This is a genomic window from Pelosinus propionicus DSM 13327 (assembly GCF_900114615.1).
GTDB classification, from domain to species: Bacteria; Bacillota; Negativicutes; order DSM-13327; family DSM-13327; genus Pelosinus; species Pelosinus propionicus.
In genome coordinates this window covers 57,672-164,244 of the sequence record NZ_FOTS01000004.1, presented here as the reverse complement: position 1 = coordinate 164,244, position 106,573 = coordinate 57,672, and the positions used below count along the sequence as shown (strand labels likewise).

The following is a 106,573-nucleotide window of genomic DNA, read 5'->3' as shown; positions in this document are numbered from 1 at the left end:
CCCACGGGTCACCAAATTCGGGCGATTAGCTCAGCTGGGAGAGCGCCTGCCTTACAAGCAGGATGTCGGCAGTTCGATCCTGTCATCGCCCACCAATCGAAAATGAACCTCACGTTTTAACAACGTGAGGTTTTCTTGTTTTTTGTTAGGATTTAATCTGACAAATTAGATCAAAATAATGGACAATTCATGTAATAATTGGAGGATTATGTAATTTTGTATAGAATATAACTTAATATAGGTAAATTTAGAAAAAAGAGAATAGAGAGAGTTTTCGAACTTTTATCTAAATGGAGGTATGAAAATAAATGGAAAAGAAAAGGCTACCGATTGTATTGCAACTTACCTGTATGTTCATTCTCGTTATATTTTTATTAGTATCTGTATTGGGGTTCACCGTCTATAAGCTTAAATCAAGCGGTCAGACCACCGAAGAATTGGTGAAGCATAATGTAACAAGCGCTAATCTCGTAAAGGCAGGTCATTTAGAATTTACGGGAGCATTGCTTGATATGCGAGGTTTTCTCTTTTATCCTGATGGTGCGGTTTATGAGCAGGGATATCGTGAAAAGATTAAGAAGAGTAGTGAATTAGCCAAAGAATTTAGCGATACTTCCAAGGTGGCAGATACAAGAGAAGATGGAATTCTGCTCGCCAAGTTAGTAAATGATTATGTAGTATTAGGTGATAAAGTTATTGCAGCTAAGAAGGCAAATGCTCCTAATCTAACACAGCTCACAACACAAGGGCGAAATTTAGTAAAAGATATTGATGATCAATTTCGTAAGTTGGATACCCAGCAGCAAAAATACATAAGCGAAAGAGCCAATGCTGTGCTGCAGGATGCAACAGCTACTGGAGCAAATGCTCTTATCTATAGCATCGTTATAGCCTGTATTGTGGTCTGTATGGCTATTTGGTATAGCAGAAACCTGGCCAGAAGACTTAAAAATATTAATAATGAATTAGCTGAGGTGGGTAATCTGAACCTTACAGGTAAAGATGTTTATCCTACGCGTAATGATGAAATTGGTGATATGGGATACATTGTTATTGAGATGAAGAAATCTCTTAAAGGTTTTGTTTCCCAGGTTACAAACAGCAGCCAAATCTTAAGTTCAACGAGTATTGAATTAAGTGATTCTGTGAGTGAACAATTAAAAGCAGTAGAAACTGTAGCTGAAAGTGTAACCAACATTGCTGCTGGTTCTTCTCAGAATGCAGATAATATTAGTAATATTTCAGCTACGATGGAAGAAATCTCAGCAAGCTCAGAAGAAATCAATGCTAGTACAGCAGAGGCCAATAATAATGCTCAGAATGCTGTAGTAGAGGCGGCGAGAGCAATGGAACTGCTATCACAAACCGTTACCCAAAATGAATCGATTACTGCTTCTATGGATCAGATTACGACAGTTACCACTAACTTAGATCAAGGATCGATAAAGATAAAGGGTATTGTGGATTTAATTAACAGCATTGCAGCCCAGACCAATCTTTTAGCGTTAAATGCTGCTATTGAAGCAGCGCGCGCAGGAGAAGCAGGTCGTGGTTTTGCCGTAGTGGCTGAAGAAGTACGAAAGCTCGCGGAACAAAGTGCTGGCGCGACTGATGAAATTGCTAAAATTATTGATAATATGGGCAATGATATCATTTTTGCCGTTTCTACTGTAAAGAAAGCAAACCAGGAAGTTGACAAGGGAAAAAGTTCTGCAATTGCAACGCAGAAAGGGTTTGATGTAATTATAGAAAAAATGGATATGGTAAAGAATGAGATTGAACATGTAGCAGCTTCTATGCATGAGACGTCCCTGGGAATTCAGACAGTCGTAGCCAGTGTAGAAAATATTACAACGGTAGCCCATGCTACTTCAGCAAGTTCTGAAGTTGTCGCAGCTTCGGCTGAAGAACAAACTGCTGGTATGCATGAGATAGATACTAATGCAGCCAAATTAGCTCAGTTAGCAACCGAAATGATGGAGATTGTCAAAAAGTTTAAGGTATAGTGCAATTCATGTACTGAAAAAAAACTCTGCCTCTGGAGGCAGAGTTTTTTTTACAATCCCTCAAATAGTGACGTGAGCGCAAGCGAAAAAAGCAGCTATAGAAAAGTACGGTAGGATAGTATACTATTATAAATAACAGGAATATCCCGCATTAAAAAAAGACAGGAACTATAGATATCTGGAAGGCTGATTTTTGGCTAAAGATAAAAGGATGGATTAAAATGAGATTTATGTAGCGTTGGGAGCGGGTTGCTGATTCAAAAACATGGTATCAATGGGGAGGGACATATCTTTGGAAAATACAAAAAAAGTTCTTACTGAAGAGTTCAAACGTGAAGCAGCTATTTTACACCATAACTATGAAAAAATTATGCGTGAATTAGGTATCAGAAAAAGTGTACTATTCCCCTATTTCTATCAAACGATGATCTCTCAAGATGCTTCAATATCTCAAAATCCATTAAATGAAAAATTATTTGAGAAAGAGATACAAAAACGGTATAAGATGAGCAATATAGAATTAGTAAAATATATAGATAGCCTCGAGAATAAGCTGCTGTACCTTGAGAAGAAGCATAAAGCAATTATAGATAACGTAAAAGGCGTAATATTTCAGACGGATAAAGCGGGGTGCTGGACTTTCTTAAGCCCCACATGGACAAAAATCACGGGATTTAGCATAGAGGAAAGTATCGGGAAGTTCTTTTTGAATTATGTGTATACAGATGATCAAGAATTCCATTATAAACAGTTTCAAGCCATTATTGAGGAGAAAAAGTCATATAGTCGATATGAGATTCGTTATTCAACTAAAAATGGTGAATTTCGCTGGATCGAGGTGTATGCAAGACTTACAAGGAATGAATATGGTGATATCTCAGGTACACTGGGTACGTTGCATGATATTACAGTTCAGAGGAAAACTGAGAAAATGCTTCATTTAGCCTATGAACTTAGACGCAGGAGTGACTTCTTAAATGATATTGTAATGGGAACTACCATTGTAGATGAAAGAATAAAAGGTTATATGCATACGCTAGGATTGGACTTTTCTCGCCCGCTCATTTGTTGTTTATTAGTTAGTAAAGACTTTATTAGCAGGGAAAAAGAACAACATAATATTATTGAAGTACTGGGAGGAGAAAAAGCCTGCATTGTATGGAATTGCAGAAATGATATAGGTGTGTTACATCAAGGTCGAATCGGTGAGAGCATAACGGCAGAAAGTAGTATGCTTTTTGCTCAGTCTTTGCTGCAGAAGGTTTATGAATATGATCCTCAACTAAAACTTGTTATCGGGATTAGCAATATACAAACTGGAATATCGAGTGTTAAAAAGACGTATTGGCAAGGATGGAGTGCCACCGTAGCGGCACAATGTCAAGGTAAGGAACAGGGCGTTTTTCATTATAAAGACTTAGGAATTTTGCAGTTATTAGTTAAAAATATTGGTAATGAAGGTGCTGAGGAATATGTTAGAGAGCAAATTGGGACTCTTATTCGTTATGATGAAGAAAAAGGAACCAACCTAGTAACCACATTGGAAAAGATTTTGCAGCATTCTAATTTGAAAAAGACTGCGGAAAAAATGTTTCTGCATCCCAAAACAGTTGTTTTTCGTAAACAGCGTATTGAAAAAATATTAGGAGTCTCTCTTGATTCATTTGAGACAAGACTCGCTCTCGGAGTCGCGCTAAAATTGCATATCGTAAATCAAGTTATTAAAGTAAATTAGTATGGTTCATAAAAATATCTTATAGGGATAATGTTAGGATATTTTTATATTAGAAATTTAGCTTATAGAGATAATAGAATATCCCCTGCGACTAGACTATACTTATAAGGTAGCCAATAATAGTGTAATTCTAATCTTTTTAGTAAATACCTTCAGTCAGTAAAACTCGCATATACATCTTAAATCGGCATGAATCGCTATAAATTGGAATTATAAGCAAACCTGCTGAAAAGCAGGGACGCAAAGCCTTGGGTCTAACGATACAATTGTTCTATGACTGCCAGGTTGCATCATGTTTATTTGATGTACCCTGGCAGTTTTTTATATTGAGGGGGATTTTTTATGAAAGAAGAGGAGACTTTAGGAAGCGGTGGTATTGGAAAGGAATTAGACGAACTCATTTGTGATATTTTTGAGATCCTTCAAGATATTAAGGAAATTAATAAAGAGCAGCTTGTTATTAATGACACTTCAGATGCAGAAAAAATTTGATGTCTTGCGTGTTGTAGCTTCCTTGCCATCGTAAACATAGATTTTCCCTGGGCTTGGGCAGTAGTTAGAAAATATAAAATTCTAGACTATAGGAGATTTAGGGGTGTAAGAGATGCTTTCTACCTTACTAAGTGAGGATATTCTTGAAAAGATATTTTTCATTTCACAACGCCTAACGAACTACGATGGAGTAGATGATATATGGGAATATATTGCGAAAACAGCTCTTACGATTACAAGAGCTGATGCAGTTGTAATAAGAGATTTTAATCTTGTAAGCGGACACCTTACTATTGTAAAAAGTTATGGGCTTTCGAAAAGCTATATCAATGAGCCCCCAATTCGTCTTGAAGAGGGGGTAATTGGTTATGTTGTTTCGGAAAGTAAACCTTATATACATAGTGACATATTACAATCGATAGAATGGAGTACTAGCGGGCTTGCTAGTAAAGAAGGAATACGATCTGTAGTGTGCGTACCTTTAAAGGGTAAAGAAAGCAGTACCGGTGCGATCACGGTTATGAGAAAAAAGGTAGAACCTTTTTCGGAACAGGAAATATTTTTATTAAAAATATTCGGATTACAAGCAAGTGAGGCCATAAAGATTGTTAAATTAGTTAATTCACTACAGCAGCAAGCGATGTATGATGATTTAACACAAGTTTATAATAAGAACGCTTTAAATTCAGTCTTAGAAAAAACATTATCATTATCGAAGCGCTATTCGAAAGAAATGAGTATCATTTTTATTGATATTGATAATTTTAAAATGTTTAATGATACTCATGGGCATCTTTTAGGTGATAAGCTTTTGTGTGATTTTGCGCAAATTCTAAAGAAAAATTGTAGAAAATCAGATTCAGTAGGCAGGTTTGGCGGAGAAGAATTTGTAATACTCGTTCCGCATACCAATAAAAAAAAGGCCGCAGCATTTGCAAACAAAATAAGAAGAAGCATTGAGAAAAGTACCTTTATTGGAAGAGGGAACAGTGAAAATTCTATTACCTTTAGTGCTGGCATATCTTGTTTTCCAGAGGATGGTGATGCAATTTTTGAATTGTTGCAGCAGGCAGATCGTGCCATGTACCAAAGTAAAATAACTGGTAAAAATAAAGTTACCTCGTGGATTGATGAACTAGATATTTTTCAAGTCGATGGGAGAGGAATCATAGCATGAAATTAAACAAAAAATTGATGTTATTAAGTGTTATACCTACAATATTATTTATTCTCATAAGTTGTTTTTATATTATTCCTAAAACAAAGGAAAACATTTATTTGCAAAAGGATATACAAATAAAAAATAATGTAGAAATAGCACACTCCACCGTAGAATATTATTACACCCTTTCTAAGTCGGGTGTAATGACAGATCAAGAGGCACAAGAAAGAGCAAAAACAGCAGTCAGTAAAATGCGTTATGGAAGCGATGGCTATTTCTGGATTGATAATGATCAATATATAAATCTTATGCATGCCACTAAGCCTGAGACGGTAGGACAAAATAGAAGCAATACTCAGGATGCAAAGGGTAATTACATGGTTAAGAATTATATACAAGGAGCATTACAGAATAAAGAATCAGGCTATTACAGCAGCTTTTGGTTTCCAAAGCCAAATGAGACCGAGGCTTCTATGAAACGGGGCTATGTGAAATTATTTCAGCCTTGGGGATGGATTATTTGCTCTGGGGTCTATATAGACGATGTAGAAAAAGCTATTGCTGGTGAGATAAATGGCATTCTTATGATTAATGTACTTCTTATGATCATATCGTTAGTATTTGCATATTTATTCTCACGCAAAACAATTGTAGCTCCTATGCAGAATATCATAATGAAAATAAGGGAGATTGCCAATAGTGGTGGTGATTTAACCCAGAAGATTGAAGTCAGCAGTAAAGATGAACTAGGGGAACTAGCGAGTGCGGTAAATGACATGACACAGAATCTAGCTCAGCTTATTCGTCAAGTTGCATTAACCACAGAACAAGTGTCAGCATCCTCAGAAGAATTAACCGCAAGTGCCAGTCAGTCTTCTGAAGTAGCTAATCAAATCGCAGCAGTCATTACAGAAGTGGCAGCTGCAGCGGATCAACAGCGCAGTACAACCAATCAAGTAGAAGAAATCGTTGGCCATATGTCTCAGAGCGTTCAGCAGGCTGTTCATAATACGAAGTTGGCTGCAGAACGATCTGAGCAGACTGCAAAGGCAGCAGAGGATGGAGTGATATCCATCAAAGCTACGATTGGCCAGATGAATGATATTGAAAGAACTGTTATTAATTCAGCAGGCCTTGTTGATAAATTGGGCGATCGGTCTAAGGAAATAGGGCAAATTGTAAGCACAATCGCCAATATAGCTAATCAAACCAACTTGCTTGCTCTAAATGCAGCAATTGAAGCTGCACGAGCTGGTGAGCATGGTAAAGGCTTCGCTGTAGTAGCAGAAGAGGTAAGAAAATTAGCAGAGCAATCTGAAACTGCTACAGAGCAAATTAGACAACTGATTAGCGAAATTCAGCAAGATACGGAAAAAGCGGTTCATGCAATGGATGAAGGTACATTGGCGGTAAAACAAGGAACCGAAAATATTAATGCAACAGGAGAAACCTTTGTTGAAATTGCTACATTAGTAAATCATGTGACTGATGAAATTCAAAGAACCGTTGCTGCAATTCATGATATTGCTTCAGGAGCAAAGCAGGTGGCATCATCCATGGAAGTACTAGGCGGAGTTAGTGATGAAACTGCGAGCAAGACCCAAACAGTATCTGCCTCAACAGAGGAACAAACAGCATCTATTGAAGAAATTGCAATTGCCAGTGATGCATTATCACAATTAGCTGAGAAACTTCAAATGGAAATTGTGAAGTTTAAGGTTTAATGCAATGTAAATAATAGACGTAACTCTTTGGATGTAAGTAAGAAATTATTGCTGCTCATTGCTATTATTATGCGTACATGGTATAATAATTAGCGTTGGGATACGTAAAGTATTAACAGAGCAAAAGAAAGCTTCAGCAGTGCCTCAACATTTTTTATATCGTGTGCGGGTGTAGCTCAGTGGTAGAGTACCGGCTTCCCAAGCCGTGGGTCGAGAGTTCGAATCTCTTCACCCGCTCCAGTAAATTCAAGCCTTCTAGCGATTTGCTAGAAGGCTTTTTTATGTCTGGAAGGCATATTGGAAGGCAATTGAAAAAAATTATTCATCTATATCTTTAGGAAATAACTTATGAAGAGCTTTACCAATTTTAATTGCACGTTTGTATTCTTCTGAATCTTTGTCAGTTGCATGATAAATTGTAGGGCCTATTAATCCTATTTTTTGAAGATAGTATTTGCCTCGTTTTAAAAGTTCATTATATAGGGTTGGTTCGAACTCTTTCATTGCTTCTTTATATCTAGCTCGCCTTTCATAATAATCATCTAAGGCATCATAAAGCGTTAAAAGAATTTCCATACGTTCTTTAATAGAATGGTTTTCAACACGATAATCCAAATTTTTATATCTTTTTGGAACAAAATATGTCGCTTCTGTACTTAAAATGATATCTTCTGCTATTTGAAGGTATTTTTCATATTGGGGATCATCAGAACGGCCAGTAAGATAGTCTAGAGAAACACCAAAATAATTGGATAATATTATAAGACCATGAAATGCTGGATAAGATTGTCCGGATTCATAAAGCTGATATTGCCGAATTGAGATATGCAATAAGTTTGCCATATGTGATTGCGTTTTTTTTGAAGTGCCCCGCAAATATTTAAGTCTTTGAGCAAATAAGTCTGACATAAAAAACTCCTAAAAAGTTATTGACACGAAATTTAATTTCGTGTATATTGAAGTTATTATAATTACGAAATTTAATTTCGTAATTATAATAATGGGAGTAATAAGATTATATGGAATAATTTGATTAAGAGATAACCTAAATCAAGTTTAACAGATAATCAAATAAAAGTAAAAATAAAAGGAGAGAAAATAATGATGAATAGTCGAAATTTTCTGGATTTAGAGGAAGTGAGAATGGAAGTGTTTTCTGGAAAAATTTCCCGTGCATATTGTTATGTTCTCGTAAAACAAGGAAAAATAAAAGCCATTCGTGTTGGTAGAAAAATTTTAATACCTGTGAATGAAGCAGCGAGGTTATTGGCAGAGGGGGTTAATTAAAGTGAATGAATCCACTCCTATTTCCTACACGAAACGCCGAAAAACAACCTATATCATTGGTAGTGATGGAAAACGCAAAAGAAAACGCAATAGAATAAGGAATCTGGAAGTGTGCGGAAAAAGATGAAATTAATTAAAGCCTGCCAGACAACACGATGAAGAATTCATTTGATGTTGTTGGCAGGTTTTTGATTTGGGAGGAATATATGGCAAAACGACGGATGATTAGCTTGGAGATAGTCGACACTGACTTGTTTCTTTCTATGCCGATTACTTCCAGGTGTCTCTACTATGATTTGCTTATTCGGGCAGATGATGATGGTTTTGTTGGTTCACCTAGGAAAATTCAGAGGATGATTGGTTGTTCGGAAGATGATTTTGCAATTTTGATTAATAAAAAATTTATAATTCCCTTTCGGTCTGGGATATGTGTTATAACCGATTGGCGATTGCAGAATCGAATTCGTAGCGATCGATATACGCCTACTGTGTATCAAACTGAGCTTCAGCAACTCCAATTATCGAACGGAAGATATCTTTCATTAACTGGAAGTAATTAGAAAAAAATGACATACCAAATGGCAACCAGTGGTTATCATTTGGTTGCCACAGTATAGGTTAGTATAGGTGAGTATATATTACTCAGTGATTTTTTTATCAAAAAATCACTACACCTGACGCATCTTCGTCAATGCCAGTAAAGCTAGGTAACGACTAGCTTTTAAGAAGCCGTCCTATAGCCGTACGAGTAAGCATGCAATTGGCATAAACCTATATAAAGATTAGGATTATAGAAGCCGTATACAAAGGAGATAAATCTATGCCTACTAGAAAACTCAAAGAAGAAGAAATTCGTGTTTACCTCACTGTTGAGCAGAAAAATCAAATTAAAAGAATGGCAAATATCAATAATCAATCGCTATCTAAATACCTGCTAAATGCTGTTATGGCAACAAGCCTAGACACTGCAAAAATGGATTTTTACCAATCTATCAATGCAGATCAACTTCATATAAAAAAGAGCCTATTAGTTTTAACTCAGCTAATGTTACTCATTGGATCAGAACAACTTAAAAGCCAAGACCAGATTATGGAGTTCTATCGTGAGCGTGTTGAAGATGCAGAACAAAGATTTGGGAGGGGTTAATATATGCAGGGCTATCACACACATGAAACATTTTTGGGTGATTTGAGAATGTATTTAAATATGTTTAGGAAGGCATTTTTAGTTGGCTTGTTTATTCAATTTTTGATGATGGGTTACACCATCTATTATATTTTCGAAAAGTTGGATACCACTTACATTGAAGGTACAAATATAAAACTTCCATTCTCAGTATCTCTTAAATATTATTCAGGATTTCCGGGACTCTTCTCAAAAGATATTAAGGTCGAAACTGAACTTCTGCCTTATGCAAAGGGATGGACTGAACTTCCAGTTGAATACTATCGTATCGTTGCCGATTATGTAACTAATGACACATACGCTTACTATGGCCATTATGCGGAGCAACGGTTCAAATGGTCCTTTGGTTGTTACATATTCTCTGTTGTATATTTAATAATTTTTATAGGAACGGCAAAAAGCCAGAAAGATGAAAAATTTATTAGAGGTGGCAGCATAACTCCGAGCTCTGTGTTTAACAAACAATTACTTCGTCAGGCTAAGAAAAATCCTTTGAGTAGCCTCAGGATCGGCAAAACAATCTTACCATTTGAGATGGAATCTAAACACATATTGATTCTTGGCACTGCTGGCAGCGGCAAGGGCGTTCTAATAAACCAGCTAGTAAAACAAATCAACAACAGGAAGCGAAGCAGTCGAACCAATGACAAGTGCATTTTTTACGATCCAAAAGGTGAATTTGTTGCAAAACAATTGCAGTCAGACAGTTATATTTTTTCACCGTTTGATAAGCGATCATTGGCTTGGAATATATTTAATGAGTTAGAAATTCCCCCTGATTACGATGTAATGTCTCGCAGTTTGTTTGCATCACCAGATACCAAGGATAGTTACTGGTACAATTGTGCCTCGGATGTCTTCCGGACGGGACTTGTCTATCTTAAAGCCAAGAACACAACATCAAATTCGGATTTATGGAACTTTTTTTCCCAGCCATTATTGGCCATACAGGAGGCGTTTAAGACTCTGCCGATTAGCGAACAAGGCGCTCTGAAGCATATTGATAAATCAGACAGTCCAGCTTCTGCCTCGATCATCAGTATCCTGCAAGAGCGGATTCAGTTCTTTAGGTATTTGGTTGATTTAGACGGTGATTTTTCATTCAGAAAATTTATTCGCGATCAGCATGAAAACGAAGGACAGCAGCCAAACTTATTCATACTAAATATTGAGCAATATTCAATTATTTTTAAACCCCTGATGACGTTGGCAATTGACACTATGTGCCGAGAAGCATTATCCATGCCTGACAAATTAGATAGAAGAATCTTTTTTATAATTGATGAACTAGGAACACTGAACCGAATGGATTCTATTCTTAAGTTAGAAACAGTCGGTCGTTCCAAGGGAGCTTGCCTGATCTGTGCGAACCAAGATCTAGGTCGTATAGAAGAGCAATATGGTCGCGCTAATCTAAAGTCTTTTTATAATAACTTCAACACCACGGTTACCCTTAGAATTAGAGAGCCTGAAACTGCAGATTTTTTATCTCGAGCAATTGGTGAGCAACAGTTAATTAAAACATCACATTCTCGCCAAATGAGTCCAAGCGAAGTCGGGGATCGTAAAAGTATAAGCGAACAGGACAAAACCGAACGACTAATCTTGCCCACAGAATTCCAAGCGCTGCCGGATCTACATGCCATTGTCAATATTGCTGGATTTGGAATCTCCAAAATTACTATCCCAGCCCTGTTCTATCCTGAGCAACACCCTAACTTTATTATGCGTGACTTCCTGTTACCTCCAGACCCTCCTGAACCTACCACTGCAGTAGCAGTACAAGAGGACTTTGAGCCAATTAGCTTTACAAAGCTAAAAATTTAGGAGGTGCTGAATGTTAAGCATTAGCAATGTCGGTGCAAGGCAGGCTGCATCATACTACGACAAGGATGGATATTACGCACGAATGGAGGACAATGGTGATCACTGGCAAGGAAGACTTAAAGAAGACCTCAATCTTTCGGATGATTTAACCAAAGAAGATTTTAATGCTTTAGTAAATGAACGAGAAGAAAGAGCAGGGTATGATCTCTGCTTTTCCGCTCCAAAATCGGTGTCTATAGCCATGTGCCTAGGCGGTGAAAATCGTCAGGATATGATTTCAGCCCATAATATTGCAGTCAAAACGGCATTAGAGCTAATCGAGCAGCGGGAGATTGGTGCAAGAATCACTAAGGACAAAGTAACGAAACACGTCAAAACCGGGAATATGATTGCAGGTTGCTTTAATCACTACGTGTCACGGAACCAAGATCCTCAACTTCACACGCATGCTGTAATTTTAAATAAGACCAAGCATAATGACAAATTTTATGCCGTTGATAACCCAGACCTTTACCGTAACAAGATACTCTATGGACAGATATATCGAAATGTATTGGCTAAACAACTCATGGACAAAGGTTATGACATTATTGTTACAGATCCGATAAAGGGATTTTTTGAGATGAAGAGGATTGAGCAAGGAGCAATTGAACAATTTAGTAGCCGCCGCCAAGAGATCCTAGAAAAACTTAAAGAATGGGGTGCTAGTACGCCGGAAGCGGCTGGTGCAGCAGCTATGATGACCCGAAAAGCAAAAGAGCATAAGGACATGAACGTACTGATGAAATCATGGCAGGAAACCATGAAAGATGTGGGTGGAGTCGACATTGCCAAATCAGAAATTCCTGTAATTTCAACTCCAGAACAACAAAAAGTTGAATTTGATCAAGCCGTTAAGCGTCTTAGTAGCAGAGCTTTTGCTTTTACAGAGCGCGAGCTTAAAAAGGCAGTATTGGCTTCGGGTGTTGGATCAGGCATGTCAGAAACTCAATACAATGAATTATTAAAGTCAAATGCTGGGAAAATTCTCGTTGCCTTGGGTGGTCGTCAAGACATTCAAGATGATGAGACCTACTATACGACACTTAAGAATCTCGAAAACGAAAAAAGAATTTTTACGGAAGTTGCAAAATCAAAGGGGAGTATGCCAGGACTAAGAGCAAGAGAAGTTGAGGGTTTTCTTGATAGAGCGTTAAAAAAAGAAAAAACAGCACTATCAGGTCAACAGCGTGATGCAGTTCTACATATAGTAAACACGAAAGATCAATACAGCGCAGTCCAAGGCTTGGCTGGCACTGGAAAAACTCACATGCTGAACTATGCACGGCAGGTCTTAGAAAACGATGGCTACACGGTCAGGGGAGCTTGCTATACTGGCAAGGCAGCCCAAGGATTAGAGGCAGATGCCCAGATACCTAGTAATACCATTCACAGTTTTTTAAATCAACTGGAGAGAGAGGCAGGAAATGCCAAACCCGGTGAAGACATGCAGCTAAAAACTGACTGGAATTTGGGCGGCTTAAAACCTGGTTACACCAAAGAGGCTTGGATCATTGATGAAGCGAGTATGGTTGACAACAATACCATGCTATATATCACTGAAGCAGCAAAAATTAAAAATGCAAAGGTAGTTTTAGTTGGTGATCGTCAACAGCTTTTGCCAGTTGGAGTCGGAAATGCCTATTCTGCACTGACGGAAACTGGAAAAATCGCTACTGTTAGGCTTGATGAAATCAGACGACAAAAAGACAAAGATCTGCTTCAAGCTGTCCGAGAAGCGGTTTCAGGGGATCTTGCCAAATCGTTGGAACTCATTGAAAAGGATATGCAAGTCATTCCAAAACATAGCGAACGGATAAAGGCAATTGTAAACGACTATACCGCCTTAACATTGGAAGAGCAAAAAAAGACAGTCATTTTGACGGCAGCTAACAAAGACCGACATTCCCTGAATCAATCCATTCGAGCCGAGCTAATAAAGCAGGGGCATTTAGCAGCGGGTCGTGAATGTACGGTTGGCGATGTAACAGGTAAAACCTTTATGCGGGAATTTTCATTACGTGACAAAGTAATCTTTCTTCAAAATAATTACAAGATGGGAGTCAGGAATGGTCAGACTGGAGTAATAAAAAATATAAGCAATAATATCCTGACTATTGAATCTGGTGGTAAAGAGATTGTCCTTAATCTGGAGAAGTACAATAAGATTGATCATGGCTATGCAATGACGGGGCATAAAGCACAAGGCATTACTACAGACAGGGTACTGGTGAATTTGGACTCTACACAGAAGCAGTTGAACAATAGGAATGCTTTTTATGTAGATATTTCAAGAGCGCGTTATGAAGTTAAGATCTATACGGATGACACGGTAAAAATCCAAGGTCAAATTGAAAATTTCGCTAAAAAATTAACATCAGATGATTTTTTAATTCCAGAGAAGGAACATGCCAGTGGAAAAAAACGGGGGTTTGACATGATAATACAAAGTTTTAAGGGATTAAAGAAAGAGCCTAAAATTGAAATAGAAGAGCAAAGAATAGGTATGCGATTTTAAAAGCGTTTTTCGGCCGCAGATTGTACCACAGGTACTCACTCCATCAAGGGCTTTCGCGGCATAACAGCAACCCCCTACGGGCTGCCCCCTATTATTCCACGGTCCCTTGACTGCGCTCCGTTCCTGCCGTAGTTTATCGTCAGCGAAAAACGCAGCAGGGGGCACCGCGTAGATTGAGAGATCTGCAATCTGAATTGGTAGCTTATCCTAAACTGAAAAATCGCAAATAAGTTAAGGGGGAATGCAGTGTGGTATATAAATGCCAGAAATGTGGATGTCTTTTTTCAGTTGAAAATTTTCATCCCAAAGAACAGATTGAATATGCTGTTTGTGCGCAATGTGGGAATGGGAGGCTTGCTGAAGAAGTTGAAAATCAAGAGATTTGTAAGATTTCTGATAATTCAAGTGAATATGGAAACATGATTATTGTTCCCGTAGAGATTAAAAGCAAAAAAATCAAATGGATATGGGATGAAAAGGAGAGGATTCTTGTGATTAGCCAATCACTGTTTGAAAGAATTCAAAAAAAGATACATAAGACAGTACTGCTCATGATAGGCATCATACTCTGGTCTAATATATCCTATGCTGGCCTTTTTGGTGGTGGATTCTCAGGGCCGATGCCGGTGTATAACATTGATAAAACAGTAGACGCGGCTGCTATCGCTACACAAGTAAACACACTTAAACAACTTGAATCTGCATTGGCTGTAATGGACTCATCCACGGCTGCTGCTAATATGCAGCAAATTCAAGCCAGCTTGCGCCAACTTGTACAAATGCAAAATCAAATGTCTGGTTTATTTATGGACTATGAGAACTTTCAAACTGCCTGGAATTCCCAGTATCGAGATTTTGCCGATTATAACAATATGACGGCTGCAGATTATGCTGCAAACGCTCAGATGCTCCGAGACAGCATGAACCAAAGCATATATAATGCCATGCTTAGCCAGGGATTTGTAGCACAGAATGCAGACACTGGTGCTGCAATTCAACAGTTATTGCAAGCATCTCAAACTGCCGAAGGAGCTTTGGCGGCTGCCCAGGTTGGCAACCAGATTGCTGCCTTGCAAGCCCATCAAATGCTTCAGTTTCAGCAAATGGCCGCACGGAGTAACCGGGCGCAAAATGAATGGATGGAGTATCAAGTTCGCAAAGAACAAATGGAACAGGCAGCTGCCGAACAGTTCTTCCAGGAACCACCGAAACCTAAAAAAGGTCAGGGAGCTGGGTTTCCAGATTTCGAAAAATAAAAGAAGATGGAGTGAAATAGTATGGCTGAAATTTTCTTATCTTGGAAATTCTTATTTTGGGTTGTTGTTCCTATTGTCTTCAAATGTGGAGGAGACTTTTTAGAACGCTATCGGCCGCAGCTCTTTGCTAAACATAGACGTAATCTTATCATTGCTATGATCGTATATTTCTTTTTGGCTATCGCGATACCCGGTATGATATTCTTATACGCTCCTAAAAAGGAGCAAACTACGTTGCCGGTTGCGACACACGGTTTAGAGGCTACTATACAAGAAGAACAGGCGGCCAAAGATTTCTTTAAAGAGCCGCCAGCACCCAAGAAGGGTCAGGGAGCAGGATTTCCTGACTTCGCAAAATAAGAGGGGGCAGCAGTATGGAAGAAGGAGCTCTCACGCTAATACTCATTAATTTTTCAACTATTTTTCAAAATGCGGTTAAGAATATAACGCCATATGCTTTAAGCCTTTTTACCAGTATTGTAGCAATTGATTTTGCCTGGAATTTAGGAGTGATTTTAATTGAAGACCGTCCTTTATGGTCTACAGTTGTTCGTAAAGTCGTCTATTATGGAATATTCTTATGGATTGTTCAAAACTATGCCGAGATTGTGAGCAAAGTGTTCAATACGTTCCTTACGATCGGAATTGCTGCGGGAGGAAATGTACTGCCCAAATCGGTTTTAACTGACCCCAGCTATATCATTGATATGGGATTAAAAACATTTTTCCCTATTATTGGCTCTATAGGACTAACCAATGTACTTTTTTCACCTAGACCATTAATTGCTATCTTGTCCTATCTTTTTACGACTTTTGGTTATTTCATTATTGCAATGCAAATGTTTATTGTCTACCTTGAATTTTACATCATTAGCGGTCTAGCCGTGTTTTTTCTCCCCTTTGCGTGCCTAGAGAAAACTGCATTTCTGTCAGAAAAGGCGATTGGTGCCATTGTTGCTGTGTCTGTCCGAATCATGGTTATTGCATTTGTATTATCGGCATCCCTGCCATTCTTAGAGGAGTTAGAAAGCACGTCAAATCTACTGACAGGAGCAGACAGCACTGTATTTATGAAGTATATGTTTGCGGTGTTGGCAGTAGCATTTCTATCCTGGCAGGCACCTGCATTGGCTATGGGGCTATTTTCTGGCTCTCCTTCCCTAAGTGGTGGACAAGCAATTAGCGCAGGGGTAATGGCAGCTGCCATCGTCTCACGTACTATCATATCGGGTTTTCAGATGCTCCAAGGAGTTATGGAAGCTGGTCAGAACGGTGCCGAGGCAGGTGGCAAGATGGCTGATGGAGGTCTTGCCAATACAATGAAAGCAGCAAATGCTGCAGCCGGTAGTGAAAATGGGAGCGATATGCCTGGCAGTTATAGTTCGAATAACCCCGATAGTCCGTCACTTGCAAGTCAAATGAATGCAGATACCATAGCTGCAAATACCACTGGCAGCTCAAGTATTGGCAATCAAGCGTCTGCCCCTGCCGATAAACAATCCGGATGAGCCCTCGCTTGCAAGCCAAATGAACGCAGATACAATTGCTAATAACACAAGCGATTCTAGAGGCAATGGTGATGCTACAAGTAATAGATAATCCAGTATATAGCTGATGCTAATGAAGTTACTGGCAGCTTGCAGGCCAAATGGGTGCAGATACAATAGCCGAAAATACTACAGGATGTCAATTTGTAATTGAACATCAATTAGATACTAATTCTCATGTAGAAGTGGAAAAGCAAGAGAAAAATAAAGACTAAGCTAGTCAATGCCTTGGCGAAAAAAATTTGGCGTAGCGAACCTAACGGGCAAAATTTTTTCGCCAACCCGGAGGGCTTGGGCGTTGATTGGCGGCTATGATGAAACCGTAAAATGTTACAAGGGTTATTTCAGCCGGTTTCTTGCTGAAATAACCCTTGATTAGTTACTACGTACTACTATGGACACCCTCATTTTTCATAAGTATAACTAATTTCCTCACCAAGTATAACCTTTTTCCTCCCTTACTTTGATTAACGCTTGTTCATAGGAAATATTTTTATTCTTACTAAATGCTGTGTACTTAACAACTGCTGCTCTTTCAAATTCATCTAGTGTAATTTCTCCATTCTTTACCCGTTTCAGTATAGCAAGTGCTTCCTGGCTTAGTCCTAAGCCTTCCATTTGGTTTGAGCGAATTGCCGTGTCAATAGCCTCCGAAATCGATACTTTTTTTTGGTGCAATATGTATCACCTTTCTGAAGTAGTCTTATATATAGTGACTTCGAGAAATATAGTTGAAGACCTGCTTAACTAATAGAGTTGTTTGTTTTTTTATTTATTTATTATTAGGGGTTTATCGTAATCAAATTAGCTTAAAGTAATATATTGTTTGAGGTGTAATTGATGGCAAAAAAGAGAGCATTTGGTGAAGGAACGATTTATGAAAATAAGAAACGAGATCGATGGGAAGGGCAATTCTCCTATTTGGATTCGGCAACAGGTAAGACGAAGAGAAAGCTAATTACAGGTAGGACTCAAAAGCAAGTTTCTGTAAAAGGTAAAAAGTTCTTGCAGGATATAGAGAATGGATTGTTACCGGATGCTGATAAAATAACAATCTGGCAGTGGCTTGATTGCTGGCTTATCGATTATATAAAACCAAATGTGAGAACTAAGAGCTTTGAGAAGTATGAATCTTGCTTAAATAATTATATACGACCAACCATAGGTCATATTGGCATAACAAAGATAAAAGCACCGGATATACAGCGAGTCTTTAATGACATGTTAGCTAGTGGTGGCAAAGCGAAAACTGGTTTATCTACTTCTACCGTTCGCGCTACAAGGCGTTATCTAAGTATGGCTTTTAGTAAAGCCGTACAGGTAGGAATTCTAGCTAAAAACGTTGTTCAAGTAACTGATGCTCCTCGCCTTGTTAAAGAAGAAATACGACCCCTTACTGAAGAGCAGGCAACTATATTATTACAGACTGCTAAGGAGGGAGAATACTTTTATTGGGGTGTAAAACAACGAAGGAAATCTTCAGAGGGCAATGAGTATCATAAAGCCATGGCATATATGGTTGTCTCATTGGCTTTATCTACTGGCATGCGATTAGGTGAGGTATTTGGACTAAAGTGGAAAGATATAGACTTTCCCAATAATACATTGAATGTACAAAGAGCTTTGGTCTCATCCAACACTAAAGGCATGATATTTGAGGACCCTAAGACGAAAGGTTCAAAGCGTAGAATTCTGGTAACAGTGAGCACCAAAGAAGCTTTAGAGAGGTATCAGAAGGAGCAAAAATGGTTTGCAGATTTTTTAGGAGATAAATTTGACAATGAGGAGAAGTTACTATTTACGAATCTCTGGGGTAAGCCGGTTGATACTTCAAATTTCACTACCCGATATTTCAAAAAAATGTTAATGCAGGCTGAATTAGATAAGGAATTTAGTTTTCATGACTTGCGTCATACTCATGCTACACTGTTACTACGCCAAGGGATTAATATAAAGGTTATCTCTGAACGTTTGGGTCATAGCACCGTAGCAATGACACTAGATACCTATAGTCACTTGATGCCTGATATGCAAGAAACAGCTGTAAAAGCATTAGAAGGAATGTTCGATATAGAGTAAATATTAAATCGTAAAAATGTTTGAGGTGGTATAATAAATCTAGAATAGTAGAGTAATTTTTTGGATCACTTCATAATTAATAGTAATCAATTTCGAAATAATGGAGGTAATGAAATCATGCCTAATAAGAATTTTGAGTATTATATGTCTTTGCCTTATAAAATGATTATTTATCCTGCATCCGAAGGAGGATATGTTGCAGAAATTCCAGACCTTCCTGGCTGTTTAACACAAGGGGATAACTGGCAAGATACTTTTGATATGATTCAAGATGCAAAAGCTGCATGGATTGATATAGCTATGCAGAATGGTAGAAATATACCAGTCCCAAACAATCGTAAAAATGTTTGAGGTCTAAGATAATAGCAATTGGTTTTCACTAGATTTTAGAATAATGGAGGGCGTAATTTATGAATGTTGGTGAATTGAAGAAGATCTTGAGAGGCTTGAAAGACGATACCCCCATAAGAGTAGTTACTAAAGGAATACGTCCATATAAATATGGTGGTGGCAAATGTGTTGGTATAGAATTCGCGAATCCTTGCTATAATCAAGATAAACCAAGTGAAGTTTGGCTAGATATATATACTGACGTACCTACTAAAATAGTAGGAGGGGAGAAGGATTTTGAATACTATATGTCTTTGCCCTACACCGTAATTATTCAGCCATCTCCAGAAGGTGGTTTTGTAGCAAAAATAAGAGAGCTACCAGGCTGCTTAAGTCAAGGAGATACGGAAGAAGAAGCATTAGAGATGATTCAAGATGCAAAAATGGCCTGGATTGATATTGCGATACAAGATGGTACAGATATAACAGAGCCAAATAAATCGTAAAAATGTTTGAGATCTAAGATAAGAGTAATTGATTTCACTAAAAATATAAGAGAAAGAGTGCTAGCCTAAAATGTGCTATCACTCCTTTTCAACGTAATTGGTCATTTCTAACTTAGAGAAAAAAACGATTTCTAAACGTAGAGAAATAGATAGGTCTATTAATCTTCCTCCGTTCTAGTTAAATTTAAAAGGTATCTCGTTAGACCCTGTGGACCCGAAGGGCGATAGTATGTGTAGTTGTGGTCAGGTTAATATACGGATTTAAGCTGTCCACAAATGCACATATCAATCAGGGCTCATTATCACGATTAGAGTCTTTTAATAGCCCTGCTTCAAGCAAATATAAACCAACAAGTTAAAGCAAGTGGGGTAATTGATATAACCCATGATAATAAACGAATTTCGATGGACCACCAGATGAATTTGCTCCATTCATACCGTGTGAAACTTTCGCCTCGATCTCGCAGCGTGCATAAGTAATCAAACGTCGAATGATTTTCTACATTTTCAAGTAAAATCATATACCTTCCATAATGCTCTTGATAATGTATAATGAGAGTTTCGTTAGAGTGCTGTTGACATTGAGTTGCTTCTATATCATAAAGTAATTTGCATAATGCAATATAGTTGCTTTTTAGTTGAAGAGATCGCTCTTTATAATTTTTAGAATTGACATAGAAGGAGGTTCCTGTAATTGAGAAAGAGCATATCAGAAGTATTGTTGAAGCATCAGCAGAGGAAACCATTCTCCCGATTTTTTCCAGATAAAATATCCAAATAGATAATGCCAGGAAGAATATTGCATAGATAAGCTGAACAACTTGATAGTGTTGGTCCCTATTTGCCAGTCGTTCGGATGCTCTTATTCGTGATTCCCTAGTTTTAATGACACGCTTATAAAAAGCATTGTATTTTTCGTCTATATCCATCAAGACTGAACCTCCCGAAGGTAAATAACAAGGAGACAAAAGCCAACTTATTAATCTATTAGTCGAAGAGTATGCGGATAAGACAGAGGTACGGTTTTACCATACCTCTATCTGAACTTAACGATGATTCTTAATCAGATTAACCAGCGTCGTGGCCCAAGCGCCCTTATGCGGAATTCGGAATACGTTATAGCCGCCTTTAACGAGATCTTTACGTGATAGGCGACTGAGAACTTTCCAATCTTCAAACATAACGTAGATTGCATTTCCGTACTCCAAGTTTTCAAAAACGACAAGGTTGTCCGAAAATTTTGCACCAAAATAACGACTGAATCCGCTGGTACCACTGATAAAGACGGGATCAAGATTGTTTAATAAGTCATAACGCTGCTGCAGTTTAGACCTATGGGCTTCAGTCGGACTGGAAACTCTGGATAGGATTCCTGCTATGAAGTCCTCTCTTGTTCCTTGCGGTAGTAGTTCCCAGTTAACGTGTATCGTTTTCAAGTAATCAGCAACAGGTGTCATGGCAGGAAATATGCCACTAACTCCCGTATTTTCTTGTAGTAGGTTGACGTGAAAGAGCAGATCATCATTGAATTCGGTATCTCCTCTCGTTAATCCACCCTCGACTGAAAATTTAACAACACTATTTTCATCTGTAATTTTGCCGCCAGCTAGGATTTCCATTTCAATATGTAGTTCTTTTGCAGGATAAGCTTTCCGCTGATACACTTCTCTAGCCATTGTAATGTTATGGTATCCTGAGTTACCGTAGTTCGGGGCATCCCATGAATACGTTCTAGTTATTTTGGGGAGGTTCTTAAAAACAATTTCTCGGCCTTCAAGGTTATACTTTGAATAGCGCCCATTTGTTGCCTCTGGTTGCACAAATGTTGGAACAGATAAAGTATCTTCGTCAAAGAAAATACCGAGGTGTGCATACTTTCCAGAGATAATATCTGACGTTCTTAAGTTTTTTACCGCCGAGACTACAATATCCTTGATATCAATTGTCTGAAGTTTTCCCACTAAGTCTTCAGACAGTTTTTTGAAATTTTTTCTCCAACCAAATTTTTTAAAGCGTTGCATGTAAGTCCTCCTAAAATTTTTTTACTTTCAAAGGAGGAAAAGACTCGAGTTCGTAGAATATAAAATTAAAGAAGTGTAAATACTAGATGTAAATCTATTCCTCCATGGGGTGAAACGCCTAACGGGAGAAGATGGAGTAACTCCGTTGCGGGACGGTTTTACTCAAGTGTTTCAATATACTACATAATTAGGGGATTGCAAATCCATAAAAGCCTAAGACACCTCCAGATCGGCGCAAGTATTGTATTTCCGAAATATTTTTCGGTGATTTTGCGGATGGATATGAGTGGTGATTTTGGCGTTTCAATTCCCACATTTAATTATAACATGTCTTACAATATGTGACAATTATATTTTGGGGTATTTATTTCGATTTTTCTGACTATAATGTTATTTACTAGCAAAATATAATTAAGGAGCAAGTGTATGCTCGCTTTTTGTTTTTGAGCGGTAAATTTGGCATTCGGTGAAGAATAAAGGACACTTTTTACGCTGCCCTAAGGATTGGCTTAAGAATATTACATGGGAAGGCAATTAGGAAGGCAATAATATATAAAACCACGTAGATTGAGTAGTAATATAGATACTAGAATAAGCTAAATCCTTGATTCTATAGGGTTTGTAGGGCTATCTAGAAACAGTAAAAACAACAGATTTGGATTCCCAAGCCGTGGGTCGAGGGTTCGAATCCCTTCACCCGCTCCAGTAAATTCAAGCCTTCCGGCGTTTTGTCGGAAGGCTTTTTGTAACTTTGTATGCTAAAGATATAATGATATATAAAGAGTGATACTTTTGCTTCAGACGAATGGCCAGGGAAATTGAGACACTTTGGAGTTTGTTGTGGATGGGAAATTATCGATATTATCTCCACTGATGAACCCAAGATTAAAATGCTGGACGAGTCACAAGAAGAACTTTTAACCATGACGTTAATACTAAGTTTGACTTAATTCATGAAAAGAATCTGTTTCCTCTTTTTTGCACTATTTCTCTCAAAATCCTGAGATGGATATTCCATCTCGGGATTTTTTGTGCTGGGAAGAGGGAGGTTTATGGTATAATAAATGTATGGTATTAGCTGAGAAACTGCGAGCAGTAGAGTCGAACATAAGACGGGAGGAAAAATATGAAAAGTTACGAAACATCAAGATTAGTGACAGGTCAAGATATGAATCATCACGATACTTTATTTGCAGCCAGAATGGCTGAGTGGTTTACTGAAGCAACTTTTCTAGGGGCCTCCAACTTATATGGCAAATATGGTGAGACGGATCATTTAGTTGCAGTTGAAATTCATTCGATGAAATTCTTGGGACCTTCTTTTAATGGAGATATGATTAGATTTGTATCAACAGGAGTGAAAGCTGGAAAGACAAGTCTTACAGTTTATACGAAGGCTCTTAGAAACAATACGGAGATTAAAATTGCAGAGGGTTTTTCGACCTTTGTCTGCATCGATGGCAACAAGAAAAAAATACCTCACAACATCGTGCTTGATGAGCCAATAACAGAGGAAGAAAGAGAAATGTTAGAAAAATTTAACAAACTACAAGCTAAATAGAAACACGGGGATAGGGATGTTGTTTTCAATAATGAAGCATAGTCCCTGTCCTCGTGTTTTTTATAGTATTTGATAATAATAAGTTAGAATTTTATAAAAACGGATTTGAATGAAGTATTAGGTCTGCGAGTTCGAATCTCGTCATCTGCTCCATTAAAATCAATGCTTCGCAGGTTATTGCGAAGCATTTTTGTGTTTCTGTATGCTATTTTAGAAAGAGACTATAGTCATCGCGACTAGCGCTTTCGTTATTCTGCGTATCATCTATAATAGAGAAATTTTGTTTCCATTTTAATTTGTAATATACCCATTATTACTTATGCATAGTGCATCCCCATTTGTAATTACAGCGCAAGTAGGAGCGAGCAGAACTATTCACAGCCCGTTTTAATACTCTGTGGAAATTCAAACACATTATGAGGATCATACTCTTTCTTAATGCTCCACAACTTTTGTATATGCTCCCCATAATAAGCGTACTCATAACATGGCAAATTATTATAGGGGAAATTTACATATGAACCCATAGACAACGTATAGATATACTTGAATCCTGATTCTACCCATTCAATAACAACTGGTGCTGCTGCTTTACACTCCCAGCTTGATGAAATTCCCATTATATAGTTAGCCTGCCTGTAAAAGAAAGCGGTACTATCTGTTTTCATGGCACTAACGGCTCCGCCCAATGAGTACAGCCCAATAAATGAATTATCCTCAGTAGGTGCGGCATTTACTATGTCTATAATTTTTTCCAATTCACAATGACAAAGCTGTCTTTCAATAAATCTTCCTGTCGCTTTAAAAGCCTCCCGTTTCGGATAGATTTCCCCTATTATCTTTACAGCATCAATAAAATCGACGTACTCAATATTCTCGAAACTTATTCCCGGTATGCTTAAAAAGGGCTCTAAAATCTGTCTAGCCTCCTCAGGGTATCCATAAAAGAATCCAAAAAGCCAAGGACCTGGCTTATATATTCTCCCGAAAGCACTAATCCTCGTATCTAAATTCCTTAACCACTCTTGCCATACTTGTAAAAATTTAAGCCTAGCAGACTGATTACTCCACTTTAACTCAAAGAGAGTTATTTTGTTTATCTTCCTCAGATGGAATTTGTATGAGGTCACGACCCCAAAGTTCCCGCCCCCTGCTCCTCGCAACGCCCAAAATAAATTTTCATTCTGACAGTGATTTGCTGTTAACAGGTTTCCATTCGCATCTACCATTTGTGCTTCAATAAGACTATCCGTCGTAAGTCCCAAATATCGTGTAGATAAGCCTATGCCCCCTCCTAATACCAATCCAGAAATAGCTACCGTCGGGCAAGTTCCACCGGGGAAGGTATAGCCTGAATTATAGAGAGTTTTATATAAATGCATAAGTCGCGATCCAGCTTGTACTTCAACAGTATCGTCTTCAGAATTAATCCTGATACCATTCATGAAAGAAGTATCTATAACCAATTTATTTGTACCGACAGAGTACCCCTCGTAATGATGTCCTCCAGAGCGAATCCTCACTTGTACTCCCTGTCTTTCTGACCATAATAAAGCATTGATTACATCCTGTATATCACAGCAATAACAAATAGCTAAGGGGTACTTGTTTATCGCTTCATTGTATTCTTGCCTCGCCCTATTATACTCAGCATCACAAGGTAATATCACCTTTCCTGTTAGCCCTTGACAATCCAAAATACTCACCCTTTCTTATTTCTTCAAATTATTTTATGTTAATTGCCAAAATTCTGTTACATAGAAAATACAAGGACAGGGATGTTGTTTTCAAGAATGAAACATAGTCTCTGTCCTAGTGTATTTTACTGAGGGGACGAATCCCTTCGCTCCAGTAAATTTAAGCCTTCCAGCGTTTAGCTGAAAGGCTTAAATATGTTTGTATGATATTTATATGTTAGGAGGGTTGTTTACAGCGACTAGGAAGAAGAATATTACTAACATTCTTTAGTAATATAAATACCTCATGTTGGAGAAATAAAATTTAAAAATTCAACTATTATAACTTTATTTTCTACAAGTTATAACATCGTATTTGGCAATAGTGCTACTTTTAGTATATTAAGTAGATTTCTTATTATATTTTAATCTCATTAGTTCTTTGAATTCTTCAATGCGTTCTAGAGCTTCGGGAGGTAAATCTGACATTGGATCATCATTGGGATGAACGGTAATGGTCTCTTTCTTTACTTCTTTAGGTTTATTAGTGCGACCTAAGAGATAATCTGTTGTAACGACAAAGAAGTCTGCTAATTTAGATAAAGTAATAGCATCTGGTATTGCTTTCCCCGTTTCCCAACTACCGATAGCTTGTTGTGTTACATTGAAATGATCACCTAACTCTCTTTGGGAGAGTCCTTTTTTAATTCTTTCGACTTTTATTCGCTCGTGTAACATACAATCAACTCCCCTGAAGACATTATACAATTTATATTTGTATTATAAAAACAAAGTAAATTTGTTAAAAGCATTGAAAAACAATTTTAAATTGTATATTATAAAAAGTAAGATAACAAATTTAATTTGTTGAGGGGGGTTACAAGATGGTTGTAAGAGAGAAATTTATTGAATTAAAAGGAGGTTGATCTCAAAAGAAATAGCAAATATTAATGGATTCATTCAGCGAGTGCTCCTATGGGACAAAATGTTTTAAAGAGGCACTATGATGCACGTAACCGCATAATAAGGCATTGCTGTACAGTGCAAGTGGATTATTCGTTTTAAATTTTAAAATCGTTTATTAGCATTGTAATAAAGTCTGATAATAAATGAGAGGGGAATTTATATGAATACATATATTACTATGATACGAACCGATGGAAATAATACCTGGGTTCATGTTTACGGGGCGAATTCAGTTGATGATTTATGCAGTAAAATGATAGATGCTTTTAACAAAGAAGACTGCCAGATTTATTATCATCAAGATCTAACAATACTTAGTAAGATTTTAGTAGGATAGAGTACTAACTAAATAAGAAGTGGCAGGCTGGCAGCAGCATTTGATAGGGAATAAATGGGAAATGACATTGTATTCTGAGCCGTATATGCGAAATAAGAGATTACAAAGGGATGCACCACCTTACCTTCATTGGTAGGGTGATGCTTTTTTTATTTATACCTATCTAACATTACGTTAATCTGTACGGATAAAGAATAAGAGAGAAGAATTCAGTTGATAGTCTAAGGAATGTGTTTTAATGAAAGCCTATGATCAGGAAATGCACCGTTTTCATAAAGTTCATTTGCGATGTTGAACTTAAAAAAATAAACATCTGCTACTTGATTTACTGGCGTTTAAATTTTATAATTATAACGAACATACGTTCTTGGAAGGTGGAGTAGGCATATACGTTTTCATACAGAAGAATAGATAGTAATTATAGAATGGGAGGCATTTTAAAATGCTAAATTATGAAGAATTAAAACAATTAACAAAAAAATACTTTGCTGAGGCTAGTGAAGAGCAAATAGAGATACTACTAAGAGATCTTACTAGAGAACTAGAAATTATGACCCATGCTAAAATTAGAGAGTTAGTTGATCTTGAAAGACGTAAAAAAATAACAGGATAATAAAGATTTATTCCTATAGGAGGAATTAAAATGATTAATAATAAAATTAGAGTAATCGCTTATGAAAGGTCTAGAAACAATTACTACTATTTTGAGTTTTCTCCTGGATCAACTATCGAAGAAGCCCGCGATAAAGTTGTTCAATGGCAATCAAAATATGGACTCGCATATATTGAAACATATGAAAATGAAGAATGGAAAAAATACGAATAAATTTTATAACAGAGATTATTATACTGCCTTACTTTTGAAGTGAGGCGGTTTTTTATTGCCCTAATTGAATCTGGTGAAATTTGTACAGATAAAAGTAAGGGGTTGAATTTATTGCAATTTTAGAATGTAAGAAAATAGATCGATTAATATGTCTTGGAGGTGGGGTAGTTGGATATAGAAAATTTATTAAAAGCAATTGTAAAAGCAGGACAAAGTTTGGCCGATGCCTGGATGTTTAAAATGATAGTGGCTTTAGTAGTAAGTACGGTTACCAGTGTACATGGGAGTGCATTAATTACATTTGTTACACTGGTATTTATTGATTTGCTTACTCGATGGATTGCTTTATGTTACATGCACTTAAAGGATTGCGGGATGGAAAATGATTTATTGAGTTGCATCATGGACATTCCAACGGCGTTTAAAGCAGGATATATCAATAGCAATGCTATGAAACATCGATTTGTTGGTAAAATTATTGTCTACATAATATTAACCTTTATGGCAGTAAAAACAGATGAATTGCTGCAGCTCTCAGGTGAAACAGCTTTGATATTAAAAGTAACTTGGGTTTATCTTGCAGCAACAGAAGCCATTAGTGTGTTAGAAAATTTAAGAGACGCAGGAGTGGAGCAGGCTAGCGGCTTGCTTGATTTTTTACGTAGTAGATTAGCTGTATTTGTTGAGAGATTTAAACAAAAGTAAATTGGAGGAGTTTATATGAGAATTTGTATTGATCCAGGCCATGCAGGAAGATTGACAGATCCAGGGGCTGTATCGCCCTTTACAGGGGTAAGAGAATCCGATGTAGTCTTATCAATGGCATTGATGGTTCAGCGATACCTGCAAGCGGTAGGGTATGAAGTTATGTTGACTAGGACTCAGGATGAGCAGTCAGAAACCGATGATTTAAGTTACCGTACGAATTTATCAAACTCTTGGAGAGCCGACTTGTTTGTTAGCCTGCATTGCAATAGCGCAGGAAGCTCCTCAGCACAGGGTTACGAAATTTGGACTTCGCCAGGGCAAACTCAGGGGGATATTTTAGCAACAAAAATATTTAACCAGGTTGCAGATGAATTTCCTGACCGAGTAGGACGAACCGATTACACTGATGGCGATCCAGATAAGGAAAGCCGTTTCTACGTGCTTATGTATACCGATGCACCAGCATGCCTAGTTGAGACGGCTTTTATTTCAAATGAGGAAGAAGGACAGTTATTAGCAAATCCTGCTTGGCAAGATCGATATGCCAGGGCAATTGCTAGGGGAATCACTGATTATGTGGGAGGTTTATCGATATGATCAATCTAAATGAAAGCAAGTTGTTTATCTCAAGCAATTGGGAATATATGCTGGGGTTGGTTGTTATACTTGCTCTTTTATTTTGGTGCAGGCAAGAATACCAGCAGTGGAAGCAGCACACTATTGATCAAGTGCAGAACGGCAATACGCAAACCGTTGTCACGCTGCCACCTCAAATTATAAATACCAAGACGGAAACGATCAGAGAGGTAGCCGTGCAAACATCAAGCCAAGAGGGAGCTATCCTTCAATTTATAGAGCGTCAAGGCAAGGTTATTGCTATAGTGAATGGGCAAGAAGTTGAAGTGCCTAACGTATCCGGTCAGCCTGACGTTAAGATAGGCGAGAATGGAGAGCTGAGATTTTCTACGTCTTCTACTACAAAGATAGATGTTACTGACATGGCAAATGCGCAAGCAAGACTGATTGCTAATCAAGAACTTGAAAAACAGGCTGTAATACATAAAAAAGAATTGGACAAAGAAAAATCTGCGCGCAAAAAGGAACGAATGGGATGGATTATTGGGACGGCTGTTGGCGGGTATTTGCTCACAAAGTGATATCTAGGCTTCCTGATGAGTTCGTTCTGGTATGGTAGTTGTTAATTTTATTAAAGAGGTGCCAATAGTCCTTTCAGGTTTTTTTCAGATGATGATTGTAGACTATTTTTTAGACAGATAAATTTACAAAAATTTAAAAACAATGACTATATAGTCATGATATGTTTTATTTAAGCAAAATATCTTAAGGGAGGATTACTACGATGTCCTTTATTGATTTATTTAAAATTGATCGTACTGATGACCGAATTCCAATACCGATTCTTCTGGTAATGGTGCTTTTATTTGTATTATTCACATATAAAATGTTTGATGGTTAAATTCTATATCTATCCCCGGACTTCGGTCTGGGGATTTTTTTGTGATTGGGAAACTATACTGCATCATTAAATTATGGATTTTATATAATTGCAGAGACAGAGCTATATTTTATTTTTAGCAAGGGTTCTAATTTGAATATAATAAGCGTATGATAAATCATTGAGCGCCCTTGCGTTAACAAGGGCGCTCGGCTAGAATAATGGGAGCAATTAGGTGAACAATTCGGCAATAATGCGTAGCAAGACTAGTAGCAGCCAGTCTGAGACGTTTAGGTTGAAGCGTTTCGTCTCAAGACGCATTATAGTCACCTCCCATATTCGGTTTAAGGGCAGAGGCCGAAACTCTGCCCTTATAAAATATATGCATTGTTAGGAAAGTTTAGAACGAAAATGTAAAAAAAATCCAAAAATAAATATAAAAAATAAACCACGTTTGGTTGGAACGTGGTTATAAGGGAATGTATTGATTAATATAATTATTACCAACTGCCACAAGACCAAAAAAGGAAGAAGAAGATAATTATTATCAAAATAAACCAAAGACCCCAGCCATTAGCGAATCCCATGCGTATCCCTCCCATTTAGGATCGATTTCTTTGATTATTTTAGTTTATTCAAATCCGGCATAAGAGGTGTCAAGAATGGCATGTATCCGAGATTATGCATATAATGTCCGTAACAACAGTAAGCGATAGAAAAAAACATATTGACCTGTGAAATTTTGCCTATAGGGTAAGACGTTGATTGTCAGGTAGGGAAATGCATAGACGATCCATAAAAACTATTAGTATAATTATTAATTATACTAATAGTTTTATGAATGCAGAGGACATACTAGAAGAATTAGAACATCAAAAGAATGATTATAATGAAAAAATAAGCATGCAGAAATCATGGAGATCTCACATGCTTATTTTTTTATTTTTAGAATTATGAACAGTTTTTGTTAGGACTATGATATCATAATTACTGGTGTGCCAATTTCGACTTTTTCAAATAGCTCTTCAATATCCTGATTGTACATGCGAACACACCCGCCAGATACATAACCTTCTACCGGACCGTTCCATGAGCCGTGCAAGCATGTTTTAGCTGAAGATAAAACTAACCTGCGTGAACCAAGATCGATAGCTGCTAATTGTTCAAATACCAGCTTTTCAATAACCTGATAAGTTCCTGGCGGAGTAGGGGTGTCGGTTTTACCAATACCTACAGAATATTCTGTGATTAAAGCATCATCTTCGTAGTAAGAAACACGAAGGCTGGTAAGATTCACAACGATATATTTTTCCATTCCGGTCAACTCCTTCAAACTTATTCTATGCTAGATAGCCATCTTTTGTTCAAAAGGATAAAGTGACAACGGAAGATTGATAATGCCAGCTTTTCAATTCAGGAGTTTTTAGGTTAAGAGGAGAGGGGATTGTGTTATGTGTGAGTATACAGTGCATCAAATCTGTTTCCAAGGGATGACAAGTAGAATGAAGCTTATCTTAGAATGCTGTTCGTTTATGGTGACTAACGTTTACCATGCACTTCTTGAATGAATAGAGTAGTAGTCGAGATATCTATGGATATATATCTTATTTTTGTTAAAAGGAGAGGATGTCTAATGCCAACCCCAACAAAAAAACTGGTTACATGGCGAGTGTTTCCATCAACTTGGGTATCTTTACTATTGGCAGTGATGCTGTTTCCAGCTGGACTTTTTCTGCCAGGGTGGTGGGGCTGGGAAAATGGTCCGATAGAAAATACGCAAGTGGTTATTTTAATTGCCGGGGCAATATTATCCTGGCTGGTCGCACGTCAAAATTATGATGATCGACAATTTCGGAATCTGTGGCTGTGGTCGATACTTGTCTGGTTACTCATGGCTGGCCGCGAACTGAGCTGGGGGCGGGTATTTTTTGATCCAGTAAGTACTGGACCAGAAGGGCCTATGTTTCCGTCTATTCGTGCAGTCTGGTATGGGCAATATGTCTATCCAATTCTCACGGTAGTTTTTATTGTCACGTTAATTGGTCTGTGGCGCAATTTTAACTGGGCTAATATGAAACAAAGGCTGAGTATACCGGCTATTGATGGAATTCTTTTAATCGTAGCTGCTATAGCTTCGCAGCTTATTTTTGAAAGAAATTTGATTTTGGTACTGCATCCTTATTCACAGGTGTTAGAAGAATGGTCTGAACTCATGGTTTATTGGTGTATGATTAGCATGGCATTCGTTATTGGTTTTAAAAAAGAAGATCTCAGTTAAATTTTAAATCCTTCTGGCGATTTGCTAGAAGGATCTTTTATAATAATTGCTGCAGAAAGGATCCTAATCTAAGGCTATATCACTTATTTCTTTGAATAATAACCATAATGGCGTCTCGCCCTGGGGATACTGGTTGATGTAGCTGCTATCGTTAAATATAGAAAGCGCTGAGAGCATTTAAATCAAGTTATCCACAAAAATCCACACTTTATTCACAGAGTTATCCACAAATATGATCTTTTGCTGAAGGAAACCTAAGAATTTAATTGAATAAAGAAGAGTAGACTAAATGAGTCTTTAAAATAAAATGTAGAATAATGCAGGTGTTTTATGGAGATTTGGAAGAAAAATTTATATGTTTGTTGGTTTGCAGTATTTATTGTGTCTTTGGGGATGAGCCAGATGGCTCCAGCACTTCCTCTTTATATCGAACATCTTGGAATCCATGGTGCAGCTGCGATTGCGAAATGGTCGGGGATTGTTTTTGGAAGTAACTTTATAAGTCTTGCAATTTTTGCTCCTATTTGGGGGAAATATGCCGACAAATATGGACGAAAATCTATGATTTTAAGAGCGAGTCTTTGGTTATCGATAATCGTGACTTGTATGGGATTTGTGGATAATGTGTATCAGCTAACGGGTTTGAGAATTTTTCAAGGAGCCCTCTCTGGTTTTCAATCAGCAGCCATTACATTAATTGCGACGCAAACACCTAACGAGCAGGTTGGATGGGCAATGGGGATCCTTTTTAGTGGACAAGTTGGAGGGACTTTACTTGGGCCATTGTTTGGTGGGTATTTAGCAGAAATTATAGGATTTCGGGCAACCTTCATATCAATTGGCTGTATGTGTTTTATTGCTTTTATTGCATCCTTTTTATTCATTCAAGAAAGTGAAATTATCGCTAAAAAGCAATGCAACCTTAACTTTCATGAAGTTTGGGAGCTTCTTCCCAGCCATAAGGTAACGGTGTGTTTATTCATTACTACCTTAGTCATGCAGCTGGCACTTATGTCTATACAGCCGATTATTACGGTATATATTGCTCAATTATCTTCAGGTACGAATCATATCGCTCTTATTTCAGGTGCGGTATTTGCTGCTTCAGGTCTAGCAAGTATAATCTCGGCTCCTAGGCTAGGGAAGATTTCTGATCGAATTGGACCGCAAAAAGTGTTATTGGCAGCATTACTTGTGGCGGGGGCACTATTCATTCCTCAGGCTTTTGTAGAGCATCCTTGGGAGTTAGGTGCACTTCGTTTCCTGTTAGGGCTGGCTACGGCGGGATTGCTGCCTTCTGTTAACAGTCTTATTGCACAAAGTACGCCACAGATCATCACGGGTCGAGCTTTGGGCTACAATCAATCAGCGCAATTCTTTGGGGTTTTTATAGGTTCAGTGTTAGGTGGACAAATGGCAGGCGCATTTGGTATTCGTTATGTGTTTTTCTTTACGGGGGGATTGTTATTGGTCAATGGGCTTTGGGTTTATCATACGATATATAAAGAAAAATTTAACACTTGTTAATACACTAGCATTAATGATTCAAGCAAGAATCATTACCTGAACAAAAGTTGTTTTATCTTGCATCTAACGCATTGAAGGTAATGATGAATCGAGTTCCCTTGCCTTCTTCCGATTCTACCTCTATAGTTCCGTTATGGCGTCGTACAATTCCTGCACAAACAGAAAGTCCCAAGCCAGTACCGCTTTCCTTTGTAGTGAAGAATGGATCAAATATTTTTTCCTGATTCTCTTTGCAGATCCCGCAACCGCAATCAGCAACAGATAAGGATACCATATCACCCTCAATGATACTCTCAATGCATAGCGTTCCGTGATGGTCCATAGCTTCGATGCCATTCCTTGCAAGATTTAAAAGCAATTGCTTAATTTCTTTTTCATTTAGTAAAAGATGAGGTAAACCTTCGGCCAGATTAACTTTCAGCTCGATGTCTTGCTCCATTGCGTTAGTTGCTATAAGTGGAAGAATTCCTTTTATGATAGAATTTAATTCTTGTTTCTTATTTTCTACAAGCTTATTTCGCGCCAAAGATAAAAAATCAGTAATAATCTGTTCGATTCGTTCTAATTCACATAAAATAAGATAAAACTGTTCGACCATACTGTCAGAAACATTTTTACTAAGAAATTGCAGATAACCTTTTATCACTGTCATAGGGTTTCTGATTTCATGGGCTACTCCAGCTGCCATTTCTCCTACTAAATTTAAGCGGTCAAGTTTTGTCATGTCTTCTTTGAGTTTTTCATATTCAGTAATATCATGGATGATTGTCATGGCACCAATAATTGTATTCTCGTAATTACGAAGCGGAATTGCATTCAGTAAATAACAATTACCATATGCGTTCTTCAGATAATAATCCAAAGTTTCTACTCCATGTATTGCTTGATTACAAGGTGAGTTTTCCCAATCAAATCCAAGTGCTTCTAAAAGATATCGCCCTGGCTTACCCAGAAATTCTTCTTTTCGGAAATTTGATATACGTTCACGATGAGCTTTATTTAATGCAATAACATTGCCTTTATTATCGTATAAAACAATTCCTAAAGGGCATAACTCAATTAATTGATTTAGTTTTTTATTCTCTGTTAAATACTGGTTTAAAAGCTGTTGCTGTTTTTCTTGGCTCTTTCCATCAGAAGTTGCCTGCTCACATAGTTGATATTTTTTTCCATTAACCTCAGATTGGTTAGAGGAAAAATCTTTTACACATTCTTTAGTTACAGTAAGTATTTTCCCTTCTTTATCAACTATAAAAATTGCCATAGGGCATAACTTAACTAAATCGCTAATCGTTGTAATTTGATTAGAAGTAGGTACCTCTGATAATTTGCTCTCTGCAATATAGCATATCACTGCTTCAATGTCTCCGTTAGGTGTAAAAATAGGAGCTAGCAAATATTCGAAGGAAGGGTGTTGTCCATTTATTTTAGAAATACTTATATAAGTATCAAAAACAATGGCTCCAGTATTAAAAACCTCTTTTATTTTCTCATCCAATCGCTCAAAATCTTCAGATGGTAAGTCAGACTCAAGATCTCTCCAACTTCTACCTATCATATCAATTGGTTTTAAGTTTAGATATTTTGCTGCCATCTCACTTACATAAAGATACTTTAGGTCTTTATTTATAATGGTGAGAATTCTAAACTGAGGATGAATTTTAAATTGTTCAGTCATTATAAATTTTTTTATAAGTTGTTGTAACATAAGAAACCTCCAAATATTATACTAATGCAAAATTATATAAGTACAAAAATCTCACACAACAATGTGATCCATTGTTAGAAGCAGTAATTGAAGCAAATATAAATTATGCACTTCTTTTGATAAGCAGGGTTATGACTTTAAAATGCCTCTAAAACAAAGCATGTAGCTTTCTAAGCGGTGTCTGTATGTTACAAAGTTTCGTGATCATACTGCTTTTGAAATATACTTGAAAAAACTCATTCTAACATTATTGGAGAATTATTCATTTATGCAAATAGATAGAAGGTCATTCACTTTCTATCAAGCCTATATTTTTCTGCGAATAGTACGGTATTATTGTCTTATATAGGATGTAAGACATGTTGGTGTTGTTTTTGTTTGAAACTCCTTGATGTAGATGTCTCTGGGGGAGGCTGAATTCATAGAAGAACTTAAGCTAGCAGCAGCTTCCTTACATTCATAGCAATCCAAATCGTGAGTGTGCTGTTTTTTACGTTTAATTTTAATTAGACCTTTATAAATTAAGTCAACAATGTAATTTTTATCAGCAAATTCTTCTAGTAAAGGTTCTTTTTCAGCAATTTGTTCCAGAATATTAAATAAATTTTTATCAATTAAATATTCGCTATAAAATTGATTCTTTGAATATAAATAGAATGTTTTATCATTAGCAGTACTAAACGAGTAGTCAATTTTTATATGCAGGTCATTAGATAGATATAGAGCTAAGTCTTCCCACTCTACGGAGTGCAACATATTAATTTGTTCAAAATATTCGGTGAGCTTCTCATTAATTCCCTGAGTAGGATTATAAATAGATTTTGAATAAAAACTGCTCCCCCCTTTTTTGATTAAAATGTAACCAAAGTTTACTGACGATATATTTGAGTAATTAAAATTCTGTATCCACATATCCAACTCTTTGTTGTATTGCTCAATTGTCTGCTTAAAAGGATAATGGCAATGAGGTATCGAAAATAAAACATCATTTCTATCAGCGGTAGTTAGTATTAACTTATCTGCCTTTGTTTCTCCCCACCATTGGTTCAATTTCTCCTCATATTGGTGAACATTCACTAAATCAGTAACAATAAAAAGCTTTCCTGCATTGCTCAGGTGTACATCAGCGTTTTTTACAATTACTTCTAATAATTTTTCACCATTATTGCCTCCATCTCTAAAATCTAAGTTATTATCGGGACTTGGAACAAAAGGAGGATTGGCTAGTATCGTATCAAACTTTTCCTTACCAATAGGTGTGTAAAGATTACCTTCAGCAAATGTTATATTTGATATTCCATTAAGTTGTGCATTAAATCTGGCAAAACGTATAGCCCGTGGATTGATGTCTATTCCCACAACTTTCTTTGAATAGCAGCTGGCTGTAATTGCCTGGATGCCAGATCCAGTACATAAATCAAGTGTATTTTTTGATGGATATTTCGGTACCGTATGTACCAAACCTAAACTATCCATCCCAATATACATAACTGGATTTTCTTGAATCATGTCTTCCTCATAAATCATGTATCGATGGTCGGTAGCAATAAAAAAATCATTCACACAATAGATGTCAACTCTTGAGGCAAAGGAATGTCCCCTTGAAATAATGATCCCTAAGTTACAAAGATTCTGGAAACAATGCTCTCCGAGCATTTCTATAATTCTTTCTTTGCTTAAAGAATCGCGCAGCAAAAATAATCTGAGCAAGTCTTCTAGTGTTCCTTGACCAAGTTGATGCTTATTATAGTAATGGATATAAGTTGGCTCGATACTTTGTAGGGTCTCAATATCAAGTAATTTACAAATATTACTTTCTGAATAGCCATACATTGTAAGACTAGCATTAAATTGTTTAAGCATATTGTATAAATGAAAAGATTCATCGGCAAACTGTCCCAGAGTCATCTTTGTAGGTTTACAATTGGTACTGTCACTTTCACTTCTTAGCATCTTATAAGGCAAGTTATACCTATTGAACTGCTTGTAGGCCCACTCTAATCTTGCTCTAAAGGCCTTTTCAGATAAGCTTAACTCTAGCCTCAATTCTTCAAGTTCGGCTTCTGTGCCTTTATAACAAAGCATTATTAGGCGTATTTCTTCATATGTATAGTATTTTGAAGGAATTCGGTCAGTTAAATCTTTTATTTCTGACATTCCCAGTGGATCCAATAAGAGCAGTAGATCTTTACTTAATTGTGCTGAAAAATGGCGGCCAAGTGGATTCTTAGCAAAGAGAACCGATGTTTCCTTATATATCGCTCCCAGGGAAGAAATCTTTTTTAATTCATTTATTGACCAATAAGAGTCCTCTGTGTTGCCATAAAAAATTGCTTTATCTAGCATATTCATTAAGCTAGTAACATTGATTCTTGCTTCTGCTAAACCATGAGGATATTCAGGTTCCTGCAATTGAACCAAATGCTCTTCATAACTTAATACAGGTGAATGCTTTTTCTTGATCCAATAATTTTCAAGACTAAGAAAATCGATATCAGTCGCAAGAAAAGTACTGATTGCTTCTTCTGGTGTTTCAATAATCGGTTGACCAGCTATATTGAAGCTTGTATTTAAAATAACAGGACAACCCTCTCTTTCTTTAACCATGCTGTAACACAAATCATAAAAAAAAATGTTATGTTCCGATGTAACGGTTTGAACCCTACCTGTACCATCATGGTGAGTAACAGAAGGAATTTGATCATGGTATTGTTTTTTGATAGTAGCAACTAATAGCATGAATGGGCATGCTACAGTTTGCTCAAATACTGTAGATATTTCTTCCAAAGGTATTACGGGTGCAAATGGTCTAAAAGCTTCTCTGAATTTCACTCTATAATTCACGATGTCTTTCATTTTTTTAAAAGTTGGATCAGCAATGATGGATCGATGCCCTAGCGCTCTTGGGCCAAACTCTGATCCGCCTTCAAACCTTGCAATGATATTACCTTTGGACATCTGCACTGCACACGTTGCAACCATGCTATGATAAGAAAGTTTTTCTACAATGATTTCATTTTCGAATTTATGAAGAGCTGATTCGATTTCATTTTCCGTATACTCTCTTCCAAGAGCTGCTTTCTCCAGTTTGGGGCGAAGGTTACCTTTTTCGATAGTATGATATGCCCAAAGTGCATTCCCTGCAGCGATACCTGCATCTCCAGCTGCAGGGAAAATAAAGATATCTTCTAAATTAAGTTTTGTTAGAAGTTTATAATTGACAACTGAATTTAAAGCCACTCCTCCTGCACAGCAAAGCTTTTTACAGTTTGTTTGCTTAATTGCAAGTTCAACAATATGTAACAATGCCTTTTCTAATTCGGATTGAATCTTATATGCCAAATCTACAATATATGGTCTAAGGTAAGCCTTTCCTTTACCATCATCATATAATTTCTTTAATGCCTCTACCTCTAGAAACAAGTCATAGGCAGAAATATTGATACTGTAACTTTCTGGTTTAGTATGCAGCCACTTATGCCATTGATCGCAATAAGTTCCATAGGGAGCTAGTCCCATAAGTTTTCCTGCCTCTGGTATTGCAAGATTTTCTCCAATAGTAGTTGAAAAACCAGCCAATTTTGTAATCAACTCATATATAGAACCAAGGGTGGAAAGTGAAGCCAAATATGCTTTTACCTTTTCACTATGCAACAATTTTATCTCGGTACCATTTGCAATATACAAGCTATATGATTCTGTAAAACCCTCTTTGTCAGCACTGCCTGAAGCGTCGGCAACGAGAATAATTGCATCTTCAAAACCAGATGGCCAGTAGGCAGAGTAAGCATGAGATAAATGATGACTTGGAATCATACAGATTTTATCAGAGAATTCTTTTGGGAAGATTCTTTCCAAGATGTCTTTTGAATAATCTATTCCAGGCATATTGGCTGTAATACTAGAAAGATCATTTATTTTAATATTGTGTTTTCGTAGGCAATATTGAATTGCTTCATGGGGAATTTGAATGTTTCTACAATCTCCTAATGATTGATGTAAAAAGCCGATACTGTTTTTTGTCCTATCTAGTCGTTCTTGCTGTATTGCAATTTCAATTTTACCTTTACTTACGATTGCTGCTGAACGGTCATGCCCTAAGTTGATTCCTAAATGATACATTGGGTCATTCGAAGTTGCCATAAATCATTCCTCCCAGTAAATGGTACTAATTCGTGATCAATTACGAAATTCTACCTGACATTAAGGTGTGCTTTTTCATAATGTTGGACATACAAGCTCATAGGTAGGATAAGAAAGATTATCATTGTCATAAGCTGTAGGCAATTGAGATTCTGATAATTTTTTGTAAAATTATCAAAGAAATATTTAAGTATAAAAATGTAATTAAAGGATTTTATTGTAAAAATTCGTCGGAGTTTTTTATATTCCTTCAAAAAACTAGTAAAAGTGAATTTGTTTTTTATAATATTTACCAAATCGCATAGAGGTCAAGTAGTTAAGTAAATTTAGCGCATTGAGATTATATTAAGTCGTTTATCTTTAATAAAATAGACTGATATATTTTCGTCACAATTTTGTCACATATTTATTTTAATATGTAAAATGGCAGATCGGTATAGAAGCGACAGAGAGAAATCGACTACCGCTAGTATCCATGTCTATATCGTTCTGTTTTGTCTTTAAAAAATTAACAAGATGCTAACAACATTATTTAATAATTTTGTAGTATAATAAATCCAATAGCAGATGCTATTTTAGTAATCTCCAAGGAGGTGTTGTACTTGTTGGTTCATACTCAATGCGGATGCAGCGTTATTCTTAGTCCTCAAGGCAGAGGCAAATGCCCCAATTGCGGCAAAAAAGTAAAAGTACAAATATCTAATAAGTAAAAGAACCGTCTATCTTACCGGTAGGTGGTTTTTTTATTTTTATCGTATCGGAAATGCAGTATGAAAATAGTTTGTAATAGAAAAACCCTTTATTGACAATGCCAATTCGTTTTAATATGCTAATACATAAGTCTAATAGTAACTTTAAGAGTGATGATAAACATTTATCTCATCTAGATAGATTTTCGAGAAGTAAATTCGCGCTTTGGAGGAAGAAAAAAATCAATGCAAATATTCTTAGAAAAAGTTAAAACCAACATGAAACTTCTTGCGGCTGATAAAATTCTTGCCAATCTGGCAATGCTTGTTACAGTCACTTTGTGGGGCATGTCATTTATCAGTATCAAAACCGCGGTAAGTGAAGTGCCTCCGATTACATTAGCCTTGTTACGTTTCATGATTGCCAGTACAATTTTATTTTTACTTACAAAGAAGAAAGAACCAGCTGCTAAGCTACAACGCTGTGATTTGGGAAAAATGACGATTGCAGGGTTCTTCGGTATAACTCTATATTTTTATCTTGAAAATACGGGAATTAGTCTCACCACAGCGTCAAGTGCTGCTTTGATTACGGCGATCATTCCAATTCTTGCGATTGCATTGGATGTGCTTGTCTTTAAGACAAAATTGCCGCTGATCCAATCCATCGGAATTATAGGCGCAATGTCTGGAGCGTATTTGGCAATTACAGCTAATGGGAAACTAGACTTTTCTTCTCAGACTTTTCTTGGGAATCTCTGCATTGTTGGGGCTATGCTTTCCTGGTCCTTGTATACACTGCTTAATAAATCACTGAATGGTAAATACTCGGGTTTATTTTTGACGACCTACCAAACTTTGTTTGGTACCTTGTTTTTAATTCCTCTTTCCTTGTTTGAATATCATCAATGGCATTTATTTTCATGGAATGCTCTGGGGAATATTTTATATCTTGGGATTTGCTGCTCTGCTCTCGGTTATTTTTTATATATCTATGCTTTAAGTAAACTTGATGTTACAATCACAACACTTTATCTAAACCTGATGTCAATTATTGGCGTGCTTAGCGGTCATTTTTTATTAGCAGAAAGCATTTTCCCAGCTCAAATTATAGGTGGAATCATGATTTTGATTAGTATTATTATAATTAATTGCACAGCTTCACCGATCAAAAATGTCGCTTGTGAGAATTCTTAGTATGATTTTTTAAAAGGAGATGTTGGAATTGAAATTAGCAGTGATTGGCATAGGGGGAATCGGCGGATATATCGGAGGGCTATTGGCAAGAGCGGGAGAAAATATATCGTATTTAGCACGCGGTGCAACACTGGAAAAGATACGTACGAAAGGATTGCAGGTGCATAGTGATCTACATGGCTCTTTTGTTGTACAACCTCGAATGATTACCCAGGATGGATCTGAGATTGGTAATGTTGACGCAGTATTCGTTTGTGTAAAAGGTTATTCCATTGAAACGGCTTATCAGTCTATTATGCCTATGGTCGGAGACAACACGCTAGTTATACCACTACTCAACGGTGTGAGCAGCAGTCGCAAACTCAAAAGTTTACTTGGTAAAGGTATTGTTTTAGATGGTTGTATTTACGTGACGTCAGAAGCGATTGCGCCAGGAGTCATTGAGCAAAAGGACAAGTATAATAAAATCATTGTTGGAAGCGAAAATTTAGACTCAAAAGCAGAAACAAATTTACGGCAATTGGCAAATATTTTACAGAAAAGTGGTATAGAATGTGTAGTGAGTCCTGATGCGGAGGCTGATATTTGGGCAAAGTATAATTTTAATTGTGCTTTTTCTGTTGTGACGGCCCTTTATGGAATCAATGCTGGGGAGTTGCGTGCTGACTCTGAGAAAGTTCAAATGGTACGAACCCTAGCGGAGGAAACGGCCAAGGTTGCTAAAGCACTTGGAATTTCTCAACCCGAAGACATCGTTGAGCGAAGTATGAAAATTATGTGGGTCATGAAAGATGAAGGCACTAGTTCTCTTAAAAGAGACATCCAAGCGGGGGTTACCAGTGAAGTTGAAATGTTTGGTGGTGAAATATGCCGTCTTGCAGCAGCATGCGGGGTAAAAGTTCCCGTGAGCTGCAAAGCATATGAAGCACTCAAACGTAAAATACAGGGATAGGTGTCTCCACTACTCCTGATTAGTTTACTTCAAAGAAGCAGGAAGTGGTGGCTAGTATCCCTCCTTCCTTGCTTCTTTTGGTATAACCGTTCAAACCCTTTAGCATGCTGTCAGGCGTAACTTCTAGATATTGTTTGAAGCAGTTTGTAAAATGACTTTGGTTAAAACCAGTGGCATGACAATTCTAAACGAATCCTTATGCTCGTTTTAGCGAATAATTGTATTGTAATAATTGCAGGGATTATACTGTATCCAATCAGTGCGAAAACAATAGAAAATGCTAGTATTCATTGCAGATCTATTTGACAAATAAATCTGCGGAATATATAATTGAAAAATAGTTAACTAGTTAACTATTGAATGTAAAGAAGGGTGAGAAATATGGAAAACTCTGAAGTATTATTACATCAACTCTTTCAAACGGTTCGTATTATTTCCAAAGGTTTAAATAAAAGGTTAGAGCCTCTTGGGATCTATAGTTCTGAATGGTCGATTATTACAACGCTAAAAGAGAAGGGATCAATGACTCAAGGAGAGTTAGCAAGCTATTTAAATATTGAACCGCCTGCAGTATCTAAAAGTTTAGTCAAATTAGAGAAAAAGGGTCTAATCATGCGGATGGCAGGTACTGATAAAAGAGAAAAAAAAGTTACACTAAGTCAAGAGGCAGTGGATCAATGCCTTATATGGAGAGAAATCGTAGGACATCATAGGAGTGCTATTTTGAATGATTTATCCGAGGAAAAGCAGAAAGAATTAACAATGCTGTTAAAGAACATTTTTCAAAATGCGCAGGAATATGACAAAAACATCACGATATAAGCCACAAAAATAAAGTTTAGTTAAATATGTGGTTGACATGGAGGCATACAATGGAAATAAAACATATCGAAAGTCGTAGTAGTGCAACCCTTTGGTCTAGAAGTTTTTTATTACTCCTATTTGGAAATTTTTTTATATATCAAGGCATTTTAATGCTGATTCCGACCTTTCCATTATACATTAAACAAATTGGCGGAACTGATTTACAAGCAAGTCTTCCCTTTGCAGTTGTCTCAATTTCTGCTCTAATAGTTCGTTCCATTAGCGGTAGTGCAGCAGATACATTTGGAAGAAGACCATTGCTGATAGCAGGCATGAGCATCCTGATTGTCTTCAACTGTTCTTATTTTGTGGCTTCAGGAATTGGCATTATACTGGTATTGCGCTTTTGCCAAGGAATCGGATGGGGGATGACATCAACCGTACTGGCAACGATCATGTCGGATATTGTATCTCCTAAGCAGCGGGGAGAAGGTACCGGATATTTTGCATTGTCAATTATTTTAGGAACTTCTTTTGCAACCGTGCTTGGAATTGAGGCGATGAAGCGCTATAGTTTTGATGTTATTTTACTGATCTCTACCATTTTGGTTGGAGGTGGAATGTTATTAACGCAAGGTATTTCAATGGATTCTGCAAAAAAAGAGATTAAGCCTAAGCGTGTTACAAAAGGCGTCCATTGGAATGATTTATTTGAGAAAAGCGCATTGCTTCCTGCTTTTTTATGTTTTTTGCATTCAATCACCTTTGGCGGAATTATGAGCTTCATTATGCTGTTTGGTCAAGAAACCGGGATTCAAAATGTTGGAATTTATTTTGTTGGACATGTTTCAATGATTTTAATCAGTCGCCCATTTGCCGGGAAATTATTTGATCGAAAGGGACATGCTTTCGTAATAGTTCCAGGAATCGTGCTTATGATCGCTGGTCTCTTGATGCTGTCTTATTCAACTACGACGTATATGTTAATTGTATCTTCACTATTCTATGGATTAGGATATGGGGCGGCTCATCCTTCGCTGCAAGCATGGGCAATTGCCCGGTCACCTGCGGAACGAAGAGGAGCTGCTAATGGCACATTTTTATCATCTTTGGATTTGGGATATTCAGTAGGTGCCGTACTATTAGGTCTGATTGCTACCCATACCAATTATGCTGTTATGTATCGAATCTCTATTGTATTCTTAGCAGCGTTTGCTGTAATATATGGATATCATCTCATTAGAAATAAACAGGAAAATTTGAAAAAAGATGAATATAGTGAAAAGCTTGCATGACATTTTACTTGTGCTTTATATGTGAGCAGGAATTTAATCTTCTTCGTTATCATCTCTAAGAGGCTTGCTGGCAGCAGACTGTACATTAGGTGATAGATTTACATTCAGCCTTTTGAACGGGCTGGCTTCGCCTTCCTGCCAAAGCTGATAGCAATATAAAAGGGTGGCGTGTCCAATTGACATCAGAAACATTTGGAGGGTAGTTATATTATACAATTCTAAAATACCCCGCCTGACAAACCAATTATCTAATGGGATGATGAGAATGAGATCAATACATGCATTTGTGGCAAGAAACAGCCAAAAGCGTTTATAACTAAATGTAAAGATCCAAAGAATACCAACAAGGAAAGAGCCATAAATAAATATCGGCATATTTACAAATGGAAAGACAGTTTCCTTAGTTGACCACCAATGTAAAGTAATGCCTGTCTCTATGACAATGGTTGACAGTAGTGCGCCCAATAATGCAACAGGCATATAGCGTTTAAGGTTTTCTTTCTTTATGAAAATGACAGATAGCCAAGAGATTACGAAACTTGTCCACAGTAATGTCTGATTGCTCATATGAATCCCCCTAAGAGTTGTTTATTTTTAAGTTTTGGCCTGATTCATGATAAATATACGTCAATATGGAGCTGGTATATCTTACGTTGCTAACAAGCATAATGCAAAACTTTTAATAGATCTTACATAAGACCAGTCGTCTATCTAATTAAAGATCGACGGCTGGTCTTATATGGACTAACCAAGAATGAAGTTGGCAATCCGCCTCATGTTTTCTTCATGGCGTTCATTTTCTTTTTTTTGACGTTCTTTCCAGTCGCGTCTGCCTTCATCTGGATGTCGTTTGATTTCAATTTCATGTCTTTCATTCTCTATTCGTTCCCGACCTTGTCGAGCTTGTTCCAGATCATACCGTTGTTGCTCTCTATCACTATTTCTATCCAGGCAAGGACGGTTTTGACGCCGATTTGAGTCATTGGATTGTTGTGAAACAGATGCTGAATTATTCTGTAGGGGTGAAGCCTCTATTATTGATACCCCAAAACCTACTTGCAGCATACCTACCATTGAAAATACGGCTATATTTTATATCTTCTATCGTTCCTGCGTCTTTTTTAAAAATATTGACATGGAAAAATATTTGAACTATAATACATTTGATTATGATTTACCAATATATAGGCAGTATGGTGAAAGGACGTGTTAGTTATGATTATTAGAATATCTTTTGAGGTAAATGGTTTATAACTAAATATAGGATCAGAGGCAACGAGAGTGGGGATTCTTGACCCTTTATTAGTTGTGTCTGACTAGCTGTGAAGTAACCGTCACCTGAAATAAGTAAATGAATTTAGCTATAACAGGTATGCACGATGTGTTATCGTGTATTTTTTATTGCTAATTTTAGTCTTAAGGGTAGGAAATTTGCCCTTACATTTGAACCGTGGTTACTAATCCACGGTATTTTTATGCTCATTTAAGGGTTTAAGAAATCAAAGGAGAAAAAATAAATTTTGAATAAAATAACAATTATTTCATCAGAAAAGAATTGGCTGGAAAGTGCAGCCGTAGATCAGCTTACCCAAATTGCTGCTTTACCTGGGATTGAGAAAATCGTTGGGCTGCCTGATCTGCATCCGGGGAAAACTCCTGTAGGTGCTGCGTTTATCACAGAAAGTATTATTTATCCGCACCTAATTGGTAATGATATCGGCTGTGGGGTAAGCCTGTTTATGACAGCTATTGAAAAAAAGAAAATGAAATTAGACAGATGGGAGAGGAAGCTAGAGGAGCTAGAAGAACTTTCTCAAATTGACATGTCTGAGGGAAATGATCATGATTTTAGTGATTTTCAGTTTCATGCAAGCTTAGGAACCATCGGTGGGGGAAATCACTTTGCCGAGATTCAGGAAGTTGCAACGATACTTGATACTGCAGAATTCGAGAAGCTGGGACTGAGCAAGAATCATATCATGCTTCTAGTGCACAGTGGCTCAAGAGGGTATGGTCAAGCCATATTGGATGAATTTATTCATGACCACCAGGCGCAAAGCGGACTAGCAAAAAATACGGAGGTTGCTAAGCAATATTTAATAAAGCACGATGCAGCTGTTAATTGGGCTATGCTGAATAGAGAATTGATTGGTTACCGCTTACTCAAAGCATTACAGATGCAAACTGACACCACAAAAATCATCGATAGTGTCCACAACAGCATAACGGCGAAAGTAGTAGGAGAAAAAAACTTATATGTTCATCGTAAAGGTGCGGCGCCTGGAGATTCCGGGGCTATTGCAATTCCTGGTTCTAGGGGGACCTTAACCTATCTCGTTATTCCAGGAGAGGATACTGCAATAGCTGGATATTCTCTTGCCCATGGAGCAGGGAGAAAGTGGGAACGCAGTATGTGTAAAGGACAGCTTGAAAACAAGTATACAAAGGAAACCATTAAACAGACTAAATTTAAAGGCAAGGTTATTTGTAGTAATAATAAGCTTCTCTTTGAAGAAGCACCAGAAGCGTATAAGAATATTGATATCATTATTCAAGACCTTGTAGATGCCGGACTGGTAAAAGTGATCGCAACATTAAAACCTGTTTTAACATATAAAGGGTAGGAGGAATAAACATGTGGGTTCAAATTAGTTCAGGAAAAGGACCAGACGAATGTTCGCTAGCGGTAGGTCTTTTTCTTAAAACAATAAAAGAAGAGTGGAGCAGCAAAGGTATCAGTGCTGAAGTAGTGAGTGCCATTCCTGGAAACTATTCAGAAAGCTTTAAGTCAGTATTGTTATCATTAAAGGGTGATAAGATAGTGGAAGCTGTACAGAACATGCAGGGAACGATATGTTGGATTTGCAAAAGTCCATATCGACCAAAGCATAAACGGAAAAATTGGTTTATTGATGTGGAGGTATTTCATGAACAGGATAAAGTGAATTTTTCAGAAAATGATGTGGTCATTGCGTTTATGAGAAGCTCCGGTCCTGGTGGGCAGAATGTCAATAAAGTAGAAACGGCAGTACGCGCGACGCATGTACCAACAGGTCTGACGGTAATTGCAAGTGAGGAGAGATCCCAATCCATGAACAAGAAACTAGCTCTTGCCCGTTTGTTTCAATATCTTAATACAAGGAATGCCGAACAATCTCTTGATAATAAAAGGTTGATGTGGAGTCAGCATAATACTCTTACGCGAGGAAATCCTACCAGGATTTATGAAGGAGAAAGCTTTAAATTGAAGTATAGTAATCGATTAGAGGGCTAAACGTATGTATGAAGAAGCAGGAAGTAAGGGCTGTCATCCCCTCTTTTCCTGTTTCTTTGAAGAGCTCAGTGAAACGCTGAGAATGCTGGAAGATCCTCAGAACACAGCCATTAAGGTCACTGTAGAGCTAGATCGTATAAAAAAATAAACAAAGTCTATGACTTTGCAGGAATTTTATAATCGGATGGTAAATAAGTGAGTGGATAGTAAAAAAAGAAAATCAAAGTGAGCAACGCAATTAGGCAATGGAGCCTATTATAATCATTGGTAAGAACGAATGATTATAATAGGCTTTTTTTATATTATTTTGGCTATTGCAATTTAAGCCGGAGGTCTTTTTATGGCAGAAACAGAGCATTCCATCCGGGATTTGTGCTTAGCACATACGGATCTAATGATACCTGATATTATGATTCTAGAGAATATGGTAAATCAGCTGCCTGTGATTGCCACATTAACGGGTACGGATATTTTTATTGATGCTTTGACGGTGAATCAAGAAGATGCAATTGTTTTGGCATGGGCAAGCTCCCCCAATTCGCCATCGTTATATCGTAACAGCGTAGTAGGTGAATTGGCCTATGCTGCGTGTGAGCCAGCTGTATATCAGGCCTTTTCAACGGGGCAAAGTTTTTATAATATCCGCGGTGTGAGCCAAGAGGGAGTACCAATTGCTCAAACCGTAGTTCCTTTAACGAATGATAATGGCCAAGTGATTGGTGTTTTAATCATGGAAAAGGATATTTCCAAAGAAATTCGCCAGGAACAGCAGGTTCAATTACTGAGCCAAACAGCAGAGCACTTAAGCCATACGTTAATGTCTTTACGAGTTACAGGATATGGCTGGGAGGAGTGGCTTGGTAATGGTGTTTTCATCTTGAATGATAAGGGAAAGATTGTATACGCCAATAAGCAGGCTATGTGCATTTCCAAGAGTTTATATGAAGGGGATACACTAGATGGCAATCTTATGCTATTGTTATCTTTTGTGTCTCTTCCAGAAATGATGGAGGGGTTAAAGAATCCCAGGAATTATGAGTTTGACAATGCAAGCTATCTTTTTCAAGCTCATCCGCTGTTAACAGGGGGAGAGTTTAACGGCTGTGTACTATCCTTTCAAGACGTTACAGAGTTGCGACAAAAAGAACGTCAGCTAGGTATGCAAAATATTATTATTCAAGAAATTAACCATCGGGTCAAAAATACACTGCAAAATGTAATTTCCTTATTGCGCCTGCAAATGCGCCGTTCAAAATGGAAAGCTGTGCGGCGGGAGTTTACCGCGACGATTAATCGGATATTATCCATTGCCAAGGTATATGAGATTTTTACCTATCAATATCGTGATCTTGTCAATTTGCATGATTTGGCAGAGTACATCCTAGAGCAGGTTGTCCAAAGTTATATTTTACCGGAGCAGAAGGTAAAAACAATGGTGCAGGGGCAGGCTGTCCTGATTCATGCCAGCCAAGCGGTGCCAGTAGCATTAGTGCTGAATGAGCTAGTTGCAAATAGTTTGGAGCATGGTATTAAGGCGGATGCTCATGGTGAAATCAGTATAATTGTGAGAGAGTCTGATGCCAATATCAATGTTGAGGTGAGAGACAGCGGCTGCAGGTTATGGGATTATGCTGCGATAAGCAAGGGGGGGACGCTTGGTTTATACATCGTGAAGCTGCTTATTTGTGAACAATTGGGAGGCACCTTTCAATTCGAGAATTGTGGTCAATCCGTAGTTGCTAACATTTCATTCCCAGTGCATAAAAAGGAGGAAACAGGATGAAACCCTTATCAATTTTATTGGTAGAGGATGAAGTATTAATACGGGCGGATATGAGAGAAATGCTGGAGAAGGCTGGTCACAGGGTGCGCGCAGAATGCGGTAATGGGGAGCAGGCAGTACGGTTAGTCAAAGAGAATGTACCGGATTTGGTCATTATGGATATTATGATGCCAGGAATAAGCGGTTTGGAAGTGGCACAATGCATGTATAGTTTAAATATACCAGTTGTCATGGTAACGGCTCATAGTCAGCCCCGGATGCTGCAACGGGCAGAAAGCGTACATGTATATGGTTATGTGGTTAAACCGGTCTCAGAGAAGAATCTCATTGCTGCGGTGCAGATTGCATATGCTCGTTGGAAAGACATGTATAGTACGCATCAAGAACTGGACAAAACGAAAGAAAACTTAAAAAATCAAAAATTAATCAGTCAAGCGCGGTCCATCATCCAAGATCGTTTGGGTATTTCTGCTGGAGAGGCTCATAAACGCTTATTGCAGGAATCCATGCAGCGGCAGACGACTCCTGCTCAAATCGCCCAAAGGATTATTGAAAAAATAAAAAAATAAAAAAATAAAAACTTTTTGTTTTTGCAGGACTATTTCTGATTAGGGCGAATAATATAAAACCAAAGATTAAAGAATTTTTTCAAAAAGGAATATTGTAGCAATAGCGCTTAATAAAAATGTTAAACTCATTTAACATTTTTATTAAGCGCTTATTTTTTTGTTACAGTGAGGAGGGGGTAGCCTTCGTGGATTAACGGCTCTCACTAATCGTAGTCGTCTTATTAACTTAATATCAGGCAACGTCGCCTAATATGATTCTTCTTAGAAAAGAAGGTTGTATTAGGCTTTTATTTTGACCTGACACATTACGGAGGAGGAAATAGGTATGGAAAGCAGTAGGGTAGAAACAGTCAATCCGGTTATTCAGCATAAGAAAGATGGTGATCGCGCAAATCTTTCTCGCGTGTTAAAGCCAATCCATTTATGGGCATTGGCGGTTGGGCTTGTTATATCAGGTAATTATTTTGGTTGGAGTTATGGTTTTGCTGTAGGCGGGGTCATGGGTCTTGCTTTGGCGTTAATACCGGTGACAATTTTTTATGTCACATTTATCTTATCCTATTCGGAGCTGGCGACAGCAATTCCTCATGCCGGCGGACCTTCTGCTTATGCCCGGCGTGCATTAGGAAAATTTTGGGGATATATGAATGGTGTGAGCTGCTTGATTGAATTTGTATTTGCTCCACCTGCCATTGCTTTGGCAGTAGGCGGCTACATTCACAACATGTTTCCAGGCATTGAGATTATGACGGCAACGGTAGTCGCCTTCTTATTATTCATTTTTATCAATTATTGGGGGATGAAGGTATCTGCTACCTTTGAACTAATTGTTACGATTGTTGCTTTGATTGGTCTGGTGATCTATTGGGGCTTGGCATTGCCTCATTTTGAATTGTCCCGGGTTATGGCGGAACCTCTTTTGCCCAATGGTTTTAGCGGTGTCATGGCTGCTGTACCATTTGCTATTTGGTTCTACTTAGCCATTGAAGGCGGTGCGATGAGTGCAGAAGAAATGGTCAATCCCCAAAAAGACATTTCCATTGGCTTTCTAAGTGGTATGGCAACGTTGATGATCATGGCATTTCTCACGTTATTCCTTACTGCGGGGATTACGGATGTAAAGTTAATTGACTCTGTTGATTTTCCGCTTCCTTTAGCGTTAAGTTCTGTTTATGGCGAGGGATCCTTCAGTGCCATGTTGATGAACTTCATTGGATTATTTGGCCTGATTGCTTCTCTGCATGGCATCATTGTGGGCTATTCCCGCCAGACCTATGCCATGGCTCGTACTGGGTATCTGCCAAAATTTTTAGCATATGTTGATCCTAAGCATCATACACCGGTATGGGCGCTTATCGTTCCTGGCATTATAGGATTGGGAGCCGCATTGACAGGGCTTACAAATGTGGTCATTACCATTGCGGTGTTTGGTTCCGTTGCGATGTATTTAATCAGTTTAGTAAGTTTATTTGTTTTAAGGGTGAAAGAGCCAGCTCTTAAAAGACCTTTTAGGGTTTCCTATCCAGTAGTCCCCCTGATTAGTTTTCTGATTGCGATTTTTTGTCTCGTTAGTTTGTTCTATGCTTCTAGTGAAGTAGTACCATGGGTGTTAGCTGTTTATGGGGTAGCCATTGTATATTATTATATTTGGGGAAATAAGAATATTCGTCCCTTTGAGGAAGAGTTTGGTGTTCTTGATGAGTTAGATAAATAGGCGAGGCTGGGGCATGGGTTTCATGACATGTCCCAGAATTTCAATTAGAGGTATCCCTAATAGAAGGTGTGGGTAGATTTGGAATGGAAAGAGAATTTTTGAGTGTAGGCATTGATATTGGCACAACAACGACACAGGTTATCTTCAGCCGAATAAAGGTAGAAAATACAGCGACTTCTTTTCTGATTCCTGAAATGAAAATTACCGATAAGAAGATACTTTATAAAAGTGAGATTCATTTCACCCCATTATTGGCAAGAGACAAGATTCATCTACCGGAATTAAAAGCAATCATTGAATCTGAATATGATAAGGCCGGTATTCAAAAAGATGAAATCGTGACAGGAGCCATTATTATTACGGGTGAAACTGCTCGTAAAAACAATGCCGAGGAAGTACTCCGTGTTTTATCTGACTTTGCTGGCGATTTTGTTGTTGCAACGGCAGGACCGGATTTAGAGTCCATTTTGGCGGGTTATGGGGCGGGAGCTGCGGAAGCATCAAATCATTTTACTGCCAGAGTCATTAACTTTGATATTGGCGGGGGTACCACCAACGGTGCAATCTTTTGGGAAGGGGAAGTGATTGACTCTTTTGCCTTGGATATCGGTGGAAGGCTGATACAGATTGATCAGCAAGGTGTGATTTGCTATATTTCCGAAAAGATAACCCAGCTTATTAACTATTTGCAGCTCGAATTGGTTCTTGGGGCAAAGGCTAAGTTGGAAGACATAAAAGCTCTTACAGATGCTTTTGCCAAAATATTTGTACAAATAAGCAGCAGCGAAGGCTTAGAAGAAGAGGCTGTGAAGCTGTTTATTGGTCACAGTCATAAGGGGCTGAAAGCAGAAAAGATCATGTTTTCCGGTGGCGTTGCTGAATTTATCTACAGCGATTATGAAATCGGCAGTATGAAAGACGTTACGCTATTTGGAGATATTGGCCCATTATTAGGATGCTCCATTCGAAAAGCCTTTGAAAATGATCAATATCATCTTGTAGAAGCTAGAGAGAAGATACGGGCTACTGTCATAGGGGCAGGCAGTCATTCTATAAAAATCAGCGGCAGCACGATTTTGTTTGATGAGGACCTGCTTCCTCTTAAAAATATTCCTATTATTAAGCTTGCAGAGAATGAGGATATCAATCTTATGTTCAACGGAATTGGTGAGAAAATCAAACGATATGGCGATATTCCCGTAGCCCTTGCGTTCAAAGGTCCGAAGTCACCATCCTATGGGCAAATAAAAGAGATGGCAAAAGCCATTGCCGCCAATGCGATGGGTTCCCATCCGGTGATTGTAATTGTTGAAAATGATTTTGCTAAAGCATTGGGGCAAACGGTAATGAATATGCTGAATACAGGAACAAGGGTAATTTGTATTGATCAAATTAAGGTTGATAATGGTGATTATATTGATATCGGCAAATCCATTGCCAATGTAGTACCTACTGTTGTAAAAACGCTAATTTTTAAGCAGTGAAGAAATGAAAAGAACAGGTGAAGAAAATGATACTAAAGACAAGGCTTTTTGGGAAAAGTTATGAGTTTAAAGATATAAAGGAAGTACTTGCTAAAGCCAATGAGGAAAAATCAGGTGATATTCTGGCAGGCATTGCAGCCCGGGATACAGCAGAGAGAGTAGCAGCGAAGGTTGTTTTATCAGAAATGACCCTTGAGGATCTGCGAAATAATCCCGTAGTTCCTTATGAAGATGACGAAGTTACAAGAGCCATTCAAGATGGAGTTGATCCAAGCGCTTTTGGCATGATCAAATCAATGACGGTGGGAGACTTTAGAGAATTTTTACTAAAATCAAGTGAGGATGAGATCAAAAATATCCATGATGGCTTAACTTCGGAAATGATTGCTGGCGTTACGAAATTAATGAGTAATATGGACTTAGTATATGCTGCTAAGAAAATACATAACCTTGCTACTTGCAATACGACAATTGGTGAAGGGGGTACGCTGTCTTCACGGTTGCAGCCCAATCATCCTACGGATGGTTTAGCCGGCATTATGGCTTCTACTATGGAAGGGATTAGTTACGGTATTGGTGATGCCGTTATCGGTTTAAATCCTGTAGTGGATACAATAAGCAGCATATCAGCTGTTTTACATAGTTTTAAAGATTTTATGGTGAAATGGGATATTCCTACCCAAAATTGTGTATTAGCCCATGTTACGAGCCAAATGGCTGCTTTGCAGAAAGGCGTTCCCATGGATCTGATGTTTCAAAGCCTGGCGGGCTCCCAAAAATCCAATGAAGCCTTTGGTATAACGGTAAAACTCATGGATGAAGCCTATGAAGTCATGAGGGAAAAGAAGAGTTCCCGAGGTCCAAATTTTATGTATTTTGAAACCGGGCAAGGCTCAGAGCTGTCTTCAGAAGGACATCATGGCGCCGACCAGTTGACGATGGAAGCAAGATGTTATGGTCTGGCGAAACGGTATCATCCTTTTTTAGTGAATACAGTAGTTGGTTTTATCGGTCCGGAATATTTGTATGACGGCCGGCAAATGATTCGAGCAGGGCTGGAAGATCATTTTATGGGGAAATTAACGGGTTTGCCTATGGGAGTGGATGTGTGCTATAACAATCACATGAAAGCCGACCAGAACGATGTAGAAAATTTAGCCTTGCTGCTTGCAGCATGTGATTGCACCTATTTCATGGGTATTCCTGGAGGCGATGATGTAATGTTAATGTACCAAACGACCAGCTATCACGATATTGCCAGCCTGCGAGACATTACGGGTAAAAAACCGATTAAGGAATTTAATCAAAGAATGGAAGAGCTTGGCATATTGGAAAATGGGAAATTAACTAAAAAGGCTGGAGATCCTTCCATCTTTACAGCTTAGGAGTGGAGTACATTATGAGTGAAATGATAAAAGATATATCCCTGGTCGATTACTATGAACGGGTGACCATTGATAATCCTCGGGATACGGAAAGTTGCAGCAGGCTAAAAAAAACAACCAATGCAAGAATTTGTTTAGGCAGAGCAGGGGATCGGTGCAAAACCGAAACCTTATTGAAATTTAGAGCGGATCATGCAGTAGCAATGGATGCAGTTTGGTCGGAGGTCGATGAATCGATTGTTGATCAGCTGGGGTTTTTTAAAGTACAGACTCTGGCAGAAGATAAAGAGCAGTATATCAAAAGACCGGATTTAGGAAGAGTATTCTCTCAGGAAACTCTCGATGGAATTAAGGGTAATTGTATTGAGAGTCCTGATGTGCAAATCATAGCAACTGATGGTTTAAGTGCCTGTGCCATTAATGCCAATTTAGCCGATATTTATCCGATTCTAATGGATGGGCTAACCGCCAAGGGGTATACAATCGGTACGCCTATCTTTGTGAAATACGGCAGGGTTGCGACTATGGATCAAATTAGTGAAGCCATACAGGCGAAGGTAACGATCTTGCTGGTTGGTGAAAGGCCAGGTTTGGCAACGGATGAAAGCATGAGTTCCTATATGGCTTATGAGTCCAGCACCTTAAAGCCGGAATCACAAAGAACCGTGATTTCCAACATTCACCGCAAAGGTGTACCGCCGGTAGAAGCTGGTGCACAGCTTGTAAATCTGGTAGAAGTATTAATTCGCGAGAAAAAAAGCGGCGTGGAGCTGAAAATCTGAGTAGAAAGGCTGTATTCAACAGCTAACATATAGGATTAGGCCTTAGTCAATTGCTGACTAAGGCCTAATCTATAGCAGGATGATTTTTTGTGAACGCAGTATTACTTGATTGGCAAGCACCTTTTTATGATGTTTCATTCGTAGCTTGAGGTGTTAAAGCATTTGTTTTGCAGAAGTTACTGTGATTTCTAATACTGCACGAATCCATGAAAATTTTTCTTTCATGAACTCGAAATCCTCACCGGATTTTATAAAACGGGTGGTTCCTTTCACAATGAAGCCAGTTCCTTTTCCTCTGTAACCTTCGATTTCCCTGCTGGCGATGGAAAGAGTCGCATCATTATGAGTGCTGAGGTTTCTCTCTGTTTTAACAAAGCCGGAAGCGGGAATCAATAGTTTGTCATCCGGTGTAACCGTGATATAGCTATTCCAGGTATTCACTACATGAGGACCATCGTCGCCGCTGGTAACAATTGAGATTGCTCCATCTGCGGGATGAGAAAGCACGTCCAATAATTTTTCGTTAAGCATGAAAATACATCCTTTCTGTTTAAAGTAAGAAGTTTGTCAGCGGTAAGGTTATCCGCTGCCGGACATCGTTATTGTGCCCTCGCAATCATGTCACAATGCATAACCATACGTTGCGAATGCCATATTCATAGTATAAAATAAAACTACCCCTAATTACAGGGGTAATTTTCAAATATAACATGGGGTCAGTTTTTTGAGAAATGATCTCCAGTGCCTTGACACTCTAGATTACCCTGGATATAATGGCGATAGTTAAGAGCCTTGAAAATAATGGGATTAGGGTGAAGAGTCATGTTTATATTGGACAATAAGGACCGCCAGCCGTTGCACAAAAAGATCTACAGCCACATCAAGAAGCAAATTTTATCAGGAGAATTGCTCCCCGCTGCAAAGCTTCTATCAGTTAAGAATTTGTCTATTGAATTATCTGTAAGCCGCAATACGGTAGAGTATGCCTATCAGCAGTTATGTGCTGAGGGGTATATACACAGCAAGCCAAGAAGTGGATACTATGTCTCTTTTATAGAACCAGACGTCTTTCCAGCCTATCCTAGCAATAGCATTACATCAGCGAGAACCGTTTCTAAAGATACAAAAACAATTTCCTTTGATTTTCATCCTGCGTGTCTTTCGCCAGAAAGTTTCCCTGTCAACCTATGGCGCAAATTGTATGTGGAGTGTTTAAAGGAAGAGTCGAGACAGCTTGCTTTTTATGGCAATCAGCAGGGCGATTTTGCATTGCGCTATGAGATACAGCGATATCTGTCTCGCTCACGGGGGATTTCTTGTGATCCAGAGCAAATCATCGTTTGTTCTGGGCTTCAAGACAGTTTATCGATTCTGGCACCTATATTGAGGAAAAATCATTCTAGCTTTGCCATGGAAGATCCCGGACACTTTATTCCAAAAGCTGTTTTTCGGAATCATTCCTTTTCTCTTACCCCGATACCAGTCAATTCCGAGGGTATTGATTTAGGGTGTCTGCAAAAGACTGACAGTACCATTGTGTATGTCACACCTTCCCATCAGTTTCCTTTAGGACATGTTATGCCTGTGGCAAATAGACTACGATTAATTGACTGGGCAGAAAATGTCGGAGGCGTCATTATTGAAGACGACTATGACAGTGAACTGCGATACCTGGGCAAACCGATTCCTGCCCTGCAGGGATTACATCCCCAAGGAAATATCGTTTATGTAGGTACGTTTTCTAAGGTATTATCGCCTGCTCTCCGGGTCAGTTATATGGTATTACCTTATCGATTACTCGATGTTTATCGTGAAATGTTTAGGGAGTATGCTGCGAATGTTTCTTTATTAGACCAGAGAACACTCCATAAGTTTATGGAACAAGGGTATTGGGAACAACACTTGCGCAAAATGCGAAATGTATATAAAAAGAAGCATGATGCAATCGTCGAATCGATCCAGCAGCATTTTGCCTCTCAAGCTCATATCATTGGACAGGGAGCGGGGCTTCATATTATTTTAGAGCTGATTGGCAATTCCCTTAATGAAGAGGAACTGATTTATCGCGCTCAGGAAAGAGAGGTGAGACTGTTCCCTCTCTCCAGTACGTATCTGCATCATAATGCTGCCAACTCTCAAGTCATGCTTGGATTTGGTAGTATGAGCAGCAATGAAATTGATCAGGGTGTTAAGCTATTACATCAGGTTTGGTGCCTGCAAGAGGGTGTATCGAAAATAAAATAGAAAATTACTGCGAATGGACTAAGAGTCAATCATACATCGGAGGTCTTTCGCTTCTAAGATTAATATTTCGAATAATTGGAATATTGAAATAAAAACTATAGAAGTTCATTAATTCAGATAGTTATAGATATTTCTGGGATTGTTCAGCAGAAATGGTTTATATATAATTTGGGTAGAGAGCACTTGAATGGAGGAAAATTAATGAAAAAGCTTATGTCTTTGATGCTCATTTTACTTTTTCCCTCTTTACTTCTTGTCGGCTGTGGTGGTGGAAATACGAAAGCCACGACAGAAAAATCTGGAACCGAAAAAACAGACAAATTGGTTATTTATTGTCCCCATCCGTTGACGTTTATCAATCCATTAGTAAGTGAATTTGAAAAACAAAGTGGTATAAAAGTAGAAGTTGTTGCGGCTGGCAGTGGTGAATTGCTAAAACGGGTGGAATCAGAAAAAGCAAATCCGCTGGGTGATATTTTCTGGGGCGGATCACTTGGTACGATGAAGCCGAAGGCCAATTTATTTGAAAATTACACTTCAGTTAATGAAGATAAGATTCAGCAGGCATTTAAGAATACAGAAGGTTCTTTGACTCGATTTACCGATATTCCAAGTGTAATTATGGTCAATACCAATTTAATTGGGGATATCAAAATGGAAGGGTATGAAGACTTATTAAATCCAAAATTAAAAGGCAAAATTGCCTTTTCGGATCCATCAAAATCTTCTTCTTCTTATGAACATTTAATCAATATGCTCTACGCCATGGGCAAAGGTGATCCGGAAAAAGGCTGGGATTATGTAAAAGCACTCTGTGCGAATCTAGATGGTAAGCTGCTTAGTGGTTCTTCAGCTGTTTACAAAGGCGTGGCTGATGGTGAATACGCTGTAGGCTGTACTTTCGAAGAAGGCGGTGCAAAATACGTTGCTGACGGCGCTCCCGTAAAATTGGTTTATATGAAAGAAGGGGTTATTTCTAAGCCAGATGGTGTCTACGTCATAAAAAATGCAAAAAATATGATAAATGCAAAGAAATTTATTGATTTTATCACCAGTAAAGATGCCCAGACTATTATCGTACAGCAATTACACAGACGTTCTGTCCGTGATGACGTCGAACCGCCAAAAGGTTTGATTGAAAAGTCAAAAATCAACATTATCAATGATGATGAAAAAGTGGTTGTAGCCAATCAAAGGCAATGGCTAGATAAATTTAAAGACATATTTACCAGCGTTAATTGATCCGGTCATGGTTGCTATACAGCCCACACAAGCTATTTGTTGTGGGCTGTCAATCTATCAAAATGTCCGAAGTTTTAAACGGAGGTTTAATCTATGAGTGTTGCAATTCATATTGACCATGTAACTAAAAGATACGATCAAGTAACGATTATCCCCGATTTATCAGCCCATATCAAAAATGGAGAGTTTTTTACGTTATTAGGACCTTCAGGCTGTGGCAAAACGACATTACTAAGAATGATTGCAGGATTCAATAGTATTGAGGGAGGAAAAATCAAATTTGATGATTTGGTGATCAATGAGATTCCGGCTCATAAACGTAATATTGGTATGGTATTTCAAAGTTATGCCATATTTCCTCATTTAACAGTACGGGAAAATATAGAATATGGTCTAAAACTGCGAAGATTCAGCAAGGCAGAGATTAAAACCAAAGTGGATGCTATTTTAAAAGCAGTAAAAATTGAAGAATATCAAGATCGCTTACCGGAACGACTTTCTGGCGGTCAGCAGCAGCGGGTTGCTTTAGCAAGAGCCATTGTGATTCATCCCAATGTACTCCTTATGGATGAACCTCTTTCTAATTTAGACGCAAAACTTCGCGTAGAAATGCGCAGTGCCATTCGTGAAGTGCAGAATCAAGTAGGAATTACCACTGTTTATGTAACTCATGATCAGGAGGAAGCCTTGGCTATTTCCGATAGAATTGCAGTTATGCAAACCGGCGTAATTGAGCAGATTGGAAAACCCCAGTCCATTTATACAAGGCCTTATAATGTATTTGTTTCAACTTTCATCGGCCATTCGAATCTATTTGCTGGCAAAATAAAAGTCGAAGATCATAAGACTTTTGTTTTGTTTCAGGACGGTTATCAGCTGGAAATGGATAATCTTAGTGCAGTAACAGATGGGCAGGAGGTTATTATTTCTGTTAGACCGGAAGAATTTTCAGTACAAGAAGATGGCATACCATGCACAATTCATAACCGGGTATTTCTCGGTAAATATGTAAATTATACACTTGCTTTTGCTCCTGGTATGGTGATGAAAAATCAATCTGCAACTGAATTTTCACAAGACTTAGGCCATGCAGAAAAAGTGTTCGAAATTGGTGAGACAATGATTCTTCGGCCGAACAAAGCAAAAATCAATATTTTTACTGCGGACCAAAGGATGAATTTAATCAGGGATGTGAAGCAGTATGAATAAGAAGCTGCTTACCTGGGATTTCTGGACATTCGTTACCATCTCATCTGTTGCTGTATTTGGACTGTTTTTGATGTATCCCTTATTTTCATTGTTTATCAGCAGTTTCCTGGACCCGGCTACTGGTTTTTTTACCTTAGAAAATTTTGGTAAGTTTTTCAGTAGAAAGTACTACTATCAATCGTTGATCAATAGCATGTGGGTTACTACTTGTGTAACCATTCTATCCATCCTGATTGGTACGGCATTAGCCTATTTTATGACGGCATTTAAGGTAAAAGGCAAGGGGGCAGTCGAGGTACTTGTGATTATCTCCATGCTATCGCCCCCCTTTATTGGTGCTTACTCTTGGGTATTGTTAGGCGGGCGAAGCGGTATAATAACGCAGTTTCTTTCTGACTTATTCCAGATGGAATGGCCATCTATTTATGGTTTTAGCGGCATACTCTTAGTGCTTACATTAAAGCTGTATCCCTTTATTTATTTGTATGTATCCGGGGCATTGAAAAAGATTGATGCATCCCTGATTGAGGCGGCAGAAAGCCTCGGCTGCAACGGCATAAAAAAGGTAGTAACGGTGATAATGCCGCTGGTGATGCCCACGCTGCTTGCGGGCGCCCTGATGGTCTTTATGAATGCATTAGCTGATTTTGGCACACCCATGCTCATTGGGGAAGGTTTTAACGTTATGCCGGTCATGATTTATTCTGAATTTATTAATGAAGTGGGTGGGCAAGCCAATTTTGCCGCAGCCATGGCAACCTTAATGGTTATTCTTACGACAACGATTTTCTTATTGCAAAAATACGTGGTAAATCGAAAATCCTTTACCATGAGTTCCCTTAGGCCCATGCAGGCGAAAGGATTGTCAGGAATAAAGAATGCAGTAATGCATATCGCTATTTATGGACTGGTGTTGGTATCCATCATCCCGCAAGTTACCGTGATATACACTTCTTTTCTAAAAACAAAGGGGCAAATATTCGTATCGGGATTTTCTTTGGATAGTTATCGTATCGTTTTTGACAATCTGGCTTTAGCAATTACCAATACCTATGTGTATTCCTTTGCGGCCATTTTGCTGATTGTTTTCTTCGGTATGCTTGTTGCTTACATCACGACACGGCGGAAAAGCTGGCTTACTGATATGATTGATACTCTTACCATGTTTCCTTATATTATTCCTGGATCGGTATTGGGCATCACGTTGCTTTTGGCATTTAATAAGGATCCCCTCATCTTATCGGGAACAGCAACGATTATTATTGTTTCTCTGGTCATTAGACGCTTGCCTTATACCTTGCGTTCAAGCTCAGCCATTTTGTATCAAATCAGTCCCAGTGTGGAGGAAGCATCCATTAGTCTTGGTGCATCACCATTAAGGACTTTCTTTAAAATTACTGCGGTAATGATGATACCAGGAGTGTTATCCGGGGCGATTTTAAGTTGGATTACCTGTATTAATGAATTAAGTTCATCCGTCATCTTGTATACCGGCGGAACGAAGACAATGTCCGTGGCTATTTATACAGAAGTGATTCGTGCAAGTTATGGTACGGCAGCAGCACTGTCTACCATTCTAACGCTGACTACAGTCATTGGCCTGCTTTTATTCTTTAAAGTTTCCGGCAGCAGAGATATTAGTTTATAATAAAAAATGTAAACACTTGTATGGTCGTAGTTGATATAGAGAATCGGGGTGAAACATGAGTAGAAAAGTGAACCACTTGAAGGATGAATTACGGCGAACTTTTACCATTTATGCGCTAATCCCGATTTTTATTATTTCAATTATCGTATTTATACTTGCTTTTGCGTATTGGAATACCAATGTGCTGGAACGCAATCACAATCGATTGAATGCTAGTTGTGATATGATGAGTACAATGATTTCTAATTATTTAGATAACGCCAATGACATTGCCGGCCTTTGTAATATGAATGTGCTGCGTGATAACAACACTGCAAAGGCAAAAATATATGAAAAATTATATCAATATACCAATATGATAGGTGTACACACGGATTTTTATATTTTTGATACTCAGATGAATCGGTTAATTTCAAATCAAATACAAGATCCGGAATTTGCCGAGTTGGCAAGGACTGCAGATTGGGGCATTATAGGGCAGATCAAGAGAAAGTCAATGGAACCAATCTTTACTTTTGCGAATTCAATTCACGGTTTTGACTCCCAGATGGATCTTATCATTGGTAAAGCCATACTGGAAGAAGGTAAGATCACTGGCTATGTTCTCTTTGTTGTGCCCGCCGCACAAATTCTAAGTGCAATGACGAATCCTGACGTGCATATTGTTGTAAAGGATCGTTATGACTATATGCCAATTTGTACAGATGATTTTTTTGGTGCTGCTATGAACAAAATGAAACCTGAATTTCAGCATGGGAATGGCTATTTTTCTTTTGCAGATACAAAGTATTATAGCAGCAAAAAAGCAATTCTAGACGGAGAATTAACGGTGTATGCGTTTACTTCTATCGGCGGTATCGTCAGTCAGCTGGTGAATGCAGTGATGATTCTCATTGGGGTATTAATTATAGTATCCCTGTCCATTGTTATCAGTGTAAAAAAGCAAGTCGAAGAAAAAACAAAAATGATAGATCAGCTTGTAGAAGCATTTTCGGCTGTGAAACAGGGGAATCTGGATATGCGTCTTTCTATCAATACGAATAATGAATTTGAAATAATCGGTGAGGCTTATAATCGAATGCTTTTCAGTCTCAAAGAGCTTATGCAAACCAATCATGAAAAGGCACGAGCAACGGTTATTTCTGAAATTAAACAGCTTGAGTCACAATTTAATCCGCATTTTTTATTTAATACATTAGAAAATATCAAATTTATGATTAAGTTAGACCCTGCTGCAGCCAATAAAATGATAATTGCCCTGTCGAATATATTGCGCTACAGCATTAGTACCAGCAGCAGCGGGGTAACTATTCAGGAAGATATGGAATATACCCAAAGTTACCTCGATATTCAGAAATATCGATTTGGTAACCGGCTGAATTATATTCTTCAGATACCAGAAGAACTGAAGCATTGCAGTGTTCCTAAATTGCTGATTCAACCGATTATTGAAAATGCAGTAAAATATGGTTTTCACGATTGTCAGCATATGCTGGTAGAAATTGAAATCAAGATGATTGAGAACACACTTGTTCTTACCATTACCAACAATGGTACTGCAATTGATGAACAGTCACTTAGCGAGATTCGGGCTATGCTGATATCACCTGCGAATGTTTCACCACATTCAGGACTATATAATGTCAATCGACGGATTCAGTTGATGTATGGTGATTCTTATGGGGTGGAAATTGACGGCAGTTATGGTAAAGGAACGATTGTAAAAATTCTTTTGCCCATTCATAGAAAACAATAAATGACGGTTACCGCTTTTTTGGTTGAAATAAAAGGAGGTAAACTCATATGCTCAAGGTACTGATTGTTGAGGATGAAGAAATTATACGCAGAGGACTTGTTTACACAATTGACTGGCTGAGTATGGATTGTATGGTGGTGGGCGCAGCAGAGAATGGTAAAGAAGGACTTGCTATGTTAGAGCAATATGAAATCGATCTGGTCATTGCAGACATCATTATGCCCCACATGAATGGCATCGAGATGTTGGAAAAGGCCAAAAGTATGGAGATTAAGCCATTTAAAAGCATCATTTTGACAAGCCATGCCAATTTTGATTATGCGCGTAAGTCAGTACATCTGCAGGTATCAGATTATTTGCTTAAACCTGTGGATGAAGAGGAACTGAAAAATACAATCAAGAGAATCAAGGAAAGTATGGAAGAAGCGAAAAACTTATTCTAATATTATTGCACTTACCAAGAAACGGGATATTGGTAAGCTTGTAGACTGGGATGTATATCTAAATGGAGATACCCTTAAAAATAGTTATGTTGCACAGGCGCTTTATAAAATTCGTGATCATTATCATGAGAAGATCAGCATTGATTCGATTGCCGATGAATTAGATGTAAGTGCCAGTTATCTAAGTCGTAAGTTTAAGGAAGCAACATCACAGACTTTTTTAGAATTATTGACACGCTATCGTATTCAAAAGGCGATTGGTCTATTAAAAAAAGGGATTCATCGGGTGTATGAAGTTTCTGATTTGACAGGCTTTAGTGACTATAAGCATTTTTGCGCCGTATTTAAGAAATATACAAAGACCACTCCTACCGAATTTGTTAAACATAGCGGCTGTATTATTCATAAATAGTGGAAGGAGCTGAAAATTTGAAACCGTATCAGGATTTTATTCTTATTTCGGATTTGGATGGAACTCTTGCCAACAGTGAACACAAGGTTTCGGAAAAAAATAAGAAAGCCATTGTCTATTTTGTAGAGCAAGGCGGACACTTTTCTATCGCAACAGGACGCACGCAAAAAAACGTAGTACCTTACATGACAGATCTTATGATCAATGCACCCTGTATTCTTTATAATGGCGGGGCACTTTTTTCCTGGCAGGAGCAGCGCTTTTTAAAAACAATGCAGATGAAAAGCAATGATGTAAGCGATTTCCTAAGATGTTGTATACTGTCATTTCCGAAAATGTGCATTGAAGTTTTTATAGAAGAACAACTCTATGTGGTTACTGATCCTGTCAATATTGATGAGCATATGAAACGAGAGAAACAGGAGTTTGTTTATGCCCAAATTGATGATATTTTGGAACAATCATGGATTAAAATTATCCTTTGTGACAGCCATGAACATTTACTGGCTAGTCGGAATTTATTAACCGAATTTCATTTGGATAATAAAACAAATCAGTTTTTTTCGGCAGTTACTTATTTAGAGATTGTTGGTAAGCAGGTTTCAAAAGGAAAGATGCTTGGTGAATTACTGAATATGGAAGCATACCGTTTTAAAAAGGTGATTGCTGTAGGTGATTTTGAAAATGATGTTGAAATGCTGCAGCGTGCTGATTGTGGAGTTGCACCCGCTAACGCCCAAGAAGATGTAAAGAAGATTGCAGATTGGGTTGCTGTAAGTAATGATGATGATGTAATCCATGATATTATTTATAGGATTATGCCAATATTGTTCTAAAGATCATTAAAGGCTAGGCATAGTGGTGAGAAATAGTGAATTACTTAGTCGGATAAAGAGGAACATTATCTTGTTTCGTTAAATATAGTAGTATGAACGAACATAGATAGGATGGGATGAAATCACATGGAACATATAGAGGTAAAATAGTTGCTATCGGTGACTCCATAACCTATGGTTTCCCCTATACATCAGAAGGTTCCTGGTTTAACTTAGCAGCGAAACAGCTAAACATCGAACATGTTAATAAAGGAGTAAATGGTGATACTACCGATGGCATGCTGGAGCGCTTTTATAAAGATGTTTTACGCCAAAAACTGTCCCATGTTATCATTATGGGCGGCACCAACGATGCTTATGCTAAGATATCTGCAGACGAAGTGATAAACAATCTTCAAACTATGGCAGAGCTGGCGGTAGACAATACAATAATTCCAATTTTTGGTCTTCCAATTCCTTGTAATGATTTGGAAGCAGAAAGCCTGCTTAGACTGTATCGAGAAAAAATATGCCAATACGCTGTTGAAAATACTATTGCAGTCATTAATTTTTATGAGGCAATGGTAGAGGAAGACAGCTGCAAGATCAAGGAAGGCTTACATTCTGATGGCATACATCCAAACAAAGCGGGATACAAAGTCATGGCTGGTGTAGCTGTTGAATTCTTTACAGAAATGAAAATACTATTAATTGGAAAATAGATTATAAAATAAATGAAAAGGACAGGGAGTACCGACGTTAGTACTCCTTGTCCTTTGGCTGTTATGAGTCAAATATAGTTGTTTCGATTTTCATACCTTCAATAGCATCGTTATATACTTGAGATACTTGAAAAGTATTCACGGTTTCATCGGATTTTACCTCAATGCTGTTTCGTTGCTGACAAACACTAATATTCCCGGAGTAAATAGCCTTTACTAACCTTACTGGAACTGCCAGAAGCATCAGAATTTTGCATACTGGACGCATAATCCCAAATCCTTTCTATCATACTAACTAGTTTACATAATAATTATTTTATCATACAAATGACTTATCGTCACTATATAAAAGTTGGTATGAGCCAGAGGTCATAAATCACAGGTGTAGATCTATTTTGGTCGGCAGATGTTTGAATAATGTTGATCAAATTTGTTAAGAACAGTATAATCTAGTTAAATTTTTAATATCAAACTAACTCTGTTAAGGCCGAATGATGGATTGTAGGAAGGAAGTCGGAGTTATTTAGTAAAATTAAGTATTATGATTGGAGAAGAAAATGAAAATAGTCAGTATTGCCCAATCTGAAAGCTACAAGCAGGAAGAAGTAGAAAAGGCAGTTTATGATTGTCTAGATGGAATTCCTGGAATCAAAAGCAGGTTAAAAAACGGAGTCAGGGTTTTGGTTAAGGTCAACTTATTAAAGAAAAATTATCCAGAAGATGCGGTGACCACCCACCCGGCAGTCGTCGAAGCGATCGTTAGGTATCTGCAGGGGTTAGGATGCAGCGTCATTATCGGTGATAGTCCGGGCGGCCCTTATAATATAAAACGTTTGCTCAGCATTTATAAAGCTTCTGGGATGAAAAAAGTTTCCGAAAATACCGGCTGTGAATTAAACTATGATACGTCAGTTATTGATATTATTAATGAAGAGGCACAAAAATTAAAGCAGATGCAAATCATAAAAATTGCAGAAGAAATTGATTTCATTGTATCGGCAGCTAAGTTTAAGACACATGGAATGATGCTGTATACAGGAGGAGTAAAAAATCTATTTGGTGTTATCCCTGGCCTAACCAAAGCTGAATATCATTTTAAAATGAATAGTGCGGAAAATTTTGCTCATCATCTAGTGGATATATGTGAGTATATTAAACCTGTTTTTACAATCATTGATGCAATCGAAGGCATGGAAGGGGATGGACCTTCCGCAGGGGACAAAAGACAGGTTGGGTTGATTTTGGCATCTGAGAATCCGTATGCATTAGATACAGTTGGAGCTCATATCATGGGAATGCTGCCCTTGCAAGTTCCGACTATAAAAGTTGCAAAGGAAAGAGGACTTTTTAGTGGAGAGATTAACGATTTGTCAGTTAAAGGACTGCAGTTAGACGATATACATATACCTCCTTTTAAATTGCCAGGATCTTTAGGTAAAAGCTTAGTAAGTGGAAAAGTACCAAAATTTGTTGAAGAGTTCTTAATCAATGGCTTGCGGGCACAACCTGTATTTAACTATAGTCGATGTATTTCCTGTGGTGAGTGTGCGAGAGGATGTCCTGCAAAGATCATTGAGATGAGTTCTGGTAAGCCGATACTAGACCTTAATCAATGTATAAGTTGTTTTTGCTGTCACGAGTTATGCCCTGAGAAAGCCGTTTCTATAAAAAAACATTGGCTGCATAGATTATTATTTAGATAAGTTTAAAAGTTATGATTCATAAAAGTCCGATATGTTCCATGGATGGCAGCCATCATTGCTCCGATTAAATCACCAATCAGATCGAGGTCCGTATCCAGCAGACTTGGCTGGCTAATTGGAGTTGGATGTGAAATGGTATCGGTGATAAATTCTAGAATCTCATAAAAAGTTCCAATACTAAGACCCAGGGATAGAATAAAAATGAATTTAAATGCTCTGCTGAGAGGATGGCTAAGTAATTGAACCGCTAAGATATAGGCAAATAAGGAGAAGGAATAGGAGCCAAAGATGTGCAAGAGTTTGTCGAAAGTAAAGGATGTTTGATAAAAATCTAAATAGCTGCCAAAAAAACTATCGCACAGTAGGGAGAGGATGATAATACCTCTCACATAGGTATTCATATAAAACCCGTATCTAGCCTCTAGAAAGGTATACAAGATCCAAAACGATGTGGTTGCCATAACACTTCGTGCATAGCTGGATTGGCCTAGATTGTTTAATTGAAAAATGAGTACGAGCTGAATGGCTAGAAAGAGTACGCTTACTTTCAATAAGGTTGATTTATCTTTTATCATAGAGATCTCCTGTTTTTCAAATGTAATGAAATAGAGGGGGATTAAACTGTGCACAGGTAGTATGCCCAAGAATAATTTTTTATTTGCGTAATAACTTTTCTACTGTGATATTAAAACAGCCCCTCCGAATCTAGTATTCGGAAGGGCTGCTTTTAGTCAGTGTCAGTTTTTTTATAGGTTAGTACAATCAAATAGGCAACAAAAGCTAGTAAGACAATGCCGGCAGTCGCCAATGAAGTATGAATGGATATGCCCAATTTTAAAGCAAAAGTATAGGCTAATACCCCGAGAAACATAAAACCATTTTCCACAAAATTTTGGATGGCAATGGTCTTGCCTGCTCCTATGGTTTGATGACCGACATGCTGCAGGCACGCATTCATGGGAACAATGAAGATACCTCCCATACAGCCGATTAAGAGTAAGAAGATAATGGCGATGGGTAAAGTCGTAACCCATAAAAATGCTAGAATACAAAGTCCCATACCCAAACCATACCATGCAGTACGTTGATACTCTTTCACGGTAATGAGATAAGGAGTAATTACGGCTCCTATGGCTATTCCAATTCCGGTAACGGCAATAATCATGCTAATGTCCATCCTGCTGCTAATGCCAAGGGTAAGGGGGACCCAAGCAAAGATAATCATACGCAAGACGGCAGATGCCATCCAAAATGAGCCAGTACCTAACAGAGAAAAATGACTTTGTTTATCGCGAAACAGGGCAATTGCATCATTAGCAAATTCGGTAATTGCGTTGCGATATTGAATCCCTCTATTGCCAGGATCTTTTGGTATAAGTGCATTTACGCCAATGGATATGACGTAAAGTACGATACAGGCTATCAATGATAGTGGAATGGATATATCGGATAAATAACCGCCTGCAACAGAGCCTGTAAGAATAGCTACAATAGTGTAGCTTTCTAAGCTGGAGTTTGCCCGCAAGAGGGCATCTTCTCCTCTTGCCAGAAAGGGCAGGATACCATATTTTGCAGGGCTATAAATGACGGCACCAATACCGACCACACCGTAGCTCAAAGCGGGATCGCATTTGGCAAGAAGAAGGAGTATTCCCAATGTTTTTATGACATTACCCGCCATTAGTACTTGAGATTTTGCTTTTTTATCCGCGAACCTGCCAACCCAGGGAGATAAAACAATATAAGATAATAAAAAAGTGCTTTGTACAAGAGGCAGATAATAGCCAGGATAGCCATCTCTATGGATAATCCCCAAGGCAATGAATAAGATCATGTTATCAACAAAGGCAGATATAAATTGAGCTAAGAACAAGGCGTTAAGGGGAGAAGGCTTAAGACTCAACGTTACCCAGCTCCTTTGCGGCCATTTCTTTTAAGGTTACATAGTCAATCTTACCGCTTCCCAGCAAGGGTAAGGTATCAACAATTCGTAATGCGGTCGGCATAACCAGCATACTTTGTCCGCTTTGGTTGATGTATTCTCGTAGCAGCTGTTTCGTCGCATCTTTGTAGAGTGTGTACAAGATGATCTTTTCACCTTTTCTTGTATCAGAAGTGCTGATTGCTGCATTTTTATCAGTAGCAAAGCAGCTTTCCGCAACCTTTTCAACAGCATCCAAGCTAATCATCTCGCCGGAAATTTTTGCAAAGCGTTTTAAACGTGATTTTATGGTAATAAAACCTTCCTTGTCAATGGCAACAACATCACCGCAATTATACCACTCTTCTGAAGGTACAAAGCCATTGCCATGCAATAGGTAGCCTTTCATAGCATTCGGCCCTTTTACGAAGAGGTTTCCACCATTTTCAATGCCTTCTACGGCATCCAATCGCCATTGGATTCCGGGAAGAAATTTACCGACAGTTCCACGGCGATTAAACATGGGTGTGTTGAAACTAAGCACTGGGGACATTTCTGTAGTTCCGTAGCCTTCAAAAATACGAATACCAAATTTTTCATTCCAAAGATTGCGCACATCATCTTTCAGTTTTTCTCCGCCAGCCAAAACAAATCGTACGTTATAAAAGTCATAGTTATGAGCATATTTTCCATATCCCATCAGAAAGGTTGGGGTTCCTAGCAAGATCGTAACATTTCGGTCATATGCAATTTCAGGAATCATTTTATAGTGGAGAGGGCTGGGATACAAGAATACTTCCATTCCTTCCATAATGGGCAGCAGCGTTCCTGCCGTCAGACCAAAAGAGTGAAACATGGGCAGAGCATTTAGCATTTTATCTCTGTGGGTATAATCGATAACGCATGAGATCTGATGAAGGTTAGCCCGGATACTAGAATGGGGCAATACAACCCCTTTAGGCTTGCTTTCACTGCCGCTGGTAAAGAGTATGATCTCTTTATTGCCAATGGGAGAGGCTTTTTTTCTTAAGAAGTAATTGAATAAGCCTGAAGCTTTATCAGTACTCGATAGGGTAGTTTTTAAATCTTCAAGATAAAGGATGGTAAATTTAGCAGCCAGCTGGGTGATATAGGATTGAAAGTTAGCTTTTTCTACAAAGGTACGAGAGGTAAGGATGGTTTTGATTCCTGCTGTTTCTCCACAGTCTAAGTTGTTTTGTATACCTGCGCTAAAGTTTAGAATTGCAGGTGTCTTGTTTAGATAAAATAAGGCAAACAGTGCAACGACATGACCGATCGAATTGGGTAATAAGACTCCAACCCTTTTGTCTGATGCCAGAGCTGTACGAAAAGCACTGGCCAAGACATAGCTGCTGATAATTGTTTTTCGATAGGTAATCTTTCCGCTGATGTCCTCTGCCATCATCTTGTTCATGCCGTGAGTCTTGCCCGCTAGCAATAATTCATTGAATAAATTGATTTCAACCTGCGTATATTCTTTAGCCTTGAACATGGTATTTTCCAAAATCGTACGAATTTTGTCGCCAATTTCGCGTTTCTGCAGTCGGATGCTTTTGTTTCCGCCAGATTCTAGATGAATGACCTCGTCAGCATACATCAATACTTCTGGGAACCATTTAGAGCGTACCTTATCTTGAATTCGTGAGAATTTGGAATATTCCAATCCTGAGAAGATCACTGGATAAATTGCTGCATTGGTCCGGAAGGCGATAAAGCCGATGCCGCTATAAATCTTCATTAAACTTCCCGTACGGGTAATACGTCCTTCAGGAAAAATGACTAAGGGCTTGCCGGCTTTTAATACGCCCAGGATCTTCTTTAATGAGTAAGGGTTTAAAGGATCAATTTTAATATGATTAATAAATTGGAGATAAAAGCGCAGTTTTTCCGCAATATCTGTATTAATTACATAACAAATAGTACTGGGCAGATAGGCATATAAGAATACTGCATCTAAAAAGGATACATGATTAGGTAATACAATTGTAGGACCGTCAAAACGCATCTCCTTAAAACCGATTACTTTTGATTTAAAGAGTAAGCGAAGTAAAATTCTCAATAAATATCTCAGCATTGGTTTGCTCCCTGTTATTTATTCTTTATTATCAGTAATAGCTCATTTTTTACTCTCTTGCAAACAATTTACGCACCATTTCGATAACGTTCTTTTTTAGTGTCTGTATATCCGGCAGATTTTCATGAAAATAAGGATATTGAGCTAAGGGCTGTAACATGACTCCTGAATAGACTGCGATCCACAAATAAACTTCTTGCCTGTGAATCTCTCCAGCAGCGATTCCTTCTTCTATGATCCGTTTTATGATGATATGAGGCTTATTTTCGTTACTTAATAAATCCCAGAAATAATATTGGGATAGCAGAGCGAAACGAATTTCAGCAGGATACATCTCATATAGATCATACGTGTATTCTACTATTTTACAAAGCTTATCAATAGAACTAAGAGGCTGATCTTTTAACAGAAGCAGGCGATCAGAGTAATTCTGGATAATGGCGTTGAATATATATAACGCTAAATCTTCTTTGCCTTTAAAGTGCTTATATAAGGCAGCTTCAGAGACTCCTGCTGTTTTCGCAATATCTCTTACAGAAACACCATCATAGCCTTTCCCTGCAAATAAATCCAATGCTGATTTAATAATATCTTTCTTTTTGCCGTCGTGGGAAAACAATGTATTCATCTGAATCACTCCATATAATCTAGTTAACGATCGTTAACTAGATTATAAAGTAGTCACATTTTGCTGTCAATCTTTTCTTTTTCCGTTATGAAATGCCATCAATAGTTTGATCTTCATTATATATGATATGTAAGATTTCTGTGATATATAAGATACAAGTAATCAGTTGCATTAAGGATGAGGGGCTGATAGGCATTATACCTAAAATAACATTACATATGGCAGTGTCAGAAAAAAAAATTATACAATGCATGTAGGACCAGCAGATTGTAAGAAGCTCCTGTAAGAATTCATAAACAAATTCTTACAGGAGCTTTTTGAGCAATACCTGGTCTAAAAAGACGGGTTCAAAGATCTTATTATTTTTTTACCGGCTTTTTAGGTGCCTGTTTGTCAATAAAGAACTTTGTACTTTTCTCTGCAGATTTAATGTTCTTATAACTGCTTTTAGGGGATACTTTTCCCATAAAATCACCTCCATAGAATGAATCTACTACGATAGTATAGCAGATTTTCTACGCTAAATTCAAAACATTAATATCTTCCATCATTTTGCGCAAGGCCATGAGTTGTCTTTTTTGTTCTCTCTCCTGTTCAAAAACATCGCTCATTTCATAAAAACCCGTTTTTCCCATTAGAAATTGTGATACTTTATAAGCACCTTGAGCAAAGGCTTTTTTGGAGTAGGATTGATGAGAGATTTCAATAGAATCATATTCACCGCAAATGAGAACTTTATGCTTTCCAATAATACCGCCAGCCCGAACGGCATGAGTTGGAATCTCATCATTGCGATCCAGACCTTCCTGTATTTTCAGAGCAATTTTCTTGGCAGTTCCTGAAGGACTGTCTTTTTTCAGCTTATGGTGCTCTTCATAAATTTCAAAATCATAAGAGTTCATTAATTCTGCTGCTATTTCAGTCATCAACATCAATACATTAACGCCATATGTAATATTAGGAGCCATAACGACACCAATATTACCTTTTTGTGCTACGTTTTTTATTTTTTCCGATTCCGCAAAGTCATAGTCAGTTACTGCTGTAATTACACTTACGCCGCACTTTTCTAAGATATGAATGTTGTCGGTTAAAAAGCTTGCGCGTGAAAAATCAATAAGAATATCTGGCTTATATTGAAATAGCTTTCTTTCTAAATGGTCGCTGGTCTCGATCATAATTCCTGTGTCATTACGACCTAATATTTCGCCAAGATCTTTATTAGCATTAGTACTATTCGGTCTACACAATACCATGCTAAGCACATTCTGCGAAAGAAGATATTCTGCCACGACTTTTCCTGTTCTACCCAATCCTACTAATGCGATTTTCACTTTATTCGCCCCCCATATATAATACTAACAACCCTATAATAACATTAAGTTGTTAGTTAGTCAATAAATATACTTAAAATTCTATAAATGTTAATATATGTATATTTTGTAATACTAAAAAGTTTAATAGAGTATGTAATGATTTTCTTATAAAGGAGAGAATTGTCATATGGTTGTCATAGGTGCATGAGATAATGAGTGTATTGTAAAACTGGAGGTGAAACTATAATGCATGGAAATCCAGCGCTTGGTATTGCTTTTGGTGTGGCCCATATTGCGGCGGCGGCAGGATTCTTTTATCTGCTATACCATATTGCAAAATCATTAAGACGTATTGCTAATCATTTCGATAAACAATAAAAAGAAGCCTCAGTTTAAGAGGCTTCTTTTTTTATAGCAGTCACTACTTCAATAAAATGGGTTATGACATTTCGGTATTCAACTTTACTGTCGAAGATGGCCATGGCATGTCCTGTGTCAGGGAAAGTGTGGATTTGGCGATAGCCTTTGGTAGCGTCATATAATTGATGAGACATACTTACAGGAACAAGGGGATCTGTTTCGCCATGTAAATACAAGATGGGTGTAGTAACAGTTTCAACCGCGTGAATAGGGGATACATCTTTATAAAAAAAACGGTTTTGGATATAGGCTACTGCGCTGGAATATTTTAATAAGGTTTTGATCCATAGGGGATTACGAGAATTTACAGCGGCACCAATTTGTTTGGTTAGCAAGTCTTCTAAATTGCTATAAGCGCTGTCGATGATATAAAAATCTACTTGTTTAGAAGATTCATTAAGCTCAGCTTGCATAAGGGCTGTCGCTGCTCCCATGGAGATTCCATGTACACCAATAACACCTTTTGGATGTTCGTCTGCCACCCATTCTACCCATGCTTCAAGATCGTATTTTTCATAAAATCCCCATGTTGTGGAAGTACCGCCGCTTTCGCCATGGGCTCTTGAGTCATAAATTAACACATTATATCCTTTATCAAGGTAGATATTTACATACCATAAGCTCATTAAGCGATTGGCAGCAATGCCGTGTACGATAATGACTGTCTTACTAGAAGGTTCTGCATAAGGTAGGTATGTTCCTTTTAAGTAATAGCCAAAAGGTGATTGGATATTGATTGATTGCCAATTCTTTGTTTGTAAACCTCTCTGCAAGCGAGATTTAAGGGGATTGAATCTCTCTAAACTGGTGCGGGTATTTAATACACAGAATTCTTTGTAGAAAACGGCACCGGCGAATAAACCAGCTACATTGATAACAGAGATGAGTACAATACTAATTACTAACAGCACTTGCCAATGAATTTTGCGCTTATATGCCTTTAATGCAGTATCTTCATACATGTTGTCAGCCTCCAGTGATATATACATTATATTGCAGAAGATGATTTAACGGAAGAAATGAAATTTTGTTTAAAAATAATGCAAAGAATAAAACCTCCGATCGTGTGGAGGTTTTTTGGGGTTTAAACAGAATAAGTAACCTTATAGATTGTACGGATAATCAAGAGTGGATTCTGATGAAGTGTTACATGCATTTGAGTCCGCGAAAGAGGGTGGTTTAGCAACATTGGATGCTAAGCCAGAGACTAGAGAACATAAGGGAGTAAAAGGTATGGCTCAATTTCATAAGGGGAGAAATAATTTAATTGGAAAAGCCAATCGAAGTCTATTTGCAGGGATCGTACTTTTAGTAGTTGTATGTATGTCTTTTTTCTTAATTTTCGTGCATAAGTTACAGGTAAATCAGTGGTATTATTTAGCGCCGCTGATCACTGCCATTGTTTTATCCAGTTATTATATTAGACGTGGAGTTATATTTCGTTTTGGCGCAAAAGGGGAAACGATTGGTTTAGTGGAAGCATTGCATCTCCCAGAGGATTATCATGTATTTACTAATGTAAGCATTTCGTATCAGAATTATAGCCAAGAAACGGATTTGATTATAGTAGGTATGAAAGGCGTATATGTAGTAGAGGTTAAAAATCACAATGGTCACATTGTAGGAGATGCACAAGATGCGGAATGGACGCAGCATAAAGTAGGGCGGGGCGGAGGAAAATATTCTAAGAAAATGGTCAATCCTGTAAAGCAGGTAAAAGGTCAAGTATATAAACTGTCTAAATTTTTAAAGGAACAAGGGATTAATGTATGGGTCGAGGGAATTGTCCTATTCACTAACGAGGCAGTTCATGTAAAGGCTCATAATAGTAGTGTACCCGTTTTATTTCACGATAATCAATTGAATCATTATATTTTGACCTGCAAAAATCGTCAATATTTAAATAAGACATTAATTCATAAAGTCGTGGAGATCCTTTCTTCTCTACAGAAGAAGTAAGTCAAAAAATGGAGTGTTGTAATGAAAATAGAGTCTGTTACATTAGAGGATGTATTAGCTGCAAAAGAGGACAGGTATAATCGTCAGCAAGCTTTTAAAGAAAAGTATCAAAAGATAATAGTCAGTATTACCTTAAATGTGCCAGGGGCAGTAAAAGACACGCCCGTTTTTAGACGCCTTCGAGATTATGCTGTGCATGAGGTGAAAAAAAAATTTGAAGTTGTAGCAGAAGAGCAGATCAATCTATCCACAGGCCCGGAGGCCTTGCTAGCAATTGACAATGACGGTTGGGTAGTAAAGAAAGCAGCCGAGAAGATTGAGGAGTTATTTACTTTTTCGCGCTTACTGGACATTGATGTATTTGATCAGGCTGGTACTCTCTTATCCCGCCGGGATGAGGGGAAAGGGCGCAATTGCTTCGTTTGTGGTGGTGAATTTGTAGTGTGCCGACGCGAAGGGCGGCACACTATGCAAGATTTGTTAAATGTAGTGGAAAAGCTGCTATGTCAATTTAGAGCCTTTGAAACCAGATGGATTAGTTCCGCCGCTGAACGTATCGGGGCGTTGGCCATTGAAGCGATGTTGTACGAAGTTACATGTACTCCTTCGCCAGGTTTAGTGGATCGAATCAATAGTGGTGCGCATCAGGATATGGATTTTTACAGTTTCATGGCAAGCTCCGCTTCTCTCGGAGGTTATATGAATCGCTGTGCGCAGGCAGGAATTCTTCATGAAGGAATAGTGGAAGAACTGCTGCCAGTTCTTAGGATCATTGGTTTGGAAGCTGAGCAAGCGATGCTGACCGCGACTCGAGGGGTTAACACTCAAAAGGGATTGATTTTTTTACTTGGAATTATGACGGGGATTACTGGATGGCTTCATGGACGTTCCTTGCTCATAACACAAAGCACTGTATTAGAGCATGCATCAAAAATGGTAAACGGAATTGTAGAAAAGGAATTAGCAGGCGCTATTCATAAGAGTGGGCAAGAACTGACTGCTGGAGAACGTTTATACGTTACCTATGGTATTACGGGTATTCGTGGAGAATTAGCAGAAGGTTTGCCATCGGTACGATATAAGGCACTGCCAGCCTTGCGAGAAGCCTTGGATAAAGGGTTTTCAATTAATGATGCCTTAGTACATACATTGCTGGTGCTTATGACCTGTGTAGATGATACTACCGTCATGCACCGCCATCATCCTGATAAGATGCGAGTATGGGTTCGGGAACAAGCGCAAATGGTAATTGAGGCAGGCGGAATGGAAACGGGTGATGGACGGGATCGGTGTAAGGATTTAGATCAAGAATTTATTCAAGAAAATGTTAGTCCCGGCGGCGTTGCAGATTTGCTGGCAGTAACATGGTTTTTACATTCATTAATAAACCTCCAGAATAAATCGTCATAGAAAAGGGAGGGATGGAGATGGTATATAATATCCATCCCATTAATTTATTCCGCGCCTTGTCCTTATCGTTAGAACTTTCTAATGGAGGGCTATCCCACCACCACTGGCGTACGGCAATGATTAGCAGTCGGATAGGCAGGTCTATGAATATGATGGAGTCGCAGCATGAAATTTTAGTATATACAGCCTTGCTTCATGATTTAGGTGCTGCTTCAAGTTGGGATGAGCGAGTAAAGCTGCGTACTTTTGAAGTAGAGGACACCATTTATGATCATGCTGAGGTTGGATATCGTTTATTAAAAGATTCACCGATATTAGGTGTGCTGGCGGTTTACATTCGTCATCATCATGATTTTTATGACGGTTCCAGTCCTTCTGGATTAATGGGGAGTGAGATACCTCTAATCAGTCGAATCATAAATGTCGCAGATCGTTTGGATGTATTAATTGATGAAGAAAAATACATATTAGGACAAAAAGGCAGTATTTTATCCAGACTGGAAAGTCTAGGAGGAATTTATTTTGATCCTGAAGTAATTGCAGCTCTTCAGACTTGCTCCCAGCAAGAAAGTTTTTGGCTGGACTTAGCAGATACAACCTATGCTCAGCGCTTTTTTGATAATGTTAATCAATATGGTTATACGCGTTTTAATGTAGATGATATACTTGATATTGCTGAAATTTTTGCGAAGATTATTGATCAGACGAGTTCATTTACAGGTGCCCATTCGCGGAACGTAGCAATGATTTCCTCATTTTTAGCGGGACTAGAAGGCTATAGTGAAGAAGAATGTAAGGCCATACAAATTGCTGGTTTACTTCATGATTTGGGAAAATTAGCTGTGCCAAAGCAGCTGTTAGAAAAAACGGAAAAATTAGTTCCTAGAGAATTTGATATTATTAAGCAGCATGCATATTACACGTATCGGATATTAGAACAGATTGACGAGTTTGAAGTCATCGCTGAATGGGCGGCATATCATCATGAGACGTTAGATGGAAGAGGATACCCCTTTCGCATGCAGGAAGATCGTCTTAAGATGGGATCAAGGATTGTAGCGGTAGCTGATATATTTGCTGCGTTAACAGAAGATCGTTCCTATCGAAGTTTATTGTCGCCTAGTGAGGTGAAAAAGATTATGTATAGTATGGTGAGGCACAATAAAATTGACAAAAAAATTGTGAAAAATTTGTTTAAGAATTTGGATTGTGTGAATCATTTGGTGCAGACAAAGATTCATACTTAAAAAAAGATAAAGTTTTTACAAAAGAGTGACACTTGCCACTTTTATAGTTAAGGAAACTATGGTAAAATAGATAATGAAGCAGCGGAGTTAATGATTACTTAGTGTTGGGGTGGATGCTGAGATAATCTTGGGGGAACTCCGTTGCCCCGAATTTTAATAAGTAATAAATTCTCGCGAAAGCGAGAATTTTTTGTTTTATGGATTAATGTATCGTATCATAAAAAGAGGAATGATTATAAAGATGCGAAGAAATGCACACCGAAGATATCGTTTCTATTCTTCGTGTCCTGCATTTCTTCGCATCTTCGCGGTTTAAAAAAATTCTATTTTTTTCTATATTCTTCTGGCAGAGTCTCTTGTGAAAAGTGATCCCAGCCGAGCCTTTCAATAACCTGTCCTAAGCGCTCTTTATTTTTTCCATGCTGGCGAAAGTAAATTAATATGCTGTTCACGATCGATGCAATCTCATCGGCAGGTACGTTTTCAGCAACAGTGGTTGCAATTTGCGCAGAAAAGCCTGAGTTACCGCCAACAGCTAAGGTATATCCTTTGGCTGTTCCATACATGCCAATATCTTTGACAAAAGGTTCAATGCAGCAATTTGGGCAGCCGCTAACACCAATACGCAGCTTGCTGGGTAATTCTTGACCGAAGAATTCTTTATCCAGTGCAAGACCTAAGGCGGTACTGTCTTGCAATGCTCTAGGGCAGTCAGGTTTTCCAGGGCAGAAATTAACGGCGCGTACTTGTTTTGCAATGAAAGATTCACCTTGGCAGCCAAGCTCAGTCATGGCCTTTTCTCCATCGACCAGATTAAGTCCGATAATTGTAATCGTATTTCCCACGATCTTTAATGAACCATTATATTTGTCAGCAATGTCGGCAATGAGTCTAAGTTGCGCTGCAGTAGTTAACCCACCTGGAATATGCGGAGTTACTGGGAATTTAACTTTTTTATTCAGTATCGGAATCGTTGCTAATGGTATCTTCATGAAGAGCCTCCTTAGATGGTAATACAGTTGCACCTTATATTATAAGTGGATACATATCGGAGTCTGTGACGAAGATCACAATCAAAAAAATTTATTAAAATATGATGCACCAATATTCATAGTAAAATGGCAGGATTTTGTAAATAAATAGCGAAATGCTATACAGCACAGTACAATATAATATAAAATTGCTGCTACGTATTTAAAATGGAGTGATAGGAATGAAGGGAACAGTTGTTGCCACTTGGGTTAGTACTGCACGTAATGCATGGGGTCAGGATTTGGTCAACAAAGCAATGGAGAGTGCAGGATGGGAGAAGGATCGTATTGTTGGCCCAATGGAAGATGTTGAAGATATTGGGGTCAAAAAGTTTATAACATCCTTGGCAACTTCCTTAGGGAAATCAGAAGATGATATTTGGTTGACGATTGGCAAGGATAATGTTAGAGCTTTCTTAGCTGTCTATCCGGCTTTTTTTCAGCAGGAAACTTTGTATTCTTTTCTTAGGTCCATGTATGATGTGCATGTGGTTGTTGTACAACGAATTCCAGGTGCTAATCCGCCAGAAATCTTAATTGAGCCCATTTCAGAATATGAGGCAATCTTTAGTTATAAATCAAAACGAGGAATGTTCGGGTATCTCAATGGTCTTCTTGTCGGTGGTGCGGAGCATTTTAACGAGGAAATTAAAACAGAAGTCTTGGAAAAATCTTCTGAACATGTAAAGCTAAAAATTCGATTCTCTAAGCCTATTACATATAATAAAAAATATCGTGTGAATCAGTTGCTGTCTTTTGGATTTATTAAAAGTTTACCTGTCAAAATAGGTGTAGCTGTTGCCGTTGTAACCGCGGCAGTAAATGGAATATTATCCGTAGTAGGTATTTCAGTTCCTTTATGGTCAGCATTAATTAGTGGTGGACTTGCGGGAATTGTGTCCTCCTTTTTATTAGCACCTTTTGCTATCATTCAGGAAGAAATCAGCAACATGCGGGATCGGCAGTATTTTCATGAAACGAATCTTTCTACTGGTGATGAGTTCGAGAGTATTATGCAGGGATTATCCTTGTATAAAAAACGATTGAAGCGCGAGTTTGTAGGATTTAAAGGTACTAGCGATGAAATGAATAAATATGCTGATACCTTTAATGTATTAGCAGATGATATGAAGGCTACTTCGCGGGGGATCTCGGGAGTGGTTTATGATGTAGCAACTGCTGCTGGTAACCAGGCAATTGAGACTACCGAGGCAGTTGGTATTTTAAGTGGTAATTTAGAAACCTTAAAAACGTTTGTTGTAGAGCAGAATCATAATAAGATACAACTCGAAGCAGCTGTATCGGAAATCAATCAAGGTTTTCAAGAGGTAGAGACATCGGGATCTAAGCTGCAGCATAGTTTAAAAAAGTTTGCTGAGGTGAGAGAGTCGGCTAATAACTTGCAGTCTCAGGCAACTAAAATAACGGAAATTACAGGGATGGTAGCAGCGATTGCGGGGCAGACCAATCTATTAGCTCTTAATGCTGCAATTGAGGCAGCAAGGGCTGGTGAACAAGGCAGGGGGTTTGCAGTTGTTGCAGAGGAAGTACGCAAATTAGCAGAGCAGTCCCATCAGCATTCAGATAGCATTACAAGTGACCTTAAGATTTTAATGGAGATTATTAGCGGTGTGGTATTGATGATTGAAGAAGAATATGATGTATTGGCAGTGGAAAGTCATCAGCTCAATGAGGTAGTAGCTAGTAATAGTCGTCATGTGGGCAATGTGCAGAATGTAGCTACGAATATTGTAGAGATGATTGGAAAATTGGAACATGAGATGACTGGACTTGGCCAAGTGTATGGTAAAATTGAGTCTTTGGCAGCCATTTCTCAGGAAAATTCGGCAGCGAGCCAGGAAGTTAGTGCATCCGTTCAGATTTATAACGATAAACTTGTAGATATGATGGGGAAGATTGGTGAATTTAAGGTTGTAATCCAGCATTTCGGAAAAGATATCAATCAGTATCGTACTTGATAGAGCCAGTCTTTATTGAGTAGGTCGGGCAGGAATACGCCTACCTACTCAATTTTTTTGTGAAGCAAATAATTGACAAATGTATCAATTGCAAAGAATAATGGCGAGAAAACTATGGATTTTATTCAATATGTGATATTATTTTTTTAGGAAAACGTCAAATATAAGATTAATAAAATAAGAAAACATCAATTTGGTTTAAAAAAAGAAAAAGTAAGATCTTCCAAGGGTGGATCATTTGTATACTGGTAAGTAGAGAATATCAAATATATGGAGGATTTATATGATACGGGAACGGCGCAGTAAAGAGAAATTAATGAATTACTATGAAAGATTTGTTGATGAAAGCGTGATGGATCCTAATGTACATCCATGGGTGGCTGAGTCTTGGGAGCAAAGTAAACAAAGAGGGATTACTTCTCAAACCATGCCAACATTAATTAAACTTCCAAAAGATGAGCTAGCTCGGAGGCAAAATTTGCATCATGCTGCCATGGAGTATTTAAATGGGCTATATAACGAGACACGAGAACATTTTAATGTATATAATTTAAGCTTGCTGTTACTTGATCAAGACTGTTATGTAATGAAAAATTATGCTTTGCCTTTTTTTCAAAAGAGTCCTGGTCAGTTAGAGGGTGCCAGACTTGCTGGGGAAGATATAGGAACGTCGAGTATTAGTATTGTGCATGAGCATAAGGCTCCATTTTTGCTGTTTGGTCCAGAAATGTGGATCAAAGAGTGCCAAGATGGTGATGCCTGTTCTGTTCCTATTATGGTAGATGGACAACTTGTGTATATTGTGACCATTGTTTCTGTAGAGCAAGAAGAGTTGCCTCATAGCGCAGTTGTTTCATTGCTGCTTAGTATTCGATACGCTATGGAACAACACCTAACAATGCTAGCGCAGCTGGAGGCTCGGCATGTAATTTTGGATTCGGTACCCTTTGCGGTATACCATATCATACCAGGTGGTGATGTGGTATATAGCAATAAGTTGGGGAAAAGCCGCTTAGCGGGTATTGATGCAGTAGCGACAAAGGATGTAGTAGCTAATTTAAACGATGTAGTCTTAAATTATCGTCATACACCTTTGTATAAAGGATTCAAAGGTATACCATCCTATAACAAGGAAGTAACATGGATTACCCAGCGAAAAACATATGAAGATATTACAACGGTAGTGCCTTTGGAGCAGGATAAAGCGGTAACGAGCGTAGTGGCAGTATCATTGCCAATTGAAGATTTAAGAACTCTTGTGGCTCATGCGGTTGGATATAAGGCTAGGTACAGTCTGACTAGTATGGTTGGAGAAACTTCTGCCTTTATTACTATGCAAGAAAAAGCAGGCAGGGTGGCTCGAAATAATAATCATCTGCTGCTGCAGGGGGAATCGGGGACTGGTAAACAGCGTATGGCCCATGCAATTCATCAGGCAAGCGGCAGAGCTGCTGGACCTCTTATTTCTTTAAAGTGTGGTGATATATTACCTGAGGTGCTGGAAGAAGAGCTGTTTGGCAGCGGTGAATATCGAGATGAAAGCCGCCCAGGAAAATTAGAACTGGCAAATGGCGGAACCTTGTTTTTAGATGAGATTGAAAAGATGCCTATGCATGTGGCAGCTCGGCTGGCAGATGCTCTAAAAACGTGTAAGGTATGTCGTTTAGGTGAAAAAGTGGAACGTGGTTTTGATATTCGAATTATTGCTGCTTGTGATAGTGATTTGAAGCGACTCACGGAGAAAGGGGCTTTCTTCTCTCCTTTATACGAGATCGTTTCGAAAAGCATGCTTCGCATTCCTCCATTGCGGGCAAGACGGGAAGATATTCCGCTGCTCGCAGAACATATTATTAGTGAATTAGCGGAACAGCATAACATGTTAGTAAAAGAGTTGCAGAATGAAGCAAAAGAGCTATTAATGTCTTATGAATGGCCTGGAAATATTAAACAGCTTCAAGGAGTTGCAGAACAAGCCTTTTTTAATACAGAGGGAAATACAATTGCGCTGAAGGACATAAGTTTATTAGGTGAGACTGGTATCAGCACAGCATGGAAAGAAGATAAGGATATTTTTGTTGAAGCTTGGAAAGTTGCTGGTGGTAATATTAGCCGCTTGGCAAATATGCTAGATGTCAGCCGTGTTACATTATATCGATATTTAAAAAAATTTGGATTGGACAAAGAATAATAAAGGTACAGGTGGGAATGGAATGCGACTGAGAAGAAAGCCGTGGGTAGATGCGGCATTGGAAGAATATGGTGATATTGTAGTAATAAAAGAGATACCTTTCGGTGTGCCTGATCAGCCAGGTTCTAAAGAAAATGCACATGAACATCGTAAGGGACATTGGCATGAGGTTTTTGGACGCCAAGCACCCCTCTACGTTGAGTTAGGTACAGGGAAAGGTCAGTTTATTAGTGAATTGGCGGAGAAAAATCCAAGTATTAATTTTATTGGTATTGAAGCGCAGCAGGATGTCCTATATTATGCAGCTCAGAAAGTGAGAGAAAAGGGACTGACCAATGTTCGGCTGCTGGTTTTCGATATTAATCACGTATTGGATATTTTTGCTCCAGGGGAAGTGGATCGCTTATATATTAATTTTTGTGACCCATGGCCAAAGGTTAGACATGCGAAACGTCGATTAACCCATGCTATTTTTTTAAGCAAGTATCGGATTCTTTTGCCTGCTGGCGGTGAACTATTTTTTAAGACAGACAACAGACCTTTATTTGAATTTTCCTTAGAACAATTTGAAACTTGCAATCTGCAGGTCTCTAAGGTAACATTTGATTTGCATAACAGTGATTATCAAGGTAATATTATGACGGAATATGAAAAGAAATTTAGCGGTATAGGAACGCCGATTAATCGGTGTGAAGTGAAATTTTCATAAGGGTATAGAAATGGCGGTTAAAAAGAAAACCTTCTGGGATAGTTGAAAAATGCTATCCCAGAAGGTTTCTTACTATGTACTTAGAGATCGAAGCAGAACATCTATATGCTTTGGGTGGTTCCCACGGAAGGATAACTCTAGAATGTATTTTTTCGATATAGTTACTTTTTCGTTGCTGTGACGTTAATAAGGTTAGAAGTAGAATGGAAAAGGAGGAATTTGGTTATGTATAAAAACTATCATTTTACGGCGGTTTTGACTTTAGGCTTGATGATAGCCCCATTGGCTAGTCTTGCCGAAGCAAATCAAATCGATTATGTATCCAGACCCGTCTATAATCATAATGGAGGAATTATCGGTTCCACTCGCGGCGTAGAGGATGTAATTTCGCGGCAATGGCTGCCAGAAGGCTATCAGGTATTGGATATGCAGGAAGGAGATGTCAATGGTGATGGAGTCGCTGATACGGTTTATCTGATTGGACATAAGCAAGCAGATTCTTCGTCCTATGTGGATTCGATGAAGCTGATTGTCGAAAATGGGGCTGATCACAGGCGAACCGATATAGTTTTGGATAAAATAAGCGGTTATCAGGCTAAATTATTATTAAGAGATTTCACTGGTGATAAAATGGTTGATGCCTTGGTGACTGCTGCATCCGGCGGCAGCGGCGGCTGGTACTATAATCAGGTTGTTGCATTGGGCGAGACACCATTCATTCTTTTTGATGAGAAAGATAATAATGAAAGTTTAGTATCCGGTCAATTCCTTGACGGATTTAAAGTGGAAATCAATGGCGGTGCTGGTTCAGGTATAACGATGGATGTTCATAATCGTACTGCCGATTATCTTCGCTTGGGTCTTTATAATGAAGAAGGAAAGCTTAAAAAGCAAACAAAGCTCATGGTGACACCATTTGGAAAGTTGGAACCAGTTGATATGAATCATGACGGCATTTATGAATTAAAAGGCATACAGCGTATCTCTGGGGCTTACAATGCTGATGGTCTTGCTCATGTGGAAACAGTGCTTTCTTACACAGGAAGATCCTGGGAAATAAAGGTGGTTAATCTTTGCATTAATCTTCATTCATAAAGGCTGCAAGCACATACTTAAACTTGGTAATAATCTAAGATAAATGCGACTTCGCCGCTTTTACTTGCACTGTTATAGAATTAGAGTTTTAGGGTGGTTTAGTCAGCGATAAAAATAAAAGTGTTAGGTTCCATTTTTTTATGACAGAATTTAAACTTTCGGCATAGAATGTAATAAATGTGTAGTGGGATCAAAAAGGGAGAGTGTTGCTATGTCGTCGCGTCAACTCATGTCATATATGGTTCCTGAGCCCTTGGAACCACTTAACTTAGAAGAGGTAAAATTTTGGTTACGGATTATGGAAGAGCATGCTTTATTTATTAAATCGGGGCTGCCTTGTGATCAGGAAGATTTTATTGACGATGCGCAAGCCTTTTATCAGGAGTTTGAGTCTTTGCGCGTACGGGCAGAGCGATTGCAAAATGACAAGAAGTTCATGGAGTTAGTGACTGACACCCAAGCCTTATTGAAAGAGTTTTATACGTTTAAGCGTGATTTATTACATCGCATGTTAGAGTGCAAGCTGGGTGGTTATAACTTTCCGTTACTTCTTGATCATATGGCTCGCGAAGCCGAGTATTTTATGCGTTTGTTAGAGAAAATTAAAAATGGAAAAGTAGCTTTATCTGGAGGGGCAAAAGCCCAGGAAAATGTGTTCTGGCTGCGGATAATGGCGGACCATGCTAAATTTATTAGTCATTTACTAGATCCATCAGAGCGGAATTTGATTCAAACAGCTAATAGCTTTTCTCAAGAATTTGATGATCTGTACCTGCAAGGCCGTGATTTTTCTAGCATGCTGCAGAGCTATCCAGAGGTAGCTTCGTTTAAACGCTTCCTACAGGATGTTCGCGCTGCTGTTTTGCGCATTAGAGATTTTAAGCGTGCTGCTGAAGAGATGATTAGAGAATGTCGGTTAGTCGGCTTGATCCCAGCGCTATTAGCTGATCATGTTAGACGAGAAGCGGATCATTTTCTCTTAATCTTGACAATGATGGAAAAAGGAATTATGAAGAATACAACGGCAGCGTCTTTGGAATATTGTGATGAAACTTCTTCATTGTCTAAAATCGGCGATTTTGCTACATGCTCCATACCAGGGATGATAAATTCAGATAGAGAAGAAGAGGTTTTACCAGAAACAAAAGAAAGAGAGCCGAAAATAGAGGAAGTACCGCAAGAGAAGATTAGTAATAAAGTAAAAGGAAATAAGGAACAAAAGCATAGTCATTTTGAAAGCAAAGGGAAACACGCAGAAGAAAAGCTGGTTCTAGAGGATATCCTGATTGAAGAAGAGGACACCTCTTCCACAGCACAAGTGATTGAGACAAAAAATAGTGATGCTAAATATAAGTGGAGTGGCAAGTGGCCTCGTCAGTTGGGAAAGAAAAAGGATTGAATACTTACAATTAATAAATAGGACTTGGCATTACGCCAAGTCTTTATTTATTAACTGGATGGTTGTTGTAGTGTCAACATCCGGTGGATGAATCGGTACAAGTGCGATGTAGCCTAACAGCTCGCGCTTTGTATCTGTAACGGATAGTAGGCGTCCATTGGCTAAATCGATCATGCTAAGGTCAGCAAAAATATGACTGGTAGCAATCGCTAGTTGACTGGCAGGGATGATATGTAAACAGGATATAGAACGATTCAGCTCAATGAGACGGGAAATGGATGCAGTGGTAAGGTCAATCACTGTAATAGAGGCACTTTCTTCATTGACAACATAGGCAGTTTGTTCGTTAGGACAAGCTGCAATGTGAGAAGGATAGGCAGGACATGAAGTTTTATTTTTAGGGTATAAGCAGCTTTGTGATGTCATAGATGCAGGAGTTGTTTCCGTTGCCTTAATGATTGTAAAAATCATAATGCCTTCCAAAGTAAATGTTGTACTGGTAAAAGGTACTAAAATGTGTTCATCCCCATGAAGAATTACATTAGTAGGTATTCCTGGTAAAGAATATTCTTGTAGTAATTGACCTGCAGTACTAAATACTGCCAGTGTACCTTGATTGTCATGCTCCCAGACACTGTAAATCGCATCGTGGTCTGCAGCTAAACCGACACAGGCCGCTTCTGCTGGATTTCCCCAAGCCGTTAGGGACATAGACGGTATAGTTAGAGAATATAAGCCGCCATTTGGATCTGCTATATAGGCACAATTACCTTTTGGCGCCAGTGTAAATTGTGTAGGAGGAGGCAGCTCTATCGGTAAACGGTAGACGGATCTTTGTTCTAAATTTCCTACGAAGAGTGCACCTTTACCATTTGCTTTTACTACAGGCATATAAACTTTACTCTGATCAGATGATAGCAGCAGCTCTGTTGGGGTATAATCTGGCGGATAGGGCATTTCAGCAATGATTTCTCCTTGTTGACCATCAACGAGGAGTAAGGCATGAGTTGTATCATCAATCACAACAAGTTGATAAGGTTGGATTTCCATATAATCACCTCGGTTATCCCAATTTATAAATGCCGATTTCCTTATATAATATTCTAAAATCTCAAATTGGTTATTGGGTCTAGGGGATTAATTTTGTATAATAGGGTTATTGGGTAGTGAAGGAGAAACAAAATGAAGTTATCTCAATTGTGGCGGAGCAACGCTGAAGCTGTTATCTGCATTTCCCTGTTATTGTTCATGATTGGCACGGTAAATATATTCAGTGCTAGTTTTGTAGAAGCTGGTCAGCAAATGGGAGATGGTTATTATTATTTAAAAAGGCATTTGATTTCCTTTAGTATTGGGATTATGGCGATGCTGGTTATCAGCAGAATCGATTATCATCGATTCAATCGTTTTCTTTTTCCACTCGTGTTAGTAACGATCAGCTTGCTGATTGCGGTACATTTTGTTGGTATTGAAGTAAATGGTGCACGGCGTTGGTTAAATATTGGCTTTCAATTCCAGCCTTCCGAATTAGCAAAACTGACCGGACTTATGATTACTGCAGGATTTTTAGGTCCGCTAATTGATCGTAAGCGTAGAATTACCCTGCTTTCTGCACCTTTTTATATTGCAGCAATATTAGGAATGATCGTATTGAAGCAGCCTGATATGGGAACGGCAGTTATTATCGTTGGCATAAGCCTTATGTTGTATATGATTGCTGGATTGCCAAAGCAGCAACTGTTAACTTTAGTGGGTGGTGGTGTTGCCTTATTTATTTATGCAACCTTTGCAGCCAGTTATCGTGCGGAGCGTATTGCTGCATGGATCAATCCTTGGGATTATCAATTGGGTATCGGTTATCAGACGGTACAAGGTTTGCTGGCAATTGGTTCCGGTGGGTTTTGGGGAACGGGTCTTGGCATGGGGTCAAGTAAATTTAACTATTTGCCAGAAGCTCATACCGATTTTGCATTTGCTGTATTGTGCCAGGAAATGGGATTCGTAGGGGCTCTCGGGGTATTATGTCTTATGGGCTTATTAGCCTATTATGGTGTACGCATTGCCTTGAAGGCTCCAGATGGATTGGGTAAATTATTGACGATGGGCAGCATTCTTCTAATTGTAGGCCAAGCTATTATTAACGTCGCTATGGTTTCGGGCATCTTTCCAGTAGTAGGCGTACCACTGCCTTTTATTAGTTTTGGAGGAACGTCATTGATTGTTAATCTCATGGCAATTGGTCTCATTCTGAGTGTAGGGCGGCAGACTGATCGTGTTCTGCTTCAAGATATTGCACCAGAGCCAGATACCAGCCGCAGCACTCGTTTGAAATTAGCAAGACAAGCCAGAACTCTAAACCGAGTTAAATAATGTCACCGTGTAAAATTAGACATTGGCTTACTTTCTACATAAATATTGTCTATCACTATGCAATATATTATTGAAAATGGTTTTGTATGTGTTTGATTATTTGATTAAATTTTTTCTTTATAGTGCAAATATAAATGATCCTATTATGTAACAGTATAAAAATTATAGCTAATAGAGGCGGCTGCTAGGTCGTCTCTATTGCTATCATCTATCAAAGTATAAATTAATGAAGGATGTGGGATAACATACCTAGGGAGGTGAGAATGCTATGTTTGGTCTTATTCGTATTGGAGCTTATTTAGTAAGTGCATTAACAGCATGGCAATTTTTCCAGGGAGATGTAGATGGAATCCATTCTTTACACAAGCAGTTAGCTCTCGATCCAGCTCGCGGCATGCTTTTTGGGGTATGCGCCGGGGTTAGTGATTATACTGGCATTGATGTCAGTATCATTCGATTTGCGTGGGCGTTATTAGTCTTATACCGGGGGGCAGGTATCTTATTATACATACTTGCCTTTTTGATTATGCCATCCATGGGCTAATCCGTTTTTTTAATAAGTTTAAAAAAGAAATCTTTAAGGGAAGCGCTGAACGCAAGATACAAAGAGCACCGGGTGGAGAACTAATTCTTCACTCGGTGCTCTTTGCATTTAAGTACTTTTGTATTTTATGCTTCAAAATGACTATGTTCTAGTATATTTCCTTATTTTAAGTCACATACCGCGACACCATTACATAAAATGTAATAAGTAGTATGAGGGGAGGATGAATCAGTGAAAAGGAAGGTATATAATCCACAGGCTGAAGAAAAGGACGAACCGATTGAGATAAAGGACCAACCGATTGAGATAAAAGTCGAACGGGTCGAAGAAAATGATGATCGGGAAGAACTGGAAAGAGACAGTATGAATATGTGGAATATGAATGAAAAATATAATTGTCAAAAGACAAATGTAAAGATGATGTTAGCTCATGCATATGTTCCATGGCAATGCTATGATGAAGCTTTTAGTCCTCAGGAAGCATTAAAGAAGGGAACCTTATTCCCGAGCTTATACGGTGTATATCCGATACCAAGGTAATATTGGGAGGTGAAAGCAGTGAATTGTGAAAAGCAAAGGAGTATGCTAAAGAAAATTCAAGAAATACAATTTGTTGCTGTAGAACTTAATTTATATTTAGACACTCATCCTTGTGATGCTGATGCGATTAATGATTTTAACTGTGCCGTTCAAATTCTGGAAAAACGTAAACAAGCTTATCAAGACGAATTTGGGCCTCTTTTAAATTTCGGATTTGGCGGATATTCTAAAGAACCATGGCAATGGGTGGAAAGTCCCTGGCCTTGGGAAATATAGATGGGGGAATTGCATAATGTGGATATATGAAAAAAGTTTACAGCACCCCGTAAAGGTTACTCGACCTGATGTAGGATTCGCCAAGCTAGTAGTTACCCAATATGGAGGGCCAGATGGCGAGCTAGGTGCATCCTTGCGCTATTTGAATCAACGCTATTCTATGCCAACCAATAAAGCAATTGCATTACTGACGGACATCGGCACAGAAGAATTGGCGCATATGGAAATGATTGCAGCCCTGGTATATAAACTGACTGAGGGAGCAAGTCCTCAAGATTATGAAGCAGCAGGGTGGGGAGGGCAATATGTCCAGCATAATCATGGACTATTTTGGACAGATGCGAATGGTGTTCCCTGGTCTGCGCAGTATATTGCTTGCCTGGGTGATCCAATAGCAGATCTAACCGAGGATATGGCGGCCGAGCAAAAAGCTCGTGTTACCTATGAACATCTCATTGAGATGACGAATGATCCTTGTGTGAAGGATATGCTTCGTTTTCTATGGCAAAGAGAAGTCGTACATTTCCAACGGTTTGGTGAATGTTTAAATGATATACAGGAACATATGGGGAAGAAAAATATGTGGTGCGGTTGCACGATAAAAAAATAGGGATGATAATAACCGCCTTAGTGAGGAAAGGGCCTTCTTGCTAGGGCGATTTTGCTGTTTTATTCAAGATAGTAAGTCATTTTAGAGAATCTGTCATTTTCTTGTCATATATCTAAATTATACTAAGATTAATCTAATGAAGGAGGAACTATAAATGAAAAATATAATTAAGAAAATAGCCATTTATTCAATGTTAGGTGTCATGCAGCTAGGGATAGGTGCATCTGTAATAGAAGCTTCGCCTCAGCATCCCGATTTAACTCCCATGCAGCAGCAATATGATCGACAAGAAAACAAGCCGAATCAACCAGAACGTGGTGAAAAGGACCGACAAGAGCGGGAACATGCTGAAAAGAAACGCCATGAACAAGAAATGAAGAGACGCCCTCATGAAACAGAAAATCAATGGCACGAAAGACAGAAACATGAAAAAGAACGCCATGAAATAGAATTTCGTAAAATCCGAGAAAATAGGTAATCAAATAGCCGCTCCTGTCATTGGAGCGGCTATTTGCATAATCAGTGTAGTTTAAATCAACGGAAGGTTAATTTAACTACTGCTAAAACAATTGTGTATACTCAACTTCCGTTTTTCGAATCGGAATATTCCCTGTAATGGTTCTGACGTGACTATACTTCACAACTAATCGATTGGACAGCGTTAATGCATGAATAGTGGAAATCTGGAAACCACGGATGCCATTATCATAGCCGCCGAGGCTGGATTTTCCTTTTGGTACAGCGTTGTCAGGCAATTTTCCCACGATTAATTTTATCGTCTGATGCTTAATGGGAGAGTATTTCACGCCGAGAAGAAAGGCCTTATTGTCAGTGGGTGCAGAAGAAAATGCCATTTCTGTAAGTAATTCTGCTTTACCCAAGGGGGAACTGAGGCTAAATCCTGTAAAATCATCAGCCTGTTTGGGCAAATCGGGAATATGCAGGTAGCTAAATAATAATCGAACATCACCAAAATAACGAGCCCATTCCGCTCCCAAAAGGCTGCGGGATTGGTTATCGGCAAAAAGAGCAGAATCAATGCGCCCACCAATAAAATGATACGCGTTATGACCGTTTTTATCACGATAGTCAATGCCTTTAAACATACCTTCGCCAATGTTTGAACTATTATCAAACATCGCGCCAGATGCACTTACGTAAGCCTCTTGGCTGCCCAATGTAACGACTTTATGACTATTTTTCCATCGTAGACCGTATTGATCTATCTTGTTCTTATCCGAATCCATAATGTCTCCACTATAAGACCGGTGACCGAAACGAAAGAAAAGTGAGGTTTTGGCAGAGAGTGGAGCACTTCCATTTAGGCGTATAGTCCGTTCAATAAAGTTCATGTCGGCAATATTGACTTCTTTATATTGACGGGATTCATATTTGACGGTTGCATCTCCCTCCAGAAGTAGTTGCTGAGCTTGGACAAGATTGGGTAAAGAGAATAGAAAAATAAGGAGTAGGAGATAGGTCATTACTTCATTCCGTTCGACATAATTAAATATAGTCATATATTTCTTAGACTAATGATTATTCTGGAGGCAAGAAGAAAATCCTTTTTGATTTATGTGATTAGTAGTAAAACTCTTTAAGAAGTTTGTTTTATTATCCATTAGAGGAGTAAAAATAATAAAAATATGCTGATGTGGATAATGCGGATTTATAGTATAATGTATAATAAGGGAATACTTGGTTTCGTAGTGTAACAATATTGGGAGGCGAATCTGTGATTAATATTTTGTTAGTTGGCGGTGGTAGAGGTGGCGTTGGCATTATCGAAATGGCGAGTCAAGTTCCTGATTTGGAAGTTGTCGGGGTTGTGGATGTAAAATCAGATGCTGTAGCAATACAACTGGCACAAAAATTAGGAATTCGTACATTTAATGATGTTCGTGATGGTCTTAAAATGCCGACAGTTAATGTGGTGCTAAATATTACTGGCAACCAGAAAGTAAATCAATTAATTGAAGAGCATAAAACACCGAATATTAAAGTGGTAGATGACTTTATAACAGGTATGTTGTATCATTTAATTAAATCTCAGGTTTTAATGAGCGAAGAATTAAATGAAAAGGTTGCAGTATTGTCACAATCTGTAAGTGAAGCAAAAAGTCATATTAATAACACCCACGAAGTGATTGATTTTATTAATAAAGTATCACAGCAGACCAATTTACTGGGTTTAAATGCAGCGATTGAAGCTGCACGAGCTGGCGAACATGGCAGAGGGTTTGCTGTAGTAGCTACAGAAGTTCGCAAGTTATCAGAAGATAGTGTAGAGGCAACTAAAAAGATTAATGATATCTTAGGAAATATTGAAATATCGATGCAGCATATTATTACTGGTATTGAAGAAACTGCTGCAGTAGCAGAAAAACATACAAAAAGAGAATTAATTACTGGAGCAAGTATATAAGTGAATGAGACAGCCTTCGAGCAAACGCAGCTCGCGGGCTCTTTTTTTGAATGGAGGTAAAACGGATGAATCGTAATATCGCAAAAGGAATACTATTATTCATGGTATTTGTTATAGGTATGGCAAACCTTTTAAGCATTGGTGAGACAAAGAAGCAAGCAAGGCAAAAGAATAACCTAGAAACTAACCAATCTGCCCCAGTGCGATTAGGCATTGACCGAATCGATGAGTATTTACACATTTTTACAGGAAAGCGAGTTGGTTTAATTACAAACTCTACAGGAATGAATAGCTCTTTTCAGAGTTCAGTGGACGTTCTGCATGAAAAAACAAATTTAGTTGCCTTGTTTTCTCCAGAACATGGCATTCGTGGTGCTGTCAAAGCTGGAGACTCTGTGAATACTAGTGTTGATGAAAAGACCAAACTGCCTATTTATAGTTTATATGGTGCAACGAAAAAACCTACCCCGGAGATGTTGGCAGATATTGATGTATTGGTTTTTGACATACAGGATGTAGGGGCGCGTTCTTATACTTATATTTATACAATGGCTTATGCAATGCAGGCCTGTAAAGAGTTAGGAAAAACGATGGTGATCTTTGACAGGCCTAATCCTATCGGCGGGGCAATGGTTGAAGGAAATTTAGTAAAGCCTGGTTTTGAATCCTTTATTGGAATGTATCCGATCCCAACAAGGCATGGCATGACGGTAGGAGAGCTGGCTAGGCTGTTCAATGCGGAGTTTGGTATCGGCTGTGACTTGGTGGTTATTGAAATGACAGGCTGGCAAAGAAAAATGAATTTTGAAGAAACCCACTTACCTTGGGTAATGACATCTCCCAATATTCCTACCCCTGATACAGCGATTGTATATCCAGGAACAGGTATTTTTGGTGGTACTAATATCTCAGAAGGTGTAGGAACAACAAGACCTTTTGAATTTGTTGGGGCACCATGGATCAATGCATATGATTTGGCAGCAAAAATGACAGCACTGCAGTTGCCTGGAGTAATCTTTCGTCCTGTTTACTTTACTCCCAATTTTGGATTATATCAAAATGAGCCATGTGCAGGCGTACAGCTGCATGTGATTGATAAAAGTACATTCCTGCCTGTAAAAACAGGTATCAGCTTACTATATACGATACAAGAAATGAGCGGTGATAGATTTTCTTTTACGCGTAATGGAAAAAATGAAAGCTCGATTGATTTGATTACGGGTGACGACGATGTTAGAAAAGGGACATATACTTTGAATGAGTTATATAGCTTATGGGAGAAAGAAACAAATCAGTTTAAGGCGATGTCTAAAAAATACTATTTATATGAATAAGTAGTTGAGAGTTATAGTAAAATCTCTTCATTCTTATGCTTAACCGATCTTATATATCTGGTTGCTATGAAATACAATATGGAAAAAAATAACAAATTAAGTTAAGGAAAGCCTATTTTATTTCGATATATTTAATATAGAAGAAGTAAGGAGGGCGGTTCGAATGATTACTAAGGTATCAAGGGTTTATCCAATTGATTTCCAAAAGCATGACAATCCGCAATCCAGGGACGGAATGAAAAAAAAACAGCAGGAAGAGTTTAAAGATGTGTTAGCAAAAATCTTGGGTAATTCACCTGTAAAGCCAGTGGGATTTAAAGGATAGGGGTTTACGAGCTTTTTCATCACAATCATCCAGCCTCAGCAGGAAAATAAATTTAGTTTGAAGAAGTAATATACAAAGTTGTACAATGAGGTCAACAAGATTCAGTTGGTTTTACGCCAGCTGGTTTTGTTGACCTTATTTGGATGAAGAAATCCTGATAAGGATAAGAGGAGCGTGTAAAAGATGTATTTGCGAATATTATACATCGATCGTATCGGAGTTGTTCATGATATTACCGCTATCCTGGCAAAACGTAGAATGAATATCGTATCTATGGAAGTTGAGAAGAATAAAATTTATTTGGAATGTCAAAGCGTACCGATACAGCAATGCAAGGACTGCATTGCTGAGTTATCCCGGATTACTGGCATTCAAAAGATTGATGAGATCTCTGCCATGCCTTGTAAAGAACGAGCTGAGCAGCTCGATGCAATTTTAACATCAGTGCATGATGGGATTTTATCTGTTAATCCTGATGGACTTATTACACAATACAATCCAGCAGCGGCTCGGATTTTGAATTTGCCTGTAAAAAAAGTAATCGGCAAACCCTTAGAAGCTGCCTTGTTTAAGAATTTACTAATACAGGAAACACTTCAGACAGGCTGTCAATATCATAATCGAGAAGTATATATTGATGGGGGTAATAGTTATTGTGTAGTTAGTACAATTCCTCTAAAGAATAATGATAATGAAGTTGTTGGTGTGGTTGCCTTAATCCGCGATACTCAAGAAGTAAGAAGTTTAATGAATAATATGACAGCCTCTTTGCCCATGACATTTGCGGATATTCCTTATGCCAGTGCTGTCATGAGGCAGGTAGTCAATCAGGCACGGAGATATGCCGCGAGTGATTCTACCGTATTAATCCGTGGAGAAACAGGAACTGGTAAAGAGCTATTTGCCAGAGCTTTGCACAGCTCATCAACAAGAGCTGGCGCGGCATTTGTGCCGATTAACTGTGCTGCGATCCCTGAGACTCTACTGGAAAGTGAGCTTTTTGGATACGCCCGAGGAGCTTTTACAGGTGCTGCCAAGGGAGGAAAGCCAGGAATGTTCGAACTTGCCAATGGCGGCACATTATTTCTAGATGAGGTGGGAGAAGTCTCTGCCCATCTTCAAGTTAAACTACTGCGGGTATTGCAGGAGAAGCGAGTAAGGCGTGTGGGCAGTACGAAAGAAGTGGCTGTTGATGTACGTATTATTGCGGCAACCAACCGTAATTTAGAAGATATGGTTGCAGATAAAATTTTTCGAGAAGATTTATATTATCGCTTAAATGTTATTCCTCTCTTAATACCTCCCCTTAGAGAGCGATTTGAAGACATCCAGCTATTAGGGGAACTCTTTTTAAAACATTTTGCTGAGAAATTACATAATCCTGTTCAAGGTTTTTCTGCTGCTGCATTGCAGCGGCTGCAGGATTATAATTGGCCAGGCAATGTACGGGAATTAAAAAATAGTATTGAAAGATCCGTAAACTTAGTTGATGGAACGTTAGTGCAGCCAGAACATATCTTTTTAGGACGATTATCTGGTTCCCAGACAGCACCGCCTAGCGTGCAATTTGAAAAATATCAAACACTAGAGGAACGACTGGCAGAAGTGGAAGTCGTTATATTAAAAGAAACTCTTCGCCGATTTCGCTCTTCGAGACGTATGGGTGCAGTACTAGGGTTATCTCATACTGCGGTATTAAAAAAATTACGAAAATATGACTTTTCACTCGACTGAACTGGAAATTTATGTATTTTAATTCAATAAAATGGAACCTATTCGTAACAATGGAATCTATTGTGGAAATTAATCGTTCCATTTTGAATTGACTAATTATAGATTTGTTTGAAGAATGAGGTTAGAAAATCTGTTTATTCTATAAGTGAAATAAAAAAAACCTTATATTTGTTCGCTAGAGTGGCTGATGTATCATAGAAATTCTCTATGTGGCATACTTCTTGCATTATAATGAATCATAATACTAATAATGTATTTATATATTGCCAAAGTAGTATAACGAAAATGGAGGAGATTTATTATGATTATTGGCGTAGCAAAAGAGATTAAAAACAATGAAAACCGCGTAGGACTGACTCCGGCGGGAGCAGAAGATCTTTGCAGAGCAGGGCATACTGTCTTAATTGAAAAAAATGCAGGTATTGGTAGTGGTTTTTCTGATGAAAGCTATGCGCAAGTGGGAGCGACCATTATTGCTGATAAAAAAGAATTATTTGATACTTCAGAAATGATTATTAAAGTAAAAGAACCTCTGATGCCAGAATATGAGTTATTTCATGAAGGACAAATATTATTTACATACTTACATTTAGCACCTGAGCCAGAACTGACAAAAGCATTGTTAGAGAAAAAAGTGATTGGCATTGCCTATGAAACCATTGTAGGTCGGAATAATTCATTGCCGTTATTATCACCAATGAGCGAAGTAGCGGGTCGCATGGCAGTACAAATTGGTGCGCAGTTCTTAGAAAAACCTTGGGGTGGTAAAGGGATTCTTCTAGGTGGTGTACCTGGGGTAGAATCAGGCCAAGTCGTAATTGTTGGTGGCGGCATTGTAGGCACAAATGCAGCTAAGATGGCTGTTGGTATGGGCGCACGTGTTACGATTCTCGATAAGTCCACAGAGCGTCTTGCTTATTTAGATGATATTTTTGGTGGTAGAGTAACTACTGTCATGTCAAATAGCTATAATATTGCAAAATGGGTAAAACAAGCAGATCTTTTAGTGGGAGCTGTGCTCATCCCTGGTGCAAAGGCTCCTAAGCTTGTAAGCGAGGATATGGTAAAAACCATGGAAGCTGGTTCTGTTATTGTAGATGTGGCCATTGATCAAGGCGGATCCGTGTCTACGATTGATCGAATTACCACGCATAGCGAACCTACCTATACTAAACATGGTGTAATTCATTACTCTGTAGCCAATATGCCGGGAGCAGTTGCTCGTACTTCCACCTTGGCTTTAACAAATTCAACATTGCCATATGCGCTGCAGATTGCTAATAAAGGCTGGAAGCAAGCTCTTATTGATGATGCTGGATTAGCAAGAGGGCTTAATGTTTATGATGGAAAAGTAACATTTAAGGCTGTAGCTGATGATCAGAATTTACCTTATACTCCTGTAACAGCTGTATTAAGCTAACAGTTTGTCGAAAGACCAAATTTTTATTATCAATTAAACATCCTTTAGTAAAGCTGCAAAAAGCATACTCACATCGGTGCAAAGAGTATGCTTTTTGCGTATAATATAAAATAAAATTATCTGAATATATTGAATAATTACATGGTTACATGATTAAAATTACTCTAGATTGATGAGTGACAGTATATGAAGACATTTGCTTAGAGGGAGGTGGTTGTAGATAAATTGCTGTAATCCCAAATTTACTATATGAGGGGGAAAATTTGTGGAAAAAAATAATGCATTGCAGGAAGATCTGCACCGGGGATTAGAGGAACGTCATATTCAGTTGATTGCATTAGGTGGAGCGATTGGTGTAGGATTATTTCTTGGGGCTGGCGCTGCAATAAAAGCTGCGGGGCCGGCATTAATACTTGTATACTTTCTGGCTGGTATTATTATGTTCTATATTATGCGGGCGCTAGGTGAAGTAACAGTGGAATACCCCGTTTCCGGTACCTTTAGTGCTCATTCTAATATTTTCTTAGGACCTCTTACAGGCTATATTACAGGGTGGACGTATTGGTTTATGTGGGTTGTTACATGTATGGCAGAGATTACGGCAGTTGGTGTATATTTTTCCTTTTGGGTGCCAGAAGTGCCCCAGTGGATTCCTGCCTTATGTGCGTTAGTTTTAATGTCAGCTGTTAACTTAACCAGTGTTCGTGCCTTCGGTGAGTTTGAGTTTTGGTTTGCCTTGATTAAAGTAGTAACGATTTTAGCGATGATTGTAGCTGGATCGGCTATGATTGCTTTCGGTGTTGCCAATCATGGCGTGGCAATCGGCATTTCCAACCTCTGGTCTAATGGTGGTTTTTTCCCTCATGGTATAGAAGGTATGATTATGGCAAGCACTATGGTAATGTTTTCTTACTTAGGCATTGAATTGATTGGTGTTACAGCAGGTGAAGCAAAGAATCCTGAGAAGTCCTTGCCAGCTGCGATTGATAAAGTCTTTTGGCGTATTCTCATCTTTTATGTTGGTTCTTTAACGATCATCATGTCGTTATATCCTTGGAACCAAATTGGTACAATAGGCAGTCCGTTTGTATTGACTTTCAATAAGCTTGGAGTAAGAGCTGCAGCTGGTATTATCAATTTCGTAGTACTGACAGCGGCTTTATCTTCTTGTAATAGTGGATTGTTTAGTACAGGGAGGATGCTTTACAATTTATCATTGCAAGGTAAAGCACCAACAATGTTTAGCAAATTAAATGATCGTCATGTTCCTGTAAAAGGAATTTTGGTTTCATCAGGTTTCTTATTGATTGGCGTAGTGCTAAATTATCTGGTTCCTGCCCAAGTGTTTGTGTATGTCACCAGTGTTGCAACTTTTGGTGCCCTTTGGATATGGGCAATTATTTTGCTGATACAACTGAAGTATCGCGATAGTTTATCACCTGAACAAATTGCAAAAATTAAATATCCGATGCCTTTTTCACCTGTATCAAATTGGATCAGCTTAGCTTTTCTAGCATTCGTTGCTATCGCTATGTTTTTTAATCCTGAGACTCGTGTTGCATTATACATCGCACCGATCTGGTTTGCTTTGATCATTGCTTCGTATTATGCAACGGGCATGCATAAAGGCAATGGAGAGAGAAAATCTCTTCAGCAATAGTTGGATCTCCTTGCAATGAAAAAAACACCTGCAGAGGTGTTTTTTTCATTGGCAGCAGTTGTGATAAACTCCTTTTCTTGCAGGGAAATACTGCAAATAAGACGAATAATAAGACATTGCAGTATTGTGTTCTAGGAAGGATTGATGATAGATGATAGAAAAGAATGCTGTAATCTTGCAGCGACGCATTGCTTCATTTTTAATTCTGTTAGTAATAATGATTTTTATCTTGGCAATGCGTATTGGCTGGCTGCAGTTCATCGACGGTGATCGTATGACAGCAAAAGTAGCAAATCAAGTGAAAGATAGTCAGACGCTGCAATCGCCTCGCGGGACGATTTATGATAGAGACGGACGGGAGTTAGCAGTCAGTAGATTAACCAAATCCTTATATGCAGATCCTTCTGAAATTAAAGATCCGGATCTTGCAGCATCTCTGCTTGCTCCGTTATTAGAAATGCCGCCTGGAGATGTTAAAGAACGGTTAACTGCAGGAGGCCGTTTTATCTGGATCAAGCGTATGATTGAGCCGATGGTGACAAAGCAAATAGAGAATGTAATCAAAGAATCTAACCTTAGAGGTCTAGGCTTCTTGGAAGAAAGTAAGCGGTATTATCCTAATGATAGTTTGGCTGCTCACGTTTTAGGATTTGTGGGGACAGATGACGTTGGTTTAGATGGCATGGAAATGGCATTAGATAAAGTCATTAAAGGGACCTCTATGGAACATTTTGTTGATACAGATAGCCGAGGCATCCCCATTTTTAAATCGATTTTTACATTTGCTCCGCCTAAACAAGGGAAAAATGTATATCTTACATTAGATAGTACCATTCAGTTTATCGTTGAGCAGAGCTTGGATAAGGCGATGACCACCAATCGCCCTCAAGGAGCAACTGTAATTGTCATGAATCCCCATACGGGAGAAATATTAGCTATGGCTAATCGACCCACTTATAATCCTAACCAATTCTACAAATATAGTATCAAGGAGTGGAAGAATCGGGCAGTAGCATACAATTATGAACCTGGATCTACTTTTAAAAGTGTTGTAGCTGCAGCTGCATTGCAGGAAGGGCAGTTATATCCGGAAGAACGATTTATTGATAACGGCTATGTTGAAGTATCGGGGCGGCGTATTCGAAACTGGAGTGACGAAAGTTATGGCAATGTTTCGTTTGTTCAAGTTATTGAACAGTCCATTAATACCATTTTTGTACAGATTGGTATGAGGCTGGGAGCTTATAAATTGATCGAATATGCCAAGGCCTTTGGTTTTGGAAAGGCAACAGGTGTTGAGTTGCCCGGTGAAGAAGAAGGTTTGTTATTTAGGCCAGAAGATATGCGAGATTCTGATGTGGCGACGATGTCTATTGGACAAAGTATCGCTGTTACACCATTGCAGCTTATTACAGCTGTATCGGCAATTGCCAATGATGGGGTACTATTAAAGCCTCATATTATCAAAGAAGTACGAAATATGGACGGTTCTATTGAGCGTGAAGGGATGACGCAAGCAGTACGTCAGGCGATTAGCCCTGAAACAGCTAATCGCCTGACGGGCTTAATGGAAAAGGTCGTATTGGAAGGTGGCGGTAAAAAAGCTTATTTAAAAGGGTACCGCTTTGCAGGGAAAACAGGAACGGCAGAAAAACTGCAAGATGATGGCAGCGGCTATTCTGCAGGACGTTATGTAGCATCATTTGTTGGTTTTGGTCCTGTAGAAGATCCTCAAGTTGCAATTTTAGTTGTCCTTGATGATCCTCAAGGAAGCTATTATGGAGGTGAAATTGCAGCGCCGATTGCTGGAGAAATTCTAGGTAAAATTATGCGTCATCTCAATATTTATCCTCAAATGGCAAATGAATTACCTGCTTCAAAAGAAAATATTCAAACAAATTCGATACCCATGCCTACTATTCAAGTGCCCCCAGGAAAGGTAGTAGTACCTAATGTGGCTGGAAAGAGTATTCGTGAGGCAGGGGAGGCGTTAACACGAGCAGGATTATCAATTGTTCCTGTGGGGACAGGTATTGCGGTACGGCAAAGTATAATGGCAAATACAATTGTAGAAGCAGGAGTAGAGATTAGCGTCTATTTTGAAGCAAGATAGGAATACTAACAAATAAATAAAGGGCGGCTTTTAGCCGCCCATGCATACGATTAAGGCTGTTTGTTTGCATCATATTGAGCAGTTAATGTTCCGCTGGTTGCTTGAGTGGTAGTTCCACTTAAACCAGATTCATATTGCTCAATCATTCTGCGAACCATTTGTCCGCCCACACGTCCGCAGTCAGCGGAAGTCATGGTAGCCCAGCCTTGTGAACGTACTCGATCAGCAATTCCAAGTTCACCTGCGATCTCATATTTCATACGATCGAGGGCACTTGCAGAGCCTGGGTTAACAGGTTTGCTACTTCTGGCCATTGATAATCACCTCCTTATGTTGGTGTAATCATAGTATCAGCGAAATAGAAAATGATTATTCGAGTTTATATTATGTAAATAGTTCCAATCGTAAAAAACATCAATTATGAATCATTGAATTGATTGTGATAGCAGGAAATCATCCTCTCATGACGAATTAACTGTATGAAAATGGTAGACTTGGAGTGAAGTGTAATGCATGAAATGTCCATTGCGCAAGGAATATTGGACATCGTACTAAAGACTGCTGCAGAGCATAATGCGGTTAGGATAAGCTACATTAAGTTGCTCATTGGTCAGATGACTCAAATTGAGCCCGAATCTCTTACGTTTGGCTTTGCTGCTTTGGCTGCAAATACAATAGCTGATGGCGCAAAGGTAGATATTACGATTGTACCTCTAGTTGGCGAATGCAACGGCTGTGGGCAGCAATTTACGGTGGAACGATACTCTTTCCTATGTCCCCTATGCCAATCCGCTAATGTTCTAGTGGTATCGGGCCGAGAGTTAGCAGTTGATTATCTGGAGGTAGAATAAAGTGCAAATAAAAGTGATGACCAGTATTCTGGAGAGAAATGATCAAATTTCTGCTGCTTTGCAGGAACGGTTCGAAAAAGCAGGAATTTTTGTGTTAAATTTACTAGGGTCACCTGGGTGTGGCAAAACATCGTTATTAGAAAAAACCATTCACGCTTTAAAAGATACACTTTCAATCGCCGTTATTGAAGGTGATTTGTTTACTGCTAAGGATGCTGAGCGTATTGAACAGCATGGTGTACCTGTCGTACAGATTAATACAGCTGGAGGCTGTCATTTAGACGCGAATATGATTGACGGTGTACTGGATTGTCTTGATCTTGATACTCTTGATGTTATTGTTATTGAAAATGTTGGAAATTTAGTGTGTCCAGCGGAATTTAATATTGGTGAGGATTGTAAGGTAACGGTTCTTAGTATTACAGAAGGGGATGATAAACCGTTAAAGTATCCATTAATATTTAAACAAGCTAGCGCAGTGATTTTAAATAAGATTGATTTACTGCCATATACTAATTTTGACTTAAAAGCTGCAGAAAAAGACATTACGAGTATTCATCCTGGAATTACTTTATTACCAGTCTCATGCCAAACTGGTACAGGACTTGAAACTTGGTTCAATTGGCTTATTGAACAAGTGCAAATTAAAAAAGGCAAGGAGAGCAAGTGATGTTTAACCTGCAGAAGCTGGCACAAGAAATTGAACGTGTTCGAGTACATCTTCATGAATTGGTAGAACAAAAATCCGGTAATTTAATAGACCCAGAAGTGGCAGAAGTCAGTATTCAATTAGATAAATTAATTGTTGAATATGAAAGAGTAAAGATGCGGCATGTAAGAAGATGAGCGTAGTCAATAGGTATAAGGACGATTAAGTAATGTTTCTTTGTAACCTATTTTGATAGGAGGTAAGATATGTTTAATCGACCAGTATGGGCAGAGGTTGATCTTTCGGCTGTTGCTCATAATGTAACTGAAATTAGAAAAGTAACAAACCATAATGCGAAAGTCTGTGCAGTTGTTAAGGCTGATGGGTATGGGCATGGCGCAGTAGCTGTTGCGCGAACTGCATTGCAGGCAGGAGCAGACCGTTTGGCTGTAGCGATTGTCAATGAAGCAGTGGAATTGCGCAATGCAAAATTTGACGTACCCATTTTGGTGTTAGGGTATACGCCGGCTTGTCAGGCTGATTTAGTAGTTAAGCATAATATTACGCAAACGATATTTTCTCTTGAATCGGCACAGGCTTTATCAGCAGCAGCCATATCAGCTGGTAAAACAGCTAAAGTACATCTTAAGATCGATACGGGAATGGCTAGAGTGGGTGTTAGCCCAACTGATGCAGGTAAATTTGCAAAAGCAGTAGCGGTTTTACCGGGAGTTGAAATCGAAGGAGTATATTCACATTTTGCTACTTCTGATAGCTGGGACAAGGCTTTTACCTATGAACAATACAATCATTTCTTAGAAGCAATTGAATATATTAAGGGACAAGGCATTCACATACCTATTCGCCATATTGCCAATAGTGCAGCGTTATTAGATTTGCCCGAGATGCATCTGGACATGGTACGCCCTGGCATTATTTTGTACGGTTTATGGCCATCAGAGGAAGTAAAAAAGAGTTTGTTGCTTAAGCCAGCGATGAAGTTTAAAACCCAAGTCGGTTTTGTTAAGGATGTGCCACCTAACTCGTCTATAAGCTATGGAAGGACTTATTATACGGATCAGAAGAGTCGAATTGCAACTCTGCCTGTGGGCTATGCAGATGGCTGGTCTCGTTTGCTGGCGGGGAAGACACAAGTCTTGGTACATGGTCAGCGAGCTTCTATCGTTGGGCGAGTCTGCATGGATCAGTGTATGATTGATGTTAGCCATATTCGGGATGTTGCCATTGATGATGAAGTGATATTATTTGGTGGAGCGGAATTACCAGTAGAGGAAATTGCTCAAATTATGGGTACGATTAATTATGAGATCGTATGCATGGTAGGAAAACGAGTTCCGAGGCATTACATTAATCGGTGACTCTTTTTAAACAGTATCGATAGAATGCATGAAAGTAACTGAAAAAATACCCACGTCACCTTTAGATTGGTGAAAGTGGGTATTTTCTATTGGAATATAATGATTGCTATAGTAGTCAAGGGAACAAGCGTATTGTAAGTCTTTTGATGGGAAGGTAGGAAATTAATAGAATATGTCGAATATACTTCTAGAAATTAGTTAGGAGGTGTTGTATGGTTAGTGAGAAGGACTGGGAGTTGTTTAAGCAAAAGTTTAATGCGAAATCAAGCATTAACCTTAATGATTATAAACCTGCGCAGATGCAGAGACGAATTAATAATTTAATGACTCGTTATGGTGTGAATACATATGTAGACTTTTTTAATTTATTGGATAAAGATGCGAAGATGTACAAAGAATTTGTTGATTATATGACGATCAATGTGACAGAATTTTTCCGAACACCAGAAAAATTTTCTGAGCTGGAAAGCAAAGTTCTGCCAGATTTATTAGCACAAAGTCCTAAACTAAATATTTGGAGCGCTGGATGTTCTGTTGGTGCCGAGCCATATTCTTTAGCAATGATTTTGAAAGATATAACACCAAATGTAAAACATCGAATTTTAGCCACAGACCTTGATGTAGAAATGCTGGCAAAAGCTAAAAGCGGTATATATACTAATACTGAGTTTAAGAATATTTCTACTGGAAGAGCTTCAAAATACTTTAAACAGGCAGGTGCTACCTATACAATTGATGAGGATATTCGTTCTCGGGTAGAATTTAAACGTCACAATTTATTGCTTGACAAATTTGATACTGGATTCGATTTAATTTTGTGTAGAAATGTAGTTATTTATTTTACTGAAGAGGCAAAAGATGGCTTATATCGAAGATTTTTAAGTGCTCTTAAGCCCGGTGGCGTATTGTTTGTAGGCGGTACAGAGGCTATTCTAAATTTCCGTGATATTGGATTCAGCCAATATATGCCTTTTTTCTATCGCAGACCTCTTTAACGTATAATTAGAGTGCCCCCCAACTAGATAATAGACGAAAGGTACGTAATAAATATTGCAGTAATATTTTACTGTTTGTGCGTTCTTCAATCGTTTGACCAGATGTAATATCTACTGTTTTTATTGCTTTCTGGTGAACAAGAAATACAATTTCACCAATCTTTTGCCCCTGATAAACAGGGGCTTTTATTTGTTCTGGAAGATTAACACTGACGGTAACATGCTCATAATCCGCCGCTGGTACCACTACGCTTGCTGTATTACTCACTACTGCGTCAATCAGTGATCCAATGCCTTCTTCCACAGGAATAGACCCTAAAATATCGTTTTTAGCAGCATATTCATACAGTTCAAAGGCATCAAATCCATATTTCAGTAATTGCATGGAGTCATACCAGCGGGAGTGGTCATGAAGTACAACTGCAATTAACTTCTGATTTCCCCGGGTAGCGCTGGAAATTAGGCAAGGGCCTGCCTGATTAGTGGTTCCTGTTTTCACACCATCGGCCTCTTCCAATAGCCATAATAATTTATTTGTATTCTTGAGACTTTGATCATGTTCCTTGCCTTTGCGATCAAGCCATTCAATATTCGTTTCTTTCGTGTTTACAATCATGGAAAAAAGCGGATTCGTTAACGCATACCTGGCAATCCAGGCTAAGTCGAAAGCTGTAGAATAATGGTTGACGGCAGTCAGACCATGGGGATTGGCAAAATGGCTGTTGGCGGCATCCAGTGATTGGGCCTTCTCATTCATAAGCATAACGAAATTATCGACAGAGCCAGCCAAATGCTCTGCAATTGCTACGGCTGCATCGTTACCTGAACGCAGCAAAAGGCCGATCACTAGTTCACGCATGGAAATGAGCTGTCCTGTGCTTAAGTGCATGGAAGATCCCGCTGTATTCGCGGCTCGGGAACTAACCTT

General features: G+C 38.4%; 99 protein-coding genes, 2 tRNA genes, 1 pseudogene and 1 riboswitch (1 of these 103 running past the window's edge). Of the genes and pseudogenes, 78 read left to right on the top strand and 24 right to left on the bottom strand.

From position 1 onward, the window contains the following. The first annotated feature begins 19 nt into the window (after positions 1-19). The 7 genes from BMZ99_RS03470 (at position 20) to BMZ99_RS03445 (ending at position 7,359) form a co-directional block, all read left to right on the top strand. Positions 20-95: transfer RNA gene (locus BMZ99_RS03470), tRNA-Val, on the top strand. A 213-nt stretch (positions 96-308) separates the two neighbouring features. Continuing rightward, a complete protein-coding gene (locus BMZ99_RS03465; protein ID WP_090932968.1) occupies positions 309-2,006 on the top strand; it encodes a methyl-accepting chemotaxis protein in 1,698 nt (565 codons plus the stop codon). Between the two features lie 292 nt (positions 2,007-2,298). Further along, positions 2,299-3,741, top strand: a complete 1,443-nt coding sequence (locus BMZ99_RS03460) for a PAS domain S-box protein (RefSeq protein ID WP_245754795.1) — start codon at positions 2,299-2,301, stop codon at positions 3,739-3,741. A gap of 205 nt (positions 3,742-3,946) precedes the next feature. Next, positions 3,947-4,034: riboswitch (cyclic di-GMP riboswitch) on the top strand. Positions 4,035-4,083: 49 nt separating this feature from the next. Then, entirely contained in the window at positions 4,084-4,233 is a 150-nt protein-coding gene (locus BMZ99_RS26210) for a hypothetical protein (protein ID WP_175490468.1), read from the top strand. Positions 4,234-4,345: 112 nt separating this feature from the next. Beyond that, positions 4,346-5,410, top strand: a complete 1,065-nt coding sequence (locus BMZ99_RS03455; RefSeq protein ID WP_090932965.1) for a sensor domain-containing diguanylate cyclase — start codon at positions 4,346-4,348, stop codon at positions 5,408-5,410. After that, on the top strand, positions 5,407-7,119 hold the full coding sequence (locus BMZ99_RS03450; RefSeq protein ID WP_090932963.1) for a methyl-accepting chemotaxis protein: 1,713 nt from the start codon (positions 5,407-5,409) through the stop codon (positions 7,117-7,119). The genes BMZ99_RS03455 and BMZ99_RS03450 overlap by 4 nt, the downstream gene beginning before the upstream one ends. Before the next feature lie 165 nt (positions 7,120-7,284). Then, positions 7,285-7,359, top strand: a tRNA-Gly gene (locus BMZ99_RS03445). 78 nt (positions 7,360-7,437) lie between these two features. On the opposite strand, the gene BMZ99_RS25910 is transcribed toward BMZ99_RS03445, so the two are convergent. Next, positions 7,438-8,028 carry a helix-turn-helix domain-containing protein gene (locus BMZ99_RS25910; protein WP_139214735.1) on the bottom strand — a complete coding sequence of 197 codons (591 nt, stop codon included), beginning with the start codon at positions 8,026-8,028 and terminating at the stop codon, positions 7,438-7,440. Positions 8,029-8,220: 192 nt separating this feature from the next. Here BMZ99_RS25910 and BMZ99_RS03435 point away from each other — a divergent pair, with 192 nt between their 5' ends. The 10 genes from BMZ99_RS03435 to BMZ99_RS26205 all read left to right on the top strand — a co-directional run bounded on the left by BMZ99_RS03435 (position 8,221) and on the right by BMZ99_RS26205 (position 17,158). Then, positions 8,221-8,406, top strand: coding sequence for a MerR family transcriptional regulator (locus tag BMZ99_RS03435; protein WP_090932961.1), 186 nt, complete (start codon positions 8,221-8,223; stop codon positions 8,404-8,406). A gap of 1 nt (position 8,407) precedes the next feature. Continuing rightward, entirely contained in the window at positions 8,408-8,533 is a 126-nt protein-coding gene (locus BMZ99_RS27320) for a hypothetical protein (protein WP_281246735.1), read from the top strand. Positions 8,534-8,612: 79 nt separating this feature from the next. Next, a complete protein-coding gene (locus BMZ99_RS03430) occupies positions 8,613-8,966 on the top strand; it encodes a hypothetical protein (protein WP_090932959.1) in 354 nt (117 codons plus the stop codon). A 260-nt stretch (positions 8,967-9,226) separates the two neighbouring features. Then, entirely contained in the window at positions 9,227-9,553 is a 327-nt protein-coding gene (locus tag BMZ99_RS03425; protein WP_090932957.1) for a hypothetical protein, read from the top strand. 3 nt (positions 9,554-9,556) lie between these two features. After that, on the top strand, positions 9,557-11,419 hold the full coding sequence (locus BMZ99_RS03420; RefSeq protein ID WP_090932955.1) for a type IV secretory system conjugative DNA transfer family protein: 1,863 nt from the start codon (positions 9,557-9,559) through the stop codon (positions 11,417-11,419). Between the two features lie 10 nt (positions 11,420-11,429). Continuing rightward, positions 11,430-13,976 carry a MobF family relaxase gene (gene mobF, locus BMZ99_RS03415; RefSeq protein ID WP_090932953.1) on the top strand — a complete coding sequence of 849 codons (2,547 nt, stop codon included), beginning with the start codon at positions 11,430-11,432 and terminating at the stop codon, positions 13,974-13,976. Between the two features lie 248 nt (positions 13,977-14,224). After that, positions 14,225-15,232, top strand: coding sequence for a hypothetical protein (locus BMZ99_RS03410; RefSeq protein WP_090932951.1), 1,008 nt, complete (start codon positions 14,225-14,227; stop codon positions 15,230-15,232). A gap of 21 nt (positions 15,233-15,253) precedes the next feature. Continuing rightward, on the top strand, positions 15,254-15,592 hold the full coding sequence (locus tag BMZ99_RS03405) for a hypothetical protein (protein ID WP_090932949.1): 339 nt from the start codon (positions 15,254-15,256) through the stop codon (positions 15,590-15,592). A gap of 14 nt (positions 15,593-15,606) precedes the next feature. Then, positions 15,607-16,740 (top strand): type IV secretion system protein, encoded by a 1,134-nt coding sequence (locus tag BMZ99_RS03400; protein WP_090932948.1) that lies wholly within the window; start codon positions 15,607-15,609, stop codon positions 16,738-16,740. Between the two features lie 262 nt (positions 16,741-17,002). After that, positions 17,003-17,158, top strand: a complete 156-nt coding sequence (locus BMZ99_RS26205; RefSeq protein ID WP_175490467.1) for a hypothetical protein — start codon at positions 17,003-17,005, stop codon at positions 17,156-17,158. Between the two features lie 53 nt (positions 17,159-17,211). On the opposite strand, the gene BMZ99_RS03395 is transcribed toward BMZ99_RS26205, so the two are convergent. After that, entirely contained in the window at positions 17,212-17,457 is a 246-nt protein-coding gene (locus tag BMZ99_RS03395; RefSeq protein ID WP_090932946.1) for an antitoxin VbhA family protein, read from the bottom strand. Between the two features lie 162 nt (positions 17,458-17,619). Between BMZ99_RS03395 and BMZ99_RS03390 the strand changes: the two genes are divergently transcribed. From BMZ99_RS03390 to BMZ99_RS26690, 3 genes are all read left to right on the top strand, one after another. Then, positions 17,620-18,858: a tyrosine-type recombinase/integrase gene (locus BMZ99_RS03390; RefSeq protein WP_090932944.1), complete on the top strand. Its 1,239-nt coding sequence runs from the start codon at positions 17,620-17,622 to the stop codon at positions 18,856-18,858. 117 nt (positions 18,859-18,975) lie between these two features. After that, positions 18,976-19,209: a type II toxin-antitoxin system HicB family antitoxin gene (locus tag BMZ99_RS03385; protein ID WP_090932942.1), complete on the top strand. Its 234-nt coding sequence runs from the start codon at positions 18,976-18,978 to the stop codon at positions 19,207-19,209. 59 nt (positions 19,210-19,268) lie between these two features. After that, entirely contained in the window at positions 19,269-19,694 is a 426-nt protein-coding gene (locus BMZ99_RS26690; RefSeq protein WP_217645037.1) for a type II toxin-antitoxin system HicB family antitoxin, read from the top strand. A 332-nt stretch (positions 19,695-20,026) separates the two neighbouring features. Here the strand turns inward: BMZ99_RS26690 and BMZ99_RS03375 are convergent, their stop codons facing one another. Continuing rightward, positions 20,027-20,623, bottom strand: a complete 597-nt coding sequence (locus BMZ99_RS03375; RefSeq protein WP_090932939.1) for an SLATT domain-containing protein — start codon at positions 20,621-20,623, stop codon at positions 20,027-20,029. Between the two features lie 117 nt (positions 20,624-20,740). Continuing rightward, on the bottom strand, positions 20,741-21,715 hold the full coding sequence (locus BMZ99_RS03370; RefSeq protein WP_090932937.1) for a hypothetical protein: 975 nt from the start codon (positions 21,713-21,715) through the stop codon (positions 20,741-20,743). A gap of 1,126 nt (positions 21,716-22,841) precedes the next feature. Here BMZ99_RS03370 and BMZ99_RS03365 point away from each other — a divergent pair. Beyond that, positions 22,842-23,276: an acyl-CoA thioesterase gene (locus BMZ99_RS03365; protein ID WP_090932935.1), complete on the top strand. Its 435-nt coding sequence runs from the start codon at positions 22,842-22,844 to the stop codon at positions 23,274-23,276. Between the two features lie 371 nt (positions 23,277-23,647). Here the strand turns inward: BMZ99_RS03365 and BMZ99_RS03360 are convergent, their stop codons facing one another. Then, positions 23,648-24,973: an FAD-binding oxidoreductase gene (locus tag BMZ99_RS03360; protein ID WP_090932933.1), complete on the bottom strand. Its 1,326-nt coding sequence runs from the start codon at positions 24,971-24,973 to the stop codon at positions 23,648-23,650. Positions 24,974-25,354: 381 nt separating this feature from the next. After that, on the bottom strand, positions 25,355-25,690 hold the full coding sequence (locus BMZ99_RS03355; RefSeq protein WP_090932931.1) for a helix-turn-helix domain-containing protein: 336 nt from the start codon (positions 25,688-25,690) through the stop codon (positions 25,355-25,357). A 406-nt stretch (positions 25,691-26,096) separates the two neighbouring features. Here BMZ99_RS03355 and BMZ99_RS26200 point away from each other — a divergent pair, with 406 nt between their 5' ends. The 6 genes from BMZ99_RS26200 to BMZ99_RS03335 all read left to right on the top strand — a co-directional run bounded on the left by BMZ99_RS26200 (position 26,097) and on the right by BMZ99_RS03335 (position 28,946). Beyond that, positions 26,097-26,255: a hypothetical protein gene (locus tag BMZ99_RS26200; protein ID WP_175490466.1), complete on the top strand. Its 159-nt coding sequence runs from the start codon at positions 26,097-26,099 to the stop codon at positions 26,253-26,255. Between the two features lie 442 nt (positions 26,256-26,697). Next, complete coding sequence (locus tag BMZ99_RS26195; protein ID WP_175490465.1) at positions 26,698-26,868, top strand: hypothetical protein; 171 nt, start codon at positions 26,698-26,700, stop codon at positions 26,866-26,868. A 30-nt stretch (positions 26,869-26,898) separates the two neighbouring features. Then, the gene (locus BMZ99_RS03350) at positions 26,899-27,081 is read left to right on the top strand and encodes a hypothetical protein (protein ID WP_090932929.1); all 183 of its coding nucleotides are present in this window, start codon (positions 26,899-26,901) and stop codon (positions 27,079-27,081) included. A 168-nt stretch (positions 27,082-27,249) separates the two neighbouring features. Next, positions 27,250-27,786 carry a phage holin family protein gene (locus BMZ99_RS03345; protein ID WP_090932927.1) on the top strand — a complete coding sequence of 179 codons (537 nt, stop codon included), beginning with the start codon at positions 27,250-27,252 and terminating at the stop codon, positions 27,784-27,786. Between the two features lie 15 nt (positions 27,787-27,801). Next, complete coding sequence (locus tag BMZ99_RS03340) at positions 27,802-28,386, top strand: N-acetylmuramoyl-L-alanine amidase family protein (RefSeq protein WP_090932925.1); 585 nt, start codon at positions 27,802-27,804, stop codon at positions 28,384-28,386. Beyond that, on the top strand, positions 28,383-28,946 hold the full coding sequence (locus BMZ99_RS03335) for a hypothetical protein (protein ID WP_090932923.1): 564 nt from the start codon (positions 28,383-28,385) through the stop codon (positions 28,944-28,946). The genes BMZ99_RS03340 and BMZ99_RS03335 overlap by 4 nt, the downstream gene beginning before the upstream one ends. A 1,272-nt stretch (positions 28,947-30,218) precedes the next feature. Here the strand turns inward: BMZ99_RS03335 and BMZ99_RS03330 are convergent. Further along, positions 30,219-30,578, bottom strand: coding sequence for a L,D-transpeptidase (locus tag BMZ99_RS03330; protein WP_245754794.1), 360 nt, complete (start codon positions 30,576-30,578; stop codon positions 30,219-30,221). 300 nt (positions 30,579-30,878) lie between these two features. Between BMZ99_RS03330 and BMZ99_RS03325 the strand changes: the two genes are divergently transcribed. Beyond that, complete coding sequence (locus tag BMZ99_RS03325) at positions 30,879-31,523, top strand: hypothetical protein (RefSeq protein ID WP_090932920.1); 645 nt, start codon at positions 30,879-30,881, stop codon at positions 31,521-31,523. Positions 31,524-31,853: 330 nt separating this feature from the next. After that, on the top strand, positions 31,854-33,050 hold the full coding sequence (locus tag BMZ99_RS03320; protein ID WP_090932918.1) for an MFS transporter: 1,197 nt from the start codon (positions 31,854-31,856) through the stop codon (positions 33,048-33,050). A 52-nt stretch (positions 33,051-33,102) separates the two neighbouring features. On the opposite strand, the gene BMZ99_RS03315 is transcribed toward BMZ99_RS03320, so the two are convergent. Continuing rightward, positions 33,103-34,758: an ATP-binding protein gene (locus BMZ99_RS03315; protein WP_090932916.1), complete on the bottom strand. Its 1,656-nt coding sequence runs from the start codon at positions 34,756-34,758 to the stop codon at positions 33,103-33,105. A 333-nt stretch (positions 34,759-35,091) separates the two neighbouring features. Further along, positions 35,092-38,901 (bottom strand): carbamoyltransferase C-terminal domain-containing protein, encoded by a 3,810-nt coding sequence (locus tag BMZ99_RS03310; protein WP_090932914.1) that lies wholly within the window; start codon positions 38,899-38,901, stop codon positions 35,092-35,094. A gap of 935 nt (positions 38,902-39,836) precedes the next feature. Here BMZ99_RS03310 and BMZ99_RS03305 point away from each other — a divergent pair. The 4 genes from BMZ99_RS03305 to BMZ99_RS03290 all read left to right on the top strand — a co-directional run bounded on the left by BMZ99_RS03305 (position 39,837) and on the right by BMZ99_RS03290 (position 43,838). Continuing rightward, on the top strand, positions 39,837-40,787 hold the full coding sequence (locus BMZ99_RS03305; RefSeq protein WP_090932912.1) for a DMT family transporter: 951 nt from the start codon (positions 39,837-39,839) through the stop codon (positions 40,785-40,787). A gap of 28 nt (positions 40,788-40,815) precedes the next feature. Continuing rightward, positions 40,816-41,739, top strand: a complete 924-nt coding sequence (locus tag BMZ99_RS03300) for a ketopantoate reductase family protein (protein ID WP_090932910.1) — start codon at positions 40,816-40,818, stop codon at positions 41,737-41,739. A gap of 381 nt (positions 41,740-42,120) precedes the next feature. Further along, positions 42,121-42,561: a MarR family winged helix-turn-helix transcriptional regulator gene (locus tag BMZ99_RS03295; protein WP_090932908.1), complete on the top strand. Its 441-nt coding sequence runs from the start codon at positions 42,121-42,123 to the stop codon at positions 42,559-42,561. A gap of 50 nt (positions 42,562-42,611) precedes the next feature. Further along, positions 42,612-43,838 carry an MFS transporter gene (locus BMZ99_RS03290; RefSeq protein ID WP_090932906.1) on the top strand — a complete coding sequence of 409 codons (1,227 nt, stop codon included), beginning with the start codon at positions 42,612-42,614 and terminating at the stop codon, positions 43,836-43,838. 33 nt (positions 43,839-43,871) lie between these two features. Here the strand turns inward: BMZ99_RS03290 and BMZ99_RS03285 are convergent, their stop codons facing one another. Then, entirely contained in the window at positions 43,872-44,405 is a 534-nt protein-coding gene (locus tag BMZ99_RS03285) for a hypothetical protein (protein ID WP_090932904.1), read from the bottom strand. Positions 44,406-44,582: 177 nt separating this feature from the next. After that, positions 44,583-44,903, bottom strand: coding sequence for a hypothetical protein (locus BMZ99_RS03280; protein WP_245754793.1), 321 nt, complete (start codon positions 44,901-44,903; stop codon positions 44,583-44,585). Positions 44,904-45,358: 455 nt separating this feature from the next. Here BMZ99_RS03280 and BMZ99_RS03275 point away from each other — a divergent pair, with 455 nt between their 5' ends. The 9 genes from BMZ99_RS03275 to eutC all read left to right on the top strand — a co-directional run bounded on the left by BMZ99_RS03275 (position 45,359) and on the right by eutC (position 54,829). Beyond that, the gene (locus BMZ99_RS03275; protein WP_090932901.1) at positions 45,359-46,462 is read left to right on the top strand and encodes an RNA ligase RtcB family protein; all 1,104 of its coding nucleotides are present in this window, start codon (positions 45,359-45,361) and stop codon (positions 46,460-46,462) included. An 11-nt stretch (positions 46,463-46,473) separates the two neighbouring features. Next, the gene (gene prfH, locus BMZ99_RS03270; protein WP_090932899.1) at positions 46,474-47,112 is read left to right on the top strand and encodes a peptide chain release factor H; all 639 of its coding nucleotides are present in this window, start codon (positions 46,474-46,476) and stop codon (positions 47,110-47,112) included. A gap of 4 nt (positions 47,113-47,116) precedes the next feature. Further along, positions 47,117-47,260, top strand: a complete 144-nt coding sequence (locus tag BMZ99_RS26190) for a hypothetical protein (RefSeq protein WP_175490464.1) — start codon at positions 47,117-47,119, stop codon at positions 47,258-47,260. 192 nt (positions 47,261-47,452) lie between these two features. Then, positions 47,453-48,895, top strand: a complete 1,443-nt coding sequence (locus BMZ99_RS03265) for a sensor histidine kinase (protein ID WP_090932897.1) — start codon at positions 47,453-47,455, stop codon at positions 48,893-48,895. Then, positions 48,892-49,464: an ANTAR domain-containing response regulator gene (locus BMZ99_RS03260; RefSeq protein ID WP_090932895.1), complete on the top strand. Its 573-nt coding sequence runs from the start codon at positions 48,892-48,894 to the stop codon at positions 49,462-49,464. Before BMZ99_RS03265 ends, BMZ99_RS03260 begins: the two co-directional genes overlap by 4 nt. Positions 49,465-49,789: 325 nt before the next feature. After that, positions 49,790-51,178 carry an ethanolamine permease gene (gene eat, locus BMZ99_RS03255; RefSeq protein WP_090932893.1) on the top strand — a complete coding sequence of 463 codons (1,389 nt, stop codon included), beginning with the start codon at positions 49,790-49,792 and terminating at the stop codon, positions 51,176-51,178. Positions 51,179-51,261: 83 nt separating this feature from the next. After that, positions 51,262-52,662, top strand: coding sequence for an ethanolamine ammonia-lyase reactivating factor EutA (locus tag BMZ99_RS03250; RefSeq protein ID WP_175490463.1), 1,401 nt, complete (start codon positions 51,262-51,264; stop codon positions 52,660-52,662). Between the two features lie 26 nt (positions 52,663-52,688). Further along, on the top strand, positions 52,689-54,047 hold the full coding sequence (locus BMZ99_RS03245) for an ethanolamine ammonia-lyase subunit EutB (RefSeq protein WP_090932891.1): 1,359 nt from the start codon (positions 52,689-52,691) through the stop codon (positions 54,045-54,047). A 14-nt stretch (positions 54,048-54,061) separates the two neighbouring features. Continuing rightward, the gene (gene eutC / locus BMZ99_RS03240; RefSeq protein WP_090932889.1) at positions 54,062-54,829 is read left to right on the top strand and encodes an ethanolamine ammonia-lyase subunit EutC; all 768 of its coding nucleotides are present in this window, start codon (positions 54,062-54,064) and stop codon (positions 54,827-54,829) included. 153 nt (positions 54,830-54,982) lie between these two features. Here eutC and BMZ99_RS03235 read toward each other — a convergent pair whose 3' ends face one another. Further along, positions 54,983-55,360, bottom strand: a complete 378-nt coding sequence (locus tag BMZ99_RS03235; RefSeq protein ID WP_090932887.1) for a pyridoxamine 5'-phosphate oxidase family protein — start codon at positions 55,358-55,360, stop codon at positions 54,983-54,985. 291 nt (positions 55,361-55,651) lie between these two features. On the opposite strand from BMZ99_RS03235, the gene pdxR reads away from it, so the two are divergent. From pdxR to BMZ99_RS03195, 8 genes and pseudogenes are all read left to right on the top strand, one after another. After that, entirely contained in the window at positions 55,652-57,073 is a 1,422-nt protein-coding gene (pdxR, locus tag BMZ99_RS03230; RefSeq protein ID WP_090932885.1) for a MocR-like pyridoxine biosynthesis transcription factor PdxR, read from the top strand. A gap of 201 nt (positions 57,074-57,274) precedes the next feature. Then, the gene (locus BMZ99_RS03225) at positions 57,275-58,315 is read left to right on the top strand and encodes an ABC transporter substrate-binding protein (protein WP_090932883.1); all 1,041 of its coding nucleotides are present in this window, start codon (positions 57,275-57,277) and stop codon (positions 58,313-58,315) included. Positions 58,316-58,408: 93 nt separating this feature from the next. After that, complete coding sequence (locus BMZ99_RS03220) at positions 58,409-59,524, top strand: ABC transporter ATP-binding protein (protein WP_090932881.1); 1,116 nt, start codon at positions 58,409-58,411, stop codon at positions 59,522-59,524. Then, complete coding sequence (locus BMZ99_RS03215; RefSeq protein ID WP_090932879.1) at positions 59,517-61,172, top strand: ABC transporter permease; 1,656 nt, start codon at positions 59,517-59,519, stop codon at positions 61,170-61,172. The genes BMZ99_RS03220 and BMZ99_RS03215 overlap by 8 nt, the downstream gene beginning before the upstream one ends. Before the next feature lie 55 nt (positions 61,173-61,227). Further along, positions 61,228-62,928: a sensor histidine kinase gene (locus BMZ99_RS03210; RefSeq protein WP_090932877.1), complete on the top strand. Its 1,701-nt coding sequence runs from the start codon at positions 61,228-61,230 to the stop codon at positions 62,926-62,928. Between the two features lie 47 nt (positions 62,929-62,975). Beyond that, positions 62,976-63,783 (top strand): annotated as a pseudogene (locus BMZ99_RS27525) (response regulator transcription factor). 17 nt (positions 63,784-63,800) lie between these two features. Next, on the top strand, positions 63,801-64,619 hold the full coding sequence (locus BMZ99_RS03200; protein WP_090932875.1) for a Cof-type HAD-IIB family hydrolase: 819 nt from the start codon (positions 63,801-63,803) through the stop codon (positions 64,617-64,619). A gap of 116 nt (positions 64,620-64,735) precedes the next feature. After that, the gene (locus tag BMZ99_RS03195; RefSeq protein ID WP_245754791.1) at positions 64,736-65,320 is read left to right on the top strand and encodes a GDSL-type esterase/lipase family protein; all 585 of its coding nucleotides are present in this window, start codon (positions 64,736-64,738) and stop codon (positions 65,318-65,320) included. Positions 65,321-65,381: 61 nt separating this feature from the next. On the opposite strand, the gene BMZ99_RS03190 is transcribed toward BMZ99_RS03195, so the two are convergent. Next, positions 65,382-65,588 (bottom strand): hypothetical protein, encoded by a 207-nt coding sequence (locus BMZ99_RS03190; RefSeq protein WP_090932873.1) that lies wholly within the window; start codon positions 65,586-65,588, stop codon positions 65,382-65,384. Positions 65,589-65,877: 289 nt separating this feature from the next. On the opposite strand from BMZ99_RS03190, the gene BMZ99_RS03185 reads away from it, so the two are divergent. Then, complete coding sequence (locus BMZ99_RS03185) at positions 65,878-67,023, top strand: DUF362 domain-containing protein (RefSeq protein ID WP_090932871.1); 1,146 nt, start codon at positions 65,878-65,880, stop codon at positions 67,021-67,023. 2 nt (positions 67,024-67,025) lie between these two features. On the opposite strand, the gene BMZ99_RS03180 is transcribed toward BMZ99_RS03185, so the two are convergent. The 5 genes from BMZ99_RS03180 to dapB all read right to left on the bottom strand — a co-directional run bounded on the left by BMZ99_RS03180 (position 67,026) and on the right by dapB (position 73,001). Beyond that, a complete protein-coding gene (locus BMZ99_RS03180; protein WP_090932869.1) occupies positions 67,026-67,598 on the bottom strand; it encodes a hypothetical protein in 573 nt (190 codons plus the stop codon). Positions 67,599-67,750: 152 nt separating this feature from the next. Beyond that, on the bottom strand, positions 67,751-68,926 hold the full coding sequence (gene lplT / locus BMZ99_RS03175) for a lysophospholipid transporter LplT (protein WP_090932867.1): 1,176 nt from the start codon (positions 68,924-68,926) through the stop codon (positions 67,751-67,753). Then, positions 68,916-71,039 (bottom strand): AMP-binding protein, encoded by a 2,124-nt coding sequence (locus BMZ99_RS03170; RefSeq protein WP_090932865.1) that lies wholly within the window; start codon positions 71,037-71,039, stop codon positions 68,916-68,918. The genes lplT and BMZ99_RS03170 overlap by 11 nt, the downstream gene beginning before the upstream one ends. Positions 71,040-71,088: 49 nt before the next feature. Then, positions 71,089-71,667, bottom strand: a complete 579-nt coding sequence (locus tag BMZ99_RS03165; RefSeq protein ID WP_090932863.1) for a TetR/AcrR family transcriptional regulator — start codon at positions 71,665-71,667, stop codon at positions 71,089-71,091. 515 nt (positions 71,668-72,182) lie between these two features. Then, complete coding sequence (dapB, locus tag BMZ99_RS03160; RefSeq protein ID WP_090932861.1) at positions 72,183-73,001, bottom strand: 4-hydroxy-tetrahydrodipicolinate reductase; 819 nt, start codon at positions 72,999-73,001, stop codon at positions 72,183-72,185. A 228-nt stretch (positions 73,002-73,229) separates the two neighbouring features. On the opposite strand from dapB, the gene BMZ99_RS27315 reads away from it, so the two are divergent. Continuing rightward, positions 73,230-73,361, top strand: a complete 132-nt coding sequence (locus BMZ99_RS27315) for a hypothetical protein (RefSeq protein ID WP_281246734.1) — start codon at positions 73,230-73,232, stop codon at positions 73,359-73,361. A gap of 14 nt (positions 73,362-73,375) precedes the next feature. Here the strand turns inward: BMZ99_RS27315 and BMZ99_RS03155 are convergent, their stop codons facing one another. Continuing rightward, the gene (locus tag BMZ99_RS03155) at positions 73,376-74,365 is read right to left on the bottom strand and encodes an alpha/beta hydrolase (RefSeq protein ID WP_090932859.1); all 990 of its coding nucleotides are present in this window, start codon (positions 74,363-74,365) and stop codon (positions 73,376-73,378) included. A 166-nt stretch (positions 74,366-74,531) separates the two neighbouring features. Here BMZ99_RS03155 and BMZ99_RS03150 point away from each other — a divergent pair, with 166 nt between their 5' ends. Genes BMZ99_RS03150 through BMZ99_RS03140 form a run of 3 tightly spaced genes read left to right on the top strand, consistent with a single transcriptional unit; the run spans position 74,532 to position 78,019 of the window. Then, complete coding sequence (locus BMZ99_RS03150; protein WP_245754790.1) at positions 74,532-75,362, top strand: nuclease-related domain-containing protein; 831 nt, start codon at positions 74,532-74,534, stop codon at positions 75,360-75,362. Between the two features lie 21 nt (positions 75,363-75,383). Next, positions 75,384-76,772: a triphosphoribosyl-dephospho-CoA synthase CitG gene (gene citG / locus BMZ99_RS03145; RefSeq protein WP_090932857.1), complete on the top strand. Its 1,389-nt coding sequence runs from the start codon at positions 75,384-75,386 to the stop codon at positions 76,770-76,772. Between the two features lie 17 nt (positions 76,773-76,789). Further along, positions 76,790-78,019 (top strand): HD domain-containing phosphohydrolase, encoded by a 1,230-nt coding sequence (locus tag BMZ99_RS03140; protein WP_090932855.1) that lies wholly within the window; start codon positions 76,790-76,792, stop codon positions 78,017-78,019. Positions 78,020-78,342: 323 nt separating this feature from the next. Here the strand turns inward: BMZ99_RS03140 and BMZ99_RS03135 are convergent, their stop codons facing one another. Further along, positions 78,343-79,011: a nitrite/sulfite reductase domain-containing protein gene (locus tag BMZ99_RS03135; protein ID WP_090932853.1), complete on the bottom strand. Its 669-nt coding sequence runs from the start codon at positions 79,009-79,011 to the stop codon at positions 78,343-78,345. A gap of 221 nt (positions 79,012-79,232) precedes the next feature. Here BMZ99_RS03135 and BMZ99_RS03130 point away from each other — a divergent pair, with 221 nt between their 5' ends. The 5 genes from BMZ99_RS03130 to BMZ99_RS03110 all read left to right on the top strand — a co-directional run bounded on the left by BMZ99_RS03130 (position 79,233) and on the right by BMZ99_RS03110 (position 86,420). Next, positions 79,233-81,029, top strand: a complete 1,797-nt coding sequence (locus BMZ99_RS03130; RefSeq protein WP_090932851.1) for a heme NO-binding domain-containing protein — start codon at positions 79,233-79,235, stop codon at positions 81,027-81,029. A 283-nt stretch (positions 81,030-81,312) separates the two neighbouring features. Beyond that, positions 81,313-83,217 carry a sigma 54-interacting transcriptional regulator gene (locus BMZ99_RS03125; protein WP_090932849.1) on the top strand — a complete coding sequence of 635 codons (1,905 nt, stop codon included), beginning with the start codon at positions 81,313-81,315 and terminating at the stop codon, positions 83,215-83,217. Between the two features lie 22 nt (positions 83,218-83,239). Then, a complete protein-coding gene (trmB, locus tag BMZ99_RS03120) occupies positions 83,240-83,926 on the top strand; it encodes a tRNA (guanosine(46)-N7)-methyltransferase TrmB (RefSeq protein ID WP_090932847.1) in 687 nt (228 codons plus the stop codon). A 225-nt stretch (positions 83,927-84,151) separates the two neighbouring features. Then, on the top strand, positions 84,152-85,021 hold the full coding sequence (locus BMZ99_RS03115) for a hypothetical protein (protein ID WP_090932845.1): 870 nt from the start codon (positions 84,152-84,154) through the stop codon (positions 85,019-85,021). A 211-nt stretch (positions 85,022-85,232) separates the two neighbouring features. Continuing rightward, positions 85,233-86,420, top strand: a complete 1,188-nt coding sequence (locus BMZ99_RS03110) for a DUF2935 domain-containing protein (protein WP_090932843.1) — start codon at positions 85,233-85,235, stop codon at positions 86,418-86,420. A gap of 30 nt (positions 86,421-86,450) precedes the next feature. On the opposite strand, the gene BMZ99_RS03105 is transcribed toward BMZ99_RS03110, so the two are convergent. Continuing rightward, on the bottom strand, positions 86,451-87,470 hold the full coding sequence (locus tag BMZ99_RS03105) for a 6-phosphogluconolactonase (protein WP_090932841.1): 1,020 nt from the start codon (positions 87,468-87,470) through the stop codon (positions 86,451-86,453). Positions 87,471-87,602: 132 nt separating this feature from the next. On the opposite strand from BMZ99_RS03105, the gene BMZ99_RS03100 reads away from it, so the two are divergent. The 6 genes from BMZ99_RS03100 (at position 87,603) to BMZ99_RS03075 (ending at position 91,238) form a co-directional block, all read left to right on the top strand. Next, positions 87,603-88,790 (top strand): FtsW/RodA/SpoVE family cell cycle protein, encoded by a 1,188-nt coding sequence (locus BMZ99_RS03100; RefSeq protein WP_090932839.1) that lies wholly within the window; start codon positions 87,603-87,605, stop codon positions 88,788-88,790. Between the two features lie 268 nt (positions 88,791-89,058). After that, positions 89,059-89,334 carry a PspC domain-containing protein gene (locus tag BMZ99_RS03095; RefSeq protein WP_090932837.1) on the top strand — a complete coding sequence of 92 codons (276 nt, stop codon included), beginning with the start codon at positions 89,059-89,061 and terminating at the stop codon, positions 89,332-89,334. Between the two features lie 231 nt (positions 89,335-89,565). Beyond that, positions 89,566-89,874, top strand: a complete 309-nt coding sequence (locus tag BMZ99_RS03090; protein WP_090932835.1) for a spore coat associated protein CotJA — start codon at positions 89,566-89,568, stop codon at positions 89,872-89,874. A gap of 18 nt (positions 89,875-89,892) precedes the next feature. Continuing rightward, a complete protein-coding gene (locus BMZ99_RS03085; RefSeq protein ID WP_090932833.1) occupies positions 89,893-90,150 on the top strand; it encodes a spore coat protein CotJB in 258 nt (85 codons plus the stop codon). A 16-nt stretch (positions 90,151-90,166) separates the two neighbouring features. Continuing rightward, the gene (locus BMZ99_RS03080; protein ID WP_090932831.1) at positions 90,167-90,760 is read left to right on the top strand and encodes a manganese catalase family protein; all 594 of its coding nucleotides are present in this window, start codon (positions 90,167-90,169) and stop codon (positions 90,758-90,760) included. Between the two features lie 154 nt (positions 90,761-90,914). Further along, positions 90,915-91,238 (top strand): hypothetical protein, encoded by a 324-nt coding sequence (locus tag BMZ99_RS03075; protein ID WP_090932829.1) that lies wholly within the window; start codon positions 90,915-90,917, stop codon positions 91,236-91,238. 82 nt (positions 91,239-91,320) lie between these two features. On the opposite strand, the gene BMZ99_RS03070 is transcribed toward BMZ99_RS03075, so the two are convergent. Further along, the gene (locus tag BMZ99_RS03070; protein ID WP_245754789.1) at positions 91,321-92,007 is read right to left on the bottom strand and encodes a hypothetical protein; all 687 of its coding nucleotides are present in this window, start codon (positions 92,005-92,007) and stop codon (positions 91,321-91,323) included. Positions 92,008-92,495: 488 nt separating this feature from the next. Here BMZ99_RS03070 and BMZ99_RS27310 point away from each other — a divergent pair, with 488 nt between their 5' ends. The 7 genes from BMZ99_RS27310 to BMZ99_RS03040 all read left to right on the top strand — a co-directional run bounded on the left by BMZ99_RS27310 (position 92,496) and on the right by BMZ99_RS03040 (position 101,771). Further along, positions 92,496-93,185 (top strand): methyl-accepting chemotaxis protein, encoded by a 690-nt coding sequence (locus BMZ99_RS27310; RefSeq protein WP_090932827.1) that lies wholly within the window; start codon positions 92,496-92,498, stop codon positions 93,183-93,185. 65 nt (positions 93,186-93,250) lie between these two features. Next, on the top strand, positions 93,251-94,519 hold the full coding sequence (locus BMZ99_RS03060; protein ID WP_090932825.1) for an exo-beta-N-acetylmuramidase NamZ family protein: 1,269 nt from the start codon (positions 93,251-93,253) through the stop codon (positions 94,517-94,519). 163 nt (positions 94,520-94,682) lie between these two features. Then, on the top strand, positions 94,683-94,844 hold the full coding sequence (locus tag BMZ99_RS26185; protein ID WP_175490462.1) for a hypothetical protein: 162 nt from the start codon (positions 94,683-94,685) through the stop codon (positions 94,842-94,844). A 183-nt stretch (positions 94,845-95,027) separates the two neighbouring features. Beyond that, positions 95,028-96,578 carry a sigma 54-interacting transcriptional regulator gene (locus BMZ99_RS03055; RefSeq protein ID WP_090932823.1) on the top strand — a complete coding sequence of 517 codons (1,551 nt, stop codon included), beginning with the start codon at positions 95,028-95,030 and terminating at the stop codon, positions 96,576-96,578. Between the two features lie 301 nt (positions 96,579-96,879). Then, positions 96,880-97,998 (top strand): alanine dehydrogenase, encoded by a 1,119-nt coding sequence (gene ald, locus BMZ99_RS03050; protein ID WP_090932821.1) that lies wholly within the window; start codon positions 96,880-96,882, stop codon positions 97,996-97,998. A gap of 265 nt (positions 97,999-98,263) precedes the next feature. Then, positions 98,264-99,658: an amino acid permease gene (locus tag BMZ99_RS03045; RefSeq protein ID WP_090932818.1), complete on the top strand. Its 1,395-nt coding sequence runs from the start codon at positions 98,264-98,266 to the stop codon at positions 99,656-99,658. A gap of 151 nt (positions 99,659-99,809) precedes the next feature. After that, the gene (locus BMZ99_RS03040; RefSeq protein ID WP_090932817.1) at positions 99,810-101,771 is read left to right on the top strand and encodes a penicillin-binding protein; all 1,962 of its coding nucleotides are present in this window, start codon (positions 99,810-99,812) and stop codon (positions 101,769-101,771) included. A gap of 50 nt (positions 101,772-101,821) precedes the next feature. Here BMZ99_RS03040 and BMZ99_RS03035 read toward each other — a convergent pair whose 3' ends face one another. Continuing rightward, positions 101,822-102,085 carry an alpha/beta-type small acid-soluble spore protein gene (locus BMZ99_RS03035; protein WP_090932815.1) on the bottom strand — a complete coding sequence of 88 codons (264 nt, stop codon included), beginning with the start codon at positions 102,083-102,085 and terminating at the stop codon, positions 101,822-101,824. Positions 102,086-102,280: 195 nt separating this feature from the next. Between BMZ99_RS03035 and hypA the strand changes: the two genes are divergently transcribed. The 5 genes from hypA to BMZ99_RS03010 all read left to right on the top strand — a co-directional run bounded on the left by hypA (position 102,281) and on the right by BMZ99_RS03010 (position 105,645). Continuing rightward, positions 102,281-102,622 (top strand): hydrogenase maturation nickel metallochaperone HypA, encoded by a 342-nt coding sequence (gene hypA, locus BMZ99_RS03030; protein ID WP_090932813.1) that lies wholly within the window; start codon positions 102,281-102,283, stop codon positions 102,620-102,622. Position 102,623: 1 nt separating this feature from the next. Next, positions 102,624-103,292: a hydrogenase nickel incorporation protein HypB gene (gene hypB, locus BMZ99_RS03025; RefSeq protein ID WP_090932811.1), complete on the top strand. Its 669-nt coding sequence runs from the start codon at positions 102,624-102,626 to the stop codon at positions 103,290-103,292. Further along, positions 103,292-103,468, top strand: a complete 177-nt coding sequence (locus BMZ99_RS03020) for an aspartyl-phosphate phosphatase Spo0E family protein (RefSeq protein WP_090932809.1) — start codon at positions 103,292-103,294, stop codon at positions 103,466-103,468. The genes hypB and BMZ99_RS03020 overlap by 1 nt, the downstream gene beginning before the upstream one ends. 69 nt (positions 103,469-103,537) lie before the next feature. After that, positions 103,538-104,650 (top strand): alanine racemase, encoded by a 1,113-nt coding sequence (alr, locus tag BMZ99_RS03015; protein ID WP_090932808.1) that lies wholly within the window; start codon positions 103,538-103,540, stop codon positions 104,648-104,650. Between the two features lie 212 nt (positions 104,651-104,862). Then, positions 104,863-105,645 (top strand): CheR family methyltransferase, encoded by a 783-nt coding sequence (locus BMZ99_RS03010; RefSeq protein ID WP_090932806.1) that lies wholly within the window; start codon positions 104,863-104,865, stop codon positions 105,643-105,645. A gap of 7 nt (positions 105,646-105,652) precedes the next feature. Here BMZ99_RS03010 and BMZ99_RS03005 read toward each other — a convergent pair whose 3' ends face one another. Then, positions 105,653-106,573, bottom strand: the 3' portion of a protein-coding gene (locus tag BMZ99_RS03005; protein ID WP_090932804.1) for a D-alanyl-D-alanine carboxypeptidase family protein. It continues 240 nt past the right edge of the window; the window shows 921 of its 1,161 coding nt (coding positions 241-1,161); the start codon falls outside the window, past its right edge; its stop codon occupies positions 105,653-105,655.

Excerpts from the sequence above, each read along its gene's own strand:
- BMZ99_RS03465 (WP_090932968.1), top strand. The coding sequence starts at position 309 with ATGGAAAAGAAAAGGCTACCGATTGTATTGCAACTTACCTGTATGTTC.
- BMZ99_RS26210 (WP_175490468.1), top strand. The coding sequence starts at position 4,084 with ATGAAAGAAGAGGAGACTTTAGGAAGCGGTGGTATTGGAAAGGAATTA.
- BMZ99_RS03455 (WP_090932965.1), top strand. The coding sequence starts at position 4,346 with ATGCTTTCTACCTTACTAAGTGAGGATATTCTTGAAAAGATATTTTTC.
- BMZ99_RS03450 (WP_090932963.1), top strand. The coding sequence starts at position 5,407 with ATGAAATTAAACAAAAAATTGATGTTATTAAGTGTTATACCTACAATA.
- BMZ99_RS25910 (WP_139214735.1), bottom strand. The coding sequence starts at position 8,028 with ATGTCAGACTTATTTGCTCAAAGACTTAAATATTTGCGGGGCACTTCA.
- BMZ99_RS03435 (WP_090932961.1), top strand. The coding sequence starts at position 8,221 with ATGATGAATAGTCGAAATTTTCTGGATTTAGAGGAAGTGAGAATGGAA.
- BMZ99_RS03430 (WP_090932959.1), top strand. The coding sequence starts at position 8,613 with ATGGCAAAACGACGGATGATTAGCTTGGAGATAGTCGACACTGACTTG.
- BMZ99_RS03425 (WP_090932957.1), top strand. The coding sequence starts at position 9,227 with ATGCCTACTAGAAAACTCAAAGAAGAAGAAATTCGTGTTTACCTCACT.
- BMZ99_RS03420 (WP_090932955.1), top strand. The coding sequence starts at position 9,557 with ATGCAGGGCTATCACACACATGAAACATTTTTGGGTGATTTGAGAATG.
- mobF (WP_090932953.1), top strand. The coding sequence starts at position 11,430 with ATGTTAAGCATTAGCAATGTCGGTGCAAGGCAGGCTGCATCATACTAC.
- BMZ99_RS03405 (WP_090932949.1), top strand. The coding sequence starts at position 15,254 with ATGGCTGAAATTTTCTTATCTTGGAAATTCTTATTTTGGGTTGTTGTT.
- BMZ99_RS03400 (WP_090932948.1), top strand. The coding sequence starts at position 15,607 with ATGGAAGAAGGAGCTCTCACGCTAATACTCATTAATTTTTCAACTATT.
- BMZ99_RS26205 (WP_175490467.1), top strand. The coding sequence starts at position 17,003 with ATGCCTTGGCGAAAAAAATTTGGCGTAGCGAACCTAACGGGCAAAATT.
- BMZ99_RS03390 (WP_090932944.1), top strand. The coding sequence starts at position 17,620 with ATGGCAAAAAAGAGAGCATTTGGTGAAGGAACGATTTATGAAAATAAG.
- BMZ99_RS03385 (WP_090932942.1), top strand. The coding sequence starts at position 18,976 with ATGCCTAATAAGAATTTTGAGTATTATATGTCTTTGCCTTATAAAATG.
- BMZ99_RS26690 (WP_217645037.1), top strand. The coding sequence starts at position 19,269 with ATGAATGTTGGTGAATTGAAGAAGATCTTGAGAGGCTTGAAAGACGAT.
- BMZ99_RS03375 (WP_090932939.1), bottom strand. The coding sequence starts at position 20,623 with ATGGATATAGACGAAAAATACAATGCTTTTTATAAGCGTGTCATTAAA.
- BMZ99_RS03370 (WP_090932937.1), bottom strand. The coding sequence starts at position 21,715 with ATGCAACGCTTTAAAAAATTTGGTTGGAGAAAAAATTTCAAAAAACTG.
- BMZ99_RS03365 (WP_090932935.1), top strand. The coding sequence starts at position 22,842 with ATGAAAAGTTACGAAACATCAAGATTAGTGACAGGTCAAGATATGAAT.
- BMZ99_RS03355 (WP_090932931.1), bottom strand. The coding sequence starts at position 25,690 with ATGTTACACGAGCGAATAAAAGTCGAAAGAATTAAAAAAGGACTCTCC.
- BMZ99_RS26200 (WP_175490466.1), top strand. The coding sequence starts at position 26,097 with ATGATACGAACCGATGGAAATAATACCTGGGTTCATGTTTACGGGGCG.
- BMZ99_RS26195 (WP_175490465.1), top strand. The coding sequence starts at position 26,698 with ATGCTAAATTATGAAGAATTAAAACAATTAACAAAAAAATACTTTGCT.
- BMZ99_RS03350 (WP_090932929.1), top strand. The coding sequence starts at position 26,899 with ATGATTAATAATAAAATTAGAGTAATCGCTTATGAAAGGTCTAGAAAC.
- BMZ99_RS03340 (WP_090932925.1), top strand. The coding sequence starts at position 27,802 with ATGAGAATTTGTATTGATCCAGGCCATGCAGGAAGATTGACAGATCCA.
- BMZ99_RS03335 (WP_090932923.1), top strand. The coding sequence starts at position 28,383 with ATGATCAATCTAAATGAAAGCAAGTTGTTTATCTCAAGCAATTGGGAA.
- BMZ99_RS03325 (WP_090932920.1), top strand. The coding sequence starts at position 30,879 with ATGCCAACCCCAACAAAAAAACTGGTTACATGGCGAGTGTTTCCATCA.
- BMZ99_RS03320 (WP_090932918.1), top strand. The coding sequence starts at position 31,854 with ATGGAGATTTGGAAGAAAAATTTATATGTTTGTTGGTTTGCAGTATTT.
- BMZ99_RS03315 (WP_090932916.1), bottom strand. The coding sequence starts at position 34,758 with ATGTTACAACAACTTATAAAAAAATTTATAATGACTGAACAATTTAAA.
- BMZ99_RS03310 (WP_090932914.1), bottom strand. The coding sequence starts at position 38,901 with ATGGCAACTTCGAATGACCCAATGTATCATTTAGGAATCAACTTAGGG.
- BMZ99_RS03305 (WP_090932912.1), top strand. The coding sequence starts at position 39,837 with ATGCAAATATTCTTAGAAAAAGTTAAAACCAACATGAAACTTCTTGCG.
- BMZ99_RS03295 (WP_090932908.1), top strand. The coding sequence starts at position 42,121 with ATGGAAAACTCTGAAGTATTATTACATCAACTCTTTCAAACGGTTCGT.
- BMZ99_RS03290 (WP_090932906.1), top strand. The coding sequence starts at position 42,612 with ATGGAAATAAAACATATCGAAAGTCGTAGTAGTGCAACCCTTTGGTCT.
- BMZ99_RS03285 (WP_090932904.1), bottom strand. The coding sequence starts at position 44,405 with ATGAGCAATCAGACATTACTGTGGACAAGTTTCGTAATCTCTTGGCTA.
- BMZ99_RS03280 (WP_245754793.1), bottom strand. The coding sequence starts at position 44,903 with ATGCTGCAAGTAGGTTTTGGGGTATCAATAATAGAGGCTTCACCCCTA.
- prfH (WP_090932899.1), top strand. The coding sequence starts at position 46,474 with ATGTGGGTTCAAATTAGTTCAGGAAAAGGACCAGACGAATGTTCGCTA.
- BMZ99_RS26190 (WP_175490464.1), top strand. The coding sequence starts at position 47,117 with ATGTATGAAGAAGCAGGAAGTAAGGGCTGTCATCCCCTCTTTTCCTGT.
- BMZ99_RS03265 (WP_090932897.1), top strand. The coding sequence starts at position 47,453 with ATGGCAGAAACAGAGCATTCCATCCGGGATTTGTGCTTAGCACATACG.
- BMZ99_RS03260 (WP_090932895.1), top strand. The coding sequence starts at position 48,892 with ATGAAACCCTTATCAATTTTATTGGTAGAGGATGAAGTATTAATACGG.
- eat (WP_090932893.1), top strand. The coding sequence starts at position 49,790 with ATGGAAAGCAGTAGGGTAGAAACAGTCAATCCGGTTATTCAGCATAAG.
- BMZ99_RS03250 (WP_175490463.1), top strand. The coding sequence starts at position 51,262 with ATGGAAAGAGAATTTTTGAGTGTAGGCATTGATATTGGCACAACAACG.
- BMZ99_RS03245 (WP_090932891.1), top strand. The coding sequence starts at position 52,689 with ATGATACTAAAGACAAGGCTTTTTGGGAAAAGTTATGAGTTTAAAGAT.
- eutC (WP_090932889.1), top strand. The coding sequence starts at position 54,062 with ATGAGTGAAATGATAAAAGATATATCCCTGGTCGATTACTATGAACGG.
- BMZ99_RS03235 (WP_090932887.1), bottom strand. The coding sequence starts at position 55,360 with ATGCTTAACGAAAAATTATTGGACGTGCTTTCTCATCCCGCAGATGGA.
- pdxR (WP_090932885.1), top strand. The coding sequence starts at position 55,652 with ATGTTTATATTGGACAATAAGGACCGCCAGCCGTTGCACAAAAAGATC.
- BMZ99_RS03225 (WP_090932883.1), top strand. The coding sequence starts at position 57,275 with ATGAAAAAGCTTATGTCTTTGATGCTCATTTTACTTTTTCCCTCTTTA.
- BMZ99_RS03220 (WP_090932881.1), top strand. The coding sequence starts at position 58,409 with ATGAGTGTTGCAATTCATATTGACCATGTAACTAAAAGATACGATCAA.
- BMZ99_RS03215 (WP_090932879.1), top strand. The coding sequence starts at position 59,517 with ATGAATAAGAAGCTGCTTACCTGGGATTTCTGGACATTCGTTACCATC.
- BMZ99_RS03210 (WP_090932877.1), top strand. The coding sequence starts at position 61,228 with ATGAGTAGAAAAGTGAACCACTTGAAGGATGAATTACGGCGAACTTTT.
- BMZ99_RS03195 (WP_245754791.1), top strand. The coding sequence starts at position 64,736 with ATGAAATCACATGGAACATATAGAGGTAAAATAGTTGCTATCGGTGAC.
- BMZ99_RS03190 (WP_090932873.1), bottom strand. The coding sequence starts at position 65,588 with ATGCGTCCAGTATGCAAAATTCTGATGCTTCTGGCAGTTCCAGTAAGG.
- BMZ99_RS03185 (WP_090932871.1), top strand. The coding sequence starts at position 65,878 with ATGAAAATAGTCAGTATTGCCCAATCTGAAAGCTACAAGCAGGAAGAA.
- BMZ99_RS03180 (WP_090932869.1), bottom strand. The coding sequence starts at position 67,598 with ATGATAAAAGATAAATCAACCTTATTGAAAGTAAGCGTACTCTTTCTA.
- BMZ99_RS03170 (WP_090932865.1), bottom strand. The coding sequence starts at position 71,039 with ATGCTGAGATATTTATTGAGAATTTTACTTCGCTTACTCTTTAAATCA.
- BMZ99_RS03165 (WP_090932863.1), bottom strand. The coding sequence starts at position 71,667 with ATGAATACATTGTTTTCCCACGACGGCAAAAAGAAAGATATTATTAAA.
- BMZ99_RS27315 (WP_281246734.1), top strand. The coding sequence starts at position 73,230 with ATGCATGGAAATCCAGCGCTTGGTATTGCTTTTGGTGTGGCCCATATT.
- BMZ99_RS03155 (WP_090932859.1), bottom strand. The coding sequence starts at position 74,365 with ATGTATGAAGATACTGCATTAAAGGCATATAAGCGCAAAATTCATTGG.
- citG (WP_090932857.1), top strand. The coding sequence starts at position 75,384 with ATGAAAATAGAGTCTGTTACATTAGAGGATGTATTAGCTGCAAAAGAG.
- BMZ99_RS03140 (WP_090932855.1), top strand. The coding sequence starts at position 76,790 with ATGGTATATAATATCCATCCCATTAATTTATTCCGCGCCTTGTCCTTA.
- BMZ99_RS03135 (WP_090932853.1), bottom strand. The coding sequence starts at position 79,011 with ATGAAGATACCATTAGCAACGATTCCGATACTGAATAAAAAAGTTAAA.
- BMZ99_RS03130 (WP_090932851.1), top strand. The coding sequence starts at position 79,233 with ATGAAGGGAACAGTTGTTGCCACTTGGGTTAGTACTGCACGTAATGCA.
- BMZ99_RS03125 (WP_090932849.1), top strand. The coding sequence starts at position 81,313 with ATGATACGGGAACGGCGCAGTAAAGAGAAATTAATGAATTACTATGAA.
- trmB (WP_090932847.1), top strand. The coding sequence starts at position 83,240 with ATGCGACTGAGAAGAAAGCCGTGGGTAGATGCGGCATTGGAAGAATAT.
- BMZ99_RS03115 (WP_090932845.1), top strand. The coding sequence starts at position 84,152 with ATGTATAAAAACTATCATTTTACGGCGGTTTTGACTTTAGGCTTGATG.
- BMZ99_RS03110 (WP_090932843.1), top strand. The coding sequence starts at position 85,233 with ATGTCGTCGCGTCAACTCATGTCATATATGGTTCCTGAGCCCTTGGAA.
- BMZ99_RS03105 (WP_090932841.1), bottom strand. The coding sequence starts at position 87,470 with ATGGAAATCCAACCTTATCAACTTGTTGTGATTGATGATACAACTCAT.
- BMZ99_RS03100 (WP_090932839.1), top strand. The coding sequence starts at position 87,603 with ATGAAGTTATCTCAATTGTGGCGGAGCAACGCTGAAGCTGTTATCTGC.
- BMZ99_RS03095 (WP_090932837.1), top strand. The coding sequence starts at position 89,059 with ATGTTTGGTCTTATTCGTATTGGAGCTTATTTAGTAAGTGCATTAACA.
- BMZ99_RS03080 (WP_090932831.1), top strand. The coding sequence starts at position 90,167 with ATGTGGATATATGAAAAAAGTTTACAGCACCCCGTAAAGGTTACTCGA.
- BMZ99_RS03075 (WP_090932829.1), top strand. The coding sequence starts at position 90,915 with ATGAAAAATATAATTAAGAAAATAGCCATTTATTCAATGTTAGGTGTC.
- BMZ99_RS03070 (WP_245754789.1), bottom strand. The coding sequence starts at position 92,007 with ATGGATTCGGATAAGAACAAGATAGATCAATACGGTCTACGATGGAAA.
- BMZ99_RS03060 (WP_090932825.1), top strand. The coding sequence starts at position 93,251 with ATGAATCGTAATATCGCAAAAGGAATACTATTATTCATGGTATTTGTT.
- BMZ99_RS26185 (WP_175490462.1), top strand. The coding sequence starts at position 94,683 with ATGATTACTAAGGTATCAAGGGTTTATCCAATTGATTTCCAAAAGCAT.
- BMZ99_RS03055 (WP_090932823.1), top strand. The coding sequence starts at position 95,028 with ATGTATTTGCGAATATTATACATCGATCGTATCGGAGTTGTTCATGAT.
- ald (WP_090932821.1), top strand. The coding sequence starts at position 96,880 with ATGATTATTGGCGTAGCAAAAGAGATTAAAAACAATGAAAACCGCGTA.
- BMZ99_RS03040 (WP_090932817.1), top strand. The coding sequence starts at position 99,810 with ATGATAGAAAAGAATGCTGTAATCTTGCAGCGACGCATTGCTTCATTT.
- BMZ99_RS03035 (WP_090932815.1), bottom strand. The coding sequence starts at position 102,085 with ATGGCCAGAAGTAGCAAACCTGTTAACCCAGGCTCTGCAAGTGCCCTC.
- hypA (WP_090932813.1), top strand. The coding sequence starts at position 102,281 with ATGCATGAAATGTCCATTGCGCAAGGAATATTGGACATCGTACTAAAG.
- BMZ99_RS03020 (WP_090932809.1), top strand. The coding sequence starts at position 103,292 with ATGTTTAACCTGCAGAAGCTGGCACAAGAAATTGAACGTGTTCGAGTA.
- alr (WP_090932808.1), top strand. The coding sequence starts at position 103,538 with ATGTTTAATCGACCAGTATGGGCAGAGGTTGATCTTTCGGCTGTTGCT.
- BMZ99_RS03010 (WP_090932806.1), top strand. The coding sequence starts at position 104,863 with ATGGTTAGTGAGAAGGACTGGGAGTTGTTTAAGCAAAAGTTTAATGCG.